At 65.8% G+C, this 115,343-nt stretch carries 89 protein-coding genes, 2 tRNA genes and 1 riboswitch (2 of these 92 running past the window's edge); of the genes, 32 read left to right on the forward strand and 59 right to left on the reverse strand.

The features are described 5' to 3' along the window. The 4 genes in view from KY496_RS17540 to KY496_RS17555 are tightly spaced (each overlapping or abutting the next) and all read left to right on the forward strand, a layout consistent with a single transcriptional unit that may run on beyond the window. On the forward strand, positions 1-444 hold the 3' portion of the coding sequence (locus tag KY496_RS17540) for a glucokinase (RefSeq protein WP_219861777.1). Its footprint begins 579 nt before the window's first position; the window shows 444 of its 1,023 coding nt (coding positions 580-1,023); its start codon lies beyond the left edge, outside the window; the stop codon is at positions 442-444. Next, a complete protein-coding gene (locus KY496_RS17545) occupies positions 437-1,777 on the forward strand; it encodes an MFS transporter (protein ID WP_219861779.1) in 1,341 nt (446 codons plus the stop codon). Before KY496_RS17540 ends, KY496_RS17545 begins: the two co-directional genes overlap by 8 nt. Continuing rightward, the gene (locus tag KY496_RS17550; RefSeq protein ID WP_229520309.1) at positions 1,774-2,343 is read left to right on the forward strand and encodes a heme-degrading domain-containing protein; all 570 of its coding nucleotides are present in this window, start codon (positions 1,774-1,776) and stop codon (positions 2,341-2,343) included. Before KY496_RS17545 ends, KY496_RS17550 begins: the two co-directional genes overlap by 4 nt. Further along, positions 2,340-3,323 (forward strand): Gfo/Idh/MocA family protein, encoded by a 984-nt coding sequence (locus KY496_RS17555; RefSeq protein WP_219861781.1) that lies wholly within the window; start codon positions 2,340-2,342, stop codon positions 3,321-3,323. The genes KY496_RS17550 and KY496_RS17555 overlap by 4 nt, the downstream gene beginning before the upstream one ends. Here KY496_RS17555 and KY496_RS17560 read toward each other — a convergent pair. The 3 genes from KY496_RS17560 to KY496_RS17570 all read right to left on the reverse strand — a co-directional run bounded on the left by KY496_RS17560 (position 3,308) and on the right by KY496_RS17570 (position 7,718). Next, positions 3,308-5,311, reverse strand: coding sequence for a hybrid sensor histidine kinase/response regulator (locus KY496_RS17560; protein ID WP_219861783.1), 2,004 nt, complete (start codon positions 5,309-5,311; stop codon positions 3,308-3,310). The two genes, KY496_RS17555 and KY496_RS17560, sit on opposite strands and share 16 nt — an antisense overlap. Positions 5,312-5,391: 80 nt before the next feature. Next, positions 5,392-6,540, reverse strand: coding sequence for a serine hydrolase (locus KY496_RS17565; protein ID WP_219861784.1), 1,149 nt, complete (start codon positions 6,538-6,540; stop codon positions 5,392-5,394). A gap of 83 nt (positions 6,541-6,623) precedes the next feature. Continuing rightward, the gene (locus KY496_RS17570) at positions 6,624-7,718 is read right to left on the reverse strand and encodes a porin (protein WP_219861786.1); all 1,095 of its coding nucleotides are present in this window, start codon (positions 7,716-7,718) and stop codon (positions 6,624-6,626) included. Positions 7,719-7,895: 177 nt separating this feature from the next. Here KY496_RS17570 and KY496_RS17575 point away from each other — a divergent pair, with 177 nt between their 5' ends. From KY496_RS17575 to mnhG, 8 genes are all read left to right on the forward strand, one after another. Then, positions 7,896-8,438, forward strand: coding sequence for a hypothetical protein (locus KY496_RS17575; RefSeq protein ID WP_219861788.1), 543 nt, complete (start codon positions 7,896-7,898; stop codon positions 8,436-8,438). A 188-nt stretch (positions 8,439-8,626) separates the two neighbouring features. Then, entirely contained in the window at positions 8,627-9,472 is an 846-nt protein-coding gene (locus tag KY496_RS17580) for a universal stress protein (protein WP_051205021.1), read from the forward strand. 60 nt (positions 9,473-9,532) lie between these two features. After that, entirely contained in the window at positions 9,533-12,445 is a 2,913-nt protein-coding gene (locus KY496_RS17585) for a monovalent cation/H+ antiporter subunit A (protein ID WP_184240213.1), read from the forward strand. Next, positions 12,445-12,789 (forward strand): Na+/H+ antiporter subunit C, encoded by a 345-nt coding sequence (locus KY496_RS17590; protein ID WP_005664496.1) that lies wholly within the window; start codon positions 12,445-12,447, stop codon positions 12,787-12,789. The genes KY496_RS17585 and KY496_RS17590 overlap by 1 nt, the downstream gene beginning before the upstream one ends. Continuing rightward, a complete protein-coding gene (locus KY496_RS17595; RefSeq protein WP_219861789.1) occupies positions 12,786-14,450 on the forward strand; it encodes a monovalent cation/H+ antiporter subunit D in 1,665 nt (554 codons plus the stop codon). Before KY496_RS17590 ends, KY496_RS17595 begins: the two co-directional genes overlap by 4 nt. Next, entirely contained in the window at positions 14,447-14,977 is a 531-nt protein-coding gene (locus tag KY496_RS17600; protein ID WP_005664492.1) for a Na+/H+ antiporter subunit E, read from the forward strand. Before KY496_RS17595 ends, KY496_RS17600 begins: the two co-directional genes overlap by 4 nt. After that, on the forward strand, positions 14,961-15,239 hold the full coding sequence (locus KY496_RS17605) for a K+/H+ antiporter subunit F (RefSeq protein WP_005664490.1): 279 nt from the start codon (positions 14,961-14,963) through the stop codon (positions 15,237-15,239). The genes KY496_RS17600 and KY496_RS17605 overlap by 17 nt, the downstream gene beginning before the upstream one ends. Further along, a complete protein-coding gene (mnhG, locus tag KY496_RS17610; protein ID WP_219861791.1) occupies positions 15,236-15,607 on the forward strand; it encodes a monovalent cation/H(+) antiporter subunit G in 372 nt (123 codons plus the stop codon). The genes KY496_RS17605 and mnhG overlap by 4 nt, the downstream gene beginning before the upstream one ends. A gap of 2 nt (positions 15,608-15,609) precedes the next feature. Here mnhG and KY496_RS17615 read toward each other — a convergent pair whose 3' ends face one another. Continuing rightward, a complete protein-coding gene (locus tag KY496_RS17615; RefSeq protein WP_005664487.1) occupies positions 15,610-16,170 on the reverse strand; it encodes a putative glycolipid-binding domain-containing protein in 561 nt (186 codons plus the stop codon). 316 nt (positions 16,171-16,486) lie between these two features. Here KY496_RS17615 and KY496_RS17620 point away from each other — a divergent pair, with 316 nt between their 5' ends. The 5 genes from KY496_RS17620 to KY496_RS17640 all read left to right on the forward strand — a co-directional run bounded on the left by KY496_RS17620 (position 16,487) and on the right by KY496_RS17640 (position 25,309). Then, positions 16,487-17,020 carry a gluconokinase gene (locus tag KY496_RS17620; RefSeq protein WP_005664485.1) on the forward strand — a complete coding sequence of 178 codons (534 nt, stop codon included), beginning with the start codon at positions 16,487-16,489 and terminating at the stop codon, positions 17,018-17,020. A 144-nt stretch (positions 17,021-17,164) separates the two neighbouring features. Then, positions 17,165-20,161 carry a TonB-dependent receptor domain-containing protein gene (locus KY496_RS17625; RefSeq protein WP_219861793.1) on the forward strand — a complete coding sequence of 999 codons (2,997 nt, stop codon included), beginning with the start codon at positions 17,165-17,167 and terminating at the stop codon, positions 20,159-20,161. A 12-nt stretch (positions 20,162-20,173) separates the two neighbouring features. Continuing rightward, the gene (locus tag KY496_RS17630) at positions 20,174-21,487 is read left to right on the forward strand and encodes a gluconate:H+ symporter (protein ID WP_219861794.1); all 1,314 of its coding nucleotides are present in this window, start codon (positions 20,174-20,176) and stop codon (positions 21,485-21,487) included. 15 nt (positions 21,488-21,502) lie between these two features. Further along, a complete protein-coding gene (locus KY496_RS17635; protein ID WP_219861796.1) occupies positions 21,503-24,532 on the forward strand; it encodes a glycosyl hydrolase family 28-related protein in 3,030 nt (1,009 codons plus the stop codon). A 9-nt stretch (positions 24,533-24,541) separates the two neighbouring features. Beyond that, a complete protein-coding gene (locus KY496_RS17640; RefSeq protein ID WP_219861798.1) occupies positions 24,542-25,309 on the forward strand; it encodes a ThuA domain-containing protein in 768 nt (255 codons plus the stop codon). On the opposite strand, the gene KY496_RS17645 is transcribed toward KY496_RS17640, so the two are convergent. From KY496_RS17645 to KY496_RS17665, 5 genes are read right to left on the reverse strand one after another with little or no spacing between them, the layout of a single operon-like run. Then, entirely contained in the window at positions 25,310-26,746 is a 1,437-nt protein-coding gene (locus tag KY496_RS17645; RefSeq protein ID WP_219861799.1) for a PepSY domain-containing protein, read from the reverse strand. Then, a complete protein-coding gene (locus KY496_RS17650; protein WP_219861800.1) occupies positions 26,747-28,831 on the reverse strand; it encodes a TonB-dependent siderophore receptor in 2,085 nt (694 codons plus the stop codon). Next, the gene (locus KY496_RS17655) at positions 28,831-29,148 is read right to left on the reverse strand and encodes a DUF2149 domain-containing protein (RefSeq protein WP_219861802.1); all 318 of its coding nucleotides are present in this window, start codon (positions 29,146-29,148) and stop codon (positions 28,831-28,833) included. The genes KY496_RS17650 and KY496_RS17655 overlap by 1 nt, the downstream gene beginning before the upstream one ends. Then, the gene (locus KY496_RS17660) at positions 29,145-29,588 is read right to left on the reverse strand and encodes a MotA/TolQ/ExbB proton channel family protein (RefSeq protein ID WP_071361070.1); all 444 of its coding nucleotides are present in this window, start codon (positions 29,586-29,588) and stop codon (positions 29,145-29,147) included. Before KY496_RS17660 ends, KY496_RS17655 begins: the two co-directional genes overlap by 4 nt. Further along, the gene (locus KY496_RS17665; protein ID WP_219861804.1) at positions 29,585-33,940 is read right to left on the reverse strand and encodes a cobaltochelatase subunit CobN; all 4,356 of its coding nucleotides are present in this window, start codon (positions 33,938-33,940) and stop codon (positions 29,585-29,587) included. Before KY496_RS17665 ends, KY496_RS17660 begins: the two co-directional genes overlap by 4 nt. Positions 33,941-34,117: 177 nt before the next feature. Next, positions 34,118-34,338: riboswitch (cobalamin riboswitch) on the reverse strand. Between the two features lie 180 nt (positions 34,339-34,518). Between KY496_RS17665 and KY496_RS17670 the strand changes: the two genes are divergently transcribed. Further along, the gene (locus KY496_RS17670) at positions 34,519-35,769 is read left to right on the forward strand and encodes an ROK family transcriptional regulator (protein ID WP_005664466.1); all 1,251 of its coding nucleotides are present in this window, start codon (positions 34,519-34,521) and stop codon (positions 35,767-35,769) included. Positions 35,770-35,850: 81 nt separating this feature from the next. Here the strand turns inward: KY496_RS17670 and ssb are convergent, their stop codons facing one another. Then, positions 35,851-36,354 (reverse strand): single-stranded DNA-binding protein, encoded by a 504-nt coding sequence (gene ssb / locus KY496_RS17675; RefSeq protein ID WP_005664461.1) that lies wholly within the window; start codon positions 36,352-36,354, stop codon positions 35,851-35,853. 170 nt (positions 36,355-36,524) lie between these two features. Then, positions 36,525-37,250 (reverse strand): acetyltransferase, encoded by a 726-nt coding sequence (locus tag KY496_RS17680; RefSeq protein WP_071361067.1) that lies wholly within the window; start codon positions 37,248-37,250, stop codon positions 36,525-36,527. A gap of 357 nt (positions 37,251-37,607) precedes the next feature. Here KY496_RS17680 and uvrA point away from each other — a divergent pair, with 357 nt between their 5' ends. Then, the gene (gene uvrA / locus KY496_RS17685; protein ID WP_219861806.1) at positions 37,608-40,457 is read left to right on the forward strand and encodes an excinuclease ABC subunit UvrA; all 2,850 of its coding nucleotides are present in this window, start codon (positions 37,608-37,610) and stop codon (positions 40,455-40,457) included. A 106-nt stretch (positions 40,458-40,563) separates the two neighbouring features. Here the strand turns inward: uvrA and KY496_RS17690 are convergent, their stop codons facing one another. Then, positions 40,564-42,432: a phosphoenolpyruvate carboxykinase (GTP) gene (locus tag KY496_RS17690; protein ID WP_184240174.1), complete on the reverse strand. Its 1,869-nt coding sequence runs from the start codon at positions 42,430-42,432 to the stop codon at positions 40,564-40,566. A 358-nt stretch (positions 42,433-42,790) separates the two neighbouring features. Here KY496_RS17690 and KY496_RS17695 point away from each other — a divergent pair, with 358 nt between their 5' ends. Beyond that, the gene (locus KY496_RS17695) at positions 42,791-43,795 is read left to right on the forward strand and encodes a D-2-hydroxyacid dehydrogenase family protein (RefSeq protein ID WP_219861808.1); all 1,005 of its coding nucleotides are present in this window, start codon (positions 42,791-42,793) and stop codon (positions 43,793-43,795) included. On the opposite strand, the gene KY496_RS17700 is transcribed toward KY496_RS17695, so the two are convergent. Beyond that, positions 43,770-44,525: an L-asparaginase gene (locus KY496_RS17700; RefSeq protein ID WP_071361063.1), complete on the reverse strand. Its 756-nt coding sequence runs from the start codon at positions 44,523-44,525 to the stop codon at positions 43,770-43,772. The genes KY496_RS17695 and KY496_RS17700 overlap by 26 nt on opposite strands. Positions 44,526-44,661: 136 nt before the next feature. Here KY496_RS17700 and KY496_RS17705 point away from each other — a divergent pair, with 136 nt between their 5' ends. Together KY496_RS17705 and KY496_RS17710 are read left to right on the forward strand one after the other, a co-directional pair. Further along, positions 44,662-45,147: an asparaginase domain-containing protein gene (locus KY496_RS17705; protein ID WP_005664450.1), complete on the forward strand. Its 486-nt coding sequence runs from the start codon at positions 44,662-44,664 to the stop codon at positions 45,145-45,147. A gap of 115 nt (positions 45,148-45,262) precedes the next feature. Beyond that, positions 45,263-46,903: a catalase gene (locus KY496_RS17710; RefSeq protein ID WP_005664449.1), complete on the forward strand. Its 1,641-nt coding sequence runs from the start codon at positions 45,263-45,265 to the stop codon at positions 46,901-46,903. Between the two features lie 69 nt (positions 46,904-46,972). Here KY496_RS17710 and KY496_RS17715 read toward each other — a convergent pair whose 3' ends face one another. The 6 genes from KY496_RS17715 to KY496_RS17740 all read right to left on the reverse strand — a co-directional run bounded on the left by KY496_RS17715 (position 46,973) and on the right by KY496_RS17740 (position 56,740). After that, complete coding sequence (locus tag KY496_RS17715) at positions 46,973-47,869, reverse strand: recombination-associated protein RdgC (RefSeq protein WP_219861810.1); 897 nt, start codon at positions 47,867-47,869, stop codon at positions 46,973-46,975. Between the two features lie 74 nt (positions 47,870-47,943). After that, complete coding sequence (gene dinB / locus KY496_RS17720) at positions 47,944-49,032, reverse strand: DNA polymerase IV (protein WP_229409728.1); 1,089 nt, start codon at positions 49,030-49,032, stop codon at positions 47,944-47,946. A 58-nt stretch (positions 49,033-49,090) separates the two neighbouring features. Next, positions 49,091-50,374: a DUF2254 domain-containing protein gene (locus tag KY496_RS17725; RefSeq protein WP_005664444.1), complete on the reverse strand. Its 1,284-nt coding sequence runs from the start codon at positions 50,372-50,374 to the stop codon at positions 49,091-49,093. A 234-nt stretch (positions 50,375-50,608) separates the two neighbouring features. Continuing rightward, positions 50,609-52,420, reverse strand: coding sequence for a S8 family peptidase (locus KY496_RS17730; RefSeq protein WP_005664441.1), 1,812 nt, complete (start codon positions 52,418-52,420; stop codon positions 50,609-50,611). A 391-nt stretch (positions 52,421-52,811) separates the two neighbouring features. After that, positions 52,812-55,037, reverse strand: a complete 2,226-nt coding sequence (locus KY496_RS17735) for a TonB-dependent receptor (RefSeq protein ID WP_005664439.1) — start codon at positions 55,035-55,037, stop codon at positions 52,812-52,814. Positions 55,038-55,414: 377 nt separating this feature from the next. Continuing rightward, positions 55,415-56,740 (reverse strand): ISNCY family transposase, encoded by a 1,326-nt coding sequence (locus tag KY496_RS17740; protein ID WP_005671140.1) that lies wholly within the window; start codon positions 56,738-56,740, stop codon positions 55,415-55,417. 183 nt (positions 56,741-56,923) lie between these two features. Between KY496_RS17740 and KY496_RS17745 the strand changes: the two genes are divergently transcribed. Further along, positions 56,924-56,999, forward strand: a tRNA-Val gene (locus KY496_RS17745). 41 nt (positions 57,000-57,040) lie between these two features. Beyond that, positions 57,041-57,117 (forward strand) — tRNA-Asp (locus tag KY496_RS17750). Between the two features lie 75 nt (positions 57,118-57,192). Here the strand turns inward: KY496_RS17750 and KY496_RS17755 are convergent. Beyond that, positions 57,193-58,344 (reverse strand): GGDEF domain-containing protein, encoded by a 1,152-nt coding sequence (locus KY496_RS17755; protein ID WP_071361059.1) that lies wholly within the window; start codon positions 58,342-58,344, stop codon positions 57,193-57,195. Between the two features lie 247 nt (positions 58,345-58,591). On the opposite strand from KY496_RS17755, the gene KY496_RS17760 reads away from it, so the two are divergent. Continuing rightward, on the forward strand, positions 58,592-59,077 hold the full coding sequence (locus KY496_RS17760) for a cyclic nucleotide-binding domain-containing protein (RefSeq protein WP_005664435.1): 486 nt from the start codon (positions 58,592-58,594) through the stop codon (positions 59,075-59,077). After that, a complete protein-coding gene (locus tag KY496_RS17765) occupies positions 59,074-60,258 on the forward strand; it encodes an AI-2E family transporter (protein ID WP_219861812.1) in 1,185 nt (394 codons plus the stop codon). The genes KY496_RS17760 and KY496_RS17765 overlap by 4 nt, the downstream gene beginning before the upstream one ends. A 3-nt stretch (positions 60,259-60,261) precedes the next feature. On the opposite strand, the gene KY496_RS17770 is transcribed toward KY496_RS17765, so the two are convergent. From KY496_RS17770 to KY496_RS17815, 10 genes are all read right to left on the reverse strand, one after another. After that, positions 60,262-60,693 carry a PIN domain-containing protein gene (locus KY496_RS17770; protein ID WP_307189578.1) on the reverse strand — a complete coding sequence of 144 codons (432 nt, stop codon included), beginning with the start codon at positions 60,691-60,693 and terminating at the stop codon, positions 60,262-60,264. 145 nt (positions 60,694-60,838) lie between these two features. Further along, entirely contained in the window at positions 60,839-61,306 is a 468-nt protein-coding gene (locus KY496_RS17775) for a helix-turn-helix domain-containing protein (RefSeq protein ID WP_083415233.1), read from the reverse strand. A gap of 204 nt (positions 61,307-61,510) precedes the next feature. Then, positions 61,511-63,721 carry a YgiQ family radical SAM protein gene (locus tag KY496_RS17780; RefSeq protein WP_071363713.1) on the reverse strand — a complete coding sequence of 737 codons (2,211 nt, stop codon included), beginning with the start codon at positions 63,719-63,721 and terminating at the stop codon, positions 61,511-61,513. Between the two features lie 167 nt (positions 63,722-63,888). Next, the gene (locus tag KY496_RS17785) at positions 63,889-64,173 is read right to left on the reverse strand and encodes a DUF4404 family protein (protein ID WP_005664429.1); all 285 of its coding nucleotides are present in this window, start codon (positions 64,171-64,173) and stop codon (positions 63,889-63,891) included. 254 nt (positions 64,174-64,427) lie between these two features. Further along, positions 64,428-66,587: a M3 family metallopeptidase gene (locus KY496_RS17790; RefSeq protein ID WP_005664428.1), complete on the reverse strand. Its 2,160-nt coding sequence runs from the start codon at positions 66,585-66,587 to the stop codon at positions 64,428-64,430. 67 nt (positions 66,588-66,654) lie between these two features. After that, the gene (locus KY496_RS17795) at positions 66,655-68,778 is read right to left on the reverse strand and encodes a M3 family metallopeptidase (protein WP_219861814.1); all 2,124 of its coding nucleotides are present in this window, start codon (positions 68,776-68,778) and stop codon (positions 66,655-66,657) included. A 91-nt stretch (positions 68,779-68,869) separates the two neighbouring features. Continuing rightward, positions 68,870-71,017, reverse strand: a complete 2,148-nt coding sequence (locus KY496_RS17800) for a M3 family metallopeptidase (protein WP_219861815.1) — start codon at positions 71,015-71,017, stop codon at positions 68,870-68,872. A 187-nt stretch (positions 71,018-71,204) separates the two neighbouring features. Further along, on the reverse strand, positions 71,205-71,408 hold the full coding sequence (locus KY496_RS17805) for a SlyX family protein (protein WP_005664422.1): 204 nt from the start codon (positions 71,406-71,408) through the stop codon (positions 71,205-71,207). Positions 71,409-71,455: 47 nt separating this feature from the next. Continuing rightward, on the reverse strand, positions 71,456-73,612 hold the full coding sequence (locus KY496_RS17810) for a DUF4214 domain-containing protein (RefSeq protein WP_219861817.1): 2,157 nt from the start codon (positions 73,610-73,612) through the stop codon (positions 71,456-71,458). Between the two features lie 177 nt (positions 73,613-73,789). Beyond that, positions 73,790-75,859, reverse strand: a complete 2,070-nt coding sequence (locus tag KY496_RS17815) for a UvrD-helicase domain-containing protein (protein ID WP_219861819.1) — start codon at positions 75,857-75,859, stop codon at positions 73,790-73,792. A 217-nt stretch (positions 75,860-76,076) separates the two neighbouring features. Between KY496_RS17815 and KY496_RS17820 the strand changes: the two genes are divergently transcribed. Continuing rightward, positions 76,077-76,562 (forward strand): SRPBCC family protein, encoded by a 486-nt coding sequence (locus tag KY496_RS17820; protein ID WP_071361054.1) that lies wholly within the window; start codon positions 76,077-76,079, stop codon positions 76,560-76,562. Positions 76,563-76,606: 44 nt separating this feature from the next. Here KY496_RS17820 and KY496_RS17825 read toward each other — a convergent pair whose 3' ends face one another. Continuing rightward, positions 76,607-78,046 (reverse strand): dihydrolipoyl dehydrogenase, encoded by a 1,440-nt coding sequence (locus KY496_RS17825; RefSeq protein ID WP_219861821.1) that lies wholly within the window; start codon positions 78,044-78,046, stop codon positions 76,607-76,609. A gap of 265 nt (positions 78,047-78,311) precedes the next feature. Here KY496_RS17825 and KY496_RS17830 point away from each other — a divergent pair, with 265 nt between their 5' ends. Then, a complete protein-coding gene (locus KY496_RS17830; RefSeq protein WP_219861823.1) occupies positions 78,312-78,899 on the forward strand; it encodes a PEP-CTERM sorting domain-containing protein in 588 nt (195 codons plus the stop codon). A 1-nt stretch (position 78,900) separates the two neighbouring features. Here the strand turns inward: KY496_RS17830 and KY496_RS17835 are convergent, their stop codons facing one another. Both KY496_RS17835 and hemE read right to left on the reverse strand, forming a co-directional pair. After that, on the reverse strand, positions 78,901-80,925 hold the full coding sequence (locus KY496_RS17835; protein ID WP_219861824.1) for a primosomal protein N': 2,025 nt from the start codon (positions 80,923-80,925) through the stop codon (positions 78,901-78,903). 544 nt (positions 80,926-81,469) lie between these two features. Continuing rightward, positions 81,470-82,552 carry a uroporphyrinogen decarboxylase gene (gene hemE, locus KY496_RS17840; protein ID WP_219861826.1) on the reverse strand — a complete coding sequence of 361 codons (1,083 nt, stop codon included), beginning with the start codon at positions 82,550-82,552 and terminating at the stop codon, positions 81,470-81,472. A gap of 92 nt (positions 82,553-82,644) precedes the next feature. Here hemE and KY496_RS17845 point away from each other — a divergent pair, with 92 nt between their 5' ends. The 4 genes from KY496_RS17845 to KY496_RS17860 all read left to right on the forward strand — a co-directional run bounded on the left by KY496_RS17845 (position 82,645) and on the right by KY496_RS17860 (position 92,365). Next, complete coding sequence (locus KY496_RS17845) at positions 82,645-84,576, forward strand: prolyl oligopeptidase family serine peptidase (RefSeq protein ID WP_219861828.1); 1,932 nt, start codon at positions 82,645-82,647, stop codon at positions 84,574-84,576. Further along, positions 84,573-88,712: a DEAD/DEAH box helicase gene (locus tag KY496_RS17850; RefSeq protein ID WP_219861830.1), complete on the forward strand. Its 4,140-nt coding sequence runs from the start codon at positions 84,573-84,575 to the stop codon at positions 88,710-88,712. The genes KY496_RS17845 and KY496_RS17850 overlap by 4 nt, the downstream gene beginning before the upstream one ends. Positions 88,713-88,850: 138 nt before the next feature. Beyond that, positions 88,851-90,722 (forward strand): DUF885 domain-containing protein, encoded by a 1,872-nt coding sequence (locus KY496_RS17855; RefSeq protein ID WP_219861832.1) that lies wholly within the window; start codon positions 88,851-88,853, stop codon positions 90,720-90,722. Between the two features lie 131 nt (positions 90,723-90,853). Next, on the forward strand, positions 90,854-92,365 hold the full coding sequence (locus KY496_RS17860) for a PHB depolymerase family esterase (protein ID WP_370659846.1): 1,512 nt from the start codon (positions 90,854-90,856) through the stop codon (positions 92,363-92,365). Positions 92,366-92,392: 27 nt separating this feature from the next. Here the strand turns inward: KY496_RS17860 and tatC are convergent, their stop codons facing one another. From tatC to KY496_RS17990, 26 genes are all read right to left on the reverse strand, one after another. Next, positions 92,393-93,148, reverse strand: coding sequence for a twin-arginine translocase subunit TatC (tatC, locus tag KY496_RS17865; RefSeq protein WP_184240143.1), 756 nt, complete (start codon positions 93,146-93,148; stop codon positions 92,393-92,395). Then, positions 93,149-93,673 carry a Sec-independent protein translocase protein TatB gene (gene tatB, locus KY496_RS17870; protein WP_219861836.1) on the reverse strand — a complete coding sequence of 175 codons (525 nt, stop codon included), beginning with the start codon at positions 93,671-93,673 and terminating at the stop codon, positions 93,149-93,151. It abuts the gene before it with no gap. A gap of 12 nt (positions 93,674-93,685) precedes the next feature. Continuing rightward, entirely contained in the window at positions 93,686-93,922 is a 237-nt protein-coding gene (gene tatA / locus KY496_RS17875; RefSeq protein ID WP_005664406.1) for a Sec-independent protein translocase subunit TatA, read from the reverse strand. A gap of 117 nt (positions 93,923-94,039) precedes the next feature. Then, a complete protein-coding gene (locus KY496_RS17880) occupies positions 94,040-94,414 on the reverse strand; it encodes a histidine triad nucleotide-binding protein (RefSeq protein WP_005664405.1) in 375 nt (124 codons plus the stop codon). A gap of 167 nt (positions 94,415-94,581) precedes the next feature. Continuing rightward, positions 94,582-94,920 carry a phosphoribosyl-ATP diphosphatase gene (locus KY496_RS17885; RefSeq protein ID WP_005664404.1) on the reverse strand — a complete coding sequence of 113 codons (339 nt, stop codon included), beginning with the start codon at positions 94,918-94,920 and terminating at the stop codon, positions 94,582-94,584. Next, on the reverse strand, positions 94,917-95,330 hold the full coding sequence (hisI, locus tag KY496_RS17890) for a phosphoribosyl-AMP cyclohydrolase (RefSeq protein ID WP_005664403.1): 414 nt from the start codon (positions 95,328-95,330) through the stop codon (positions 94,917-94,919). The genes KY496_RS17885 and hisI overlap by 4 nt, the downstream gene beginning before the upstream one ends. A 10-nt stretch (positions 95,331-95,340) precedes the next feature. Next, positions 95,341-96,105: an imidazole glycerol phosphate synthase subunit HisF gene (hisF, locus tag KY496_RS17895; RefSeq protein ID WP_085986699.1), complete on the reverse strand. Its 765-nt coding sequence runs from the start codon at positions 96,103-96,105 to the stop codon at positions 95,341-95,343. 104 nt (positions 96,106-96,209) lie between these two features. Beyond that, positions 96,210-96,986 carry a 1-(5-phosphoribosyl)-5-[(5-phosphoribosylamino)methylideneamino]imidazole-4-carboxamide isomerase gene (gene hisA, locus KY496_RS17900; protein ID WP_005664401.1) on the reverse strand — a complete coding sequence of 259 codons (777 nt, stop codon included), beginning with the start codon at positions 96,984-96,986 and terminating at the stop codon, positions 96,210-96,212. Positions 96,987-97,023: 37 nt separating this feature from the next. Continuing rightward, positions 97,024-97,665: an imidazole glycerol phosphate synthase subunit HisH gene (hisH, locus tag KY496_RS17905; RefSeq protein ID WP_071361040.1), complete on the reverse strand. Its 642-nt coding sequence runs from the start codon at positions 97,663-97,665 to the stop codon at positions 97,024-97,026. A 2-nt stretch (positions 97,666-97,667) separates the two neighbouring features. Further along, positions 97,668-98,258 carry an imidazoleglycerol-phosphate dehydratase HisB gene (gene hisB / locus KY496_RS17910; protein ID WP_005664397.1) on the reverse strand — a complete coding sequence of 197 codons (591 nt, stop codon included), beginning with the start codon at positions 98,256-98,258 and terminating at the stop codon, positions 97,668-97,670. A 78-nt stretch (positions 98,259-98,336) separates the two neighbouring features. After that, entirely contained in the window at positions 98,337-99,440 is a 1,104-nt protein-coding gene (gene hisC, locus KY496_RS17915) for a histidinol-phosphate transaminase (RefSeq protein ID WP_071361039.1), read from the reverse strand. Then, positions 99,437-100,267, reverse strand: coding sequence for a site-specific DNA-methyltransferase (locus KY496_RS17920; RefSeq protein ID WP_071361038.1), 831 nt, complete (start codon positions 100,265-100,267; stop codon positions 99,437-99,439). Before KY496_RS17920 ends, hisC begins: the two co-directional genes overlap by 4 nt. Next, on the reverse strand, positions 100,264-101,601 hold the full coding sequence (gene hisD / locus KY496_RS17925; protein WP_219861838.1) for a histidinol dehydrogenase: 1,338 nt from the start codon (positions 101,599-101,601) through the stop codon (positions 100,264-100,266). The genes KY496_RS17920 and hisD overlap by 4 nt, the downstream gene beginning before the upstream one ends. Before the next feature lie 6 nt (positions 101,602-101,607). Then, positions 101,608-102,282, reverse strand: coding sequence for an ATP phosphoribosyltransferase (gene hisG / locus KY496_RS17930; RefSeq protein WP_005664389.1), 675 nt, complete (start codon positions 102,280-102,282; stop codon positions 101,608-101,610). Between the two features lie 25 nt (positions 102,283-102,307). Next, the gene (gene murA / locus KY496_RS17935) at positions 102,308-103,558 is read right to left on the reverse strand and encodes a UDP-N-acetylglucosamine 1-carboxyvinyltransferase (RefSeq protein ID WP_219861840.1); all 1,251 of its coding nucleotides are present in this window, start codon (positions 103,556-103,558) and stop codon (positions 102,308-102,310) included. A 2-nt stretch (positions 103,559-103,560) separates the two neighbouring features. Beyond that, positions 103,561-103,797 (reverse strand): BolA family protein, encoded by a 237-nt coding sequence (locus KY496_RS17940; RefSeq protein WP_005664385.1) that lies wholly within the window; start codon positions 103,795-103,797, stop codon positions 103,561-103,563. A 26-nt stretch (positions 103,798-103,823) separates the two neighbouring features. After that, positions 103,824-104,585, reverse strand: a complete 762-nt coding sequence (locus tag KY496_RS17945; RefSeq protein ID WP_071361035.1) for an ABC transporter permease — start codon at positions 104,583-104,585, stop codon at positions 103,824-103,826. Beyond that, positions 104,585-105,514, reverse strand: coding sequence for an ABC transporter ATP-binding protein (locus KY496_RS17950; RefSeq protein ID WP_005664382.1), 930 nt, complete (start codon positions 105,512-105,514; stop codon positions 104,585-104,587). Before KY496_RS17950 ends, KY496_RS17945 begins: the two co-directional genes overlap by 1 nt. 179 nt (positions 105,515-105,693) lie before the next feature. Next, the gene (locus tag KY496_RS17955) at positions 105,694-105,969 is read right to left on the reverse strand and encodes a lipid asymmetry maintenance protein MlaB (RefSeq protein ID WP_005664380.1); all 276 of its coding nucleotides are present in this window, start codon (positions 105,967-105,969) and stop codon (positions 105,694-105,696) included. A 9-nt stretch (positions 105,970-105,978) separates the two neighbouring features. Further along, a complete protein-coding gene (locus KY496_RS17960) occupies positions 105,979-106,626 on the reverse strand; it encodes a phospholipid-binding protein MlaC (RefSeq protein WP_219861842.1) in 648 nt (215 codons plus the stop codon). Positions 106,627-106,680: 54 nt separating this feature from the next. Further along, positions 106,681-107,409 (reverse strand): VacJ family lipoprotein, encoded by a 729-nt coding sequence (locus KY496_RS17965; protein ID WP_219861843.1) that lies wholly within the window; start codon positions 107,407-107,409, stop codon positions 106,681-106,683. Continuing rightward, positions 107,406-107,879 (reverse strand): outer membrane lipid asymmetry maintenance protein MlaD, encoded by a 474-nt coding sequence (mlaD, locus tag KY496_RS17970; protein WP_071361033.1) that lies wholly within the window; start codon positions 107,877-107,879, stop codon positions 107,406-107,408. The genes KY496_RS17965 and mlaD overlap by 4 nt, the downstream gene beginning before the upstream one ends. 40 nt (positions 107,880-107,919) lie before the next feature. Next, the gene (gene mlaE / locus KY496_RS17975) at positions 107,920-108,702 is read right to left on the reverse strand and encodes a lipid asymmetry maintenance ABC transporter permease subunit MlaE (protein ID WP_005664373.1); all 783 of its coding nucleotides are present in this window, start codon (positions 108,700-108,702) and stop codon (positions 107,920-107,922) included. Further along, on the reverse strand, positions 108,699-109,502 hold the full coding sequence (locus KY496_RS17980) for an ABC transporter ATP-binding protein (RefSeq protein ID WP_071361032.1): 804 nt from the start codon (positions 109,500-109,502) through the stop codon (positions 108,699-108,701). The genes mlaE and KY496_RS17980 overlap by 4 nt, the downstream gene beginning before the upstream one ends. 558 nt (positions 109,503-110,060) lie before the next feature. Further along, a complete protein-coding gene (locus tag KY496_RS17985) occupies positions 110,061-111,524 on the reverse strand; it encodes a glutamate synthase subunit beta (RefSeq protein ID WP_219861844.1) in 1,464 nt (487 codons plus the stop codon). Positions 111,525-111,603: 79 nt separating this feature from the next. After that, a protein-coding gene (locus KY496_RS17990; protein WP_184240134.1) for a glutamate synthase-related protein crosses the window boundary here: on the reverse strand, positions 111,604-115,343 show its 3' portion. The gene runs 976 nt beyond the window's last position; 3,740 of the gene's 4,716 nt are visible here — the last part of the coding sequence; its start codon lies off the right edge, out of view — the gene reads right to left on this strand; the stop codon is at positions 111,604-111,606.

Consider the following 115,343-nt stretch of genomic DNA (forward strand, 5'->3'; position numbering starts at 1 on the left):
TTCGTCTCCGGTCCCGGCCTGGTGCTGATCCGCGAAGCGCTGGCCATGAGCCGCGGCATGGCGCCGGACAGGGACCTGTCGCCGTCCGACATCGTGACGCGCGGCCTGTCCGGCGGCGACGCCTTGTCGCTCGAAACGATCGACTGCTTCTGCGGCATGCTGGGCACGGTGGCGGCCAACCTGGCGGTGACCCTCGGCGCGCGCGGCGGCATCTATATCGGCGGCGGCGTCGTGCCGCGCCTGGGCGCCTATTTCGTCGCCTCGCCGTTCCGCCCGCGCTTCGAGCGCAAGGGCCGCTTCAGCGAGTTCACGGCGCGCATCCCCACCTGGCTGATCACGGCGCCCTATCCGGCACTGCAGGGCGCCTCGGCGATCCTCGCGGATCACCTGGCCTGGCCCCATGCGACGGCGCCGCGTGCGAGCATGGAGGCCGCCCATGCGTAAAGTCGCTTCGCCGCTGCTGTGGGTGCCGACCGGCTACTTCACGATGGCGCTCGGCTACGTGATGCTCACCAGCGTCACCGCCATCATGTTCAAGAACCTGGGCATGGACAACGGCCGCGCCGCCCAGTATTCGAGCCTGCTGATCCTGGCGTATACCATCAAGCCGCTGTTCGCGCCGTTCGTGGAGATGTACCGCACCAAGAAATTCTTCGTGCTGTGCGCGCAGGTGGCGATCGGCGCCGGCTTCGCCGGGGTCGCGCTGCTGATGGAACTGCCCGGCTACATGACCTTCCTGATGGCGATCTTCTTCGCCCTGTCGTTCATCGGCGCGACGCAGGACATCGCCAGCGACGGCGTCTACGTCACCTCGCTCGACGCCCGCACGCAATCGCTGTACTGCGGCATCCAGAGCCTGTCCTGGAACATCGGCCCGATCGTGGCCGCCGGCGGCATGGTTTATCTCTCCGGCTATCTGCACACGCACGTCTTCGGCCACGATCCCGCCGTGTTCGGGCCGGACTGGATCGACGCCTGGCGCATCATCTTTTTGCTGGCCGGCGGCCTGACCCTGTTGATGGCGCTGTGGCACTGGCGCACCATGCCGCAGGGCGCTCGCGCGGCCGACACGCCGTCCTCGGTGAGGGACGCCGGCCGCATCCTGCTCGACGCCTTCGTCACCCTGTTCCAGAAGCGCGGCGTGTGGCGCATGATCGCCTTCGCCTTCCTGTTCCGTTTCAGCGTGGGCCTGCTGGAAAAGATCGGCCCCTTCTTCATGGTCGATCCCGCATCCAGGGGCGGCCTGGGCCTCTCGAACGAGATGCTGGGCCTGATCTACGGCACCTACGGCCTGGCCGCGGTGCTGGTCGGCTCCCTGCTCGGCGGCCTGTATGTCGCCAAACGCGGCCTGAAGGCGACGCTGTTCGTGCTGTGCTGCGCGATCAACATCCCGAACGTGGCCTTCCTGGTGCTGGCGCTCACCATGCCATCGAGCCTGGTCCTGATCACGCTGGGCGTCGCGATCGAAAAATTCTTCTTTGGCTTCGGCGCCGTCGGCTTCATGATCTACCTGATGCAGCAGCTCGCGCCGGGCAAGTACACCACCACCCACTATGCCTTCGGCACCGGTCTGATGGGCCTGTGCGGCATGGTCACCGGCGTGATCAGCGGCCACCTGCAAGAGATGATGGGGTACGTCGGCTACTTCGTGCTGGTGATGGTCGCCACCATCCCCTCGTTCCTGGCCACCTGGTTCGCGCCGTTCTACCACGACGACGGCAGCCAGCCGAAGCCGGAGCCGGACCTCGATGCCGAGGGCAAGACGGTGCCGGCATGAAGCGCCATGTCCAGCTTGCTTCCTGCCTGCTGCTGTCCGCGGCCGCGGCCGCGGCGCAGCAACTTCCACAGCCATCCGCCATGCACGCCATTTCCACTATCTCGCTCGACGCCCTGCTGCAGGAAGAACGCCAGCTCCAGTTCGACCGCTTCGACCGGGATGCCGCCGCCGCCCTCGGGGCGGCGCTGGTGGCGCGGGCGAAGCGCGCCGGCCGCCCGGTGACGCTTGAAATCAGGCAGGGCGACGAGGTCCTGTTCGCCCACGCAATGCCGGGCGCCTCGCCCGACCACGCCGACTGGATCCGGCGCAAGAACAACCTGGTCAGGCGCACCGGCCACAGCTCGTTCTACACCCACAACGAGGTGCGCCAGGCCGGCGGCGACCACGACGCGCTGCCCGGCCTGGACATGCGCGACTACGCGGCCCACGGCGGCGCCTATCCGATCGTCATGCGCGGCCGCGGCGCGGTCGGCACGGTCACGGTCTCGGGCCTGCCGGGCGCGGACGACCACGCGCTGGTGGTGGCGGCGTTGAAGGACCATCTGAAGATCGGAGAATCGCCATGACCCGCATCGTCCGCTGGGGCATCCTCGGCACCGGGCGCATCGCCCGCGATTTCGCGCAAGGGCTGCGCGCCACGCCCGACGCCGTGCTGGCCGCGGTCGGCTCCCGGAGCGACGATAGCGCACAGGCCTTCGCGGCGCAGTTCGAGATTCCTCGTGCGTTCGGCTCGTATGAGGCGCTGGTCGCTTGTCCCGACGTCGACATCGTCTATATCGCCACCCCGCACCCGATGCACGCAGCCAACGCCCTGCTCGCCCTGCGCGCCGGCAAGGCGGTGCTGTGCGAGAAGCCGTTCGCGATGAACCGGCGCGAGGCGGGAGAAATCGTGGCGCTGGCGCGGGCAAAGAACCTGTTCCTGATGGAGGCGATGTGGACCCGCTTCATGCCGGCCCTGGCCGAAGTGCGGCGCGTCATCGCCTCGGGCGAGATCGGCACGGTGACCCAGCTGCACGCCGACTTCGGCTTCTCGGCCACGCCCGATCCAGCCCACCGCGTCAACGATCCGGCCCTGGGCGGCGGCGCCCTGCTCGACCTGGGCATCTATCCGCTGTCGATCGCCTGCGCCCTGCTGGGCCGGGTCGAGGCGGTGCAGGCCCAGGCCATCATGGGCGAGACCGGCGTCGACCTCACCACCGCCTTCACCATGCGCCATGCCGGCGGCACGCTGTCGGTCTGCAGCTGCTCGCTGCGGGCGCATGCGCCGGGCGAGCTGGTGGTGTCCGGCACGCGCGGCAGCGTGCGCATGCACCGCATGTTCCACATGGCCGAGCGCGTCACGGTTGCGCTGCAGGACGGCTCCGCGCGCACGCTGGAGACCCCCTGGCTCGGCAACGGCTACACGCACGAGGCGATCGAGGCCGGCCGCTGCCTGCGCGAAGGCCTGCTCGAACATCCTGCGATGACCCACGACGACACGCTGGCGATCATGGGCCTGCTCGACACGATCCGCAGGCAGATCGGCCTGCGCTATCCGAGCGACTGAGCCTCGGTCAGCAGCGCGTCCAGCTGCTGCATATTGGCCGGCTTGACCAGGTAATGATCGAAGCCGGCGTCCAGCGCGGCATGGCGGTCGGCCTCGCTGCCGTAGCCGGTCAGCGCGATCAGGAGCGGCGTGCGCGCTCCCAGGCCGGCGCGGATGCGGCGCGCCAGTTCGCGGCCGTCCATATCGGGCAGGCCGATGTCCAGGATGCAGGCGTCCGGGGGCTGTGCGAGCGCGCGCCGCAGCGCCGGCGCCGGGGCATGCTCGACCGCCACCCGGTAGCCTTCCGCCTGCAGCAGCAGCGCCAGCGAGGCGGCCGCATCGACGTTGTCGTCCACCACCAGCACATTGGCCGCCTGGCCGCGCGCAGGCGCCTGGGGTCGCGGCGCATCGTCCTGGGCGGCCGGGACAGCCTCGTCCAGGCGCGGCAAGGTCACGGTGAAGGTGCTGCCGTGGCCAGGCCCGGCGCTGTCGGCGCTCACCGCGCCGCCATGCAGCCCGACCAGGTTCTTGACCAGCGCCAGCCCGAGGCCCAGGCCGCCCTGGGCCCGGTCCGGCGTGCGCTCGGCCTGGGTGAACAGGCCGAACACGTCGGGCAGCAGCTCGGGCGCGATGCCGATGCCGTCGTCGCGCACCGCCAGCACCGCCTCGCCGCCCCGGATGCGCACCGCCACCAGCACGCTGCCTTCGTCCGGCGTGTACTTGGCGGCGTTGTTGACCAGGTTGGCGATGACCTGGATCAGGCGCTTGGCGTCGCCCTCGACCAGCACCCGCGTATCCGGCAGCTCGGTGCGCAGGCGATGGCGCTTCATGTCCAGCAGCGGCTGCACCTGCTCCACGGCGGCGCCGACCAGCTGGCGCAGGTCGACCCGCTCGCGCTTGAGTTCGATCATGCCGCGCGTGACGCGCGACACGTCGAGCAGGTCGTCGACCAGGTGCACCATGTGGTCCACCTGGCGCGCGATGATCTCGCTGGTGCGCCGGACCGCGCCCGGGTCGCTCGCATACACGCCCTTGAGCAGGCCCGCCGCGGTGCTGATCGGCGCCAGCGGGTTGCGCAGCTCGTGCGCCAGCATAGCCAGGAACTCGTTCTTGCGCTCGTCCGCCACGCGCAGCGCCTGCAGCGCCTCGTTGCGCTCGCGTTCGGCCATGCCGCGGATCAGGTCCTGGCGATGCAGCTGGTAGGCGAAGCGCCACACCACGGCGATCAGGATCACCAGCAGCCCCCACACGAACAGCCAGATCGTGGTGGTCAGGTCGAGCCCGGGATTGGCCGCGCGCACCGCCGCGGTGGCGACCATGCCCAGCACGATCGGCGCCAGCACCAGCGGCGCCATCAGCTGGCGCAGGGTGCGGCTGCTGGACGTGGGACTGGCAAGCGCCACCACCATGCCCTGGTCCGGATGCAGCGCCAGCGTGGCGACGGAGGCCAGCATGAAGGCCAGCGCGGTGCGCAGCGAGGTGCCGCGTCCCGGCAGCAGCTGGTACAGGGAGGTGTCTTCGGCGGCGAAGCCGGCCAGGGTCAGCAACGAGAACAGCAGCACGCTGGCGGCCAGCGCCTGGCCGATGCCGACCGTGCGGCGCGCGCACGACAGCGCCATGCCGGCGCCGAGCACGACGAACAGGCCGGCCGTCAGCAGCGCCGGCAGGCTCCAGGCAGTGGATGCCTGGCCCAGGCCCAGCGACAGCGGCGCCGGCGCCCAGCCGGACAGGCGCATCGCCACGCCGCCGGCGCCGATCGCCAGGACCAGCAGGGCCGGGACGCGGCCGGCGCGGGCAACGGCGCGCACCGGATGCAACTGCAGCAACAGGCAGGCAGAGGCGCACAGGAAGCCGACCGCGGTAAGCGGATACATCTGCGGCGCACCGACGCCGGCGCCGATCAATGCCGGCGAATGCAGCCCCCAGCCGGCCAGTGCGGTGAGGGCGAGCAGCAGGCAGGCGATCGCGGCGCCGCCCGGGAAGGCAAGCCGGATCGGGAATGTGTTCATGAACGGACGGTTAGTTGAGCGATTTTCGCCCATCGTACCAGTCACGGCCTTTCAGGCGGGCACGGATGCCCGCGGACCATTCACGGCCGGGACGCGCCGTACCAGCCGTATTCCCAGCGCCACGGCATGTCGTTCTCGCCCAGCGCCAGGCGCGCGATCTCGGGGAAGATGCGCTCGGCGCGCACGTCGTTGGACAGCATCACCAGGCAGCGCCGGCGCGCCTCCAGGCAGATCGCCATATTGCCGGTGCTGTCGTTGTGCCCGCCCTTGAACCATCCGCGCCCGCTGCGGTCCTGGAAGGTGACCACGCCCAGGCCGGCCGCCAGTCCCGCTACCTGCGCACCGGGCCGCGACACCAGCGTCGGGAACTGGCCGGCGCTCAGGATCGGCAGTTGCGGGCGCACCATCTCGGCGCGCATCCGGGGGCTCAGCGCGTCGCCGCGCACGAGCGCCGCCCACATGCGGGCCTGGTCGGCGATCGTGGTGTCCATCGAACCGGCGGCGGTGACGGCGCTGCGCTGGTCGTGCGGCTCCATCTTGCCCTCCAGGGTATAGCCGTCGGCCAGGTTGGCGGCGAAGTCGGGCCGCCAGCGCATGGCGGTATTGGGCATGCCGAGGCGGTCGAACACGCGCACCTGCATCTCGCGGCCGGCATCGAGTCCGAGGCCCTGCTCGACGATCAGCTGCAGGATGTACATGCCTTCGGCCGAATAGGCGTAGCGCGCGCCGGGGTCGAAGTGAAAGCGCAGCTTTTCGTCCGGCTCCAGCCAGCGGAAGTTGGCGAAGCCGCCCGCGTGCGTGAGCAGGATGCGCGGCGTGAGCCGGCGCCAGCGTTCATCCAGCGCCAGGTCGCTGAAATCCCGGCGCTCGCCCAGGCGGTACTCGGGCAGGGGCTTGGGCAGCAGCTGCGTGAGCGGGGCGTCGAGATCGAGCCGGCCTTCGCTGGCCAGCTGCAGCAGCATGTAGGCGAAGGCGGTCTTGGTCAGCGAGGCGCCATACATGACGGTGTCGGGCTGCAGCGGCAGGCCGCGCTCCAGGTTGCGCTTGCCGTAGGCCGCGACCTTGACCACCCGGCCCTCGTCGATCAGCGCCAGCGCCAGCCCCACCACCTTCTGGCGCGCCATCAGGGCCTCGATGTCGGGGTCGGAAAAACCAGGGTCGGGCCCGCGCGGCGCGCCCGAACAGCTGACCAGGAACAGCGACACGACTGCCATCAACAGCGCTTTCATCGGCTTCTCCTCGGTTGAATTTCCATATCGGCGGCGGGACAACCAAGTGTAGCGCCAGGATGGGCGCCGGACAATCTCAGGGATCAGAAGGCGTGGCGCAGGCCGAGCGCGGCGCCCTTCAGGGTGGCGCCGGGCGCCGCGTCCAGGCTGTTGATCGCGAAGTCGTAGGCGCCGTTTTCCTCGTTGTCGAGATGGGTGACGTAGGCATGCAGCGCGGTGCGCTTCGACAGCGTGTACTCGTAGCCGAGCGTGACGTGGGTGGCGCCGGTGCGTGCCCCGCCACGGACGAAGCCCACCCGGTTGCCGCCGACGCCCTTGCCGTCGCCCGCGCGCGCCAGCCCGAGGCGCAGGCCGTGCGCGCCGAGTTGATGGGTGACCGAGACATACCAGGCGTTGCGATCCAGGCCGCCGGCGGCGGTCTCGTACTCGAGGCGTTCGGCCAGCAGCGCCACCCGGGTATCGCCGAAGCGGCGCGCCACGGCCAGCTTGGTGCCGCTGTCGCGCAATCCCGGTCCCTGATATTCGTGATGCCGCTCATGGGCCAGCGTCGCATACCAAGGCCCCTGTTCATAGACCACGGCGGCCGAGCTCAGGGATGGCTTGGCGCCGCTGGCCGGACGTTCCTCCGCCAGGCCGTGGGTCAGGCGCAGGCCGACACCCTTCCAGGGCCGGCTCCAGTAATGGATGGAGTTGGCCTGGCGCCGGTCGAAGGAAGACAGGTTGTTCACGTTGTCGACCGCCGCCCCGGCGCCGTTGCCGATGATGCTCATATAGCCGGCGGTGGTCGGATAGAAGGGGTCGAGGCCCGACGTCGCGCCATTGTAGGCGGTGACCCAGTGACCGGCGAACAGCGTGCCGAAGCCGCCATCGAGGCCGATCCGGGTATCGCGGCGCGCGAGCTCGCCCGCGCCGGTATCGAGCGAGAGCGTGCCCTCGACCTGGAAGATGGCGCTGACCCCGCTGCCCAGGTCTTCGCTGCCCCGAAAACCCAGCACCGAGCGGTTGTTCGAGACCCGCTGCTGACTCAGGCGCGGGCCGTCGGCGGTGGCGGACGCTTTCACGTATTCGGCCGCCACGTTCAGGCGGCCGTACAGCTGGACCTGGGTCTGGGCCTGGGCTTGGGCGGCCGCGGCGCATGCCGCGAACGCCAGCGCACTGCGGCGCAAGTATTTACTCATCGAAGACTCTCCTTGCCAGAATTGTCGGCCACGGGCCCCATCCCGGCCTATCCCCAATCGAGGGGAGATCCATCCCCCCAAACGTGTTGGTTTTACCCCGCTTTACATTTGCCGCCCTGCGCCACGCGGGGCGCCCGGCCGTTAATCATGGACGACAACCCGCAACAGGAAACGATTATGGTCAACAGCATCGGCGGCGCCAGCGCCGCACAGGCGGCATATGCCCCAACCCCGAAGAAGGACGACGAAGCGGCGCTTGGCCCGGCCTCCACAGTCACGTCACCGGACGCCGAGGCGACGCCACCGGCGCCCAGCCAAAGCGCCGAGTCGGCGGCGGCGGCGCGCCTGGGCGACGAATTGAATGCTCAGGCCGACGCCGCGCGCGTGCAGCGCGCCGTGGACGCATCGTCGGCATCGGCCACGGCGTCAAGCGAGGACAGTGACGCGGCCGAGGAAACCGGAAGCGCCCAGGACCCGGCCGCGGCGGCGCCGGCGCCGGCTGGCGGCGCCGGTGGCGCTGGGGGCGCTGCAGCGTCCTCGGAGACCACCGACACCGACTACATCGCCGAAGCCGACACCAATTCGGACAAGACGGTCAGCGACGAGGAACGTGCCGCCTACGAGGCCAAGCTGCGCGAGCAGAACGAGAAGCAGGCCGAGGTGCGCGCCGCGTATGGACAGGACGTGGGCGCCACGCCGGCGCTCGACGTTACCGCCTGACGCAGAGATCCGGGTCGACGATGCGCGAAAATGCTGCACTGCACCCGGAGTTATCCGAAGTAAATTCAAAATAACTGAAGAAACGCGTTGTAGTCAGGTCATCAACTACGGTAGAGTGTCGCCTTCCGAGAAGACTTTCCATGAGGCGGCGCATGCCAGACCGTAGCCCGACTACGCCCCGCGGATTGTTGCTTGCGACGGACCTGAGCGCCCGCTGCGACCGGCCCCTGGAACGCGCCAAGCAGCTGGCCGACGAATTTTCACTACCGCTGGTGGTCCTGACGGTGCACGACGCGCCCCAGGCGCCCGGCGAAGTGCTCCAATGGCAGGGCGACGACGCCGGCCGCGAACACCAGGAACGCGCGGCGCGCGCCGAGTTCGCGCGCGAGTTCGCCGGCTCGCCCCTGCAGGTCACCCAGCGTTTCGCCACCGGCCCGGCCGCCGCCGCCATCCTCGACGGCGCGGCCACCCTGCCCGGCGCCATCGTGGTCGCCGGCGCCTCGCAGCACGACAGCCTGGGCGACCTGCTGCTCGGCTCCACCGTCGAGAAACTGGCGCGCGCCCTGGCGCAGCCACTGCTGGTGGTGCGCCAGCGCGTGCGCGGCCCCTACCGCCGCATCATGGTCGCGACCGACTTCACGCCGGCCGCGAAGCTGGCGCTGGAAACGGCGGCCAGCCTGTTCCCGCAGCGCCGGCTCACCGTGTTCCATGCGCATGACGCCGAAGCGCTGGCGCCCGACGCGCGTCCACATGCGGAACTGATCCGCTTCCTGGACGGCTGCGCGCTGCCGCCCGGCGTCCGTGAGCTGGTCGACCCGGTGATCGGCGAAGGCGAACCGGCCTCGCAGCTTGCGCGCCATGTAGTGGATAATAGTATTGATCTGGTCGTGCTCGGCCTGCATGAAGAATCGGCGCTGATGCGCCTCCTGACCGGTAGCCGCAGTGAATACCTGCTGCAGGCAGTCGTGTGCGACACGCTGCTCGTGCGTCCCCCTGTGCGCCCTGGAGAATATGATGAGAATGAAGAAACCTGAAACCGCCCTGCGCCTCTGCGCGCGCCGCTACATGTCGCACTGCCCCGAAGGATGATGTCGATGACCTCACTGCCACTGATCCTGCTCGTCCTTCTTCCCTTCGCCGGCGCCTTCGTCGCCGCCTGCCTGCCCAATGGGTCGCGCAACCGTCCTGCCATCGCGGCCGGCGCGTTCACCCTTTTGGCCCTTCTCTTCGCCATCTCCCAGTTCGGCCGGTTGGACGCCGGCGAAGTCCTGCAGTCGCGCCACAGCTGGCTGCCGATGTTCGGCCTCGACATCATCATCCGCATGGACGGCCTGGCCTGGCTGTTCTCGATCATGGTGCTCGGCATCGGCCTGCTGGTGATCCTGTACGCGCGCTACTACATGTCCAAGCGCGACCCGGTCGCGCGCTTCTACGCCTACATGCTGGCCTTCATGGGCTCGATGATGGGCGTGGTCCTGTCCGGCAACCTGATCCAGCTGGTGGTGTTCTGGGAACTTACCAGCCTGACGTCCTTCCTGCTGATCGGCTACTGGCAGGAGAGCAACGACGCCCGCCGCGGCGCGCGCATGGCCTTCACCGTCACCACCGCCGGCGGCCTGTGCCTGCTGGCCGGCGTGCTCACGCTCGGCCATATCGTCGGCAGCTACGAGCTCGAGGCGGTGCTGGCGGCCGGCGACCAGATCCGCGCCCATGCGCTGTACCTGCCGGCGCTGGTGCTGATCGCCCTTGGCGCGCTGACCAAGAGCGCGCAGTTCCCGTTCCACTTCTGGCTGCCGCACGCGATGGCGGCGCCGACCCCGGTGTCGGCCTACCTGCACTCGGCCACCATGGTCAAGGCCGGGGTGTTCCTGCTCACGCGCCTGTACCCGGCCCTCGGCGGCACGCCGGAATGGACCTGGATCATCGTCGGCGCCGGCGCCACCACGCTGGCGCTGGCCTCGTTCTTCGCGATCTTCCAGAACGACATGAAGGGGCTGCTGGCCTACTCGACCATCAGCCATCTGGGCCTGATCACCTGCCTGCTGGGCATCGGCACCCCGCTGTCGGTGGTGGCGGCGGTGTTCCACATCATGAACCACGCGATCTTCAAGGCCTCGCTGTTCATGGCGGTCGGCATCGTCGACCACGAGACCGGCACCCGCGACATGCGCGTGCTGCGCGGATTGCGCAAGGCGATGCCGGTGACGGCCGCGCTGGCGATCGTGGCCTCGGCCTCGATGGCCGGCGTGCCGCTGCTGAACGGCTTCCTGTCCAAGGAGATGTTCTTCGCCGAGACCGCCCACGTGGGCGGCAGCGAAGACTGGACCCTGTCCTATGTGGCGGTGGCGATGGGCATCTTCAGCGTCGCCTATTCGCTGCGCTTCATCAGCGTGTTCTTCGGCCGCCTGGCGAAAGACCTGCCGCAGGAGCCGCACGAGCCGGCGCGCTGGATGCGCTTCCCGGTCGAATGCCTGGTGGTGCTGTGCATCGCCGTCGGCATCATGCCCGAGCGCGTGGTCGGCGACGTGCTGGCCGTGGCATCCGGCTCCGTGCTCGGGGCGGCCATGCCGGAATACGACCTGGCGATCTGGCACGGCTTCAACCTCGCGCTCGGGATGAGCGGCGCCGCGCTGGTGCTGGGCGCCCTGCTGTACTGGGTGCTGCTGCGCCGTCACGACCTGCGCGAGCGCACCCGGGTGCCGGTGCTGCACCGCCTGAAGGGCGCGCAGGCCTACGAGAACACCATGCTGGCGCTGTCGACCGGCGCCAGCACGCTGATCCGCTGGACCGGCACCCGCCGCCTGCAGCCGCAGATGCTGGTGCTGATGGCCTTCATGGTGGCCACGCCGCTGCTGCTGGTCGATCCGCTGCCCGCCATTCCTACCTTAAGCGTGCACGCGCTCGACCCGCTGTTCGCGGTGCTGTGGATCATCGGCGCCGGCTGTGCGCTGGGCGCGGCCTACAACGCCAAGTACCACCGCCTGGTGGCGCTGGCCCTGGTCGGCGGCACCGGCATCGTGACCGCGATCACCTTCGTCTGGCTGTCGGCGCCCGACCTGGCGCTGACCCAGCTGATGGTGGAAACCGTGACCACGGTGCTGATCCTGCTCGGCCTGCGCTGGCTGCCGCCGCGCTTCGCCCCGCCCGGCCTCAAGCAGAGGGCGCCGGCCAGCACCTGGTTCCGGCGCGGGCGCGACAGCTTCATCGCCGTCGCCGGCGGCCTGGGCATCGCCGCCGCCAGCTATGCGATCCTGAGCCTGTCCCCGCCGCCCTCGATCGGCGAATTCTTCGTGCTGCGCGCGCTCACCGAAGGCGGCGGCTCGAACGTGGTCAATGTGCTGCTGGTCGACTTCCGCGGCTTCGACACCATGGGCGAGATCACCGTGCTGTCGGCCGTCGCCTTGACCGTCTATGCCCTGCTGCGCCGCTTCCGCCCTGCCACCGAATCGATCGCGATTCCGGTGCAGCAGGCCAGCGACGTCGATCCGGCCGTCACCCAGACCCCGGCCGAGCAGGCCTCGACCGGCTATCTCATGATTCCGGCGGTGTACCTGCGCATGCTGCTGCCGGTGATGGGCGTGATGGCGGCCTACTTCTTCATGCGCGGCCATAACCTGCCGGGCGGCGGCTTCGTCGCCGGCCTGATCTTCGCCACCGCGCTGATCGTGCAGTACATGGTGGCCGGCACCGACTGGGTCGAATCGCACCTGCGCCTGCGGCCGCACCGCTGGATCGCCTGGGGCCTGTGGTGCGCCGCCTTGACCGGCATCGGCGCCTGGTTCCTCGGCTATCCGTTCCTGACCAGCCATACCGCCCACCTCACCCTGCCGATCCTGGACGAGATCCACGTCCCGAGCGCCTTCATGTTCGACCTCGGCGTGTTCCTGGTGGTGGTCGGCTCCACCATGCTGACCCTGGTCGCGCTGGCCCACCAGTCGCTGCGCAGCCACCGTGCGGCGGCCGACGCCACGCGCGCCACCATCCCGCCCGCCAAGGAGATCTTCTGATGGAGCTCGTCATTTCGCTCGCCATCGGCATCGTGTTCGGCTCCGGCATCTGGCTGATCCTGCGTCCGCGCAGCTTCCAGGTGCTCTCGGGCCTGATGCTGATGTCGTATGCCGTCAACCTGTTCATTTTCATCATGGGCCGCCTGTGGGTCGACGCCCCGCCGCTCACGCCCGCCGGCACGACGCCCAATCCGGCCGTCCTGGCCGACCCGCTGCCGCAAGCCCTGGTGCTGACGGCCATCGTCATCGGCTTCGCCACCACCGCGCTGTACCTGGTGGTGATGATCGGTTCGCGCGGCCTGACCGGCACCGACCACGTGGATGGCAAGGAGCCTGAATTATGAGTTTGCACTGGACCCAGCACCTGATCCTGGTGCCGGTATTGCTGCCGCTGCTGGTGGGCGCCGCCCTGGCCCCGCTGACGCAGGGCTGGCACCGCCTGAAGTACTGGCTCAGCTACGCCTCGCTGCTGGGCCTGCTGGCGACTTCGCTGGCGCTGATCTTCATGACCGACGGCGGCCACTGGCAGGAAGGCATGGGCATCTACCTGGCCGCCAACTGGAGCGCGCCGTTCGGCATCGCCCTGCTGGCCGACCGCCTGAGCGCCATCATGCTGCTGCTGACCGCGGTGCTCGGCCTGGCCTCGCTGCACTTCACCCGCACCCGCTGGGGCCGGATCGGCGTGCATTACCACACGCTGTTCCAGTTCCTGCTGATGGGCATTAACGGCGCCTTCCTGACGCACGACCTGTTCAACCTGTTCGTGTTCTTCGAGGTGATGCTGGCCGCGTCGTATGGCCTGGTGCTGCATGGGTATAACGCCGAGCGCATTCGCGCCAGCATGCAGTACATCGCGATCAACCTGGCCGCCGCCCTGCTGTTCCTGCTTGGCACCGCCCTGATCTACGCCACCACCGGCACCCTGAACATGGCCGACCTGGCCGCGCGCGTGCCGCTGCTGGCGGGCGAGGAACTGGCCCTGTTCAAGGTCGGCGCCAGCGTGCTGGCGCTGGCCTTCCTGACCAAGGGCGCCATGTGGCCGCTGGGCTTCTGGCTGCCCACCACCTATGCCGCGGCCTCGCCGCCGGTGGCGGTGATGCTGGTCCTGATGACCAAGGTCGGCGCCTACGTCATCCTGCGCCTGTGGCTCCTGATCTTTTCAAGCAACGCGGGCGCCGCCGCCGGCTTCGGCGGCGACGCGCTGCTGTATGCCGGCATGGCGACCATCGTGTTCGGCGCCGCCGGCATGCTGTCGACCGACACCGCCGGCCGCATGGCGGGCTATGGCGCGATCGTCTCGTCCGGCACCCTGCTGGCGGTGATCGGCTACGGCCAGCCGACCCTGGTGACGGCCGGCATCTACTACCTGATCGGCTCCACCATCGCGGTGGCCGCCTTCCTGCTGCTGATCGAGCTGATCGACCGCATCCGCACCCCGCGCTCGGCGATGCTGGCGCTGACCATGGAAGCGTTCGCGGTCGAGGATGCGCCGGACGAGCCGACCGGCCGCGGCGTGCCGGCCGCGATGGCCTTCCTGTCGCTGGCCTTCGCCGCCTGCGCGCTGATGATCGCCGGCCTGCCGCCGCTGTCGGGCTTCGTGGCCAAGTTCGGCATGTTCCACGCGCTGCTCAATCCGCAGGTCGACGCGGTGTCGGGCGCGGCCGCGATCTCCGCGTCCGGCTGGACCCTGATGGCCCTGATCATCGTCTCGGGCCTGATCGCCGTGATCTCGATGATGCGCTTCGGCGTGCGCACCTTCTGGGCCAGCGGCGCCACCGAGCCGCCCAAGGTGCACCGCTCCGAAGTGGCGCCGATCCTGTTCCTGCTGGCGCTGTCGGTCCTGATGACCGTGCAGGCCAATCCGCTGTTCGGCTACCTGGCCCGCGCCAGCGACGACATCCACCGTCCGGGCGCCTACATCGGCCGCGTGCTGGCCGAGCCGACCGTGCCGGGACCGGTATCGAACCCGGCGCCCGCGCCCCTCTCGCCCAAGGAGGCGCCATGACCCGCTGGCTTCCCCATCCCTTCGTGTCGCTGGCGCTGTGCGGCCTGTGGCTGCTGCTGAACCAGACCCTGTATCCTGGCCACATCCTGCTCGGCGCGCTGTTCGGCATCGCCGGCCCGGTCCTGACCCGCCACCTCAACCCGCTGGGCTACCCGCGCCTGCACAAGCCCATCGTCGCGCTGCGCCTGCTGGGCTTCGCCTCGGTCGAGGTGGTGCGCTCCTGCCTCAACGTGAGCAAGGTCATCCTGTTCGCCGACTATGCCAACCTGAACTCGCAGTTCATCCGCGTGCCGCTCGACATGCGCGACCCCTACGGCCTGGCGGCGCTGTCCTGCCTGATCAACATGACGCCGGGCACGGTGTGGACCGAGCTGCAGCCGAGCGCCGATTCCGACAAGCTCGAGCTGGTGCTGCACGTGTTCGACCTGCACGACGCCGCGTGGTGGGTCGACACCATCAAGACCCGCTACGAACAGCCCCTCATTCACATCTTCGACACGGAGGTCCGCCATGGCGACCCTGCTTGAACTCTCGATCGGCTACGCCCTCGTGTGCGTGCTGGCGGCCATGGCGCTGTGCGCCGGCCGCCTGCTGATCGGCCCCTCGGCCCACGACCGCGTGCTGGCCCTCGACACCCTCTGGATGTGCGGCATGCTGCTGGCCCTGGTGCTGGGCATCCGCTTCGGCACCCAGGTCTATTTTGAAGTGGCGATGCTGATCGCGCTGGTCGGCTTCGTCTCGACCATCGCGATGGCCAAGTTCCTGATGCGCGGGGAGATCATCGAATGACCGGCATCGAACACCTGCCCGACTGGGCCGCCCTGCTGGTCTCGCTGCTGCTGATCCTGGGCGCCAGCATCATCCTGATCGGCGCGCTCGGCCTGATACGCCTGCGCACCTTCTACCAGCGCATCCACGGCCCGGCGATCACGGTCACGCTGGGCGCCGGCAGCCTCCTGATCGCCTCGATGCTGTACTTCACGGTGGCGCAGTCGCGGCCGGTCGTCCACGAGATCATCATCACCGTGTTCGTGCTGCTGACCGCGCCCGTGGTGTCGATGATGATCATGCGCGCCGCCGTCTACCGCGACCTGCGCGCCAAGAAAGGCGACGCCGGCGCGACCGCGGGCGAGGTGTACACCATCTCGCGCGAGTAGGATCAGTCCAGGCGCTGGAACAGGCCTGGATAGTGCACCACGAGGCCGTCGGCATCGGTCTCGATGTCGGCCCGGAAGGGATCCGACAGGCTCTCGAAACGGTAGCGTCCCTCGCCCAGCAAGGAATAGGCCTGGCGCGAGGGCATCACGGCCGCCCCGGGCAAGGTGACGTAGGCCACCCGGACTTCCCGGCGCTCGCGCAGGGCCTCGCCCAGGCGCCGGATCGGCAGGGTATTGGTGAATGGCGTGCACGTCAGGTCGACGTCGATGCAGCCGTCCAGCGCCGGCAGCGGCGCGCCGTCCGGGCCGCTCCATCTTCCTTCGCCATCGGCGCGCAACAGCAAGTGGGCGCCGCCGGCCAACCTGACCTGGACCTGGCGCACCCGCCAGTGCGCATCGCAATGGATCGCGTAGCTGCAGCCGAACAGCCTGCCCTCGTACGGCGTGCCGGAATCCGGCCCGATCACCACGCCTTCGGCAACGACGCCTTGTGGCGTGCCGCGGATCGCGACATATTCCAGGCCGTTTCCTTCTTCCGTTGCCCAGCGCAAGCGGCGTTCCATGGTCGTCCTCGCTTTCTGCGTGCGTGATCGGTTCCAACATAGCCGATTCCAGTCACGCGCACATGGCGCCGTCGAGTAAATACAACATTGCGAAAAAATAGATTGCGCGTCGCAACAATGTTAGCGCTATCAGATTTTCATGGTGCTTTCTGAGTGAAAAACCGCTGACGCCCCCGCTTGCGTCCCCGGCAAAGCGGCAAAACCGCCCCCGGATCACATTGCATTGCAACATCGATAACGTGTTTACAAAAAAAATTAGCTGAACAACACTCCGAAAAACGCGATGTTAGCGCTAACGGTCTATCGAGGAGAAACGATGTCAGCATCCAGCGTCAACACCCCGTCCCAACCCGCCGGCGCCCTGCGCTGGGTCGTCATGGGCGTCAGCGGATCGGGCAAAAGCACGATCGGCGCCGCCCTGGCCAGCCACTTCGCCGTCCCCTTCCTCGAAGGCGACGCCTACCACCCGGCCAGCAACGTCAGCAAGATGACGGCCGGCATCCCGCTCGACGACGACGACCGCGCCGGCTGGCTGGACGCGCTGGCGGCCGAGATCGGCCAGGCCCGCAGCCGGGGCCAGGGCCTGGTGCTGTCCTGCTCGGCCCTCAAGCGGCGCTACCGCGACCTGCTGCGCATGGCCGACCCGGCGCTGCGCTTCGTGCACCTGGCCGGGCCGCGCGAACTGATCGCCGTGCGCATGCACGGCCGCCCCGGCCACTACATGCCACCCTCGCTGCTCGATTCGCAGCTGAGCATCCTCGAACCGCTGCAGGCCGACGAAGCCGGCCTCACGCTGGACATCACCCTGGCGCCGCCGGCGCTGGTGGAACGCATCACCAGAAGCGCCTGAACCACGACGTCCGAATTACGACACCTGAACCACGGCCCTGGCACCGGGGTTCGGCAAGATTCATCGCAAGCAGTCTTTGCAAGCTGTCGCGCAGCCGACCACAGAGACGGCGCGCTCCCATACAACAAGCATCGAGGAGACATCATGCGTACACCAGTTCAACGGACTCTCATCAGCCTGGCCGTCGCCAGCGCCTGCTGGAGCGTCGGCGCCGCCCACGCCCAGCAGGCGCAGCTAGAACCCGACACCCCGGCCGCCGCTACCGAGGCGCAAACACCGCCCGCCGATTCTGCGCCGTCCTCCGCGCCGTCACCCGCGGCCGGAGAAGCCGCCAACGTCGTGCGCATCTCCGGCTCGCGCATCGCCGCGCGCGGCTTCACCATGCCGACGCCGACCACCAGCCTCACCAGCGCCGACCTCGAGAAATCGGCCAAGCCGAACCTGTTCAACACCCTGGCCGAACTGCCGGCCCTGCAGGGCAGCACCGGCCGCACCACCAGCACCAACAGCACCAGCAGCGGCATCCAGGGCCTGTCTTCGCTGAGCCTGCGCGGCCTGGGCACGATCCGGACCCTGACCCTGCTCGACGGCCAGCGCGTGGTGGGCGCCAACGTCACCGGCGTGACCGACGTCAGCCAGTTCCCGCAGCTGCTGGTGAAACGCGTCGACGTGGTGACCGGCGGCGCCTCGGCATCCTATGGTTCGGACGCGGTGGGCGGCGTGGTCAACTTCGTCACCGACAAAAAATTCACCGGCTTCAAGGCGCATGTCCAGGGCGGCCAGACCAAGTACGACGACGACCGCGGCGGCAGCGTGCAGGCGGCCTGGGGCCGCGCTTTTCTCGACAACCGCTTCCACGTGACGGCCAGCGCCGAGTTCACGAAGGAAAACGGCATCGAGTCGCCCGGCTTCGGCGGCAAGGGGCCGAACGGCCGCACCTGGTACCAGAACCCGGCCTACTCGGTGCGTCCTTTGAGCCAGACCGGCGACGGCCTGCCGCAGTACCGCGTGATCGAACAGGCGCAGCAATACCAGTACGCCAAGTACGGCCTGATCACCAGCGGCCCGCTGCAGGGCACGGCCTTCGGCGCGGGCGGCGTGCCTTACCAGTTCCAGTACGGTTCCAATGGCCAGCCGACCGGCACCGGCGCCGTCACCGGTTGCGTCAACCCGTTCTGCATCGGCGGCGACTTGAGCGGCAGCGTGGGCTCGGGCACCAACCTGGCGATGAACTTCAAGCGCCAGGTGGCCTATACCCGCATGTCGTTCGACATCAATCCCGACCACCAGCTCTACTTCACCGCCAACTATGGCAAGGTGGACTCGCGCTTTTCGCCCAATCCGGGCGCGGCCAAGAACGCCAACCTGAACATCCAGTGCTCGAACCCCTTCCTGCCGGCCTCGATCGTCGATGCCTGCGCGCGCAACAACATCACCAGCTTCCAGTACGGCACAGCGAACGCGGTCTTCCCCGAGAACATCGATGTCCAGCCGACCCGCACCCAGCGCCGCTTCGTGCTCGGCGCCGAAGGCAAGTTCGCCCTGTTCGGCAAGGACTGGTCGTACGACGCCTACGTGACCCACGGCGAGAACAAGACCAATCTCGACGCCTTCAACATGACGCTCAACGCGCGCTACAACAATGCAATCGATGCGGTGCGCGCGCCGGACGGCCGCATCGTCTGCCGCAACCCGGTGGCCGCGGCGTCGGGCTGCGTGCCGCTCAACATCATCGGCGACAACCCGATCGATCCGGCCGCCTGGGCCTATATCGCGCCGGCCAACGGCCCGCGCCAGCGCACCACGCAAAGCCAGGACGTCGGCAGCTTCAACATCAACGGCGAGCTGTTCGAAGGCTGGGCCGGCCCGATCTCGCTGGCCACGGGCGCCGAATACCGGCGCGAGAAATACCGCGTGCGCGGCGACGCCTACGGCAACGGCGTAACCCCGGATTCGCCGAACAACGCCATGTACCCGGCCGACCCGCTGCTCAACACCACGGTCGGCAACAACTGGTATGCCGGTAACTTCCACAATGGCGAAGGCAGCTACAACGTGCGTGAAGCCTACGTCGAGCTGAACATCCCGGTGTTCAAGTCCGAGACCTGGGGCGAGGCCAACCTCAACCTGGCCGACCGCGAGACCAAGTACAGCACCGCCGGCAGCGTGGGCAGCTGGAAGCTGGGCGCCACCTGGCAGACGCCGATCGACGGCCTGCGCCTGCGCGGCGTGACCTCGAAGGACGTGCGCGCGCCGAACCTTTCGGAACTGTTCGCGGCGCCGGTGGTGGTCAACAACGTGGTCCAGTACCAGGGCAACACCATCAGCGTCCAGGAACGCACGGTGGGCAACACCAACCTGCGCCCGGAGATCGCGCGCAACAATACCTTCGGCATCGTGCTGAGCCAGCCGAAATGGGCGCCGGGCTTTTCCATCTCGGCCGACTACTTCGACATCGAAGTCAAGGGCGTGATCTCGGCGCTGACGATCCAGCAGGAAGTCGACCTGTGCGTGGCCGGCAACCAGGAGATCTGCCAGGCGATGGTGCTCAACAGCCCGGGCAACAACTACGTCACGGTGCAGAACTTCAACCTGGCGTCGCTGAAGGTCAAGGGCTTCGACCTCGAGACCGCCTACCGGACGGGCCTCGAGCGGCTGAACCTGCCGGGCCGCTTCACCTTCCGCGCGCTGGCCACCCGCAACCTGCACTACATCACCGAGTCGGGCGTGGTCGGCACCATCGCGGTGGATTCGGCCGGCTCGAACATGGGCAATACGCCGAAGTGGAAGGTGCTGGCGCAGCAGACCTGGGAGAACGACAAGCTGAGCGTCACGCTGACCGAACGCTGGTTCAGCGACGGCACCTACCGCAACGACTTCATCGAGTGCCAGACCGGTTGCCCCATGTCGACCCTGATCCACCCGACCATCTACGACAACAAGATGAAGGGGGCGGCCTATCTCGACATCGGCGCCAGCTACAACTTGTCGAAGCAGTTGCAGGCCTACTTCAAGATCGACAACGTGACCGACCGCGCGCCGGAAGCGGCGCCGCAGACCAATGCCAGCTACGGCATCAACCCGGCGCTGTACGACGTGGTTGGACGTACTTACCGGGCCGGCCTGCGCTACGGCTTCTGACGGGGCCCGGCCGTGTGGAACATCGTTTCCGTGCTGCTGGCGGTCGGCCTGCTGACCTTGCTCATCGCCTGGGGCAAGGTCCAGCCCCTGCTGGCCTTCGTGGCGGCGTCGATCGCGGCGGCCCTGCTGCTTGGGTTGCCGCCGTCGAAGATTCCCGGCGCGATCGAGAAGGGCATCGGCGACCTGCTCGGCTCCCTGGTGGTGATCATCTGCCTGGGCGCCGTGTTCGGCAAGCTGATCGCCGACAGCGGGGCCGCGCGCCGCATCGCCACCTGCCTGGTCGACGCCCTGGGGCCGTCGCGCATCCCGGTGGCGCTCACCGTCACCGGCTTCGTGGTCGGCATTCCGCTGTACTACAACGTCGGCTTCGTGCTGCTGGTGCCGCTGATCTTCTCGCTGGTGGTCAGCTCAGGGCGGCCGGCGGTGGCGCTGGCGATCCCGCTGCTGGCCGGGCTGTCGATCGCGCACGGCTTCCTGCCGCCGCATCCGTCACCGGTAGCGCTGGTCTCGGCGATCCACGCCGACATGGGCACTACCCTGCTGTACGGGATCGTGGTGGCGATACCGACCTTGATCATCGCCGGGCCCCTGTTCGCGCTGTCGCTGCGCCGCATTGAGGCGCAACCGGCCGCCATGTTCCAGGACGGTCGCGCGCTGCAGGATGGAGAACTGCCGGGCGTCTTCAACAGCTTCGCCACCGCGCTCCTGCCGGTGCTGCTGCTGGGAGCGAGCACGGTGCTCATGATGGCGCGGCCCGACCTGAACGGCAGCCTGTCGTTCCTCGCCAATCCGCTCGTGGTGATGCTGGCGTCCTATCTGGTGGCGATCTACACGCTGGGCCTCGCGCAAGGGCGGCGTTTTTCCGCCGTGATGCAGGGCCCGGCGGAGGCGATGCGCGAGATCGCGCCGATCCTGTTGATCATCGCCGGCGCCGGCGCACTGAAGCAGGTGCTGGTGGAATCGGGCGTCAGCGCCGATCTCGGCGCGCTGCTGTCCAGCCTTCCGGTGCCGCCGCTGGTGCTGGGATGGTCGGTCGCCACCGTGATTCGCATCTGCCTGGGATCGGCCACGGTGGCCGGCGTGACGGCCGGCGGCATCGTGGCGCCGCTGGTGCACAGCTCGGGCGTCGACCCGAACCTGATGGTGCTGGCCATCGGCGCGGGAAGCCTGATGTGCAGCCACGTCAACGATTCCGGCTTCTGGATGTTCAAGGAATATTTTGGCTTGTCCCTGAAGGATACCTTCCGCTCCTGGACCCTGATGGAGACCCTGGTGGGCGTGTTCGGCCTGCTGTTCGTGATGCTTCTGTCGCTGTTTCTACAATAGCTGAGGAAAAGATCAATGATGACAACTCTTTCCGTATTTCCGCGCCTTCTCGCGCTGTCGTTCCTGCTGGCCGGCGCCGCGAACGCCGCATCCATCTCGGCCTACCAGACCATGCCCGAAGACCCACGCGCCGTCGTGGTACGCGCCAGGGGTGACGGCCAGGCCGACGACACGGCCGCGATCCAGCAAGCGCTGGACGCGGCCGCAAACAAAGGCCAGGGCGGCATCGTGTTCCTGCCCTCGGGCCGCTATCGCATCACCCGTTCGCTGCTGATCCCGCTGGCCGTGCGCCTGTATGGCGTCGGACCGACCCGTCCCGTGTTCGTGCTGGCCGAGAACACGCCCGGCTACCAAAAGGGCGTGGCCAATATGGTCATCTTCACCGGCGGCGACCAGTACAGCGTCGGCAAGGTGCCGATGCCGGTGCCGAGCGCGGTGCCGTTCAGCGCGGAGGAAGGCAAGGCGGTCCGTAACGCCAACTCCTCGACCTTCTATTCGGCGCTGTCGAACGTCGACTTCGAGATCAAGGACGGCAACCCGGCCGCGGCCGCGGTGCGCATGCACACGGCCCAGCACTCGAACCTGAGCCATATCGATTTCCACCTGGGTTCCGGCCTGGCCGGCGTCTACCAGGTCGGCAACGTGGCCTACAACCTGCGCTTCTACGGCGGCCGCTACGGCATCCTGAGCGAAAAGACCTCGCCGGCCTGGCAGTTCACCCTGATGGATTCGACATTCGAGGGCCAGCGCGACGCCGCGATCCGCGAGCATGAAGCCAGCCTCACGATGATCAACACGGAAATCAGGGACACCCCGGTCGGCGTCGAGATCAACCGTGGCTATGGCGACTGGTTGTGGGGCAAGGACGTGCGCTTCGAGAACGTCAGCAAGGCCGCGCTCATCGTCAGCAACGAAGACAATGTCTATACCCAGGTCGGCCTGGAGAATGCCATCGCGCGCAACGTGCCGACGTTCGTGCGCTTCCGCGACAGCGGCAAGACGCTGGCCGGCAAGGGCCGCGACTACGCCGTCAGCGAATTCAACTACGGCCTGTTCGTCAGGCAGATGGGCGAGCCTGGCACCTTCTCGACCCATTACAAGACGGCGGCGCTGCCCGCGAACCCGACGACGACACGCGCCCTGCGCCCGCTGCCGGCCTCGAAGGAGTGGGCCAACGTGCACGCGTACGGCGCGAAAGGAGACGGCACGACCGACGACACGGCGGCGATCCAGAAAGCGATCGACGCCAATCGCGTGGTCTACCTGCCGCTGGGTTTCTATGTCGTCAACGACACCATCCGCATGCGGCCGGACACCGTGATCATCGCCCTGCATCCGGGCCTGACCCAACTGTTGCTGCCGAACGGCTCACCGAAATTCCAGGGCGTCGACAGCCCCAAGGCGCTGCTGGAAAGCGCGCGCGGCGGCGAAGGCATCGTGTCCGGCATCGGCCTGGCGACCGGCGAGATCAACAACCGCGCGGTGGCGCTGCTGTGGCGCGCCGGCGAGCACTCGCTGGTGGACGACGTGCGCATCCAGGGCGGCCACGGCACCCGCCTGTACGACGGCCGGCGCGCCGATCCGTACCAGAAGGACGCCAAGTTCGACACCACCGCGCACTGGGACCGCCAGTATCCGAGCGTGTGGGTGACCGATGGCGGCGGCGGCACCTTCTCCGGCATCTGGTCGCCCAGCGGCTATGCCCAGGCCGGCTTCTACGTGACCAATACCAAGACGCCGGGCAAAGTCTACGAGCTGTCGGCCGAACACCATATCCGCGCCGAGATCGTGCTGGACAATGTGGAGAACTGGGAATTCCTGGCGCCGCAGACCGAGGAGGAAATCCGCGACGGCGCCGATGCGGTGTCGCTGGAGATCCGCAATTCCAGAAACTTGCTGTTCGCGAACTACCACGGCTACCGCGTCACGCGTTCCTATAAACCGATGCCGGCCGCGATCCTGATCACCAATTCCAGCGACATCCGCTTCCGCAACGTCCACGTGAATGGCGAGAGCGGCTTCGCGACCTGCGACGACAATGGCTGCACCACCTATCTGCGCGCCAGCAAGTTCGCCTACGAGAACGCGATCCGCGACGTCACCAACAAGCTGGAAGTGCGCGAGCGCGAGTTCGCCGTGTTCGATTACACCGGCAAGCAACGCAAGGCGCCCGCCCAGCTGGGCAAGGTCGACAAGCTGGAAGGCGGCTTCTATTCGATCGCCGGCGCCACCGTCGACCCCAAGGGCAAGCTGTATTTCGTCGACCGCCACTGGAAACGCATCTACAGCTACACGAAGGACGAGGGCCTGGTCGTGGTGCGCGACGCCCCGCTCGACCCGGTCAACCTGGCCATCGACGACAGCGGCAACCTGATGGTGATCTCGAACTACGGCCCGCAGGCCAGCGTGTATGCCTTCAAGCCGGGCACGCCGGGAACGGAGATCACGATGATCAAGCCGACCCCGGTCGCGCCTCGCCAGGGCGCGCGGGTCGCGGTGCCGGTCAACTTCTGGCAGAACGGCGAATTCAAGGACCAACTCGACTACGACACCTTCGAATTCACGACCCTGGCCGAGATGTTCGCGCGCGACGTCGCCCTGCCGAAGAAGGAAGAATACGTGTCGCCCGACGGCAGCCTGGTGCTGCCCGCCTACCGCGTGCTGCGCCAGGGCGCGGCGGACCACCTGGGCTGGCGCTGGGCCGATTCGCTGCAGGCCTTCGGCTTCGTCACGGCGCCGGTGGGCCAGCGCGTGGTGTTCACCAACGGCTCCGAGAACCGCACCTTCAGCGGCGCCGTCAACGCGGGCGGCGGCATCACCGACCTTAAGCTGCTGGCCAACCGCGGCGGCGAGAGTGCGGCGGTCGGCCCGAACGGCGACGTCTACGTGGCCAACGGCCAGGTCTTCATCTATGGCAAGGATGGCAAGCAGAAGGGCCGCATCGACGTGCCGGAGCGGCCCTTGCAGCTGATCTTCGGCGGACCCGACAAGCGCACCTTGTTCATCCTGACCCACCACTCGCTGTACTCGACCCGCATCGACTGAGGAGAATCCATGGGACGCATGACAACGCTGCTGGGCGCCGTCGTCTTGACGACGGCGGCGCCCCACGGCCTGGCCGAAGACCAGTTCAAGCTGCTGGTCCTGGCCACGCCCGGCAAATACCACTACGAATACATCCCGATCGCGCGCGACAACCTGGAACGCCTGGCCAAGCTGCACGCGTTCGCGCTGACCTACACCAACAAGACGCAGGTATTCGAAGGCGACCTGAAACAGTATGCCGCCGTGATGTTCCTGAACACGCCGGGCGAGGAATTGAACCCCGCCCAGCGCGCCAACTTCGAGGAGTATATGCGCGGCGGCGGCAATGCCGTCGTGGTGCACCGCGCGGCGATCGCCAGGCCGAACGACTGGGTCTGGTTCGAGAAGATGGTGGGCCGCACGGTCGGCCTGCATCCGAAGCTGCAGACCGGCGTGGTGACCGTTGTCGACAAGCGTTTCCCCGCCACCTTCGGCCTGCCCGAGCGCTGGGTCTGGAGCGACGAGTTCTACACCTTCACCAATCCCTACAGCGTGACGATCAACCCGGTGCTGAACGTGGACGAGTCGAGCTACGACCCGACCCTGATCTGGCCGGGGCAGACGGTGAAGGGCATGGGCAAGGAGCACCCGATCGCCTGGCACCACCAGCACGAGAAGGGCCGCGTGTTCGTCACCACGCTCGGACACAATGGCGAGATGTACCGCGACCCGCAATACCTGGGCCACCTGCTGGGCGGGATCTACTGGGCCGCGACCGGCCGCGGCCAGCAGCGCTGATCATCCTTTCGTCAAGCGCCGCCAGCCCAGCACCAGGCCGCTGAAGGTCAGGGCAAAGCCCAGCACGCACAGGACGATCACGACCACGTCCCACACCGGCCTGGTGCGCAGGAAGGCGAAGTCGAGCTGGTGCAGGCCGTTGAATAGCCAGCGGTCCCAGCGCTTGTCGCGGTCGACGTAGCCGGCCAGGCGGCCCTGGGCCGGGTCGATGTAGAACACCGGCGCGTCAGGCAGGTCGAAGCGCGCGCGCAAGACCGGAAAGGCCACTGCGCGGTGATGGCTGTAGTAATAATCGTCCGGTCCGGTGAGGAGTTCCACCTGCATGGGCGCGCCGGGGCGGATTGCCTGCGCGGCATGCAGCAGCACGTCCTGCGGCACGCCAGGCACGGCGGCGCTGTCGCGCGCGTCGACCAGCTTGCGTCGTTCGCGGCCGAGCGCGCTCAGATACAGCTTGCCGCCCACGCGGCGCCATTCCAGCTCCAAGGCGCCGGGATGCGCGCGCAGCAGCGCGGCCGCATCCAGCGCCAGGTCGTCGCCGCCCGGCGCACCGCCGGCGAACGCCTGCCGGTCTTGCGCGGTGACGCCGCCGCCGGCCGGAGAGCCGAACGGCCCGACCGACAGCCAGCCGCTGAACAGCCAGGTGATGACCAGCACACCGACGCCCAGGCCCAGCCAGTGGTGCCAGGCTTTCCAGCCCGTATACGGCGACATCCTGCCGCCGGCATAGCGCCGCCCCGTGCGTAGCCGCAGGCGCAGGAGGCTGATCGCCATGCCGGTCACGGCCAGCACCAGGGCCACGCCGGACGTCCACATCACGGCCTGGCGCCAGGCTTCATTGTGCTGGCGCAGCGGCGTCACGTAGAGCCAGTGGATGACGGAGCCGGCCCAGTTCCAGGCGCGCTCGCTGCGGGTCGTGTCGCGCACCAGCTCCCCGGTGCGGCCGGACACGTACAGGATGCTGCCGGCGCCATCGTCGGCGGCAACGCGGTACAGGGGCCGGTGCGCGCGCACGGCGCCGAAAGTCCATTGGTCCAGTTCGATCTTGTCGACCGCCAGCGAACGCGCATCAGGCGCCGCGCTGCGCGCGCTGCTCGAGACGATCAGGTAGTTTACTTCCAGCGGCGCCCCGCTGTCGGCCCATGCCGAATGCCAGCTGCCTTCGTGCTGGAAGTGCCACGCGGGGCGGCCCGCCACGGTGTTCAGGCGCACCGCATCCGGCGCGGGGGCGCCGATCCCGGTCCATGCTTCAGCGGCCGTGACCTGCACCCGGTCGGGATCGAGCGGCGCCAGCCAGCCCATGCGCTCCTGTTCCGTCAGCTCGGGATACGGCACGTACATCATGACGATGCCGGAACCGAACCACAGCAGCACCAGCAGGCCGATCGCGATGCCCAGCCAGCGGTGCCACCAGTAGAGCTGGCGCTTCCAGGAACTCACCTAGTAACGCCAGTGGACGGTCAGCTCGGCATGACGCTCGTCGCCCAGCAGGTATTGCGATGAACCATACGAAGTGATCGCATACAGCTTGTCGGTCAGGTTGCGCACGTTGAGCTGCAGCTGCACGTTGCGGCTCAGCGCCCAGCCGATCGAGGCGTCCAGCGTGGTGTAGGCCGGCAAGGCCTGGGTGTTGGCATTGCTGATGAAGCGTTCGCCCACGTAGCGCAGGCCGGCGCTCGTGCGCCAGTCGCCGGCGCGGTGCGTCAGCCACAGGTTCGAGGAGACCTTCGGCACGTCGGCCGGCCGATTGCCGGCGCGCGAGACGTTGCCCGCCTCCAGCAGTTCGTCGAACTCGGCATCCGTATAGGCCAGGTTGGCATCCATGCGCCAGCCGGGAGCCAGGCTCACGCTGGCGCTCACTTCCGCGCCCCGCGAGGTCTGCGAGCCGCCCTGCACCGACAGAGCCGGGTTAATCGGGTCGCGCGTGATGATGTCGTCCTTCCTGATCCGGTACAGCGCCGCCGTCCACTCGGCGCGGCCACCGGCCAGCATCTGCTTGACGCCCGCCTCGACCTGGCGCGCGTCGGTCAGCTTGAACCTGCTGTTGGCCAGGGTCATCGACAACAGGCTCGTGAGCGGATCGCTGCCGGTGCTGACCTGGCCGTAGAGCGAGGTGTCCGGCGCCAGCTTCCAGCTTGCGCCGACGCGGACCGAATTGGAGCGCAAGATCGTCTGGAAGTGGCCGCTGTCGGCCAGCAGGTTGCGGCGGTCGATCTTGTAGCGGTCGTGGCGTGCGCCCGCCGTCAGGAGCAGGCGCTCGTCCACGCGCCAGGCATCCTCGAGATAGAAAGCATGGGCGGTGGTGTCGGTCGCGAAGTTCGGGCGGAAGGGGTCTGGGGTGTCCCAGAAGCTGCCCGGGTCGAAGCCGCTCGGCGTCACCGTCGATGCGCCGCCATAGGGCGAGTTATTGGTGTGCCTGAAGTTGATGGTGGAGGCTTCCCAGCCGGCCACGACCTGGTTGGCGCCGGTCTTCCAGCGCGCCTCCAGGCGGTTCGCGGTCTGCTCCTGGTCGTGGCGGATGCCGATGTAGTCGCTGCGCTCCACCACGTCGCGCATGGCGTCGTAGGCGTACGACTCGATATTGCGCCAGTCGCGACGCGACGTGAAGTAAGCCAGTTCGTTGCTGATCTCCAGGTTCGGCGCCGCTTGCCAGTGCAGGCGCGCGACGGCCTTGTCGTCGACGAAACGCAGCACGGCGTCGCCGGCATTGTAGTTCTGGTCGCGCAGCCGTTCGGCCAGGCCGCCGTTCACCAGCGGCGTGCCGAAGTAGCGGATCGGCTCTTGTTCGGCATGATCGAGCTGGGCGTACAGGGTCACGCCAGGCGCCAGGGTCGTCGTCATGCTGGTCAGGATCTTGCCGTGGCGGGATTCGCCGCGGTCGATGAAACCGTCGCTGCGGCCGGCGTAGGCATCGATGCGGAAGGCGCCCTGCTCGCCCAGCGCACCGGTGGCGCCGATGCCGGCGCGCACAGACTCGCCGCCGCCGATGCCGCCCAGGATCTCGAGCGAGGATGCGCGCCGCGGCGCCTTGCGCACGGCGTTGATGACGGCGCCGGTGGCGCCGCTGCCGTGAATGACCGAGCCGGGCCCGCGCAGCACGTCGATCGTCTCGTAGCCCCAGGGATCGGCCGGATAGGTCGCGGTGCTGGAACCGACCAGCAGGCGCTGGCCGTTCTCCAGCATCGCGATCGCGTTGTTGCCGTTGAAGCCCCGCGCCGAATAGCTGATGCCGCTGCCGGGCGAGCTGCTGTCGGTCAGGCCGGTGCTGCGCGTCACCGCGTCCTTGACCAGCAGGTCGCCACGCGCGGCGATGGTGGCGGCGCTCAGGCTGTCGGCGCTGGCCGGCAGGTCGAGGGCGCTGATGTCCAGGCGGCTGGCGGTGGTGTTCTGGCGGTCGAGCGCGAGGCCTTCTTCACCGGCTGCGCCACGGATGGTGACGGTAGGCAGATCTTGCGCAAAGGCGCCGGCGGCGCACAGCAGGGCGACGACCGCAGCGAGCGGGCGGGGTTGGAAAACGGTGTTCATTATTTGTTCTTGGTTTGCACGGGTTCGATCAGCACCAGCTGGCCGGTCGCGGGATCGCGATAGACTTCGCCGACGCGGTCGTAGCCGCTGCCGTCCTGGGTCACGCCGCTGGCGGGACGCTCGATCTGGCGGCCCTTCTCCACCGGCTGCGGGGTTTTCAGGGTCCCTTGCGCGCCGGCGATGGCGGCGATCAGGCCGCAGGCGAACACCAGCATCACGTCGACCAGGTTGACCAGGCTGGCGCGCGGATCTTCGTCGCTCTGGTCGAAGCGCGCGTCGAGGTGGCGGTACAGCCGCAGTCTGCCGCGCCCACTCATGGCTGCGGCTCCATCGCGTCCAGCGTCTCTTCATACCAGCGGCGGCGCAGCTTGCCGATCACCAGGCCGCCGATGCCGGCCACCAGGCCCAGCACGGTGGCGTCGAAAGCGACGGTCACGGCGCTGGCCAGCTTGGCGGGGTCGCCTTCGCCCAGCGCCGCCAGGCCCGGTCCGAGCGGGATGATGGTGGCCATCAGACCCAGCATCGGCGGGATGCGCGCCAGCAGGTCGGCACGTTCCAGGCGGTGGCGGGCAATCTTTTGCACAAGCGCCAGGTCGCCGCTGGCGCGCAGCCTGGCCAGGCCGTGGAAGCGTTCGCCGACGGCGATGCCGGATTCGACCAGCGCGATCGCGCAGCCGGCCAGCAGCGCCACCAGGGATGGCGCGAGCAGCCAGCTGACGGCGTCGTGCAGCCAGGCATAGGAAAGGGTTTCGATCATGGATGACTCCTGAGAGGTTGAGGGATGTGCCGGCCGCGCCACAGGCCGAGCGAGAACAGGGCGAGGCAGGCGGCCAGGATGGCCAAGACCTGCACGATGCGCAGCGCGGCAGGCTGCGCGGGTTCTGGTTGCTGTTTCAGTTCGTAGACGCGCATCGGTTCGGGCGCCGGCGCCGGCGGCGCCGGTTCGCTCGCGTCGCCAGCATCGGATGCTGCAGCTTGCTGCGCCGGGGCGGCGACGGAGGGGATGGACGTCGCCACTGCCGGCAGCAGCTCGCCACGCGCCTTGGCAAGCGTCACGCCGAGCTTTTGCGCGTCGGCGCCATCGAGCTGCGGCGCCAGCCAGCCCCACATCGGATGATCCGGCGCCGTATGGCCGCTGCCCGGCAAGCCATTGGCCGCCACCAGGCGCGCCAGCTCTCCGCCCAGGCGGCGGATGGTCTCGGGATCGGTCTTCCAGTAGCCCTTCTCGGCCGCCACCATGAACACCGCCAGCATGTGCGCCTTCACGTGCGCGTTGTGGCGCTGGCCCAGGAATTCAGGCAGGCCGAGCTTGTGCCGGTCGTCGAAGTAGACGGCCTTCACTTCGTCCCAGGCCCAGTTCTTGACCAGGTCGGGCCGCGTCACCTGCCAGCCCCACAGGTTTTCGATGAATTCCTGGCCCATGGTGCGCGCGCCGGAATAACCGTTGTCCATCAATGGCCGCAGCCAGGCCGGGTTCAGGAAACGCCCGCGCAGCTCGCCCAGCAGGGCGCTGGCGAGCGGCTCGACGTCGGCCTGGCCGGGCCGCGAGTGCTGCAGGATCAGCGCGTCCGGCACGCGCCCGGTGCGCGTCTCGACCGCCAGCGACAGGCCGCCCAGGTAGTCGAAGGCGTCGTTGTTGTCGAGCAGGCCATACAGGTTGCTGGCGCGGCCATGATAGGTGCGGTGGATGCCGTCCAGCGCCACGTCGAAGGCGCGGTGGCTGGAGGCGCCTTCGGCATCGAGGCCATAGGCATGGCCCATGCGGTTGCGGTAGGCGCGGCCGATTTCCTCGCGCTCGCGCCAGGCGCCCGAGCGCTCGGTCAGGCGGTTCACGCCGGCGCCGTAGGCGCCCGGCGCATCGCCGAACACGCGCAGCGCCGCGGCCCGTCCTGCTTCGCTCGCCGGCATGCCATCGGCCAGCAGCGCCCGCTGGCGCGTCAGCCACTCGCGCGCCACACGGTTGCCGCTTGCCGCTTCGCGGCCCCACACGGCGCCTTCGATCGGCGCCAGCGCCGCCTGCAGGGCGTCGCGCAAGGATGGGTCTTGTTCCACCAGCGTCTGCGCCGACGCCGCCAGCGCCAGCCGGCCGGCGCGGTCGATCAGGCGGATCAGGTTCGGATACAGGTCGCGGAACAGGCCGGAGGTGGTGACCACCGCGTCGCGCCGGACGGCGCCGGGCGTGAGCTTCACGTCGGTGACGATGCCGCGCGCATTCCACACCGGCTCGGCGCCCATCATGGCCAGCGCGAAGCCGACCATCACCCCTTCGTCGCGCACGGCGTCGGACGCCCACAGGATGATGCCTTCGCTGCCCTCGCCCACTTTGTCGCGGTCAAGCGCCTTGCCTGCCATCTGCCGGCCCAGGCCATAACCCAGGCGGGTCGGCAGGATGTCGCCGTCGACGGCGTGGAAGTTGCGGCCGGTCGGCAGCGCCTCGGGCGAGCGCAGCGGATCGTTGCCCTTGCCCGGCTCGATGTAGCGGCCATCCAGGCCGGCCAGCAATGCCGCCATCTCGCGCCGCGGCGAGTCGCGCAGTTGATGGGCGACGTCGGGATCGTCGATGCCGCTCTTCTTCATCGAATCGAGCATCAGCTCGAGCGACGCGCGGCTCCACGGCCGGCCGAACACGTGCAGGCCATGGGGCATGAATTTCTCCTGCAGCTTGGTCAGATAGTGGCCGATCTCGTGCGCCAGCAGGTCGTCGTCGGCCGCGTCGAAGCCGATGCCGCGCACCTCCAGCACGTCGGACATCGACGCTTCCAGCTCGGCGCGCAGGTTCAGGGCCACGACCCGCTCGCGCATCAGCTGTGCGGCCTGGGTCTTGAGCGATTCGGACGATGCGGCTTCAAAACTCTCGACGATCTGGCGCAGCGACAGCAGTTCGTCGTACAGCGGCGTGGTGGCCAGCGGCGGCGTCAGGTGGTCGACGATGATGGCCAGGCCGCGGCGCTTGGCCTGCGTGCCTTCGCCGACGCCGTCGACGATATATGGGTAGATGCCCGGCAGGTCGCTCGCGATCAGGCTCGGATAGTCGTCGCTCGATAGGCCGACGGCCTTGCCCGGCATGAATTCATAGGTCGAGTGGCGCCCCACGTGCACCACGGCGTCGGCCTTGAAGCGGTCGCGGATCCAGTGGTAGAAGCCCAGGAACTGGTGCGGCGGCGTGATGCTGGTGTTCGCGTGCAGCAGTTCCTCGTCCACTTCCCAGCCGCGCGGCGGCTGCGGGCCGATGAAGACGTTGCCGAACACCAGTCCCGGCACCAGCATCTTGCCGCCATCGACCATTACCTTGCCCGGCGCCGGGCCCCAGCCGCGCATGCCTTCGATGCCGTAGCCGATCAGGCGCCGGTAGAGGGGCGCCAGCGCCTTGCAGGGCCGTGGCCTGGCTTCATCGAGGCAGGCAAAGTAGCCTTCTTCCAGCGCATGCAGGTCGCGCGTGGCCTGCTCGCGCTGCGGATGGTCGACGCCCTCGACCAGGTGCAGCAGCTCCTCGATCACGGTCTCGGCCTGCTTGCGGCCCAGCGCGCGCTCTCCGGCCTTCTCGGCCGCCAGCACGTCGGCATGCAGGCGGCCCAGCAGGCCGTCCTGCATCTCGCCCCGCACCCGCGGCGACAGGGTCGCGAACCAGCGCGCGTAATCCTGCGCCGTGACGCCGTTGACGGCGCCGGCCATCTCGCGCAGGGCGGCGCGGTCTTCCGGCAGGTTGACGCCGCGCGCCATGATCATGTCGAGCAGCGCCTCGGGCGACGCTGGCAGGTCGCCGACCGTGTAGCCGGCGGCCTTGAGGGCATGCAGCATCCCGAACAGCGAGTCCGGCACGTTGAGGTTGTCGGCGCCGATGTTCTGGCGCCCCGGCGGATGGTTGTAGTAGACCATCGCGACCTTCTTGTCGGCGTTCGACTTGGCGCGCAGCGCCAGCCAGCGCGCCACGCGGCCCGACAGGCGATCGACTTCGGCCGGCAGCAGCACGGGCGGGCGGTTCTCGATGCCGGTCTGGCGGTCGCGCCGGGCCTGGCCCAGGGCCGCCACCACCATCGGCTGGCCGATGCCCTGCAGCTCGGGCAGGGCGACGCGGTACTGGACCGAATCGGGCGGCAGGCCGTCGGGCGACAGCTGCCACTGCATCGCGGTGCGGTCCGACAGGCGGATCGCCTTGAATACCGGGATGTCCAAACGCTTGAAAGCCGCCTCCACCGCCTCCCGGCCTTCGGCGGCGCCGACCACGAAATCCTGCAGCACCACCAGCGCGGCAGGCTTGGCGGGCGCGACCAGCTGCGGCAGGCGTTCGAGCGCTTCGCGCGAGGCGCCGCCCCAGCGCGTGAGCAGCTGCACGCAGGGCTGGCCGAGTTCTTCGATGCGCCGGCACAGCGCCGCTGGCACCACGCCATCCATGTTCGCCAGGTCGAGCACGACCACGGTCGGGCGCTCGCGCAGGCTGAGCGTCGACGCATTGCCCCACGCGGCGCCGTCCTGCAGCTCGCGCTGTCCGGCGCGCAGGCGCAGGGTCGGCTCGGGCTGCGGATCGGCCAGGGGCGTGCCTGGCGCGAGCAGGTGCCGCATCAACTCCGTGGTGTTGTCGACGCCGCCCGCCTGCCACACGCGGCGCGCTGCGAGCCAGTGGCGCGCGGCGGGCTCCAGCTCGGCCGCCTGCAACGCGGCCTGCGGCGGCGCTTCGCTCGCCAGCTGGCGCAGCAGCTCGGGCGAGAAGCCGGCCAGGCTGCCGTGGCGCGAACGCGTCATGAGGTTCAGGGTCGCCTCGCCGTTCAGCGCCAGCACCGCCGTCGCTGGCCTGGCGTGGCGCGCCAGAGCATCCTTCATGCGCCGTGCCGGATCGCCGAACAGCGACACCGCCAGGATGGTGTCGGCGCCGGCGATCCACTGCGCCACCTCGCGTTCGCCGGCCGCCATCAGCTGGGCCGGCGTGCGCAGCAGGATGCGGTCTTGCGGATGGCTGGCCAGGTGGCGGTGGGCGGCTTCGATCGCGCCCGGCGCGGCGCGCTCGGTGACCACGGCGAACAGGGTGGCGGCGCCGGCGTGCTGGAAGCCCGACATGCAGGCGAGCAGGAACACCAGCGCGACGCAGATGCGGACAGGGAGAAGCGTGTTCATGTGAACGTCGACCTTTCAGCTGCGCGCTTGACGCGCGCACGACAACAGGCAGCCGCCATCCTTCCACGATGAACAGGGACGCTTGCGCGCCGCGCAGGCGAGCGATCGCAGCGAATGACGCGAGCAGACAAAGAAGGAACAGCGGACAACCAACAGGCACGCCCTCACCCCGGGACGTGCGAATGCATCGTGGATGGCCGGTCTTCTGGCTCGCCGTCTTCCTTCCCCGGTCCTGCCTTCCCGTGCACGGGGCACAGTGGCGTTCGACCGGGGTCGTCAGGCTTACAGCAGCGGGGGCTGCGCCGGACTGGCGCGCGATGGCTATCGCGCACGTCACCGGCTTCCCGTTTCACCTCCCTGCAGACGAGCAGGAAGGCACCATTCACTTGATTGGGCGCGATTCTAACGCCAAGTTCGACCAGTTGTCACCGCATTATTTTTTGGCGGGCGAGCGCGAAGCGGCCCAGCGCGGCGACCAACAGCGCCCGATCGGCCCGAAAAATAAGTCGCATAGGTTTATTTAGCGGAAGGACGTATACTTACCGTCTCCCGCTGTCTTGCCCATCGAACGCCGCGCCATGCCGCCCTATAACGCACCGCCTCCCGCCTTTGACCCCGCCACCATGCCGCTGCTGCGCACCGTCGGCTCGAACCAGGTCGGCATGCGCGAGTTCAACGAGCGGGTCGTGCTGCAGGCGATCCGCACCCATGGCAGCCTGCCCAAGGCCGAAGTCGCGCGCCTGACCAATCTGAGCACCCAGACCGCCTCGGTGATCATCAACCGCCTGCTGGACGAGCAGCTGGTGGTCAAGCGCGACGCCGTGCGCGGCAAGGTCGGCCAGCCGTCGCAGCCGATCGCCCTCAATCCGGAAGGCGCGTTCTCGATCGGCATCCAGATCGGCAGGCGCGCGCTGGACGTGGTCCTGCTCGATTTCACGGGCGCGCTGCGCTGGCAGTCGTCGACGCCCTACGCCAGCCCCGACGTGGAGCAGGTGTTCGCCGCCATCGACGCCAGGCTGCGCGAGGTGGACGACTTCCTCGGCCCGGAGCTGGCCCCGCGCCTGACCGGCATCGGCCTGGCCGCCCCGCTCACGCTGGGCACCTGGCACGGCCTGGAAAGCCTGCTGCCGCATCAGGCCGAAGCCTGGCGCCGGGTCGACCTGCGCATCCGCCTGCAGGCCATGACGCCGCTGCGCGTGGACTTCGCCAAGGACACGATCGCGGCCTGCGTGGCCGAACTGGTGGCCGGCCGCGGACGCAAGCTGAAAAGCTATCTGTACGTGTTCGTGGACACCCTGGTCGGCGGCGGCCTGGTGATCGACGGCGAGCCGCACAGCGGCCAGTTCGGCAACGCCGGCGCGATCGGTTCGATGCCATTGGGCCTGGCCGGAACGGACGAACGCGGCGTGGCGCCGCAACTGCTCGGGGCGGCCTCGCTGGTGCGGCTGGAAGAGATGCTTGCGCAGGCCGGATTGGCGCCGCTGGCGTTCGGCGACGACCGCCTCTTGAGCGGCCCATGGGAAGCGGTGACCCTGCAATGGGTCGAGGAAGCCGCGAATGCGATCACCTTCGGCGTCACCGGCGCAGCCTGCCTGCTCGACCTGGACGGCGTGATCGTCGACGGCGCCGTCAGCCGCGCCCTGCTCGAACGCCTGATCGCCGCGGTGCAGGAGCAGATGACGCGCTACAGCTGGCAGGGCACCGAGCGGCCGCTGGTGATGGCGGGGACGATCGGGATGACGGCCAAGGTCATCGGCGCGGCTTATTTGCCGCTGCATGCGAACTTCGCGCCGGCGCATGGCTTGTTCCTGAAGGCGGCGCGGCGCTAGTGTCTTGAATAGGCTGCACTATAAAAAAACCCTGCGAATGATGCACTCGCAGGGTTTGTCGTACCGATCAGACCGGAAATCTTAGAACGGAATATCGTCATCCATATCCGAGAAGTTCGGCGCCGGTTTCGGCTGCGGACGCGCGGCCGGAGCCGGTGGCGCCTGGCGCGGAGCCGGACGCTGCGGGGCCGAGTAGTCGTCGTCCATGCCGCCGCCCATGCCGCCACCCATGCTGTCGCCGCCCATACCCTGGCGACCGCCCAGCATCTGCATGTTTTCAGCGATGATGTCGGTGGCGTAGCGCTCGATGCCGTCCTTGTCGGTGTACTTGCGGGTCTGCAGGCGGCCTTCGACGTAGACCGACGAACCTTTCTTGAGGTACTGGCCCACGATCTCGGCCAGGCGGCCGAAGAAGGAGATGCGGTGCCACTCGGTCAGTTCTTTCTGTTCGCCGGTATTGCGGTCCTTCGAGCGGTAGGAAGTGGCGACCGCGATGTTCGCGATGGCGTCGCCGCTCGGCATGTAGCGGATTTCGGGATCGCGGCCGAGATTGCCGACGATGATGACCTTGTTGACTGATGCCATGATGGTTCCTTGAATGGTGTTGTGAGCCCTGACTCTGCACTTGACTAAGCGTCAGGGAACTGTGTGCTGCAACCCGATATTATGCCTGTTCAGCAGAATTTGTTCGTGGTTTTTAATGCATCAAAACGTGATAAATCCTGGCCGGTGAGCTTCCTCAATCGGACGCAATGTCAGGTCTGCGGGCCATGCTCGGCCTCGTAGGCCTTGCGGCGCTCGATCAGCTTGGCGATGGTGGCCAGCGCCGCATCCTCGTCCTGCGTCATGTCTTGAAGGAAGGCGTCGTTATTGTCGCGGATCCAGCTCAGCGGCATGTCCCACCAGGCGAGTTCGACCAGCGCGGCGCGCACCTTCTCCGGGAAACGGAAGCGGATCAGGCGCGCCGGCGAGCCGGCATAGATGCCGTACGGCTCCGAACGGAAGTTGGGGGGCAGGACGGAACGGGCGCCGATCACGCAGCCATTCTCGATCACGCTGCCGCCCAGCACCATGGTCTCGTCGCCGATCCAGACGTCGTTCTTGATCACGGTATCGGCATATTGCGGCGGCGGCGCATTGCGCAAGCCCATGCCCTGGACCGAGAACATATTGGTCGAGATGGTCCGCATGTCGTGCTGGCCATTCAACAGGAAGCGCAGGCGCAAGCCGCCGGCGACGAAGCGCCCCACCGCCAGGTTCTGTTTTCCCGCGTCGTACTTGGCGATGGAACCCACGCCCAATCCCGAACAGCGGCCAATGTAGAAATAGCCATGGGTGGCTTCTTCGTCCAGCCAGTTACGGAAGAACCCGTGTGGGATGCTGGTGTAGCCGCCGCTCGCATAGGTCATGATGGTGAATTGCGCCGCCCATGGGTGGTCCGGCTGTTCGCCGCTGAAGTCGTCTTCGGTAAAAATCTGCATTGCACAAGCCCTCGCCCAAAGAAGTAAATTGTAACCTGAGAGCAACAAGGACTTGACGCCGGGATGCTGAAAAAACCTGCGTGAAGGAGCAGCCGGGCGCCGTAAATTATTTTGGGATTCTGAACGATTTGCCATTGAAGCGTCCTTGAAGACGCCCACATACCTCGGACGGCGCCGGCCGGTTGCAAGCGCATCCGGGCCCCGTGCTGTTCTGCCATCGCTGTACACCAACCACTGGATGAATGTACAGCCGAAACAAAAACGCGCTACACTTACGGGTTCTCCCCGATTGGCCCGCTTACCGCGCTGCTGGCGTCTGCGGCCCCGCAAAAACTGATAGAAAGTCTGCCGAACTTAATGGAAGAAATTCGCATTCGTGGTGCCCGCACGCACAATCTGAAGAACATCAACCTCGACCTGCCACGCAACAAGCTGATCGTGATCACCGGCCTGTCGGGCTCGGGCAAATCCTCGCTCGCCTTCGACACCCTGTATGCCGAAGGTCAGCGCCGCTACGTCGAATCGCTGTCGGCGTATGCGCGCCAGTTCCTGCAACTTATGGAAAAGCCGGACGTCGACCTGATCGAAGGCTTGTCGCCGGCGATCTCGATCGAGCAGAAGGCGACCTCGCACAACCCGCGCTCGACCGTCGGCACCGTCACCGAGATCCACGATTACCTGCGCCTGCTGTACGCGCGCGTCGGCACGCCGTATTGCCCGCAACACCCGCATGAGCCGCTGTCGGCCCAGACCGTGTCGCAGATGGTCGATGCGGTGCTTGCCATGCCGGAAGGCACCAAGCTGATGATCCTTGCGCCGGTCGTGGCCGGCCGCAAGGGCGAACACGGCGACCTGTTCCAGGCCATGCAGGCCCAGGGCTTCGTGCGCTTCCGCATCGCCAGCGGCGTCAACCCTGCCAAGATCTACGAGATCGACGAGCTGCCCAAGCTCAAGAAGACCGAAAAGCACAGCATCGATGTCGTGATCGACCGGGTGAAAGTGAACCCGGACATCAAGCAGCGCCTGGCCGAAAGCTTCGAGACCGCCCTGCGCCTGGCCGATGGCCGCGCCGTGGCCTATGAGATGGATACCGAGAAGGAAACCGTCTTCTCGAACAAGTTCGCCTGCAATGTTTGCGGCTACTCGCTGCAAGAGCTGGAACCACGCCTGTTCTCGTTCAATAACCCGATGGGCGCCTGCCAGGAATGCGATGGCCTGGGCCATATCGAGTTCTTCGATCCGAAGCGCATCGTGGCCTTCCCGCACCTGTCGCTGGCGTCCGGCGCCGTCAAGGGCTGGGACCGCCGCAACCAGTTCTACTTCCAGATGCTGCAGAGCCTGGCGGCCCATTACGACTTCGACCTCGACAAGCCTTTCGAGCAATTGCCGAAATCGTCGCAGGAAGCCGTATTGTTCGGCTCCGGCAAGACCGCGATCCCGTTCAGCTATGTGAACGAGCGTGGCCGCACCGTGATCCGCGAGCACACCTTCGAAGGCGTGGTCAACAACCTGCAGCGGCGCTACCGCGAGACCGACTCCATGGCGGTCAAGGAAGAGCTGGCCAAGTTCATCAACGAAAAGAAGTGCCCGGCCTGCGAAGGCGCGCGCCTGCGCACCGAAGCGCGTTTCGTCAAGATCGGCCAGGGCGAGCAGCAGCGCGCCATTTATGAGGTGTCGGACAAGCCCCTGCGCGAAACGCTGGACTACTTCGACAAGCTTGAACTGAGCGGCGCCAAGCGCGACATCGCCGAGCGGGTGATCAAAGAAATCGTCTCGCGCCTGAAGTTCCTGAACAACGTCGGGCTGGACTACCTGTCGCTCGACCGCAGCGCGGATACCCTGTCCGGCGGCGAAGCCCAGCGTATCCGCCTGGCCTCGCAGATCGGCTCGGGCCTGACCGGCGTCATGTACGTGCTCGACGAACCGTCGATCGGCCTGCACCAGCGTGACAACGATCGCCTGATCGCCACCCTGAAGCATTTGCGCGACATCGGCAATAGCGTGCTGGTGGTCGAGCACGACGAAGACGCGATCCGCACCGCCGACTACATCGTCGACATGGGTCCGGGCGCAGGCGTGCACGGCGGCGCCGTGATCGCCGAGGGCACGCTCGAGCAGATCATGAACAACGAGCATTCGCTGACCGCGCAATACCTGGACGGCCGGCGCAAGATCGAAGTGCCGAAGAAGCGCACCAAGGCCGACCCGGCGCGCCAGCTGGTGATCACGGGCGCGAAGGGTAATAACCTGAAGGATGTGACCCTGACCTTGCCGGTGGGCCTGATGACCTGCGTGACGGGCGTCTCGGGTTCCGGCAAGTCGACCCTGATCAACGACACGCTGTATCCGGCGCTGTCGCGCCACCTGTACGGTTCGCAGACCGAGCCGGCCGAGCACAGTTCAATCCATGGCCTGGAACACTTCGACAAGGTGATCTCGGTCGACCAGGCGCCGATCGGCCGCACGCCGCGTTCGAACCCGGCGACCTATACCGGCCTGTTCACGCCGATCCGTGACCTGTTCGCGACCGTGCCGACCGCGAAGGAACGCGGATACAGCGCCGGCCGCTTCTCGTTCAACGTCAAGGGCGGCCGCTGCGAAGCCTGCCAGGGCGATGGCGTGATCAAGGTCGAGATGCACTTCTTGCCGGACGTGTACGTGCCGTGCGACGTCTGCCATGGCAAGCGCTACAACCGCGAAACGCTGGAAGTGCAGTACAAGGGCAAGAACATCACCGAAGTGCTGGACATGACGGTCGAGGATGCGCACGAGTTCTTCAAGCCGGTGCCGGTCATCGCGCGTAAACTCCAGACCTTGCTGGACGTGGGCCTGGGCTACATCAAGCTCGGACAAAGCGCGACCACGCTGTCGGGCGGCGAGGCGCAGCGCGTCAAGCTGTCGCTCGAGCTGTCCAAGCGCGACACCGGACGCACCTTGTACATCCTGGATGAACCAACCACCGGCCTGCACTTCGCCGACATCGACTTGCTGCTGAAGGTGATCCACCGCCTGCGCGACCAGGGCAATACGCTCGCCATCATCGAGCACAACCTGGACGTGATCAAGACCGCGGACTGGATCGTCGACCTGGGGCCGGAAGGCGGCGCCGGCGGCGGCACCATCGTGGCCTGCGGCACGCCGGAGCAGGTGGCCAAGGTCAAGGACAGCCCGACCGGCAAGTACCTGAAGCCGCTGCTGAAGGCTTGATCTTCACGGTTCGTCCCAAATGAAACAGGGGCAACGCCACCGGCGTTGCCCCTGTTCTTTTTTATATGGCCGCTTCGGCAGCGGCCTCTCCCCCACTCGGCCGGTCTCAGTCGGCCAGTTGCCTTTCCAGGCGGACCCTGGTGTCCACCAGCTCTTGCGGCAGACGGTAGGCCAGCTTGTCGAACAATTCGCCGTGCAGCTTCAGTTCTTCGGCCCAGGCGTTCTTGTCGATCGATGTGATCTGGGTGAACTGCGCTTCGGTGAATTCCACCCCATCCCAGTTCAGGTCGCCATACGATGGCGAGGTGCCGAACAGGTGCGCGTTGCCGGCGGCGGCGCTGCCTTCGGTACGGTCGAGGATCCATTTCAGCACGCGCATATTGTCGCCATAGCCCGGCCACACGAAGCTGCCGTCCTCGCCGGTGCGGAACCAGTTGACGCAGAAGATCTTCGGCAGCGCAGCCGGATCGATCGCGGCCACTTTCTTGCCCAGATCGAGCCAGTGCTGGAAATAGTCGCTCATGTTGTAGCCGATGAACGGCAGCATCGCGAACGGATCGCGGCGCACCACGCCCATCTGGCCGGCGGCGGCGGCGGTGGTTTCGGAACCCATGGTCGCGGCCATGTACACGCCATCCACCCAGTTGTTGGCCTCGGTCACCAGCGGCACCGTGGTCGAGCGGCGGCCGCCGAAAATGAAGGCCGAGATCGGCACGCCGGCCGGATCGTCCCAGGCCGGGTCGATCACCGGATTCTGGGTCGCGGCCACGGTGAAGCGCGCATTCGGGTGCGCCGCCTTGGTGCCGGAGGCCGGCGTCCAGTCCTTGCCCTGCCAGTCGATCAGGTGGGCCGGGGCTTCCTTGGTCATGCCTTCCCACCACACGTCGCCGTCGTCGGTCAGCGCCACGTTGGTGAAGATCACGTTCTCGCGCAGCGAGGCCATGCAGTTCGGATTGGTCTTTTCATTGGTGCCCGGGGCCACGCCGAAGTAGCCGGCTTCCGGGTTGATCGCGACCAGCTTGCCGTCCGCGGCCGGCTTGATCCAGGCGATGTCGTCGCCGATGGTCGTCACTTTCCAGCCGTCGAAGGTCTTCGGCGGGATCAGCATCGCGAAGTTGGTCTTGCCGCAGGCCGAAGGGAAGGCCGCGGCCACGTATTTCTTGTCGCCCTGCGGCGACTCGACGCCCAGGATCAGCATGTGTTCGGCCAGCCAGCCGGTGCCGCCGGCTTGCGCCTCTTGATAACCCATGTTCGAGGCAATGCGCAGGGCGAAGCATTTCTTGCCCAGCAGCGCATTGCCGCCGTAGCCGGAACCGAAGGACCAGATCTCGCGGGTCTCCGGATAGTGCACGATGTACTTGGTGGCGTTGCATGGCCAGGCGACGTCCTTCTGGCCGGCAGCCAGCGGCGCGCCAACGGAGTGGACGCAGGGAACGAACTCGCCGTCCGGGCCCAGCACGTCGTACACGGCCTTGCCCATGCGCGTCATGATGCGCATATTGACCGCGACATAAGGCGAGTCGGACAGTTCGACGCCGATATGGGCGATCGGCGAGCCCAGCGGGCCCATCGAGAACGGCACCACGTACAGGGTGCGGCCGGCCATGCAGCCGTCGAACAGGCCGTGCAGGGTGCGGCGCATCTCGGCCGGCTCCATCCAGTTGTTGGTCGGGCCGGCTTGCTCTTTGGTGGCGGAGCAGATGAAGGTGCGGTCTTCAACGCGCGCCACGTCCGACGGATCGGACCAGGCTAGGTAGGAATTCGGACGCTTGGCGGGGTTGAGCTTCTGCATCGTGCCCGCTTCGACCATCTGTGCGCACAGGCGGTCGTATTCTTCTTCCGAACCGTCGCACCAGTAAATGCTGTCAGGCTTGGTCAGGGCGGCGATTTCCGCGACCCAATTGATGAGCTTTTGATGTTTGATGTAAGCTGGAACGTTCAGTGCGGCGACGCCGCCCATCACGGGCTGATTCATGGGAGTCCTCCAAATGCCAATAAAGAATTCGGGTGGATCGCTGGGTCGGGATCGTCCTTTGGCCGGGGCGCCCCATGGTCGGGATCGACGGTGGGCGGGCGGCCCATGGCAGGATCGCGGTGGGACAGCGGTCGGGTCGGCAGCCTCTGGCAAGGCTGAGCAGTGCGTCTCATGAGCACCGTTGGATACGTGTCATTCGTTTAAGTTCTGAGCCGATTGTACACCCCAAAAAGCGCCTTACGGGCCCTTCCACTACAAAAAAGTAGGAAAAATGCCCCAGTAATGTAGTAGGCTATTTGGGCAAATGCCCTACCCTGTTATTTGTTTACATTTAACTGATATAACTCTGACAACACCAATGAAAATCGCGATTCTTGACGATTATCAAGACGCTGTGCGTGGTCTTGACTGCTTCCGACTGCTCGACGGCCATGAGGTCAAGGTCTTCAATAACACCACCCGAGGACTGGGCCAGCTGGCGATCCGCCTCGCCCCTTTCGACGCCCTGGTGCTGATCCGCGAACGCACCGCTTTTGCGCCGGCATTGCTGGCGAAACTGCCGAACCTGAAGCTCATCTCGCAGACCGGCAAGGTCAGCGGCCACATCGACGTGGCCGCCGCGACCGCGCACGGCATCGCCATCGCCGAAGGGGTCGGCTCGCCGCTCGCCCCGGCCGAGCTGACCTGGGCCCTGATCATGGCCGCCAGCCGCAAGATCGTGCCGTATGCGAACAATCTGAGGGATGGCTTGTGGCAGACGGCCTCGATCAATCCGGCGCTCAATGGCGTGGGGCGGGTGCTGCACGGGCGTACCCTGGGCCTTTGGAGTTACGGCAAGATCGGCAAGCTGGTGGCCGGCTATGCGCGCGCTTTCGGGATGCGGGTGCTGGTCTGGGGCAGCGAGGCCAGCCGTGCGGCGGCCGTCGCCGATGGCTTCGAGGTGGCGCCGTCGCGCGAGGCGCTGTTCGAGCAGGCCGACGTGTTGAGCCTGCATTTGCGGCTGGCGGAATCGACGCGCGGCATCGTCACGGCCGGCGACCTGGCGCGCATGAAGCCGGATGCATTGTTCGTCAACACCAGCCGCGCCGAACTGGTGGCGGAAGGCGCGCTCGAGCACGCCCTGAAGCAGGGCCGGCCGGGCACGGCGGCGCTGGACGTGTTCACCAGCGAACCGCTGGCGCAGGACTCTCCGCTGCTGCGCATCCCGACGGTGCTGGCCACCCCGCACCTGGGCTATGTCGAGAGGGACAGTTACGAGATTTATTTCCAGGCGGCGTTCGAGAACATCGTCAAGTTCGCGCAAGGCGAGCCGGCGAACATTCTCAATCCGGAAGCGCTCAGCGCAGTTCGGGCTCGCCCGTGAGGTTGACCTTTGGCGCCGGCATCACGTGGGTGCCGGTCCAGAGTCCCGCCCAGCCCGGCGGCCAGCCGATGTCGCGGCCGCTGTAGGCTTTCAAGCCCGCCCGTACCGGCACGATCGGCACCGCCGGCGCCTCGACCAGCCCGCCGCCCGCGGGACGTTCCATATTGAGGCTGTACATGTATCCCGGCAGCAGCAGGTCGCAGGCTTGCGCGAACCAGGCGGTATGGTCTTCGTCGCGGCCCAGCGCCTGCGCCAGCCCTTGCGGATCGAACTTCGCCAGCGCGTGGATCAGCTCGTCGGTGGTGGCGCCCGGCACGTCGCCCCACCCCATCACGGGATTGTTGTTGTAGTCGGCGCCCGACCCATACCAGCCTTCGCGCCAGGTGCGCTGCATCCAGTTGCGCGGCCCCGTGAACAGGTGCCAGCGCCAGTGCAGGCCGGAGGGCTTGGGCCAGGAATACAGGTACAGCTTCTGGTAGCCGGCCTCGTGCAATGCGCGCACCACGGCCATCAGGCGCGCATGCGGCATGCGGTCTGGCGGCGCGCGCCGGAACAGGATCGGCTCGCCGTCGGCATGCTGGACTTCGTCGCTCGACAGGTTCAGGTCGAGGGCGCGCGCCTCGTCGTTGAAACGCGCCGAGATCCAGCCAGTGAGCAGATTGACGTGGGTGATCACGCCATAGCCGCGATGGCGGTGGAAGATGACGGTGCCGGGTGCAACTGCTTTCATGGCCGGGGGAAAGAAAGAAAAGAAAGACGATGAGTGTACTCATCCGATCCGGACGATTCTAGCGCAGTCACAGTCGGATACACTATGGTTTGCGGCTATCATGACGCACCTTTTTTCTGCGAGTAGATAAACCAACATGACTTTGCGACTCATCGCCACCGGTGGCACTTTCGACAAGCATTACAATGAACTGAACGGCGTCCTCGGCTTTGCCGAAAGCCATCTGCCAGAGGTGATCAAGCGCAGCCGCATGACGGTGCCGGTCGCGCTCGACGTGCTGCCGCTGCTCGATTCGCTCGACATGCAGGATGCCGACCGCCAACGCGTGCTGGCGTCGTGCCAGGCCGCCAGCGAGAAGGCGATCGTGATCGTGCACGGCACCGACACCATGCGCGAGACGGCCGCCGTCCTCGGCGCGGCCAAGCTCGACCAGACCATCGTGCTGACCGGCGCCATGATTCCATATTCCATCGCCAACTCGGATGCGCTGTTCAACCTGGGATTTGCCTGCGGCGTGGCGCAGACCCTGCCGGCCGGCGTGTATGTCGCCATGAACGGTCAGGTTTTCCCATGGGATAACGTGACCAAGAACCGCAGCGAAGGCGTCTTCCAGCAGTTGTAAGCAGGAGTTCCCTCTCCTTTTTGACAGGGATTAAAAGCGAGGGCAGCCGCGCGCTGCCTTCCCGTTCGAGTTCCTATACTGCCCTTCTCGATCACCTGCATCAAAGGAGAAGGCAATGAATGAGAAGCGTCCCACGCTGACCACGCGCCAGGGTCACCCCGTCCGCGACAACCAGTCCCTGCGCTCGGTCGGCGAACGTGGTCCGGCCACGCTCGAGAACTACCAGTTCATCGAAAAGATCACCCACTTCGACCGCGAGCGCATCCCCGAGCGCGTCGTGCATGCGCGCGGCACCGGCGCCCACGGCTTCTTCGAAGCCTATGGCAAGATCGGCGATGAGCCCGCCGCCAAGTACACGACGGCACGCGTGCTCAACGAGACCGGCGTGCAGACCCCGGTATTTGTGCGCTTCTCGACCGTGATCGGCGCCAAGGAATCGCCCGAAACCGCGCGCGATCCGCGCGGCTTCGCGGTCAAGCTGAAAACCGTCGACGGCAATTGGGACCTGGTGGGCAATAACCTCAAGGTCTTCTTCATCCGCGACGCGATCAAGTTCCCGGACATGATCCACGCCTTCAAGCCCGACCCCGTCACCAACCAGCAAGAACCGTGGCGCTTCTACGACTTCATCTGCAGCCATCCGGAAGCGCTGCACATGGTTACCTGGGTCAAGAGCCCATGGGGCATCCCCGCCAACTACCGCGAGATGGAAGGTTCGGGCGTCAACACCTACAAGCTGGTCAATGACCAGGGCGTCGCCCACCTGGTGAAATTCCACTGGCAACCCAAGCAGGGCGTGCGCAATCTGACCGCGCAACAAGCGGCCGAGATCCAGGGCCGCGACACCAGCCACGCCACGCGCGACCTGTACGACGCGATCGAACGCGGCGACTACCCGGAATGGGAATTCTGCGTCCAGATCATGGCCGACGGCGAGCATCCCGAGCTCGACTTCGACCCGCTGGACGACACCAAGCGCTGGCCGGAAGACCAGTTCCCGCTGCTGCCGGTGGGCCGCATGGTGCTGAACAAGAACCCAGACAATGTGTTTGCAGAAACCGAGCAGTCGGCCTTCGGCACCGGCGTGCTGGTCGAGGGCATCGACTTCTCGGACGACAAGATGCTGCAGGGCCGCACCCTGTCGTATTCCGACACCCAGCGCTACCGCGTGGGGCCCAACTACCTGCAACTGCCGATCAACGCGCCGCAAGAGAAGGCGAAGGCGCGCACCAACCAGCGCGATGGGCAGATGACGTTCTATGTGGACGGCGTCGATGGTTCGGACGAGGACAAGCACATCAACTACGAGCCGAGCCTGATGGGCGGCTACCAGGAAGCCGAGCAGCCGGGCTACGAATACCACCAGTGGGTCGAAGGCCACCTGGGCCGCTACCAGACCACCACCACGCGCGACGACTACAAGCAGGCCGGCACGCGCTACCGCACCTTCGAGGACTGGGAGCGCGACGACCTGGTCAATAACGTCGGAGGCGACCTGAAACAATGCCCGGAACCGATCCAGCTGCGCATGGTGTGGCATCTGTGGCACTGTGACGAGGATTATGGCCGCCGCGTGGCGGAGATTGCCGGGATCGACCTGGAGAAGGCCAAGGCGCTGCCGCCGTTGCCGAACCGTCCGGCGCCGCACGAGGATCGGCAGGGGGCGACCTATACCAGTGGGGAGCTGGAAAATGGCAGTGGTGCGGGTGGGAAGTCGGAGCCGGCCACGAGCGAAGAAGTCGCGGCGGCGAAATGATGTGATCCGTTAAATATTGTGGGGTGGACGGCAAGCCGTCCACCCCACATCACCTTAGCGGGCCGTCAATTACGCCTTGGCTTCGCCGCCCAGCGCCTCGACCACGTCGGCCAGCAACTTGGCCAGCTCGCCCGTCATCAGCACGATGTCGTTGTCGAAACGCTCGTCGTCGCTATAGGTCGGGCTTTCGCCTTCCTTGATCACGTCCAGCGGCTTGATGCCCTTGATCGCCAGCGACTCGGTCAGCACGAAGCTGATGCGGTCGTTCCAGGTCATGGCCAGGCGAGTGCACTGCTTGCCGGCCGCGATGTGGCGGCGGATGTCGTCCGGTTCCAGCGTGTGCTTCACGTAGCGCACCGCGGCGCGGCTTTCGCCGGTCGCGCGCAGCTCGGTGTCCTGGTCGATCGTGAAGCCGTACGGCGCTTCATCGGCTTCCAGCCAGCCGGTCATCACGGCGACCGGCGATTTCTGGACGCGCAGCGATTCCAGCGGCATCTTGTCGACGGCCTTGAGCAGCAGCTTGACGATGTCGTCGGCCTTCGCCGGGCTCGCCGCATCGACCACCAGCCAGCCATTGACCGGGTCGATCCAGGTCCAGGCGTTGCTGCGCAGGGTGAAGGCGCGCGGCAGCAGTTCGTCGGCCACGCGTTCCTTCAGTTCTTTCATGGCCTTCTTGCCTGGCGGGAAGCCTTGCTGCTCTTCCAGCTCGGCCGCCTTGGCCTTGGCCACCTGGTTGATGACCGATGCCGGCAGCAGCTTCTTTTCGGTGCCCAGCATGATCAGCATCTGCTTGTTGACCACGTGGACCAGGCCGCCGTTCGGGCGCGGCTTGTCCCAGCCCTGGCGCAGCAATTCATTGCTGCTGGCAGGCACGAAGCTCTGCGGCTCGAGGGCTTTTTCCAGTTGTTCAGGGGTATAGGCCCATGGGGCCGGCAGACGGTAAATCTGTAGATTCTTGAACCACATAGGTTATCCGGTTGTGTCAGTATTTCAAAGGATCGATATTCTACGCTGCTATATGGCAACGTCGCATAAAAAGCTCAGGACCTTATCGAATCGTCCAGAACGTCGTCGAACAGCCGCAGCTGCTCGACGGTTTCGGTGTCGCCCAGGCGCACGCCCACGCCCAGCAGGCGCACCGGGCGGCTGGCTCTAGCCCAGCCGGTCTCCATCAGGCGCGCATAGGTCGGAATATGTGGCGCATAGCCCACGCACTCGACCGTCGTCTGCTGGAAATCCGAGAATTTGATTTTCACGAACAACTTGTTGATGAATTTTTCGGCATTCGCGCGCTTGATCCGGCCCAGCAGGTGCTCGTATAAATCGGGCAGCAAGGCCAGGCAGCCGGCCAGGTCGGGCACGTCGGGCGTATAGGTTTCTTCGGTGCTGATCGACTTGCGCTCGCGCGAGACGTTCACCTCCCGATGGTCGATGCCGCGGCTCAGGTCGTATAAGCGCGCGCCGAAGCTGCCGAAGTGTTCCTGCAGCTGGTCCATGCTCCAGGCGCGCAGGTCGGCGCAGGTCTGCAGGCCGAGGCGGTTCATCTTTTCCGCCGTCACCTTGCCCACGCCGTGCAGCTTCTTGACCGGCAGCGCCGCCACGAAGGCGTCGACTTCGTCAGGGCGCACCAGGAACAGCCCGTCGGGCTTGTTCCAGTCGCTGGCGATCTTGGCCACGAACTTGTTCGGCGCCACGCCGGCCGAGGCGGTGATGCCGACGGTCTCGAAGATGCGGCGCCGGATCTCTTGCGCGATCAGGGTCGCGCTGCCCTTGCAGTGCGGGGAATCGGTGACGTCCAGGTAGGCTTCGTCGAGCGACAGCGGCTCGACGATCTCGGTGTAGTCCTGGTAGATCGCCATGATCTGGCGTGAGGCGATGCGGTATTTTTCCATCGCCGGCGGGATCACCAGCAGGTCGGGACACAGCTTGATGGCGGTGGCGGTGGCCATCGCCGAATGGATGCCGTAGCGCCGCGCCTCGTAGTTGCAGGTGGCGACCACGCCGCGCTGGTCGGGCCGGCCGCCCACGGCGAGCGGTCGGCCGCGCAGCGACGGATCGTCGCGCATCTCGACCGACGCATAAAAACAATCGCAATCGCAGTGGATGATTTTTCGAAGCGGGGCGTTCACTCTGAGGCGGCGCCCCGGGAACGGGAGCTGGGGCCGGCTACTGTAATTGCATACAGTATTATCCGAAACGCCGTTTCGTGCAAGCCGCCTTGCCCCAGAAATCCTCATGACGCCACCGCAGCTGCTCCAGGTCGGGCGCGAAGTCGAGGGCGCGTTCCGAGCGCGCCATCGCCATGCAGGCATGGCGCCGCGCCACGGCGCGCATCTGCTGCTCCCCGCAGCAACCGAGTTCGCCCAGCACCCGTTGCACGCGCAGCGCGACCTCGATGGCCCCGGCGCCATCGCGGGCCATGGCGGGAAACACGTCGTCGAACAGATCGTCGACCGACAAGACCGGTACCTCCACCAGGTCATATTCCGGCGCCTCGACCTCGACCGGGCGCGCCCACTCGCTCAGGATCCGGTACACCGAACCGAGCACCCCGATCGCGGTCCCGGGATCGTTGATGCCGCGAGACAGGGCGCGGCTGCCGATTTCCGCGAGCGCGACCAGGCCGAAACGGGGATCGTCGTCGAAGTGGCGCAGCGGACCGATGGTGAAGGCCTCGCGCAACAGGGCCGGCTCGACCGCTTCGCTGCAGGCGCCGTCCGGCAGCACATAGCCCAGCGGCCGGGACGGCACCACCATCGATCCCGGCACGACGGCCAGCGTGATGCGCAGCTTGCGCGCCGCCGCGATCCGCTGCAGGGCGGCCATGTCGACCCGCTGCAGGTAGCCGCTGGTGTCGCTGTGGAAGGCCAGGCCGATGGCCGGACCGAAAGCGGCCATGCCGCCCAGGCAGGGGCGGCGGCTGCGCTGGGCCATGGCGCGCGACGTGGCTTGCTCGACCTTGGCGATGACCGCGCCCAGGCGGCCGAGCCGCGCGATGCTGTCGACCCAGCGCACGAACACCACGATCACGAGCGCCAGCGAGGACAGCGTGAGCATGAACAAGGTGAACCGCCCCGCCTTGCCGAAATAATCGTTGGTGGTGGCGCTCAGGCCCACGATCGCGAAGATGAAGGCGCCGACGAAGATCGACAGCGCGTTCTGCGAGACGTCGTCGGCGACGATCAGCGGGAAGGCGCGCGCGGTGGCCGACTGGCCGGTCGACGCGTAGGCCGCCACCATCGACGCGACCGCGAACGTGGCCACGCCCAGCATGCTGGCGGCAATCACCTTCAATAATTCGATGACCGAGTTCTGTGCGATCTCCGGCACCTTCCAGTCGATCGGGATGTTGTCGGCGAGATGCGCCAGCGCCACGCCCGCGATGGACAGGATACAGGCGAGCAGCGGCTTGACCCACAGCCGCTCGCGCAGGCGATTGAGCAGGAACTGCAAGCGGTTCGGAAGCTGCATGGAGAAGCTCAGGAAGGAAACGCGGCCGGCGTCGGCTCGGGATTGGCAATTTGCATGCATACATTCTATGGACATAAAAACATTTGCACAAATGCCAACCGTGCGCAACAGTCCTGTTCGAACTTCCTGTCCCTCATCAGGCGGCGTCCGGCCATCCCGGGAACCCGGCGTGTACCGGCAAAAAAAAACGCGCGGCCGAGACCGCGCGTTCACCTCCTCCTGGCGCCGACGCGCTTACCAGGTGAGCTTCAGGCTGTACTTGCCATTGGTGGCGCCGGTGCCGCCACTGTAGTAGGTCACGCGCACGTAGCGGGTCGCCGCGCTGGTGCCCGTATTGCTGGAGCTGACGCTGTCCACCGCGCCGACGCCGTTCTGGCTGGTGCCCAGCTGCGTACCCGATGCGTTGTACACGTACAGGTCGTAGTCGGCATTGGAGAGGCCCGGGGTCAGGACCGCGCTCAGCGTTTTACCCGCCGGCAGGTCGACGCGGAAGTAATCCGTGTCGGTGGTCGAGCCGAGGTTGCCGTTCACGGTCGTGTTGCCGACCGTGACCAGGTCGGCGGTGGCGATGGTGTTGTTCGCCTCGCTCTCGGCCAGGGTCGTGGCCGCGGTGCCGCCGGTGGTGGCCGCATTGACCGCCGCGGTGGCGTCCACGATGCCGGTGCCGCAACCCGAGCAGCTGGCCGGGAAGGCGCGCGCCGTCGATTTCAGTTTCGACTCGATGTCGTCCGGCGTCAGGTTGGTGTTCAGCGCCAGCATCAGCGCCGCCACGCCGGCCACGTGCGGCGTGGCCATCGAGGTGCCCTGGTAGGCCGCATAGCTGTCCGAGGCCGGCGCGGTGGTGCCGGTGTTCAGCGTCGACAGCACGCCATAGGCGCCGTCGCCGCCCGGCGCCGCCACGTCGATCAGGGTGCCGTAGTTCGAGTAGGAAGCACGCCCGCCGGTGCGGCCGGTGGCCGCCACCGCGATCACGCCCGAGCAGTTGGCCGGGCTGGCGTTGCTGACGTTGACGGCGTCGTTGCCGGCGGCGACCACCACCACCGCGCCGCGCGAGCGGGCGCCGTTGATGGCGTTCTGGGTGGTCGCGCCGCAGGCGCCGCCGCCGCCCAGCGACAGGTTCAGCACGCGCGCCTTGTTGGCGTTGGCCGGCACGCCCGACACGCTGCCGCCCGACGACCAGGTGATCGCGTCGGCGATGTCCGAGGTATAGCCGCCGCACTTGCCGAGCACGCGCACCGGGACGATCTTGGCGTTGTAGGCCACGCCCGCCACGCCGGTGCCGTTGTTGGTGCGCGCCGCCACCGTGCCGGCGACGTGGGTGCCGTGCCAGCTCGAACCCTGGTCGCGGGTCGGCTGGCCGTTGCCGCATTCGCCGGCCACCACGGCGTCGCCCGGATCGCTGGCGTCGCTGTCGCGGCCGTTGCCGTCGTTGCCGATGGTGGCGGTGCTGATGAAGTCATAGCCGGCCAATAGCTGGCCCGAGAGGTCGGCGTGCGGGCGGTAGCCGGTATCGATCACCGCCACCACCACGCCGCTGCCGGTCGACTTGTCCCAGGCGGTCGGCAGGCGCAGGCCGCCGGCGGTTTCATAGTAGTGCCACTGGTCGGTGTAGCGCGGGTCGGTCGGCGTCGCCATATGGGTCATGATGCGGTCCGGCTCGGCGTACTCGATGGACGGGTCGCGCGCCATCATCTCGGCGGCCAGCGATTCGACTTCCTTCAGGTGGCGCCGGCGGTCCAGCTTGAACACCTGGGCGCCGGTCGAGATGGCATGGCTTTCCTTGACCACCATGCCGAACTGCTGGCCGGCGCGGTCGAGCTTCGCCTTGCGGTCGCTGCTCAGGCCGGCGACCCTGGCCGCGGCGCCATTGGCGGCGGCCTTCGAGTCGCGGTACTTCACGATGATACGGTCTGTCTCCACGACGAACTGCGGTGCGCCGCTGCCGCTCGCGCCGGCGGCCGCGAGGGCGGATCCGGCTCCCAGCGCCAGCGCGACCGCTGCACACATCTTCAACACGGTCGGATGAATCGAATGCGTTTGCTTCATGGTTCTTCCTTCTTCAAGGTTTTCCGTCAAGCGATGGCTCGCTTGTGTCGTTGTAGGACCGGCGGTGCCGGTGCCGTCTCGAGGCGGCAAACTCAGCTTAGCTTGAAGAAAAGAACTGGCAGGAATAAATTCCAACCGTTTTCGGCGTGCATACAACGGTTAACTCGGCATATTCAGCAGAAACATGATTTCTTCGGCAAATCGTTAAATACTCAAAATATTTAGTGCCATGATAAAGATGTTGAACAAGTATGCATTGCGAATAGTGTAATTAGCAGATAAATATTCATGCAACACTTCTGGTTTTTTGTGTCATGCACCGTGGGCAAAACGAAAAAAAGGGCCGCGCAATGCGCGGCCCTTCGGTTCAGGCGAACTGACTGTCAAACGATCAGAAATTGCCCTTGAACTGCATACCCCACTGGCGCGGCTCGTTGGTGAAACCGGTCAGGTTGTTGAAGTCGATGGCGCCGGTGATGCGGCGCTGGTCGAGGATGTTGCGGCCGAACGCGGCGACTTCGTACTTGCCGTTGCCGAAGATGTAGCCGACGCGCACGCCGCCTTCGGTCAGCGGGGCGCCGGTGAACTCGGTGGCCTCGTACAGGAAGAAGTTGATCTTGCTGCGGTACGACCAGTCGGTGAAGACGTACAGCTCGCCGTCACGGAACGGCACGCCGTAGCGGGCGGTCGCGTTGAAGGTCCAGCGCGGCGCCTGCGGCAGCGGGTTGCCGTCGATGACTACGCGACCAAAGGCGTTCAGCGGGTTGGTGACCGTGCACTGGGCGCACTTGTTCACCGACAGGCTGCCGTCGCGGATCTGCGTGTAGTTGTAGCTGGCGCCGGCGCTCACGCGCAGGGCGGTGCTGACGGCCGCTTCGAAGTCGAACTCGGCGCCCTTGCCCTTGGTCTTGTCGGCATTGATCAGGCGATTGACGTTCGAGTTGCCACCCACCACGGTCAGCTGCTGGTCTTCGATCGTGTAGTCATAGATCGAGAACGAGGTGCGGGCGCGGCGGTCGAACAGGTCGGCTTTCACGCCCAGCTCGAACGACTTGATGGTTTCCGAATCGGCCACGGTGATCGGCACTTCGGCCGAGGCGGCGGCGATGCTCGGTGCGCGGAAGCCGGTGGCGGCGCGGCCGTAGACGTTCACGGTCGGGGTCAGCTTGTAGGTCGCCGACAGGTCCCAGTTGATCTTGTCCTTGCTCTCTTCCACCGACGACGGGCCGATCTGGACGACGTTGGTCGCCTCGATGGTGCGGAATTCCTTCTCGTCCTTGGTGTAGCGCAGGCCGCCGCGGATGGTCCAGTCCGGGGTCAGGTCGTAGCTTGCCGATGCGAACGCGGCCCAGGCTTCGTTCTTCTGGTTCGAACGCAGGCGCGAGGTGCGCGCATAGGTGGTGCTGTTGAAGTTGTCGCTGCCGCCAGTCACGTCTTCGTCGAAGAAGTACAGGCCGGCCTGCCAGTTGAACGGGCCGGCGTAGGCCGACTCGAGGCGGAATTCCTGGGTGTACTGGTCCAGGTTCTCGATATAGCCGTTGGTCTCGACCTGGAACGGGATGAAGCCCGGGCCGGCCGGCGTGCCGCCGTCGATGTCGCCGCGGCTCGAGTAATCGATGATGTGCTCGTAACCGGTGATCGAGTGCAGCTTGTAGTTGCCCAGGTCCCACTGCAGGCGCAGGTTGATGCCGTTGGTCTTCAGGCTCTGGAAGTTCTGGGCGTTGGTGACGATATCGTCCAGGTCGGTGCCGTCGGCGAAGGTGTTGCTGCCCTTCTTGATCAGGTTGGCGCGGAACAGGCGCGCGCTGCCGTTGGTCTGGCGCTGGTGGAAGCCCAGCAGGCCGCTGAAGCCGTCCTTGCTGTACAAGAACTGCACGCGTTCGGCGTGCTCGTTGTAGCCGTCCAGTTCACCGGTCTTGCGGGTCTTGGCGACGTCGCTGAAGTTGTTGACGTAGTCGTCACGGTGCTGGCCGACGGCCGACACGCGCATCGCCACATTGGTCGACAGCGGCACGTTGACGGCGCCTTCGGCGTTCATCGTGTAGTGCGAGGCCGCCGACAGGTTGTAGTAGCCCTCGACCTTCTTCAGGTTCGGCTTTTCGGATTCGAATTTCACGACGCCGGCCGGGGTGTTGCGGCCGAACAGGGTGCCCTGCGGGCCGCGCAGCACTTCGACGCTGGCCAGGTCAAAGATCGGGAAGCCCTTCAGGATCGGATTCTCCTGCACGATGTCGTCGTACACCAGCGAGACCGGCTGCGAGGCGAAGGTGTTGAAGTCGGTGTTGCCGTAGCCGCGGATGTAGAAGCGCGGGAAGGTGCGGCCGTTCGACGATTCGACGTTCAGGCTCGGCACCTTGCCGGCCAGCAGGCGGATGTCTTCGCCGCCGGAGACCAGCACATCCAGCTTGTCGCCCTTGAGGGCGGTGACGGAGACCGGCACGTCGCGGATGTTCTCGGTGCGGCGCTGGGCCGTCACGGTCACGGATTGCAGCTGGAGGGACTGGTCGGACTCGGTCGTCTGGGCGAACGCCGGTGCGATCGGCAACGCGGCGGACAGCGCCAGCATTGCGCCATGCGCGCGGATGACGCGCTTGTGCATCTTGGACATCTTGGTCATTGGAGTGTTTCCTGTTGATTAAAAAAAGAACCGATGTCCCCGTTCCTCTTCTTATGGACGCTACCCCCGCCGGGTGCGCGAGCGGATATGACCCGCCCTCGGCAGCGCATCTCAGGCGCACATCTTTGCGATGTTTTTAAGGTTGCCGACTTGTCAAAGGCGGTATTGTCCGTGATGGGCATGTGCGACGGCAAGTAAATATCGCGTGTGTCGCCGCGATTACAACACATGCAGATGTGCCGGCTCGGGCTCCGCCTTCCGGTCCATCCGCCATGGGTCGAAAAAAGGTTTTTGATATTTTTTCGAAAAACCCTGTCAACGCTAAATAGAAATGTCCCCTGTTGCGCAAAGTAGAAATGTCCCTCTTGCCAATTTGATCACGGGTTGGTAACAGGGGCCAGATGCGATTTCGTATGGGCGAACTCAGCACGTACAGGGACGGTGCCCGGTTGCGTTTCCATGCGTTTTTTCCAGGGGTGTCCGATAGGCTGTGGCGGTTGGCGTCGGGCGAGTGCCTGCTCGACCTTGCCATTGATGTCCTTGCCGTCGATCGCCTCATGCTGCTTGATTGGCTTGCTGCTGCATGTGTGCTGCAAAACCCGGCCTTGCCAGACGACCTCGGTCGCACTTTCCGGATGGGTGACGATAGTAACGCTGGCGCCACGCAATGCTCGCCCCTGGTCGGCAATTTGGATCTGATACAGCAAGCCATTGAACTGACAGCTCAGGTTGCTCGACAGGCGGCGAGGTGTATGCACCGAGAGGATTCGGCGTAGAGCAGCTTCGGTTCCGCCATACGGCACATGAGCGTCTTCAGGCAGCACGGCCGTGACGGCAAAGCGCCGGTTGAAGGCGCGAATGAACTGCGGTAGCCAGGCATTGGCAGCCTGCTGGCTACTGATGCCCTGTAACCGCATCTCCTTTACCAAGCGGTCCTGCAAGGTCTGATTGGCTCGCTCGACTCGTCCCTTGGCCTGCGGGCTGTTAGCCTGGATGCCCTCGATACCGAGTTGTTCCAATGCGCGTGCAAACTGCGTTTGCCCTTCACCGACGCCACTCTTGTCGCCCGTGCTGATCCGGAAGATGCTATGACGATCGCTGTACAGGGCCGCTGGCAGGCCATGATTTCTGATGTGCTCCTCCAGCAAACTCATGTATCCAAGCGTCGTCTCGGCATCGACGAAACGCAATGCCATCAGCTCGCTCGTGGCATCGTCGATAAACACCAACAGGCTGCAGCGGGGCGCGCGGCCCTCGAACCAGTCGTGCGGCGATCCATCGATCTGGATCAGCTCTCCGCGCCGCGCCCTGCGCTCGCGCATTGCGTGTGTCCGCGCTGTTGCGCCACGACGCGGTTTCCACAGTTGCGCCGCAATCATCGCCTTGCGCACCGTTTCCACTGATAGGCGGATCTCATGCAGTTCGTCGAGCTTCTCGCATGCCAACGTCGGACCGAAATCCGCATAGTGCGCCCTGATCAGGTCCAATGCCTTGGACAGCTTCTCTTGTGGCGTGCGTCGATTCGACGGTTTGCCCCGGCTCTTGCTCAGTAGCCCTGCATTGCCCTCGTCGAGCATACGCCGCTTCAGACGTTTCACCTGGCGCGTGCTGATGCCCAGCCTCCTGGCAGCACTTTCCTGATCCAGCTTACCCTCAACTACCTGTGCCATCACCTGGCTACGCAACACGTCTTTGGCTGTCATCTTGAGCACTGTCCCGTCCCCCTTCAGGGCATCCTAGGGGACATTTCTACTTAGCGGAGAGGGGACATTACTACTTTGCGCTAACAATTTTTTCGAAAAACCCTTGCAGACCTTGAAAGCCACCCTCTATAATTCGGGCCTCTTCGGACGCAATGACAAGCGTCAGATAGAAACCACCGAGATGGGCGCTTAGCTCAGTTGGTAGAGCGGATCCCTTACAAGGATTAGGTCGGGAGTTCGAGCCTCTCAGCGCCCACCAAAGCATCTCGATGGTCGATCGAAGGTACGATCAGAGTAAACGGAGCGGTAGTTCAGTTGGTTAGAATACCGGCCTGTCACGCCGGGGGTCGCGGGTTCGAGCCCCGTCCGCTCCGCCAGCATCAAGGAAGAAGGGTCCGATTCGTCGGACCCTTTTTCTTTTTCCGTTCCTGGTTTTATCTGCGGTCTTCGGTTCACGCCCGGCGCCGCACCGGATCCCCGACTTCCACCCGATCGCGTCCCGCGCGCTTGGCCGTATACAAGGCATGGTCGGCGCGCGCCAGCGCCGCGCTCAGGTCTTCGTTCGGATCGAGCACCACCACGCCGATACTGACCGTCATCGTGTAGCTCGGCCCGCTGGTGATCACGGTGGCCGCGCGCACCGCCTGGCGCAGGCGCTGGGCCGCCTGCATCGCGGCGTCGATGTCGGCGCCGGGCAGCATCATCGCGAATTCCTCGCCGCCCAGGCGGCCGATGGTCTCGTGCTCGCGCATCACGTCGCGCGCGGTGCGGGCGAACACCTGGAGGGCGTCGTCGCCGCTGGCGTGGCCCCAGCGGTCGTTGATCTGCTTGAAGTGGTCGATGTCGATCATCATCAGCGCCAGCGGATGGCGCTGGCGCTGGGAGGCCAGGCGCGCGCGCTCGGCGCGCTCCATGAAGGCATGGCGGTTGGGCAGGCCGGTAAGGCAGTCGGTGGAGGCCAGCCGGGCCATGCGCGCATCGTCCTTCTGCTTGCACAGCAAGAGGAAACCGAAGCCGTTGACGATCATGAGCATGTAGCCGGCCAGGTAGGCCGCTTCGCGCGCCAGCACGTGGTCGAACGGCCCCTTGCCCAGCAGGGTCGAGCCGGCCCACAGCGAGACCGCGACGGCGAACAGCGCATCGTTGATGCCGATGATCCGCTGCAGCAGCGACGCATGGCGCCGGCGCAGCAGCACCCAGGCCATGGCGGCGGCAAACAGCGCCACCACGCCCGCCACCAGGGCGCTGAGCTGGGCGTGGCTGGCGCCATGGACGCCGGCCGCGATCACCACCGCGGACGACAGCACGGCAATCGGCAACACGATCCGGCCCCAGCGCGTGAAGCCGAAGAACACGCAGTAGGCCGCCATCTCGAGCGATACCGCGAGGATCCAGCCGATGCCTTCCAGCCCCCCCAGGAAGGCCAGGCCGACCATCGGACGGGCCCAGCCGGCCAGCTGGCTCAGGCCCATGCCCAGGCGCGCCCACATCCACAGGTGCAATCCCGGATTGCGCTGCGCACCGTGGGTATATCCTGCCATCAGGATCGCAAAGCCGACGTTACCGATCCCGAGCGCAAGAAGAAAAGTCTGTATATCGATCACTGCCTGTCCTCTTCGGGAACGTTGGCCGGGCCATGCGCGACGGCTCGCATGGCAAATATCACTACAACAACTACTGTTGCCGTAAAGAATTTATGTTACACGGTTTCCAATATCGTGGTGCGCACGTTTGAAGGATGTATGAACAACACGCCACACTGTCGTGCACGGCTGCAGCTTTTTGATGCGCAGCAGCATCCAATCGCGGATAATCAAACAGACAACACACCGCACCACGCCGGAGCATCACGTGATTTTTCGTTTCCTCAAGCCCCCTCGGATGTCGCCGCGCCTGCACCGGCTGAAGAGTTCATCGCTGTTCAGTGCGCTCACTCCGCTGGAATTGAAGATCGTCGATGGATTGCTGCACGAGCGCCGCTATCTAAAGGATGAGATCGTTTTCGACGAGGGCGAGGAAGGCCAGGCGCTGTATCTCCTGATGAGCGGCCGGGTGCGCATCAGCCGCCTGCACGAGGGCATGACCCAGGTGGTGGCCGAGCTGGAGCCGGGCGGCTTCTTCGGCGACCTGGCCCTGCTCGACAACTCGCCGCGCAATGCCCAGGCGCGCGCGCTCGAACCATGCGAGGTGGCGGTGTTCTTCCGCGCCGACTTCCTGGGCCTGATGGAAACCGACGCCGTCCTCGGCTACAAGATCTCGCTGGCGCTGGCGCGCCACATCGGCCTGCGCCTGCGCGAATGGATGGGCACCGGACGGCCGCAACTGGAAGCGCTATGAGTCCGGTGCCGGGCATCGTCAACGGTCCCGAGCGCGCCGGTCCCGTGGTCTGGACCGGGATCGTCGCCGCCACCTGCCTGTTGCTGCTGGTGGTCCAGCAACTGCTGTGGCTATTCCTGCCCTTCATCTTCGGCACCGTGCTCTATTACATCCTGCTGGGACCGATGCAGCGCATGGTGCGTTCGGGCTTCAGCCGCAATGCGGCCGCGGCCTGGGTCTGCACCCTGTTCTTCGGGCTGGCCGCGCTGGCGCTGGCGGCGGCCCTGAGCTGGAGCGACGGACCGGAAGAAGACTCGTGGGAAGCGACCATCGGCCTGTATCTCGATGGCGGGGTGGCGTTTGTCCGCACCTCGCTGGCCATGCTCGAGGCGAAATTCCCGATCCTGGCCGAGATGCGGCTGACCTCGACCGTCGACATGGCCTTCACCACCTATACCAACGACTTCGCGCAGAACCACCTGGGCGACATCGTGGTCGGCGTCATGACCTGGGTGCCGTCGCTGCTGCTGGCGCCCTTCCTCACCTTCTTCCTGCTGCGCGACGGCGTGCGCTTCAAGAAGTTCTTGGCGCGGGCGGTGCCGAACGCCTACTTCGAGCGTGCGCTGTACCTGCTGCACGAAGTCGACCAGACCGCGCGCCGCTATTTCGAAGGCTTGCTGAAGCTGACCGTGCTCGACACGCTGGTGCTGGCGCTGGGCCTGTGGGTGATCGGCGTGTCGTCGCCCTTGCTGCTCGGCTTGATCTCGGCCGTGCTGGCCTGGGTGCCGTTCGTCGGGTCGATTGCCGGCTGCGTGCTGGTGGTGATCGTGGCGTCGACCGATGCGCCGGGCAATCCGCTGATGGCCTACGGGGCGATCGGGGTGTTCGTGCTGGTGCGGCTGCTGGACGACTTCCTGTTCATGCCGCTCACCCTCGGCCGCAGCCTGCACATCCACCCGCTGGTGACGGTGCTGATGATTTTTATCGGCGGCATGCTGGCCGGCGTGGTCGGGCTGATGCTGGTGCTGCCGCTGCTGGGGGTGGTGATGGTGATCGGCGAAACGCTGGGGACGCTGGTTACCAATCCGCGGCTGCGGGCAAGGCATCGGTATGCGCGGGCCTTGCGGACCAGGCAGGCCAGCGTGGACCTGGACATCGCGCGCGAGCGGCGCGGGGCGCCGACGCCCAATTCGAAGCCATAAAAGCTAGATCAGGCCGATCGCATTGCGCAATATTTGGCACATCTGAGGCAAACCTTGCTGTTCAAGCGTGGCAATATAATCCTCAGCTGATTTCGGCGGTTTTCTTAATTTCATGCGACACGTCTTCATCATGCTGAGGATGCCAATCTTGTCCAAGTCGTATTGCGCGACAAGAAAATCGTCAGGGTGCAGAATCTCGATTGCATGTCGAGAAACCATTCCTTCAGGAAAGTCTTTCAGATTGAAAGTGACGATAGCGTCTGCATGACCAACGATCGCGGCCGCCAGGACATGTCGATCATCGATATCAGGTAACGCTAACGTTGGAATGAGATACTCATAGTCCCGGACAATGGCATCTTCGACAGCTGCATTCATGAGCGATGCCGTATACAGCAGCTTTTCCTTGTTCAGATCCGGGCGCTTATCAATCAAATGCGAATCCACTCATCCTGTATCTCGGCCGTCCAGCGCGCACGGTAAACCCCTTCGGCACCCAGCGTCATCAGGATGTCCCTGAGAGGCGCGGGATAAGGAACGCACGCGTCTAGAACAGCCGTATACTGGACGTTCCCTGCCATCAATATCCCATATCGAGTTCTTGTGCTTGATCAACTAATTCTTGAAGCGCTGAATGAGCGGTTTTCTTGCGCTGCTCTTTATATGCAACCACATCCTCAAACTTGATACGACGATGCGTCCCTACTTTATGGTGAGGAATCTTTCCATCATCCAGCATCTTGACTAAATAGGGACGAGATACATTCAAGAACATTGCTGCTTCTTGAGTAGTGACATAAAGCTCCTTGGGCATGATAGCAACCGCATTGCCTTGGGCCAGCGAACCCAACATATCCGCAAACAAACGCAGCACTTTTGGGGGCAATTTCAGAATCGGAGAGTCTTCGATACGCTCTACGCCATCTTCCAAAATTGCGATATTAACCGCCCGAGAGTGGTCAAGAGCACTGACGATGCACCGTTGTGCGGCTTTCGCAAGCTCGACATCTTCCTTACTTTCCAAGCGATCAATCATTTCAGACATCATTTTGCTCCTGGTGTTGTTCGGAGTGCGTTCTTGCACGCCTGCCCCAATGCATTGTAAACGAATTCTGCGAAATAAACGAAATAAACGCAACGGCGTGCGTGATCCTTCGCTTGTGGGTTGATGCTTCACAAATTCATTACGACTGTATTGTATGGACGAAAAAAAACCGGGAGGCTAGTCCCGGTTCCGATCGGTATTGCACCGCTATTTCCGTCCCGCCGCTTTCGGCTTGGACTTGATGGTCGACAGGATCGACGGCTTGACCTTCGACGGCGGCGCCATGAATGGCGTTCCCGCCGACGCGCGGTCATTCCGACGTTCGCTACGCTGGCCGCCAGGGCCCGCAGCCCGCTTCGGCGCCACCTCGATCACACGGCCCTTCGGCGGTGCACCGGCCGGACGACGCTCTTCACGCGCCGCACCCGGCAACTCGCCGCCCGGCGGCGGAATCAAATGCCGCTCGCCATTGCCGATCAAGTCGGTCCGTCCCATGCGCTTCAGGCCTTCGCGCAGGATCGGCCAGTTCTCCGGATCGTAGTAGCGCAGGAAGGCCTTGTGCAGCTTGCGCGTCTTGCCGCTCTTGGCGGTTTCGACGACCTCGGAATCCTCGGTCACCTTGGCCAGCGGGTTCTTGCGCGAGTGGTACATGGTGGTCGCCATCGCCATCGGCGTCGGCGTGAAGGTCTGCACCTGGTCCAGCTTGAAGTTGTTCTTCTTCAGCCACAGCGCCAGGTTCAGCATGTCCTCGTCGGTCGAGCCGGGGTGGGCCGCGATGAAGTACGGAATCAGGTACTGCTTCTTGCCCGCCTCGACCGAATACTTGTCGAACAGGCGCTTGAACTCGTCATAGGCGCCGATGCCCGGCTTCATCATCTTCGACAGCGTGCCCTGCTCGGTATGCTCCGGCGCGATCTTCAAGAGGCCGCCCACGTGGTGGGTCACCAGCTCTTTCACGTACTCGGGCGAGCGCACGGCCAGGTCGTAGCGCAGGCCGGAACCGATCAGGATCTTCTTGATGCCGGGGATGGCGCGCGCCTTGCGGTACAGCGAGATCAGCTTGCTGTGGTCGGTGCCCAGGTTGGAGCAGATGGTCGGATACACGCACGACAGGCGGCGGCAGCTTTCCTCGATCTTCTTGTCCTTGCAGGCCAGGCGGTACATATTCGCCGTCGGGCCGCCCAGGTCGGTGATGGTGCCGGCGAAGTTCTTGGTCGTGTCGCGGATCAGCTCGATCTCGCGCAGGATCGACGGCTCCGAGCGGCTCTGGATGATGCGGCCTTCGTGCTCGGTGATCGAGCAGAAGGTGCAGCCGCCGAAGCAGCCGCGCATGATGTTCACCGAATAACGGATCATTTCCCAAGCCGGGATATGGGCCTTGCCATAGCTCGGGTGCGGCGCGCGCGCGTATGGCAGGTCGTAGACGTTGTCCATCTCGTCCATGGCCAGCGGCAGCGGCGGCGGATTGAGCCAGACGTCGCGGTCGCCGTGCGCCTGCACCAGCGCGCGCGCATTGCCCGGGTTCGACTCCAGGTGGAACACGCGCGAAGCGTGCGCATACATCACAGGATCTTCGCTGACGGTTTCGAACGACGGCAGGCGCACCACGGTCTTGGCGGCCTTTTCGCGGGCCGCGGCCTGGCGCTGCTCGCGCGTCATGATGACCACCGGCTTGACTTCCGGCTCCGGCGCGGCGTTGTCGAGCGCGCAAGTCTTCGGGTCTTCCAGCGCCATCGCGTACGGGTTCGGCTGCTTGTCGATGCGGCCCGGCACGTCCACACGGGTGGAGTTATGCACCGACCACTCTTCGTCCGGCAGCCAGCCCTGCGGCACCAGGAAGGCGGTGCCGCGCAGGTCGCGGATGGTCTTGATGTTCTCGCCCGCTGCGATGCGGCGCGTGACGTCGACCAGGGCCCGCTCGGCATTGCCGAAGATGACCAGGTCGGCCTTCGACTCGAACAGCACCGAGCGGCGCACCTTGTCGGACCAGTAATCGTAGTGGGCGATGCGGCGCAGCGAGGCTTCGATGCTGCCGGCGATCACCGGCACGCCGGGGAAGGCTTCGCGGGCGCGCTGGCAATACACGGTGACGGCGCGGTCGGGACGCTTGTTCGGCTCGGCGTTGGGGGTATAGGCGTCGTCGGAACGGATCTTGCGGTCGGCCGTGTAGCGGTTGACCATCGAGTCCATATTGCCGGCGGTGATGCCCCAGTACAGATTGGGCTTGCCCAGCGCGCGGAACGGTTCGACCGAGGTCCAGTCGGGCTGGCTGATGATGCCGACGCGGTAACCCTGCGCTTCCAGCAGGCGGCCGACCAGGGCCATGCCGAAGCTCGGGTGGTCGATGTAGGCGTCGCCCGTGATCAGGATGATGTCGCACGAATCCCAGCCCAATTTGTCCATTTCGGCACGGGACATCGGGAGAAAAGGTGCGGCAGCGGCGCGGCTGGAGCGCTTGGCGACCGTCGCAAAGAGATTGGCTGGGGAGTTCATTGGCCGGCATTGTACCGGAAAACCATTTATGGGGCATCGGACAGCCCCGAAAAATGGCTTAAAATCAATGACTTGTGGCTTATTCGCCTACGTTAGATACCCATATTCGACAGGATTTGGCCCAGTTCGCGCAGGCCGGACTCGACGCGCGGGTGGCGGGCGGCGAAGCGCGCCGCCAGTTCCTGGGTGCGCGAACCCAGGCCGTAGGTGTTGGCGTCGAGCTGCTGCTCGGCGCGGCGCTCCAGCACTTTCTCGATGTCGCCATCGAGCTGGCGCAGCAGCGTTTCCAGTTCGACATCGGTGTCGCCCGTCTCTTGCAGTTCGCGGTGCAGGGCTTTCAGGCGTGCCTTCAGGTCGGCATCGTGTTCGGATTGCATCGTGTTCTCCGGTGTTGGCTCGATTTCATTGTAAGCCATGGGGGGCGGGAGGAGGAACACGGCTGTGGGAGGAGCGGTTTGCAGAGTACTTGGACTCCCGCCTTCGCGGGAGCGACATGCATGAGTTATTGGCCAAAGAGTTGCAGTCAACTCTTCCCTACTCTCAAACAACGTCGCTCCCGCGAAGGCGGGAGCCCAAGTTTCTCAGCAAACCACGACGCCCGTCATGTCACCACGACCGGCGCAAACCGGCATCACTCGCCGGTCAAACCACGACGCTCCAGCAGCGGCTTGATGTCCGCATCCTTGCCGCGGAAGTTGCGGTACATCTGCATCGCATCCAGCGTGCCGCCGCGCGACAGCAGGGTCTTGCGGAAGTGGTCGCCGTTCTTGCGGGTCAGGCCGCCGTTGGCCTTGAACCATTCGACGGTGTCGGCGTCCAGCTTCTCGGCCCACAGGTAGCCGTAGTAGCCGGCCGAGTAGCCGCCAGAGAAGGTGTGCGAGAAGTAGGTGCTGCGGTAGCGCGGCGGCACCAGGGCGAAGTCGACGCCGGCCTTCTTGAGCGCCTCAGCCTCGAAGGCCAGCACGTCCTGCGGGATCTGGTTCGGGGCCAGCTGGTGCCAGGCCTGGTCCAGCAGCGCCGCGGCCAGGTACTCGGTGGTGCGGAAGCCTTCGTTGAACTGCGACGAGGCCTGAACCTTGTCCAGCAATTCCTTCGGCATCGGCTCGCCGGTCTGGTAGTGCTTGGCGTAGTTGGCCAGCACTTCGGGCCAGGCCATCCACATCTCGTTCACCTGCGACGGGAACTCGACGTAGTCGCGCGGCACGCGCGAACCCGAGAAACGCGGGTACTGCACGTCCGAGAACATGCCGTGCAGCGCGTGGCCGAACTCGTGGAAGGTGGTGCGCACTTCGTCGTACGTCAAGAGCGTCGGCTCGCCGGCGGCCGGCTTGGTCACGTTCAGGTTGTTGGCGATGACCGGCTTGGTACCCAGCAGCTTGCTCTGAGGGACCCAGGCGTTGGCCCAGGCGCCGCCGCGCTTGTTCGAGCGCGCGTACGGATCGAAGGTGAAGATCGCCAGCTGCTTGCCGTCGGCGTCGAACACGTCGAACATGCGCACGTCTTCGTTGTAGCCCGGCAGGTCCTTGCGCTCCTTGAAGGTCAGGCCGAATTCCTTGTTGGCGGCGAAGAACACGCCGTCGACCAGCACGCGGTTCAGTTCGAAGTACGGGCGCAGCTGGCCGGCATCGAAAGCGTAGCGCTGGGCGCGCACCTTGTCGCTGTAGAAGGCCCAGTCATGCGCGGCGGCCTTGAAGCCACCTTTTTCGGCATCGATCACCTTCTGGATGTCGGCCGCCTCTTTCCTGGCGTTGTTGACGGCAGGCGTGGCCAGTTCGCCCAGCAGGGCGTTGACGGCGTCGGTGGTCTTCGCGGTCTGCTCTTCCAGGTTGTAGGCGGCGTGGTTCGGGTAGCCCAGCAGCACGGCGCGCTCGGCGCGCAGCTTGGCGATCTGCAGGACGATCTGGCGGGTGTCGAACTCGCCGCCGCGGCTGCCGCGCGCCATCGAGGCCGACAGCAGCTTGGCGCGGGTGTCGCGGTTGGTCAATACCGACAGGTCCGCCTGCTGGGTGGTGTTCACGACCGGGATCACGAACTTGCCGTCCAGGCCGCGCTTTTTGGCCTCAAGCGCGGCGGCGTCGATCGCCTTGTCGCTCATGCCGGCCAGCTCGGCGCGGGTGTCGACCACCAGCGCCGATGCATTGGCTTCCTTCAGCGTGTTCTGGGCGAACTGGGTCTGCAGGGCGGCCAGCTTGCTGTTGTATTCCTTCAGCTTGACCTTATCGGCTTCGGACAGCTTGGCGCCGGCGCGTTCGAAGTCGTTGTTGTAGCGGTCCAGCAGGTAGGCCGATTCGGCGTCCAGCTTGAGGCTGTCGCGCTTGTCGTACAGGGTCTTGATGCGCTGGTACAGCTTGGCGTTCAGGCGGATCGCGTCGCTGTGCTGCGACAGCTTCGGCGCCATCTCGCGGCCCAGGGCGATCAGGGTGTCGTTGGTGTAGGAGCCCGACAGGGTGCCGAAGGCGGTGCTCACGCGCGCCAGCATGCGGCCCGAGCGCTCCATCGCGACGATGGTGTTCTCGAAGGTCGGCGCGGCCTTGTTGTTGGCGATCTTCTCGATCTCGAGCGCGTGCTGGCGCATGCCTTCTTCGTAGGCCGGCGCGAAGTGCTCGTTGCGGATCTTGTCCCAGGCCGGGTAGTTGAACGGCAGCGCGCTCTCTTTCGCGAACGGGTTCGAGGCGTCGAACCTGGCCGACGCGGCGCTGGCCGCTGCCGCTGGCGCGGCGGGCGCCGCATGGGCGATGTTCAGGACGGCTGCGCTCACGGCGGCGGCCAGCAGGAAGTGGGTACGTTTCATCTTGTTTGCGTCTCGTTGTGAAGGTAGTGCGGAAGGAAGCCGGCGCGGGGCCGGCTTGCCGGGCGGCTTAGTTCAGGCCGCGGCGCTCCAGCAGCGGCTCGATGACCGGGTCACGGCCGCGGAAGTCGCGGTACATTTCGACCGCGTCCATGGTGCCGCCCCTGGACAGCACCTTCTGGCGGAACACGTCGCCGTTCTTGCGCAGCAGGCCGCCGTTTTCCTTGAACCACTCGCCGGCATCGGCGTCCAGGCGCTCGGCCCACAGGTAGCTGTAGTAGCCGGCCGAGTAACCGCCGCCCATGGCGTGCGAGAAGTAGGTGCTGCGGTAGCGCGGCGGCACCGGCGCGAAATCGAGGCCGGCCTCTTTCAATGCCTGCTGCTCGAAGGCGATCACGTCGCTCGGCATCTGCTTCGAACCCAGCTGGTGCCATTTCTGGTCCAGCACCGCGGCCGCCAGGTACTCGGTGGTGCGGTAGCCTTCGTTGAAGCGCTGGGCGGCGCGCAGCTTGTCCAGCAGCTCTTTCGGCATCGGCGCGCCGGTCTGGTAGTGCTTCGCGTAGTTGGCCAGCACTTCAGGCCAGGCCATCCACATCTCGTAGACCTGCGACGGCAGCTCGACGTAGTCGCGCGGCACGCTGGTGCCCGAGAAGCGCGGGTACTTCACCTTCGAGAACCAGCCGTGGGTGGCGTGGCCCAGTTCGTGGAAGGTGGTGCGCACTTCGTCCCAGGTGAGCAGGGTCGGTTCGCCGGCGGCCGGCTTGGTCAGGTTCAGGTTGTTGGTGATGACCGGCTTCTGGTTCAGCAGGAAACTCTGGTCGACCAGGGAGCTCATCCAGGCGCCGCCGCGCTTGTTCGAACGCGCATACGGGTCGATCACGAAGATCGCCAGGTGCTCGCCGTTTTCCTCGAACACGTCGTACACGCGCACGTCCGGATCATAGGTCGGCAGGTCGGTGCGCTGCTTGAAGGTGATGCCCCACAGCTGGTTGGCGGCGAAGAAGGCGCCCTTCTCCAGCACGTTGTTGAACTCGAAGTAGGGCTTGAGCTGGTTGGCGTCGAAGGCGTACTTGGCGGTGCGCACCTTGTCGCTGTAGTAGCTCCAGTCCTGGGCGCCCACCTGGAACCCGCCTTTTTCGGCATCGATCACCTGCTGGATCTCGGCAGCCTCTTTCTTGGCGTTGCGCACGGCCGGCGCGGTCAGGTCGCCCAGCAGCTTGTTGACCGAGGCGGTGTCCTTGGCGGTCTGGTCTTCCAGCGAATAGGCGGCGTAGCTGTCGTAGCCCAGCAGTTCGGCGCGCTCGGCGCGCAGCTTGGCCAGCTGCAGCACGACGTTGCGGTTGTCGAATTCGCCGCCGCGCGCGCCGCGGATCATCGAGGTGGTCAAGAGCTTCTCGCGGGTGCCGCGCACGCTCAGCTGCGCCATCGCCGGCTGCTGCGTGGTGTTCACCACCGGGATCACGAACTTGCCGTCCAGGCCGCGCTTCTTCGCTTCCACGGCGGCCGCTTCGATCGCTTTTTCCGGCAGGCCGGCCAGCTCTTCGCGGGTGTCGACCACGAAGGCCGAGGCGTTCACTTCACGCAGCACGTTCTGGCTGAACTGGGTCTGCAGCGCCGCCAGCTGGGCGTTGTAGCCTTTCAGCTTGGCCTTGTCGGCCTCGGACAGATTGGCGCCGGAACGCACGAAGTCCTTGTAGTAGCGCTCGAGCAGGAACTTCGATTCGGCGTCCAGGCCCAGCGAATCGCGCTTGTCGTGCAGGGTCTTGATGCGCGCGAACAGCTTCGGGTTCAGGCGGATCGCATCGCCGTGGGCGGCGAACTTCGGCGCCAGGTCTTTTTGCAGCGCCTGCAGGGTGTCGTTGGTGTACGAACCGGTCAGGGCGGAGAACACCGAGCGCACGCGCGTCAGCAGTTCGCCCGAACGCTCCATCGCCACGATCGTGTTCTCGAAGGTCGGCGCGGCCTTGTTGTCGGCGATCTTCGCGACCTCGAGCGCTTCCAGGCGCATGCCTTCGGCAAAGGCCGGCGCGAAGTGCTCGTTCCGGATCTTGTCGAAAGCCGGGTAGCCGTACTGCAGGGTGCTCGGCTTGGCGAACGGATTCGACGCTTCCAGGGCCGCGGCGGCGGGTTGGGCGAAGGAGAAGGTGGCCATGGCGACGCTGGCTGCGATCAGCAGCATTTGTGGACGGTTCATTGTGTCTCTTGTGCGTTGTGGGAAAGAAGTACTGCAAATAGCACGCCGCCCTCACCCGCTGCTCGTGACAGCGTATGAGGGCGGCGCGATATCAGTTGCCGGAAGGCTTGGTCTCGACCAGGCCACGGCGCTCGAGCAGCGGTCCGATTTCCGGATCGCGGCCGCGGAAGTCGCGGAACAGGTCCATCGCTTCCGCGGTGCCGCCGCGCGACAGCAGGGTCTTGCGGAAGTGATCGCCGTTCTTGCGGGTCAGGCCGCCGCTTTCGGTGAACCACTTGACGGTCTCGGCGTCGAGACGCTCGCTCCACAGGTAGGCGTAGTAGCCGGCCGAATAGCCGCCGCCCATCGAGTGCGAGAAGTAACCGGTGCGGTAGCGCGGCGGCACTGGCGGATAGGCCACGCCGGCATCCTGCAGCGCCTTGGCTTCGAACGACAGCACGTCCGTCGGGATCTGGCTCGGGGTCAGCTGGTGCCAGCGCTGGTCGAGCAGCGCCGCGGCCAGGTATTCGGTGGTGCGGTAGCCCTGGGCGAACTTCTTCGAAGCGACGACTTTATCGAGCAAATCCTTCGGCATCGGCGCGCCGGTCTGGTGGTGCTTGGCGTAGTTGGCCAGCACCTCGGGCCAGGTCACCCACATCTCGTTGACCTGCGACGGATACTCGACGAAGTCGCGCGGCACGTTGGTGCCCGAGAACTTCGGATACTTCACGTTCGAGAACATGCCGTGCAGTGCGTGGCCGAACTCGTGGAAGGTGGTGACCACTTCATCGTAGGTCAGCAGGGTCGGCTCGCCCTTCGGCGGCTTGGGGATGTTCAGGTGGTTGCCGATCACCGGCTTGTGACCCAGCAGGTGCGACTGCGAGACGTATTCGTTCATCCAGGCGCCGCCCTGCTTGTTGCCGCGGGCATAGGGGTCGAAGATGAAGATCGCCAACGGCTTGCCGTCGACGTCGAAGATGTCGTACACGGTCACGTCCGGGTTGTACACCGGCAGGTCGGTGCGCTGCTTGAAGGTGATGCCGAATTCCTTGGTGGCGGCGAAGAACACGCCGTCGACCAGCACGCGATTCAATTCGAAGTAAGGGCGCAGCTGGCTCTCGTCGAAGTTGAAGGTCGCGGCGCGCACCTTGTCCTGGTACATCGGCCAGTCCCAGGCGGCGACCTGGTACTTGCCGCCCTCTTTGTCGATGACCTTCTGGATCTCGGCCGCTTCCTTCTTGGCGTTGTTGACGGCAGGCGCGGCCAGGTCGCCCAGCAGCTTGTTGACGGCGGCCGGGTTGCGCGCGGTTTCCAGTTCCTGCGAATAGGCCGCGAAGTTCGGGTAGCCCAGCAGCACGGCGCGCTCGGCGCGCAGCTTGACCAGGCGCAGCACCTGCTCCGTGGTGTCGAACTGGCCGCCATGGGTGCCGCGTTCCAGCGACGCCTTCATCAGGCGCTCGCGCGTGGCGCGGGAGGTCAGGAACGACAGGGCCGGCTGGCTCGAGGTGTTCACGATCGGGATCGCGAACTTGCCTTTCTGGCCGCGCTTGGCGGCTTCGTCGGCGGCGGCGCTGATCTGCGCATCGCTCATGCCGGCCAGTTCGGCGCGGGTGTTCACGATCAGGGCCGCGGCATTGGCGCCCTTGAGCACGCGCTGCTGGAAGTCCGACTGCAGCGAGGCGATCTCGCCATTGAATTTCTTCAGCTTGGCCTGGTCGGCCTTGGACAGGTTGGCGCCGGCGCGCACGAATTCCTTGTAATAGCGCTCGAGCAGGTGGACCGACTCGGCGTCCAGGCCCAGCGTATCGCGCTTGTCGTGCAGCGCTTTCACGCGCGCGAACAGTTTCGGGTTCAGGTGGATGGCGTCGGAGTGGGCCGCCAGCTTGGGCGACATCTCGCGGTCGACCGCGTCCAGCGTGTCGTTGGTGTTGGCGCCCTGCAGGTTCGAGAAGGTCGCGACCACACGCGCCAGCAGCTGGCCGGAACGTTCCAGCGCCACGATGGTGTTCTCGAAAGTAGGCGCGGCCTTGTCGCCCGCGATCGCTTCGACTTCGCGCAGTTCTTCGCGCATGCCGGCATGGAAGGCGGGCAGGAAGTGCGCGTCCTTGATCTTGTCGAAGGCCGGGTAGTTCAGCGGCAGGCTGCTGGGCTGGGCGAAGGGGTTGGAGGCGTCGAGCGCGGGAGCGGCGGGGGCGGCAATTGCGGTTGCATGCGCCAGCGCCACGCTGGCTGCGATGATGAGCAGTTGTGGACGGGTCATGAGGTCTTTCGCGAACACTAGGGAAGGCGCCGTCGGGGCTAGCTCGACGGCAGTGCGCTGAAGATCATAGCAGGCTTGCATGCCCACCGTCACAATTAAAAAGTATTGCAATGTATCAGGAAACACGCCCCGTACTTACGCGCGTAAAGACATGTATGCATGGCCAGGCCGGCCATGCGGCGCGGCGTCAGTAATGCGGTGGACGTTCGTTGAGGGGCGCCTGGCCGGCGTCGCGCAGGGTGCGCACGTGGTCGGCCAGCTTGGCGACCATCGCCTCGAGCTGGTCGATGCGGCGATCCTGGCGGTAGATGGTCTTGTTCAGCTCGTCCAACAGGTCTTCCTGCTGGGCGAGCTTGATTTCGAGACTGACGAAGCGGTCTTCCTGGGTCATGGCGGACTCCGGCAAAGCCGGCATTATGCCAGCCTTGCCGCCGCCGATCAGGCGAAAGGCACGTAGTCGATGCCCTGGGCGATCAGCTCGACCACGTTCACCTTGTTTTCCGGGCTCTCGCTGAACGCCATGAGGATCTGCTCGCGGCTGTGCAGCTGGATCTGCTGCAGCCAGTAGGCCTGGCCGCCGGCATCGGGAGCGCGGTTCAGCACATTGTCGTACAGCTCGACAATGAATTGTTCATTGCTCAAGTTCTTTCCGTACAGCGTCTCGAATTCGATGGTGCCGTCCGGCGCCGTGATGCTCATGAACTCCTTGGCAATCTGCATCAGCTCGGTTCCCGTATCCCGGCGGTGCAGCCAATAGCCCATGCCGCCGAGGTCAGGCGCACGGTCGAAGATGGCCTGGTAGAGGCGGAACACTTCGCCGGCCGCGCCGTCGATGTCGATCGCCTTGTAGCCATCGTTGAACTTGATCCGCTCGACATTGAACAGGCCGTCCACTTCGCCATTGGCGGCAGTCGCCGAGAAGCCCCAGGTCTCGTCGCGCAGCCTGTAGTCCGCGCGGTTGCCGTTGAACACGACGGTATCGATGCCGGCGCCCGCGTCCACCGCGGTGCTGCCGGGATTGATGGTGATGGTGTCGCCATTGGCGGTGCCGGCCTGGTAACCGTTGTTGTTGATCGCCAGGCTGACGGTGGCTTGTCCGGCGCGCGCATTACCCGCGGCATCGAGCGAGGTGACGACAACATTGTAATTACCATTGGGCAGTGGATGCGAGTTCAGCACCCACTTGCCGTCGGCGCCGACGACCGCGCTGCCGATCTTGGTAAAGTCGCTGTCGCGATACAGCTCGATCGTGGTGCCGGCATCGCCGGTGCCGGTGAACACCGGACGGTTGCCGCCGGCGGCCAGCGTCGCGCTCACCGTCGGGACGGATGGCGCCGTGGCGTCCACGTGGAAAGGCACTACCGCACTGTTCGCCGACACATTGCCCGCCGCGTCAGTCGCGGTCGCGAATGCCTGGTAGTTGAAGCCATCCGCCAGCGTTTCCGTGGCCCGGGCATTCCACAAGCCATTGGCGTCGGCAGTGGCGGTGGCGATCAGGCGGTCGCCGATATAGACCTTGATGGTGGCATTCGCTTCCGCAGTGCCATTGATGAGCGGCCGGTTGCTGTTCGCATACAGCAGCCCGTTCTGGGTGATCGCCATCACCGGCGCCGCTGGGGCCACCGTGTCCGAGCTCACCACGTTGGCGCGCTCGACCTTCATGTCGGCAAACTGCAGCCAGTCGATATTGCGCAGGGTATCCGTTCCCTCCGCTCCCGAGACCGCTAGTCCGCCATCGGCCAGGGTGCCGAACGTATAGCTGTTGCGGTTGCCGTTGTAGACCACCGTATCGATTCCTGCTCCGCCGTCGATCATGTCGTTGCCTCCATTACCTTGCAAAGTGTCGTTGAATTGGGTGCCCACCAGGACGTCGTCCTTATAGCTGCCGGTGATATAGCGACCGCCGCTGCCGTTGAGACCGAGCTCTCCGCGCAGGCCGTCGCCACCGTACAGCCAGTTGAAGGCGGCGATGTCATAGGGACTGTAGGTGCTGTGCCAGCCGCCGAGGGAGTCGTAGGACATCAGCGTGTTGCTGGTATTGTTTTCGTTGCCGGGCAAAACGATCTCGCCTGCCACACCCTCGCGGAAAGAATGCTTCAGGCCCAGTGCGTGGCCCAGCTCGTGCAACAGGGTTTCATAGCCCTGGGTGCCCGCCGTCAGGTTCTCGGTGATGTGGCGCCGCTCGGCGTTGTCCAGGTACACATAGGCGTTGGCCGTGTACTCGGTCAGCGTGCCGTTCGAGGTCGAGCGGTAGCCGGCCTGCCAGCTGCACAGGCCGGTCGTGTACTGGCCCTCGAGATCGATGTTCGCCAGGTGAATCTGGGCCGCCGTCCCGGATCCCGTCTCGCGAAATTCGATGCCGGTAATTTGCTGCAGATAGGTGAAGGCGGCGCGGGTTGCCGCCTGCTGGGCGGCGCTGAACGCTTCCTGGCCGGTCTTGCCGGTTTCGTTGCCCGACGCCGTCGAGAAGGTGTAGAACAGGACGTTGGCGTTGGAATTGCTGAGGTAATTCCAGTCGGGCCCCTTGTCCAGCAGGGCGTCGATGTGGTTCAAGCCCGAGAGCGGGGTGTCGGTGATATCGGAAACGGTGGCCATGAATCGGAATAGAAAACGTTGCGCTTGCCACACAGCAATTGCCGTGGAACTTTAGCTATCGAAAAACTCGCATTCGGGCAAGTATTTCTTGCTCGACAGTCGAAGTCAAATGCGATTTCAATCGTGCGCAGGTCTTGTCGATCCGCCAAGGCTTACGCGCAACGTTCAATTTCCAACTTATTCAGGAACCGGTCTGGGTGTTGCCAACAAGGCTTTCAGGTTCGCCAATCTTTCCTTGGGACTCAGGATTTCGCTTTCCATCGGCGCCGCCTCGCCCACGTCCAGCGCCATCTCCTTGATGAAGCGCGAGGGATCGCAATTGACCAGTTCGCCCGCTCGTTTCCTGCGCTTGCACCAGCTCACGTGCAGCGTGCGCTGGGCGCGCGTGATGCCCACATACATCAGGCGGCGCTCTTCCTGGATCCGCGCCGCGATCGACTCGACCGACGCGTCCGGATCGCCCTTGTGCGGCAAGATGCCCTCTTCCACCCCGACCAGGTAGACGTGCGGATATTCCAGTCCCTTGGAGGCGTGCAGGGTCGACATGCGCACGGCATCCTGTTCCTCGTCGGCTCCCTCGAGCATCGACATCAGGGCCACCATCTGGGTCAGTTCGAGCAGGTTCTTTTCCTCGCCATCGCGGTCGCGTCCGCCACGGCCGCGGTCTTTCAGCCAGTTGGTGAACTCGAGCACGTTCTGCCACTTGCCCTGGGCCGCGCGGTCGTCGAAGTTTTCGTACAGGTAGTGCTCGTAGTTCATCTCCTTCATCATGTCGTCGAGCACCTCGGCCGCATGGTCGCCGCTGCCCGATGGCCCCGGCCGGGTGGCGCGGTCTTCCAGCTCGGCGATGAAGTGGCAGAAGTCGCGTAGCGGCCCCAGCTGGCGCTCGGCCAGCTTGGCCTCGATACCGCCCTTTCTCGCCGCCTCGAACAGCGAGCAGTTCCACTGCTTGGAAAACTCACCGAGCACTTCCAGCGTGGCCATGCCGACGCCGCGCTTGGGCGTCGTCACGGCGCGGATGAAGGCCGGGTCGTCGTCCTGGTTGGCGATCAGGCGCAGGTAGGCGATGATGTCCTTGATCTCCGCCTTGTCAAAAAAGCTCTGGCCGCCGGACATCGTGTAGGGAATGCGCTCCTTGCGCAGCGCCTGTTCGATCACGCGCGCCTGGTGGTTGCCGCGGTACAGGATCGCGTAGTCCGTCCATTTGTTCTTGCGCTGGAAGTGGTCGGCCGAGATCATGATCGCGACCTGGTCGGCTTCCTGGTCGTCGTTCTGCATGCCCAGCACCTTGATCGGCTCGCCCAGGCCGTGCTCGGACCACAGCGACTTCTCGAACAGCTTCGGGTTGTTGCCGATGACGGCGTTGGCCGCCTGCAGGATGCGGGTGGTGGAGCGGTAGTTCTGCTCGAGCTTGATCACCTTCAGGTCGGGGAAATCGTCGCCCAGCGTCTTGAGGTTTTCGACCGAGGCGCCGCGCCAGGCATAGATCGCCTGGTCGTCGTCGCCGACCGCCGTGAACATCGGCTTCTTGCCCAGGCCCGTCACCAGCAGCTTGACCAGCTCGTACTGGCAGGTATTGGTGTCCTGGTATTCGTCCATCAGCAGATAGCGCAGGCGCCGCTGCCAGCGGTCGCGGATCGGTTCGTTATTGCGAAACAGTTCCACCGGCAGGCGGATCAGGTCGTCGAAGTCGACCGCCTGGTAAGCCTGCAGGGTCGCCACGTAGCTGCGGTAGACCCGTCCGGCCAGGGCCTCGTCCTCGTCGCGCGCCGCCTTGATCGCGTCTTCCGGGTCGACCAGGCCGTTCTTCCACAGCGAGATCGCGTTCTGGATGGCGCGGATTTCCTGCTTGTCCGTGGTCAGGGCCAGGCTCGACACGATGGTGTAGCAATCGTCGCTGTCCATGATCGAGAACTTGTCCTTCAAGCCGACCCCGGCCGCTTCCTGGCGCAGGATCTTGACGCCCAGCGAGTGGAAGGTGGACACGGTCAATTGCTTGGCCTGCTTGGGCTGCTTGAGCAGCTTGCCGATGCGCTCTTGCATCTCGAGCGCCGCCTTGTTGGTGAAGGTCAGCGCGGCGATGGTGCGCGGATCGTAGCCGCAATGCTCGATCATGTAGGCGATCTTTTGCGTGATCACGCGGGTCTTGCCCGAGCCGGCGCCGGCCAGCACCAGGCATGGGCCGTCGAGGTATAGCGCGGCTTCGCTCTGCGGCCCGTTGAGGCCGAATCTTGGTGCATTGGACATGGGAATTATTTCTGGAGGGACAGGCAGCGATTGTAACAATCTGGCGGGCTCAGCGGGCGATGGCGCGCGCCGCATAAACCGGATTGCAACACTGCGGATTGCAACACCGGCCGGGATGGCCCGAGCGGACGACGCCGGACGCGCGGGCGCGCAATCGAGTAACATGCGTCCTTTGCGGTTTGCTCCGCTGCGGCTCTATTTTCTGGACATACGCCCTATGAAATTCGAACATCTCGTAGAAATCAACGACCCGATGAACCCGCTGATCGACACCCTCACCCGCGAGCAGGTCTGGCATGGCCTGGTCCTGCGCGCCGAGGACCCGAAGATGTTCATTCCGCACCTGGACGCCAGCGAGATCGTCGAGCGCGAGGCGGGCGCTTTCCGCCGCCGCCTGACCTTCGGCGACCTGGTGATCGAAGACCAGGTTTTCCTGACCCCGCTGCAGGAAGTGCGCTATGAGGTGCCGGCCCAGGGCGAGATCGCGGCCTCGAGCCTGCGCATGATCATCGAAGCGCCGACCAACGCCATGCTGCTGGTGCGTTTTTGCTACGACGACGGCACCGGCGAGCACGTCGATCCGGCCAATGCGATGTATGACGAGTTCAAGAAGTCGGCATATGAAGAAGCCGACCTCGACACGGTGCGCATCCTGCGCAAGCTCGCCAGCGAAGGCAAGCTGAACACTGCGTTGCTGAATTAATTCGCTGCGCCGACCGCGTGGAGGGCGCAGCCTTCCATCCTGCGTTAGGTGCCGGGCTCGGTATCGGCCGCATCGGTCTGGCTCTCGCCCTTGGAGAGGTTGGCGGCCAGGTCGCGCAGCGCGGTGCGCACGCCCTCCTCGATCACCGGGTGGTAGAACGGCATCTCGAGCATCTGGTCGACCGTCAGGCGCATCTGGAATGCCCATGACAGCAGATGGGCCAGGTGTTCGGCGCGCGGCGCGATCATCTCGGCGCCCAGGAACAGCCGGGTGCCATACTCGGCATACACCCGCAACATCCCCTTGTTCTGCAACATGACCCGGCTGCGGCCCTGGTTGGCGAACGACACGCTGCCGACCGCGAACTTGCGCTGGCCGCCGGCGCACAGGGCCTTGTAGTTCTTGCCCAGGGTGGCGATGTTCGGCTCGGTGAAGGCGACCGCGATCGGCGCGCGGCGCAGGCCCGGACGCACGTCCGGGTAGCGGCCCGCGTTGTCGCCGGCGATCTTGCCGTGGTCGGCCGCGTCGTGCAGCAGCGGGCGTTCGTTGTTGGCGTCGCCCGCGATGAAGATGTTGCTGGTGCCGCACTGCATGGTGCGCGCATCGAACACGGGGATGCCGTCCGGCCCCCGCTCCAGCCCCGTATGCTCCAGTCCCAGGTCATGCACGTTCGGCGTGCGGCCGGCCGTCATCAACACGTACTGGAAGCGCTCGGTGCTTTCCTTGCCCAGCGCATCGCGCACCGTCAGCGCCACCTCGTCGCCCTTTTGCACGGCCCCGACCACCTCGGTCTGGAAGGCGATGTCGAGTTCTTCCATCAAGACCCGTCCCGCGCAGCGCAGCACTTCCGGATCGGTGATGTTGGCGATGCTGCCGCCGCGCGCGTAGAAACGCACGCGCACGCCGAGCCGCGCCATGGCCTGGCCCAGTTCGAGACCGATGACGCCGGTGCCGATCACGGCCACCGAGCGCGGCAGGTCGTCCCAATAGAACACGTCGTCGCTGGTGACGACGCCGGGACCGACGTTCTCGAGTTGCGGCAGGCGCAGCGGCGTGGAGCCGGTGGCGATCACGATGCGGCCGGCCTGGATCTCGGTGTGGTCGTCGACCACCAGCGTGCAGGGGCCGGTGAAGCGCGCCCGGCCCTGCAGGCGGTCTTGCACCGGCATCGCCTCCACGCCTTCGAGCACGAAGCCGACGAAGCGGTCGCGTTCGCGCTTGACCCGTTCCATCACGGCGCGGCCGTCGATGCGTTTTTCACCGGCATGCACGCCGAATGGCGCGCAGGTGTCGATCACGTGGGACGCCTCGGCCGCCGCGATCAGGAGCTTGCTCGGCATGCAGCCGACCCGGGCGCAGGTGGTGCCGTACTGGCCGCTCTCGATCACCACCGTGCGCGCCCCTTGCGCCTTGGCGGCGCGGTAGGCGGTCATGCCGGCGGTGCCGGTGCCGATGATGGCGACGTCCACGTTCAGTTGTTTCATTGCTGGTCTCCGCTGCTGCGCTAATGACAGGCAAAACGATACGCTATTTTGCCGCTGCCGGTGGCGAATCCGGCCCTGCCGCATGCGCCGGGTCGGCCCCGCATCCGGCACCGTATTCATATTGCATGTCGAGCAACTTTACATACCCTCCGGTATCGCAGCCATACTTTATTAATTTCTCGTTAGAAATCAGTTGATTGCAAGAAGCCACGTCCCCCGGCACGCTTGTTGCTCATCGGTGAATTCCACAACCAGGGAGATCGTCATGAAACTTGCTACCTTCAAGAAACTGCTTGTCAGCTTGTCGCTGTTCGCCTCGTCGTCGCTGTTCGCCGCGCCGATCACCTTCGATGTCACCGGCATCCAGAGTCATGGACTGCGCGGCGACGCCGACAACACGGTCGTCCTGCTCGACATCGGCGCCAACTCGCTCGTCACCAGCATCGCCTACGATTTCACCCTGACCGCCGATTCGCCGAGCTGGCTGGCGGACATGGTCGTCGCTTTCGAAAATTCCAAGCAGACCGAAGGCGTGTTCTTCACGCCGGGCATCGCGGAGTGGTTCCCGGGCACCCTGAGCTACTCGGGGTTCGCCGACCTGGTCGACCTGGGCCTGGCGTTCGAAGTCGGCGTCGACGGCATCCTGCGCCTGGAATTCTTCGAAGACTATGACGATCTGCTGGGGGTGGACGGCCAGTGGGACTTCGGCACCATCACCTTCAACGTGGAACCGGCAGCCGGGGAAGAACCTGGCGAAGTGCCCGAACCGGCCACCGGCCTGCTGCTCGGCGCCGGCCTGGCGCTGATGGGCTATGCCAAGCGCCGCCGCAGCGGCGCCAGGGCTGCGGCTTGACTTAAATGTCGAGCGGGTCGACCTCGAGCGACCACTTCACGCGCGACTTCATCGCCCGCAGCTGATCGATCCAGACCCGCAGGAAGGCCTGCAGCGCGGGCCGCGAGCTGGACTCGACCAGCAGCTGGGCGCGGTCCATGTTGTGGACCCGCGTCATCGTCATCGGGATCGGGTCGTTGATCAGGATGGCGTCGCTGGGCAGGCAGTCGCGCGCCGCTTCCAGGAATGCGATCGCGATCGGCAGCTCCTTCGCCTCGGCCCGCAGCAAGGCCTGGTACATGAAGGGCGGCAGGCCTGCTTCCTTGCGCTCTTCGAGCAGCTGGCCGGCGAAACGTTCGTAATCGTGGCGCATCACCGCGCCGTACAGCGGATGCTGCGCATACCGCGTCTGCACCAGCACCTCGGACGGCGCGCCGGCGCGGCCGGCCCGCCCCGCCACCTGCATCAGCTGGGCGAACAGGCGCTCGCTGGCGCGGTAATCCTGCGAGAACAGGGCGGTGTCGGGGTTCAGGATCCCGACCAGGGTCAGCTTCTTGAAGTCGTGGCCCTTGGCGACCATCTGCGTGCCGATCAGGATGTCCACCTCGCCCCGGTGCACGCTGTCGAAGGCGGCTTGCGCGCTGCCCTTCAGGCGCGTGGAGTCGGCGTCGATGCGCAGGATGCGCGCCTCGGGGAACATCGCTTGCAATCCCTCTTCCACGCGCTGGGTGCCGCGTCCCAGCGGCTGCAGGTCCACGTTGCCGCAGGTCGGGCAGGAACGCGGAATGCGCAACTCCAGGCTGCAGTGGTGGCAGCGCAGCCGGTGCTCGGGCTTGTGCAGCACCATGAAGGCGGTGCAGCGGGTGCAGTTGCTGATCCAGCCGCAGGCGTCGCAACAGATCACCGGAGAGTAGCCGCGCCGGTTCAGGAACAGGAGCGACTGCTCGCCGCGCTCCAGCCGCCCGCGCAGGGCCGCCAGCACCTCGCTCGTCAGCCCGTCGCGCGGGCGGTCGCGTTCCATGTCCACCAGCCTGACTTTCGGCAGCACGGCGTCGCGCACGGCGCGCTCGCGCAGGTCCAGCCGCCGGTAGCGTCCCGAGCGCGCGTGATGCCAGGATTCGAGCGACGGCGTGGCCGAGCCGAGCACGATCGGGATTCCCAGCTGGTGCGCGCGCCACACGGCCAGGTCGCGCGCCGAATAGCGCAAGCCTTCCTGCTGCTTGTACGAGGGGTCGTGCTCTTCGTCGATCACGATCAGCCGCAGGTTCGGCAGCGAGGCCAGGATCGCCAGCCGGGTGCCGAGCACGATGCGCGCCTGGCCGCCATGCGCGGCCAGCCAGTGCAGCATGCGCTCGCCCTCGGACAGGCTGCTGTGCAGGGTGGCCAGCATCATGCCCGGGAAGCGGGCCCGGATATTCCCTTCGAGCTGGGGCGTCAGGTTGATCTCGGGGACCATGATCAGGATCTGCGCCTGCGGGTCGCGCGCGAGCACGCGGGCGCAAGCCTGCAGGTAGACCTCGGTCTTGCCGCTGCCGGTCACGCCCCACAGCAGCAGCGGCGTGAAGCCGTCGGCGCCGCCGATCGCGGCGGCCGCCTCCTGCTGGGCGGGGTTCAGCACCGGCATGTCGACCGCCGTCGCATCTTGTGCCTGGTCGAGCTTGGCCAGTTTTTTCAGGGCCCGGTCCAGCGCCACCGTCTTGGGCACGCGCAGGTTCTTGGGCAGGCCGGGCAGCGCCACCTCGCCCAGCGGACGCTGGTAGTAGTCGGCGGCGAAGCGCGCCAGGGCGATCCAGCGCTCCGGCAGCGGGGACAGCTGGCTGCGCACGGCCAGCGCATCCTTCAGTTTTTCGGGCGCGACATCGGTCTCGAACTTGACCGCCACGATCAGCGCCATGACCTCGCGGCGCGCGAACGGCACCAGCGCCAGCTGGCCGGGCAGCGGTTCTTCGCCCGGCCGGCATGGCCAGCGGTAGTCGAAACTGCTGTTCAGCGGTGTATCGAGCACGACTTCGAGGAAGCAATGCGTGCTATCGGTGCTGGTTGACAATCTGGGCCCTGTGCAAATCTGTGGAAAACTTTGTGAATAGCGTGGGACTTGACCCCATCAAAGGTTTACGTTAGATCAAGTCGCAATCGATAATTCTCAAATTCAAGAGAATTTTTTTCTTATGAATCAATGACTTGCATATTCACCCTGACACCTGTTAACAAGCTCGAGGGCTTTTTCCGCGTTGTGCATAACTGGGGTGGCGGAGGTGGAAAACTCGCTGCGTTGCATCACAAACCTAAGGCAATACTTGAAGAAGCACGCTAAGTCCCGGTAAACCAAGCACTTTTCCCCATTGCTAAAACGTCTGTTGATAACTTTGTGAACAAGAGCCAAAATTGGCTGAATTCTACTGGACAACCTTGTGGTGCAGGACGCACTCAGCACTACCCTCAAGCAAAAAACACTTATAAATCATCGTTTTACGTTGATTCAGAAGATGCTGAGATGTCCACAGGAATTTTTACCCGCTTTTAGGAAGTTGTGAACAAGTGAGGGGGTGACTGGCGGCCTTGTCAAGAGGGCCGCCAGTCCGGAGGATGACTCAGGCGGCGCGCTGCTTGCGGCTGAAGCTGTGGACGGCGTCGACCATGGCGCTGACCGATTCCGGCGGCGTGAATTGCGAGATGCCGTGGCCCAGGTTGAACACGTGGCCATGGCCGCTCGACGGCGCGCCATAGGCGGCGAGCGAGCGCTCGACTTCGGCGCGGATCTGGTCCGGTTCGGCGAACAGGATGGCCGGATCGAGGTTGCCCTGCAGCGCCACGCGGTCGCCCACCAGCTTGCGCGCGCGCCCCAGGTTCATGGTCCAGTCCAGGCCCAGCACGTCGGCGCCGATGTCGGCCATCTCGTCGAGCCAGATGCCGCCGCCCTTGGTGAAGACGATGGCCGGGATGCGCACGCCGTCGTGTTCGCGCTTCAGGCCGGCGACGATCTTGCGCATGTACTCCAGCGAGAACTCCTGGTAGGCGCCGTCGGCCAGCGCCCCGCCCCAGGAATCGAAGATCATCACGGCCTGGGCGCCGGCGTCGATCTGGGCGTTCAGGTACTGGGTCACGGCCTGCGCATTGATGTCCAGGATGCGGTGCATCAGGTCCGGACGGCTGTACAGCATCTTCTTGACCGTATGGAATTCACGCGAGCCGCCGCCTTCGACCATATAGCAAGCCAGTGTCCACGGGCTGCCCGAGAAACCGATCAGCGGCACGCGGCCGTTCAGCGCGGTGCGGATCGAGGTCACCGCCTTGAACACATAGTCGAGCGACGCCATGTCGGGCACGGCCAGGGCGTTGACTTCGGCCTCGCTGCGCAGCGGACGCTCGAACTTCGGGCCTTCGCCGTCGGCGAAATACAGGCCCAGGCCCATCGCGTCCGGCACCGTCAGGATGTCCGAGAACAGGATCGACGCGTCCAGCGGGTAGCGGTCGATCGGCTGCAGCGTGACTTCGGTGGCGTAGTCGGGATTCTTCGCCAACCCCAGGAACGAGCCGGCGCGCGCGCGGGTGGCGCGGTATTCCGGCAGGTAGCGGCCTGCCTGCCGCATCAGCCATACCGGGGTGTAGTCGGTTGGCTGGCGCAACAGCGCACGCAGGAAGGTGTCGTTCTGGAGCGGGGCAAATTGTGGCATGGCTGACAATGGCGTTGGTAAGGAAACGGCTATTATCGCATTCTTGGGCGAACACTATAATAGGCGCCCCCACCAAGGAAAGAGTCCGGATCATGACGATTGCCACCAGCAAACATCCTTTGCCTTGCGGCGCCTGGCCCTCCCCGATCAGCGCCGCGGTGGTCGCGGCTGGCGCGGTGCCGTTGTCCCAAACGATGCTCGACGGTCCGCGCCTGGGTTGGCTCGAAGGCCGCGCCAGCGAGGGCGGACGCACGACGCTCATGGTGCACGACGCCGCCGGCACGCGCGAGCTGACGCCGGCGCCCTTCAATGTGCGCAGCCGCGTCCATGAATACGGCGGCGGCGCCTGCCTGCTGGCGGGCGGCGTGGCCTGGTTCTCGCACCATGTGGACAACCGCCTGTACCGGGTCGAGATCGGCGGACAGCCGGTCGCCGTGAGCGCCGAGGGCACGGGCCACCGCTTCGCCGACTTCGTGCTCGACGGCGCGCGCCAGCGCCTGGTCGCGGTACGCGAGGACCATTCGGCCGGCGCCGCCCACCCCGTCAATACGCTGGCCGCGGTCGGCTTCGACGGTGTCGAGACCGTGCTCGTGGACGGCAACGACTTCTATGCGGCGCCGCGCCTGTCGCCCGATGGCCGCCAGCTGGCCTGGCTGTGCTGGGACCATCCGCGCATGCCGTGGGAAGGCACGGAACTGTGGCTGGCCGACGTGGCCGCCGATGGGACGCTGGTGAACGGCCGCCTGGTCGCGGGCGGCCCCGACGAATCGATCTGCCAGCCCGAGTGGTCGCCCGGCGGCGTGCTGCACTTCGTGTCGGACCGCAGCGGCTGGTGGAACCTGTACCGCTACGACCACGGCGTGGTGCATGCGCTGTGCCCGGTCGATGCCGAATTCGGCGGCCCGCACTGGAGTTTCGGCGGTTCGCTGTACGGCTTCCGTTCCGAGGACGAGATCGTGTGCGCCTACGTCGAACAAGGCGTCAGCTATCTGGCGCGCCTGTCGGACGGCAAGCTGCTGCCGCTGGAGTCGCCGTACGAAGAGATCCGCGAGCTGCGGGTGCAGGGCGACGCCGTGGCCGTGCTGGGCGGCGCGCCGACCATCGCGCCGGAACTGGCGCGGATCGACCTGGCCAACAACAGCAGCGAGGTGCTGGCCCATTCGATCCCGCAACTGCCGGCCACCGGCTACCTGTCGGTGCCGCTGGCGATCGATTATCCGAGTGCGAATGGTCGCACCGCCCACGCCTTCTATTACGCGCCGACCAATGCCGACCACGCGCCCCCGGCGGGCGAACTGCCGCCGCTGATCGTGATCGGCCACGGCGGCCCGACCGGCATGGCGGCCAGCACCCTGAAGCTGTCCACCCAATACTGGACCAGCCGCGGCTTCGCCGTGCTCGACGTGAACTATGGCGGCAGCACCGGCTTCGGGCGCGCCTACCGCAACCTGCTCAAGCATCAATGGGGCGTGGTCGACGTCGAGGATTGCGTGGCCGGCGCGCGCCACCTGGCGGCGCAGGGCATCGTCGATCCCGAACGCCTCTTGATCCGCGGCAGCAGCGCCGGCGGCCTGACCGTGCTGTCGGCGCTCGGCTTCCACGACGTCTTCAAGGCCGGCGCCAGCTACTACGGCGTGTCCGACCTGGCCGGCCTGGACGCCGACTCGCACAAGTTCGAGTCGCACTACAACCAGTACCTGATCGCGCCGCCGGAAACCGCCGCGGCGGTGTACCGCGAGCGCTCGCCGATCCACCATACCGATAAACTGCGGCGGCCGATGATCTTCTTCCAGGGCCTGGACGACAAGGTGGTGCCGCCGCAGCAGTCCGAGAGCGTGGTCGAGGCGCTGCGCGCGCGCAAGCTGCCGGTGGCCTACCTGACGCTCGAAGGCGAAGGCCATGGCTTCCGCAAGGCAGACAGCGTGGTGCGCACGCTGGAAGCGGAGTTGTACTTCTATCTGCGCGTGTTCGGCATCCCGGTGCCGGACGGCCTGCCGGCGGTGGAGATCGACAACCTCGCATGACGACTGACGATGTGAACGCGCGCCTGGCCGCCTGCACGGCGGAAGAACGGGCGCTGCTGGTCGTGCTGGCGATCGCGGGCGAACCGATGGGCCGCCAGCGCATCCTGGAGCATATGCGGGCGCTGGGGGTGGCGCTGCCGATCGCGCAATGGGTCGATGAACTGGCGCGCCTGCGCGAGCGCAAGCTGGTGGTCGAGATGGGCGAGCGCGGCGCCGCCATCGCGCCCGAGCTGTCCTGGCCGGTGCTGGACGCGGCTCTCGACGATGGCCTGTTCGATAGCGTGGCCGCGGCCTATGGCCAGGTCTCGACCGTGCGGCGCGACTGGCAGGGCAACCTGATGCTGCGCAGCTACCGCCAGGGCCTGGCGCTGCTGCGCATCGCCCTGCTGACCGGACAGGAACACGACGTCGTTTCCCCCCTGCTGGACGCCTGCCAGCGCTGCCATGAGGCGAGCTACCTGCATCCGCTGGTCGACGTCTGCGCGCGCCCGTTCGCGCCAGGCATGATGGAGCGCATCCACCCGCGCCTGCGCGAAGGCATCCTGCACATCCTGGTCATGCATGCGCGCAGCGAACCCCAGCTTGCGCCAGCGGTACGCGAGTACGCCGAGCGACTGGTGGCGCGCAGCAGCCCGGAAAGCCCGCTGCGCCGCTCGCTGGGCGAGCACTACATCCTGTGCGGGCGCCTGGATGACGCCTTGTCGCTGGTGAACGAAACAGGCGATTCGCCCGGCCTGTTCCTGCGCAGCGTGGTGCAGGTGCTGCGCGACGATCTGGATAGCGGCCTGGCCGGGATCGACGCCTCCCTCAAGCAGTTGAGGCGCGAAACGGGCAAGCGCAAGGCCGTGTTCGACGGCCACTGCGCGCACATCGCGATGGCCGCCCTGCTGCGCAGCAGCGATCCGGCTTACCGCAAGCTGGCCGATGCCTGGCTCGAGATCGAGACGCGCGCGGTGCAGCGGCCCGACAACGCGGTCTGGTTCCAGCTCGGCATGCTGCACGAGATCCAGCGCGGCACCGTCGACGCCGCGCTGTTCGGCACGCGCAGCTGGGAGCTGTCGCTGGAACCGACCGTGTTCCGCGCCCTGATCCATCACTGGCTGGCCCTGCCCGCATTGAACGACCAGCGCGCACGGCTGGAAGACATGCTGCTGCAATCCGAGGCGGCCGGCTTCGACCTGTGGTCGGCCCAGCTGGCCGGCGTGCTGGCGCAGATGGGCCAGGCCGGCCACCTGGCCCACGAAGCGCGCGCCAGTGAACTGCGACGCAGGCACCGCTTGCCCGACATGACCGGCTGGTTCGCGCGCGAGGAACCGTGGGAACGCCAGCTGAACGCCCTGATCAACCTGCAGCCGGCGGCGAACGTGGAAAACGTCCGCGAGTCGCGCCTGGTCTGGCTGATCCGCTACGACCCGCACCTGGGGGTGCAGGAGCTGGAGCCGCGCGAGCAGAAGCGCGACGCGCAAGGCGGCTGGAGCCGCGGCCGCGCCATGGGCCTGAAACGCCTGGCCGAGGAAGGCGCCGCGCTCGACTTCCTCACCGCGCAAGACCTGCAGGCGGTGAACGCGATCGCCGGCCGCCGCTACTACGCCGGCAGCGGCATCCGTTTCGAGCTCGAGGTGCACAAGGCGCTGGCCGCCCTGGTCGGCCATCCGCTGCTGTTCTGGATGGATTCGCCCGGCACCCGGGTCGAGCTGCTGCCGGGCGAGCCGGAACTGCTGGTCAAGAAACAGGGCGAGATGGTGTCGATCGTGCTGCATCCGCCGGTGGAAGACGGCGACGGCGAGGTCGTGGTCACGCGCGAGACGCCGACCCGCCTGCGCCTGGTGCACGTCAGGGACGAGCACCGACGCATCGCCGCCATCGTCGGCGCAGGCTTGACGGTGCCGATGGCGGCCGAGCGCCGCGTGCTGCGCGCGATCGGGGCGGTGTCGTCGATCGTCACCGTGCAATCGGACATCGGCGCCAGCAGCAGCGATATCGAGACCGTGCCGGCCGACCCGCGCCTGCACGTGCTGCTGCGTCCCTACCAGCAGGGCATGCGTATGCAGCTGCTGGTGCGCCCCCTGCCGGACGGCGCCTATTACGGCCCTGGGGAAGGCGCGGCCAATGTGATCGCCGACGTCGAGGGCATCCGCACCGAAGCGCGGCGCGACTTGAACGCCGAGCGCGAAGCCGAGCGCCAGCTGATCGGCAAATGCCAGGCCCTCGAACACGCGGAGCCGGACCACGGCGAATGGCTGCTCGGCCAGCCGCTGCTGGCATTGGAGCTGGTCGACCAGCTACGCGCGCTGGATGCCGACGCCATCGTGGTCGCCTGGCCCGAGGGAGAAAAGTTCAGGGTCACGAAGAAGGCCACGACGAAGTCGGTGCGGGTGCAGATCCGGCGCGAACGCGACTGGTTCACGGCCAGCGGCGACGTGGTCATCGACGAAGGCCGCGTGATGAACCTGCGCACGCTGCTGGAAAAGATCCAGGAGAGCGGCAGCCGCTTCGTGGCCCTGGGCGAGAACGAATACCTGGCCCTGTCCGACGAGCTGCACCGGCGCCTGACGGAGCTGGGCGCGTATGGCGAACTGCACGGCGACGGCATCCGCACCCATGCGCTGGCCAGCTTCGCGCTGGACGAGCTGGCGCGCGACGCCGGCCACGTCGACGCCGACAAGGCCTGGCAGGGGCACCTGAAACGCATGGCCGACAATGCGGCGCATCTGCCCGAACTGCCGTCCACCCTGCAGGCCGAGCTGCGCGATTATCAGATCGAAGGCTTCCAGTGGCTGGCGCGCCTGGCCCATTGGGGCGTGGGCGCCTGCCTGGCCGACGACATGGGCCTCGGCAAGACGCTGCAGGCGCTGGCGCTGCTGCTCACGCGCGCCAAGGACGGCCCGGCGCTGGTGGTGGCGCCGACCTCGGTGTGCCTGAACTGGATCGACGAGGCGGCGCGCTTCGCGCCGACCCTGAAGCTGAAGCTGTTCGGTCCCGGCGAACGCGCCGCCACGGTCGACGACGCGGGGCCGTTCGACGTGGTCGTGGTCAGCTACGGCCTGCTGCAGCTGGAAGCGGCGCGCTTCAAGGGCCGGCGCTGGCACAGCATCGTGCTCGACGAGGCCCAGGCGATCAAGAACATGCACACCAAGCGCTCGCAGGCGGTGATGGCGCTGCAGGGGGACTTCCGCATGGCGGCCACCGGCACGCCGCTGGAAAACCACCTGGGAGAATTGTGGAACCTGTTCCGCTTCATCAATCCGGGCTTGCTGGGCAGCGCCGACCAGTTCCAGCTGCGTTTCGCCCGCCCGATCGAGAAAGCCCAGGACAAACGCGCCGAAGCAGGCGCGCGCGCGCGCCTGCGACGCCTGACCGCGCCCTTCATCCTGCGCCGCACCAAGGCGCAGGTGCTGTCCGAGCTGCCGCCGCGCACCGAGATCGTGGTCCCGGTGGAACTGAGCGCCGAGGAAAACGCGCTGTACGAATCGCTGCGGCGCCAGGCCCTCGACAAGCTGGCCGCGCTCGAGGCGCCCGAGGGACAGAAGGCGATCGAGATCCTGGCCGAGATGATGCGGCTGCGCCGCGCCTGCTGCAATCCCGAGCTGGTGGCGCCCGGCGCCGGCATCGCCAGCAGCAAGCTGGCGACCTTCGCGCGCCTGACCACGGACCTGCTCGAGAACCGGCACAAGGTGCTGGTGTTCAGCCAGTTCGTCGACCACCTGACCCTGATCCGCCAGTATCTCGACGCCCAGGGCGTCGCCTACCAGTACCTGGACGGATCGACCCCGATCCAGGAACGCAAGCGCCGCGTGGACGCCTTCCAGGCCGGCGAGGGCGACCTGTTCCTCATCAGCCTGAAGGCGGGCGGCGTTGGCATCAACCTGACGGCGGCCGACTACGTGATCCACATGGACCCGTGGTGGAACCCGGCGGTCGAGGACCAGGCGTCCGATCGCGCCCACCGCATGGGCCAGCAGCGGCCGGTGACCATCTACCGCCTGGTCGCGCGCGGCACGATCGAGGAAGGCATCGTCGACCTGCACCGCCACAAGCGCGACCTGGCCGACAGCCTGCTGGAAGGGACCGAGATGGCGGCGCGCATGTCGCCGGGGGATATGCTGGAGATGCTCAAGGCGGGACTCGGGCGCTGATTTTATCGATTCGTCAATATTGGTATTCATGCGTGTCGGAATGTTTCAGCTGCCCGCAAATGATGCAATTAGTGCTAATCTGCACGCCTTCGCGCCTCCCGCGAGCAAGACATCTCCTTAGTTACAGGGCTGAATACGATGATGAAAACGAAAATCGCGCTGGCGGCCTTGCTGGCGTGTTTCGCACTGACGCCGGCCATCGCCGCCACTTCCAAGCCAGCCAAGGGCAAGGCGAAATCCTCGAAGGTCGTCAAGAAGAAGACTTCCAGCAAGGGCAAGAAGGCCCTGGTCGGCGCCGGCGCCGCAGCCGCGGGGGCGGCCAGCGCCAACGCCGCGGAAACGCGCGTCGACCGCCGCATGTCGACCCTGAGCATGCAATACCTGACCGCCCTGTGGCGCATGGATCCCGAGGGCGGCATCTACGTCGGCAAGTTCGACCACGCCGCGAATCTCACCATCCCGAACGCCGACACGCGCGCGAAACAGCTCGCCTTCGCCAACGAGTGGCTGGAAAAATTCGGCAAGCTTGATCCCAGGCAGCTGTCGCCGCGCTACCGCACCGACCTGGCCCTCCTGGTCAACAAGCTGGAGAAGGACCGCTGGCGCCTCACCACCTGGCGCGAACACGAGTGGAACCCATCGCAGTACAACGTCGCCGCGCCGCTCGACCTGATCCTGAACACCGACTACGCGGCCAAGCCGCAGCGCCTGCGCACCATCCTCAAGCGCCTGGCCGACGTGCCCGACTATTACGCGGCGGCGCAGGCGTCCATCACCAACCCGACGCGCGAGCACACCCAGCTCGCGATCGGCCAGGCGCCGGGCACGCTGGCCGTGCTGGCCGACCTGGGCAAGGCGGCCGAGGAATCGATCCTGACGCCGCAAGAGAAGGCGATCTTCGCCCAGCGCATCGCCAACGCCGGCAGCGCGGTACTGGGTTACGTCGACTTTTTGAACGGTGTCGAGCAGCGCCAGGCGGCCAACGGCAAGGCGCGTCCCTTCCGCGCCGGCAAGGCGCTGTACGAGCAGAAGTTCGCGCTCGACATCCAGTCGTCCTCCAGCGCCGAAGAGACCTTCCGCAAGGCCTTGGTCACGCGCGAGGAACTGCTGTCGAACATGGACCGCATCTCGGACGAGCTGTGGCCGCGCTATATGGCGGGCGTCGCCAAGCCGCAGGACCGCTTCCAGAAGATCGGCATGATGATCGACAAGTTATCGAGCCGCCACGTCGCACGCGAGAACTTCTTCGCCGAGATCCGGCGCCAGATCCCGCTCCTGCAGGACTGGGTGATCAAGCACGACCTGTTGACGCTGGACCCGAGCAAGCCGCTCGAGGTGCGCGAAACGCCGATGTACCAGCGCGGCGTGGCCGGCGCCAGCATCGACGCGCCGGGCCCTTACCGCTCGAAGGACAAGACGTATTACAACGTCACGCCGATGGACAACCTCACGCCGGAACAGGCCGAGAGCAGCCTGCGCGAGTACAACGAGTGGATCCTCCAGATCCTGAACATCCACGAGGCGATCCCCGGCCACTATGCGCAACTGGTGCACGCCAACCGCTCGCCTTCCCTGATCAAGTCGCTGTTCGGCAATGGCGCCATGGTCGAAGGCTGGGCCGTGTATGGCGAGCGCATGATGCTCGAATCGGGCTACGGCGACAACGCGCCCGAGATGTGGCTGATGTACTCGAAATGGAACCTGCGCAGCGTGACCAACACCATCCTCGACTACAGCGTGCACGTGAACGGCATGGGACAAGAGGCGGCGATCGACCTGCTCACCCGCCAGGCCTTCCAGACGCGCCAGGAAGCCGACGAAAAATGGCGCCGCGTGACCCTGACCTCGGTGCAGCTGACCAGCTACTTCAGCGGCTACCACCAGATCATGGAACTGCGCGAACGCCGCAAGCAGCAGCTGGGCGAGCGCTTCAAGCTGAAGGAATTCCACGACCAGTTCCTCAGCTACGGCAATGCGCCGGTCAAGATGATCTCGGAGTTGATGCAGTAACCCCGTCCGCATGGCTGTCCAGGCCGTGCAAAAACGCACAAGCGGCGTGCTCCCACGCCCGCTTGTGCGCGCCGTCTCCCGAACTATGATGAATGTGGCAGGCCGGCTCCCGGCAAGCCCACGACAACCATATTCGGAGACATCGCATGCAGCCCTTCCATCGACGAGCGGCGCAAGCCGCGATCTGCCTGGCGCTCAGTGCGCCGTTCACTTCTTCCCTCGCACAAACCCCGGTCCAGGCCGGCCCCGGCGCCTGGAGCGCCAACCAGGTCTGGGCCAACGACACCACCCATGGCGGCGCCCTGAGCGGCTACTACTACTGGCCGGCCACGCCACCTAGCCTGGACAACAAGCGCGCGCTGGTGCTGGTGCTGCACGGTTGCGCCCAGACCGCGGGCGGCGACGTGATCAACGGCAGCGGCGACGCCGGCTACAACTGGAAGGCGGTGGCCGACCAGTACGGCGCGGTGATCCTGGCGCCGAACGCCACCGGCAACGTCTACGGTACCCACTGCTGGGACTGGGCCGCCACCAACCGCAGCCGTTCCTATGGCCACACGGCGGTGCTGCTCGACCTGATCAACCGCTTCCTCTCCAACCCGCAATACGCGATCGATCCGAAACAGGTGTACGTGGCCGGCCTGTCCTCGGGCGGCGCCAAGGCCATGGTGCTGGGCTGCACCGCGCCCGAGATCTTCGCCGGCCTGGGCCTGTCCGCCGCCCCGCCGCCGGGCGTCACCACCGGCCAGATCTCGATCGTCCCCTCCGGCTATACGGCGACCACCGCGGCCAATGCCTGCCGCGCGATGGCGGGCAGCGCGCTTGACCATTTCGCGACCCAGGTCACCGGCGTGATCTGGGGCACCAGCGACTACACGGTGGCGCAGGCCTATGGCCCATTGGACGCGGCCGCCATGCGCCAGGTGTATGGCGGCGCCTGGACGCAAGGCGCGGCGGTGACCGTGCCGGGCAGCGGCAGCAATGTGGAATACACGGACGCCAACGGCAAGGTGCGCACCTCGCAGATCGCGGTGACAGGCCTTGGCCACGCCTGGCCGGCCGGCGCGGGCGGCCAGAACGCCAACTTCGTGAATGCGACCCGCGTCAACTACCCGGCCTTCATCATGGATTTCTGGTTCAACGAGAACCTGCGGGTGTCGCAGGCGCCGGCGCCCGTCATGGCCTCGTGCAGCGCCAGCGTGTCGGGATCGACGATCACGGTGAACGGCGCCGCCAGCTTCGCCGAAGGGTCGATCGCCGGCTACCGGGTGCTGCTCAATGGCCCGTCGCCGGTCGACGACGATGCGGCTGGCAGCGGCGCCGCCTTCAGCAAGGCCTATGCGAACCGCGCGGACGGCAGCTACGGCGGCAGCGTGACGGCCATCGGCAATAACGGACAAACGTCGAATGCCTGCGCCATTCCCGCCTTCCAGGTGGGCACGGGCACGCCGCCGCCGGTGTTCACCTGCACGACCAGCACGGCCAGCAACTACGCCCACGTCCAGGCCGGCCGCGCGCACGCGAGCGGCGGCTATGCGCTGGCCAACGGCTCGAACCAGAACATGGGCCTGTACAACGTCTTCTTCACCAGCACGCTGGCGCAGACGGCGCAGGGGTACTACATCGTAGGGAGTTGTCCGTAACGCCGGGGCGGATGCCCGGCGCTATCGTTATGCGGTTTCTTCCGGCGCGCGGGTGGCGCGCGCGAACATCGGCGCCACCAGCAGGCCCAGCTCGTAGAGCAGGCACATCGGAATGGCCAGGGCCAGCTGGCTGACCACGTCCGGCGGGGTGACGATGGCGGCGATCACGAAGGCGCCGACGATCACATAGGAACGCACCGAGCGCAGCTTCTCGAGGCTGACGATGCCCATGCGCACCAGGATCACGACCACCACCGGCACCTCGAACGAGGCGCCGAAGGCCAGGCACATCGACATCACGAAATCGAGGTAGTTCTCGATATCGGGCATGACCGCGATCGAGGTCGGCGCGAATTCGCCGATGAAGTGGAACACGCGGCCGAACACGAAGAAGTAGCAGAACGCGACGCCGGCGATGAACAGCACCGAGGACGAAATCACCAGCGGCAGCACCAGGCGCTTTTCGTGGGCATACAGGCCGGGCGCGATGAAGGCCCAGGCCTGGTAGAACACCCAGGGCAGCGCCAGGATGAAGGACAGCAGCAGGGTGACCTTCATCGGCACCAGGAACGGCGAGATGACGCCGGTGGCGATCATGGTCGAGCCGGGCGGCATCGAGGCGATCATCGGCGCGGCGATCAGGTCGTAGATATGCGACGGCCCCGGCCACGCCATCAGCGCGGCGCACACGATCGCGATGCCGATCGAGGCCTTGACCAGGCGGTCACGCAGCTCGACCAGGTGCGAGATGAAAGTGTCTTCGCCGGCGGCTTGCTCAGTCATTTAGAAGAAGGAAGAATTGGATTTGCTGGCGTTGCCGGGGCGGAACTTGCGCACCCGGGCGGCGCCCGACATCACATGGCGCTTGGTGCCATGGCGGTTCTTGTACCAGGCCGGCACGCTCGAGGTGCGCACCAGCTTCTTGCGGCGGAAATCCCTGGCCTTGCGGTCGATGTCGGCCACGGTCGGCGTGATCGTGCTCGCGCTGCTGTCGTGCGCAGTGCGGTCATCCCACAAGGCCTCGACCTCGTCGACATGGCTGGTGACGGACGACTCGAAATCGCTGGTGGCCGACTCGACCTCGCTCTTGAACGATTGCGCTTTCTCCTGCACTTCCTTGTGCAGGTTGCGCAGCTCGTCGAGCTCGATCTCGCGGCTGACCTCGGACTTCACGTCATGCAGGTAGCGCTGGGCGCGGCCATAGAGCGTGCCGGCCATGCGCGCCACCTTGGGCAGCTTTTCAGGGCCGATCACGATCAGGGCGACCACGCCGATGATCGCGATTTTCGACAGTCCGAGGTCGATCATGGGGACTGCGGATTACAAGCGGGTCTTGTCGCGGGCTTCCACGTCGATGGTCGACTTGTCGGCCACCTGCTGCGTCGGCTGGGCCGGGTTGGCTTCGGCAGCCTTCTCTTCGTCGCCCTTGACGCCATCCTTGAAGCCCTTGACGGCCTTGCCCAGGTCGGAACCCATATTGCTGATCTTTTTGGTGCCGAAGATCAGCATCACGACCACCAGCACGATGACCCAGTGCCAAATACTCAAACCACCCATGTTATTTCTCCTAGCAAGGCGCACGCGCCTGAAAAATCGGGAAAGCGTCTACCACAGTATACGCGATGCGGGGGCACTCTGCCCCCATTGAAACTTAGTCCTGGCTTAGAGGCCGCTTCACAAGCCCAGTCCGCGCCACGGACGCGGGCCACCGTACATATGCAGGTGCAGGTGATACACCTCTTGCCCGCCGTCCGGACCGGCATTGATCAGGGTCTTGAAGCCGCCGCCCGGCTTGCCGTCGGCGCCGATTTTGACGTCAATACCATTCTCTTTCGCAAGCTTCGGCGCCAGCGCGAGCATCTTGCCGAGCAGCGCCGTATGCTCCTCGGTGCAGTCGGACAGGGTGGACACGTGCCGCTTCGGAATCACCAGCAAGTGCACCGGCGCCGCCGGGTTGATGTCCTTGAATGCCAGCACGTCCTCGTCTTCATAGACGACGGCGGCCGGGATCTGCTTGGCGACGATCTTGCAAAAAATGCAGTTATCCATCTTGTCTCCAGATTATTACAACATTTCAAGGACTTACAGGCCTGTGAAGCCGAGGCATCGTATCAACGCCGCATGACATCGGTATGACGCTCAGTCCCCGATTATGACACCGGAAGCACGGCCACGCACAGTCAGCAGGTGCTCACTTGCAACGCTTCAGGAACTATTTATTCCTTGCGTGCAGCTTTTTCAACAATGCCGGACACGCCTTCGCGCCGCGCCAGCTCGTCCAGCACCTGTTGCGGCGTGAGGTCGAACCTGGCCAGCAGCACCATCGAATGGAACCACAGGTCGGCGCATTCGTAGAGCACTTTGGACGGGTCGTTCGCCACGCGCGCGTCCTTGGCCGCCATCACCAGCTCGGTGGCTTCCTCGCCGATCTTCTTGAGGATGGCGTCGTCGCCCTTGGCGAACAGCTTGGCGACGTAGGAGGTCGCGGGGTCGCCGCCGTGTTCGGGCTTGCGCGATTCGATCACGGCCGCGACGCGGGCCAGGGTAACGCTCATGGGGTCTTCTTCTTGTCCGGGGAATAAATGGTGTCGGGGTCCTGCAGCACCGGTTCGACGCTGTGCCAGTCGCCGTTGTCGTACTTCTGGAAGAAGCAGGAATGGCGGCCGGTATGGCAGGCGATGCCGCCCACCTGCTCGATCTTGAGCAAGACCACGTCTTCGTCGCAATCGAGGCGGATCTCGCTCACCTTCTGGATGTGGCCGGACTCTTCGCCCTTGTGCCACAGCTTCTTGCGCGAGCGGCTCCAGTACACGGCTTCGCCCGTCTCGACGGTGCGGGTCAGGGCGTCGCGGTTCATCCAGGCGAACATCAATATGTCGCCGGTCGCCGCTTCCTGGGCGATCACCGGCACCAGGCCGTGCTCGTCCCAGCGCACCTTGTTGAGCCACTTGGCATTGGTCGGCATGTGGCTTTCCTTAAGCGAGGCGCATCGGGATGCCACGGTCGAGCATGTAGCGCTTGGCCTCGCCGACCGTGTGCTGCCCGTAGTGGAAGATGCTGGCGGCCAGCACCGCATCGGCATGGCCTTCGAGGACGCCGTCGGCCAGGTCCTTCAGGCCGCCGACGCCGCCGGAAGCGATGACGGGGATGCCCACGGCGTCCGAGACGGCGCGGGTCAGGCCCAGGTCGAAGCCGATTTTCGTGCCGTCGCGGTCCATCGAAGTGAGCAGCAACTCACCGGCGCCGAGGCTCTCCATCTTGCGCGCCCATTCCACCGCATCGAGGCCGGTGGCGTTGCGGCCGCCGTGGGTGAAGACTTCCCACTTGCCGGGACCGGTCTCCTTGGCGTCGATCGCCACCACGATGCACTGCGAGCCGTGCTTGTTGGCGGCGTCGAACACCAGTTGCGGATTGGTGACGGCCGAGGTGTTCATGCTGACCTTGTCGGCGCCGGCATTGAGCAGGCGCCGCACGTCCTCGACCTTGCGCACGCCGCCACCGACGGTGAGCGGGATGAACACGGTCGAGGCGACGGCTTCGATGATCGGCAGGATCAGGTCGCGGCCGTCGCTGGAGGCGGTGATGTCGAGGAAGGTGATTTCGTCGGCGCCCTGGGCGTCGTAGCGGCGCGCGATCTCGACCGGGTCGCCGGCATCGCGCAGTTCGGTGAAATTGACGCCCTTGACCACGCGGCCGCCGGTGACGTCGAGGCAGGGGATGATGCGTTTAGCTAGCATGATTTCTCAGCGCCGGCACGTCATCCCCGCGCAGGCGGGGACCCAAGTTCGCATGCAGATCGACTGCGCGTAAAACTTGGGTTCCCGCCTGCGCGGGAACGACGTGTTCAGGTTTGCGCCCCTTCCGTCAGTTCATCGGCGCGTTCCTGGGCCGAGGCCAGGTCGAGCGTGCCTTCGTAGATCGAGCGGCCGCAGATCACGCCCTCGATGCCTTCGTCCTGCACCGCGCACAGCGCTTCGACGTCGGCCAGCACGTGCACGCCGCCCGAGGCGATCACGGGAATCTTCACCGCGCGCGCCAGCTTGACGGTCGCCTCGATGTTCACGCCGGCCATCATGCCGTCGCGGCCGATGTCGGTGTAGATGATCGATTCGACGCCATAGCCTTCGAATTTCTTGGCCAGGTCGATGACTTCGTGGCCCGACATCTTGCTCCAGCCGTCGGTCGCGACCTTGCCGTCCTTGGCGTCCAGGCCGACGATGATGTGGCCCGGGAAGGCGCCGCAGGCGTCGTGCAGGAAGCCCGGGTTCTTGACCGCGGCGGTGCCGACGATGATGTAGCTGATGCCGTCGTCCAGGTAGCGCTCGATGGTGTCGAGGTCACGGATGCCGCCGCCCAGCTGGACCGGGATCTCGTCCAGGCCATTGTCTTCGGCGTATTCCTGCACCACCTGCAGGATCGATTTGATGGCGGACTCGTTCTTCGGCTTGCCCGCGAATGCGCCGTTCAGGTCGACCAGGTGCAGGCGACGCGCGCCCTTCTTCAGCCAATGCAGCGCCATGTCGGCGGGATCTTCGGAAAACACGGTGGCGAGGTCCATATCGCCTTGTTTCAGGCGAACGCAGTGACCGTCTTTCAGGTCGATGGCGGGGATCAGCAGCATGGTCGTTGTCGGTTGGTTGACGGTTTAAAACGCGGAATCACGGATTCCAGTGAATGAAATTGCGGTACAGGCGCAGCCCGGCGGCGGCGCTCTTTTCGGGGTGGAACTGGGTGGCGACGATATTATCGCGGCCGACGGCGCAGCAGAACGGGCCGCCGTAGTCGGTCTCGCCGATCACGTCGTCGCGGTTCTCCGGCGCGGCGTAGTAACTATGCACGAAATAGAAATAGCTGCCGTCCTCGACGCCCTCCCACAGCGGGTGGGGACGCGCCTGGCGCACCTGGTTCCAGCCCATCTGCGGGACCTTGAAGCGCGAGCCGTCGGCCTGCAGCTTGCCGTCCAACTGGAACCGCACCACCTTGCCGGGCAACAGGCCCAGGCCGGGGGTGCCTTCGTTCTCTTCACTTTCATCGAACAGCATCTGCTCGCCCACGCACACGCCCATGATCGGACGGGTCTTGGCGGCGCGCATCAGCGCGTCTTCGAGACCGGATTCGCGCAGGCTGCGCATGCAGTCGCGCATGGCGCCCTGGCCCGGCAGCACGATGCGGTCGGCGCGGTCCAGGTCCGCGGCCGAGCTGGAAATGAGGACGTCGGCCTCGGGCGCGGCGGCGCGCAGCGCCTGCGCCACCGAGCGCAGGTTACCGAGTCCATCGACGACGACGATCTTGTTGGCCATGATTACAGGCTGCCCTTGGTCGATGGGATGATGCCGGCCGCACGCGGGTCCAGCTCGGTGGCCATGCGCAGCGCACGACCGAAGGCCTTGAACACCGTCTCGCACTGGTGGTGGGCGTTCACGCCGCGCAGGTTGTCGATGTGCAGGGTGACCGCCGCGTGGTTCACGAAGCCGCGGAAGAATTCGCCGGTCAGGTCGACGTCGAAGGCGCCGATCATGGCGCGCGTGAACGGCACGTGCAGCTCCAGGCCGGGACGGCCCGAGAAATCGATCACCACGCGCGACAGCGCTTCGTCCAGCGGCACGTACGAGTGGCCGTAGCGGACGATGCCCTTCTTGTCGCCGATGGCCTTGGCCACGGCCATGCCCAGCGTGATGCCGACGTCTTCCACCGTGTGGTGGGCGTCGATGTGCAGGTCGCCCACGGCCTCGACCTCGAGGTCGAACATGCCGTGGCGCGCGATCTGGTCGAGCATATGGTCGAGGAAGGGGACGCCGGTATTGAGCTTCTGGCGGCCGGTGCCGTCGAGGTTGATCGAGACGCGGATCTGCGTCTCGTTGGTATTGCGCGTGATGTCGGCGGTGCGGGTCATTGCTAAGGGCGGTCGTCGGTCGGTCTCTTGCTGGGCAGGAGCCGACTGGATTAAATGGTGTCCGTCAGGGGCGCTGGATTACAGCGACGTCTTCAGGGCTGCCAGGAACTGGTCGTTCTCTTCGGGGGTGCTGACCGTGACGCGGATGCAGTTGGCCAGCAATTTATGCATTTTACTCAAATTTTTGATCAAGACCTTCTCGCCATGGAGAATCGCACAGGCGCGCTCGGCATCGGGCACGCGCAGCGAGATGAAATTGGCGGCCGACGGGAACACTTCCACACCGGGCAGGGCCGCCAGGGCGGCGGCCAGGCGGGTGCGTTCCTCGTTGAGCAGGCCGGCCTGGCGGTCCAGCACGTCCAGGTGGTCGAGCGCGAACTCGGCCGCCACCTGGGTCAGCACATTGACGTTGTACGGCGGGCGCACCTTCTCGAACTCCGCCAGCAGCGGCGCGGCGGCCGACATATAGCCGAGGCGGATACCGGCCAGGCCCAGCTTGGACAGGGTGCGCATCACGACCAGGTTCGGGTGTTGCGGCAGCCGCTCCATGAAGCTGACCCGGGCAAACGGTTGATACGCCTCGTCGACCACCACGATGCCGTGCTCGCCCACGGCCTCGATGATCGCGACCATGTCGCCGGCATCGTACAGGTTGCCGGTCGGGTTGTTCGGATAGGCCAGGAATACCAGCGACGGCTTGTGCTCGGCAATCGCCGCCAGCATGGCCGGCAGGTCGAGCGAGAAATCGGACTGGATCGGCACGCCGACGAAGTCGGCGCCCGCGAACTGGGCCGAGCGCGAGAACATCACGAAGGCCGGGACCGGGGCCATCACCACGGCACGTTTGCTGCCGGCTTCGCGTTCCTGGCGCGCGATCGCGGTCGCCAGGATCGTGATCAGCTCGTCCGAGCCGTTGCCGAGCAGGACGTCATAGCCTTCCGGGACGCCCAGCTTGCTGCAGATCCTGTCCTTGAGGGTGCGGTAGGACGGCACCGGATAGCGGTTCAGGGCCGCCTCGGCCAGGCGCGCGCCCAGTTCGGCGCGCAGCGGCTCGGGCAGCTGGTACGGGTTTTCCATCGAGTCGAGCTTGACGTAGCCGATCGAGTCCGGCACGTGATAGCTGCCCACGGCGCGCACGTCGGCGCGGATGGTGTTCTCGATCAGTTTGGCGATGTCGGTCATGATGTCTCTTCCGTGGTGGTGAGGGCCTTGGCGGCCTTGCGCAGTTTTTTTGCTTTCGCCCCGCTGAGCGGCACCTCGGGCGCGGCCAGCCGCTCGGCGATGATGGCGCAGTAGTCGGGATTCAGTTCGAAACCGGTGTACTGGCGGCCCAGGCGCTTGGCGGCGATGGCCGTGGTGCCGCTGCCCATGAAGGGGTCGAGCACGATGCCGCCCGGCGGGCAGGAGGCCTTGACCATGCGCTCGATGATCTCGAGCGGCTTCTGGGTCGGATGGTCGGCGCGCTCCGGATGTTCGCGGTGCAGGCGCGACACGCTCCACACGTCCTTCGGGTTGTAGCCGACTTCGAGCCACTTGGCGCCCACGAAGATCGAGCGCGAACGCGCCTTCTTGGTCTCGGCGTCATACGGGATGCGCACCGCGTCCAGGTCGAAATAGTAATCCTTGCGCCTGGCGAAGAAGCCGATGGTGTCGTGCACCGAGGAGAAGCTGCGCACGCTGCCGCCCATCGACGGCACGCGGCGGTCCCAGATGATCTCGTTCATCATCGTCATGCGTTTTTTCAGCATCACGAAGATCTCGGGCGCGAAGCGCCAGGTGAGGAAGATGTACAGGCTGCCGTTGGGCTTGAGCTTGGGGATGGCGGCGTCGATCCACTGCTCGGTCCAGGCGAGGTAGGCCTCGACGCTTTGCTGGTCCGACGCGTTGCCGTAGTCCTTGCCCAAGTTGTAGGGCGGGTCGGTCAGGATCAGGTCGATGGACCCGTCCGGGATGCGCGCCAGGCCGGCCAGCGCATCCTCGCAGAATACCTGGTTGACCCAGGACGTCATGATTGCTGCGGCGGCACTGGGTTCAAGCGCAGCTCGGCGCTGCGCGCGTGCGCCTGCAGGCCTTCGCCGTAGGCGAGAGTCGCGGCCACTTTACCAAGCGTTTGCGCGCCCGCTTCGCTGACCTGGATGATCGACGAGCGTTTCTGGAAGTCGTAGACGCCCAGCGGCGACGAGAAGCGCGCCGTGCGCGAGGTCGGCAGCACGTGGTTGGGGCCGCAGCAGTAGTCGCCCAGCGATTCGGACGAGAAGCGGCCGAGGAACATGGCGCCGGCGTGACGGATTTTATCGGCCCACTGCATCGGCTCGAGCGCCGAAATCTCGAGGTGTTCGGCGGCGATCGACGATGCGATCTCGCAGGCCTCGTCCATGTCGCGCACCTTGATCAGCGCGCCGCGGTCGGTCATCGACGTGGTGATCGTGTCCTTGCGCGGCATCGCCGGCAGCAGCTTGTGGATGCTCTGCTCGACCTTGGCGATGTAATCCGCATCGGGGCACAGCAGGATGGCCTGGGCCAGTTCGTCGTGCTCGGCCTGCGAGAACAGGTCCATCGCCACCCAGTCCGGATCGGTGGTGCCGTCGCACAGCACCAGGATCTCGGACGGGCCGGCGATCATGTCGATGCCGACCGTGCCGAACACGCGGCGCTTGGCGGCGGCGACATAGGCGTTGCCGGGGCCGACGATCTTGTCGACCGGCTGGATGGTCTCGGTGCCGTAGGCCAGCGCGCCGACGGCTTGCGCGCCGCCGATGGTGATCACGCGGGTCACTCCCGCAATCGCGGCGGCGGCCAGGACCATCTGGTTCTTCACGCCGTCCGGGGTTGGCACGACCATGATGATTTCTTTCACGCCGGCGACGTGGGCCGGGATCGCGTTCATCAGCACCGACGACGGATACGCGGCCTTGCCGCCCGGGACATAGATGCCGACCCGGTCCAGCGGGGTCACGCGCTGGCCCAGCATCGTGCCATCGGGCTCGGTGAAGGTGAAGCCGGTCGAGGCGTCCTTCTGGCGCTCGTGGAACACGCGCACGCGGTCGGCCGCCACCTGCAGCGCGGCGCGCTGGGCTTCCGGCAGCGCGGCCAGAGCCTGGTCCAACTCGGCCTGGCCAATGTCGAATTCGGCCATCGACTTCGCGCCGCCGTTCGGGATGCGGTCGAACTTGTTGGTGTACTCCAGCACAGCCGCATCGCCGCGCGCCTTCACGTCGCGCAGGATATGCGCGACCGCGGTCTCGATGGCGTCATCGGTTTCCGCTTCGAACGCCAGCAGGGCGTCGAGGGTGTTCTTGAAGTCGGGCGCGGTGGAGTCTAACTTGCGGATCTGTACTGCCATGATGCTTCAGCCTTGTCGTTGGGAGGCGCGTTCGAACGCCTCGAGAATTGGTTGCAGGCGCTCGCGCTTGAGCTTGAGCGCGGCCTGGTTCACCACCAGGCGCGAGGAGATGTCCATGATCTTTTCGACTTCGACCAGGTTGTTGGCGCGCAGGGTGCCGCCGGTCGAGACCACGTCGACGATGGCGTCCGACAGGCCGACCAGCGGCGCCAGCTCCATCGAGCCGTACAGCTTGATCAGGTCGACGTGCACGCCCTTGCTGGCGAAGTGCTCGCGCGCGGTGTTGACGAACTTGGTCGCCACCCGCAGGCGCGCGCCCTGGCGCACGGCGCTGTCGTAGTCGAAGCCGGCGTTGACCGCGACCGACATGCGGCACTGGGCGATGCGCAGGTCGATCGGCTGGTACAGCCCTTCTCCGCCATGCTCGAGCAGCACGTCCTTGCCGGCCACGCCGAAATCGGCCGCGCCGTGCTGGACGTAGGTCGGCACGTCGGACGCGCGCACGATCAGCACCCGCACGCCCGGATCGTTGGTCGAGAGGATGAGTTTACGCGAAGTCTCGGGGTTTTCCAGCACCTCGATCCCGGCCGCCGACAGCAGCGGCAGGGTGTCTTCGAAGATGCGGCCCTTGGAAAGCGCCAGGATCAGCTGGGGTTCTCCATGTACGCCATTGAATGTCATGTGCTTGAGTTTATTTAATACGTACTTACTTAATACGGACAATCGCGGCGCCAACGGCCGACAGTTTCACTTCCATCCGGTCGTAGCCGCGATCGAGGTGGTAGATGCGGTCGATCAGGGTGGTGCCCTCGGCCGCCATGCCGGCGATCACCAGGGAAGCCGAGGCGCGCAGGTCGGTCGCCATCACCGGCGCGCCGACCAGGCGTTCGACGCCCTTGATGAAGGCGGTATTGCCCTCGGTCGAAATGTGCGCGCCGAGGCGGTTCATCTCTTGCACGTGCATGAAGCGGTTCTCGAAGATCGTCTCGGTGACTTTCGACGGACCGTCCGCGATCGTGTTCACGGCCATGAACTGGGCCTGCATATCGGTCGGGAAGCCCGGATATTCGGTGGTGCGGAACGAGACCGGACGCGGACGGCCGTCCATCTGCGCGCGGATGGTATTTTCACCAACGGTCAGCTGCAGGCCGATCTCGCGCAGCTTGTCGAGCGCGACGTCGAAGATGTCGGTGCGGGTATTGGTCAGCACGATGTCGCCACCGGTGGCCGCCACCGCGCACAGGAAAGTCGCGGCCTCGATGCGGTCCGAGATCACCGCATGGGTCGCCCCGTGCAGTTCGTCCACGCCCTGGATCACCAGGCGGTCGGTGCCGATGCCCTCGATCTTCGCGCCCATGGCCACGAGCAGATTGGCCAGGTCGGTCACTTCCGGTTCGCGCGCGGCGTTCTCGAGCACCGTCTCGCCTTCGGCCAGGGTGGCGGCCATCAAGAGGTTCTCGGTGCCGGTCACGGTGATCATGTCGGTGTGGATGCGCGCGCCTTTCAGCTTCTTCGCCTTGGCGTAGATGTAGCCGCCCTCGATCGTGATCTCGGCGCCCATCGCGCGCAGGCCCTTGATGTGCTGGTCGACCGGACGCGAGCCGATCGCGCAGCCGCCCGGCAGCGAGACCTTGGCTTCGCCGAAGCGCGCCAACAGGGGGCCCAGCACCAGGATCGAGGCGCGCATGGTTTTCACCAGTTCGTACGGCGCTTCGAGCGTGTCGATGGCGCCGCCGTTCATGGTGACATTTTCATCATCCTGCACGACCTTCAGGCCGGTCTTTTCCAGGAGCTTGAGCATGGTGCGCACGTCGTGCAGGCGCGGCACGTTCGACAGCTGCAGGTCGCCGGCGGTCAACAGGCCGGCGCACAGGATGGGCAGCGCCGCGTTCTTGGCGCCGGATACCGAAATCTCACCAGCCAGGCGCTTGCCGCCGACGATCTGGAGCTTGTCCATGCTTATCCTCCGAATTCTTCAGGGGTCAGGGTTTTCATCGACAGCGCGTGGATTTCCTCGCGCATGCGGTCGCCCAGCGCGGCGTACACGATCTGGTGACGCTGGATGGGACGCTTGCCGGCGAAGGCAGGCGAGACGATCACGGCCTCGAAGTGATGGCCATCGCCCTTCACGTCGAGGTGGGTGCATTCGAGGCCGGCGCTGATATAGCCGTGGATCAGTTCGGGTGTGGTCGCCACGATAACTCCAGTTAAACTTTGTACTATTAATGGCGCAGATTGTAGCCGCGCTTGAGCAGATTGATCGCCACGCCCGTCAGCACCGCGAAGAACACGGTCACGACGGCCAGGCTGGTCCATGGCGAAACGTCGGACTGGCCGAAGAACCCATAGCGGAACCCGTCAATCATATAAAAGAACGGGTTGAAATGCGAGACGGCGAGCCAGAAAGGCGGCAGTTTTTGGACGGAATAGAACACGCCGGCCAGGAAGGTCGCCGGCATGATCAGGAAGTTCTGGAAGGCCGCCAGCTGGTCGAACTTCTCGGCCCAGATGCCGGCGATCGTGCCCATGGTGCCGAGGATGGCCGCGCCCAGCAGGGCGAACACCACGATCCACACCGGCGCCACGAACTCCAGGTGGGCGAACCAGGCGGTGATGACGAACACGCCGGCGCCGACCACGATCCCGCGCAGCATCGAGGCCAGCACGTAGGCGGACAGGATCTCGGCGTGCGACAGCGGCGGCAGCAGGATGAAGACCAGGTTGCCGCTGATCTTGGACTGGATCAGCGACGAGGACGAATTGGCGAAGGCGTTCTGCAGCACGCTCATCATCACCAGGCCCGGGATCAGGAACGAGGTGTAGGCGACGCCGTCGAGCATCTCGACCCGGCCGTCGAGCACGTGGCCGAAGATCAGGAGGTAGAGCATGGCGGTGACCACCGGCGCGGCCACGGTCTGGGTCGCGACCTTCCAGAAGCGCAGCGACTCCTTGTAGAACAGGGTACGGAAACCGATCGAGAACATTACTTACCCTCCTCCATGATCTGGATGAAGATGTCCTCGAGGTCGGCCTGCTCCAGCTGCATCTCGTCGATGACGGCGCCGTTCTCGCGCAGGCGCGCCAGGATCGGCTCGACCTCCGAATAATCGTTCACGCGCAGCGTGTACTTGTTGCCGCCGCCGTTGCCATTGCCGTTGGTGTGCTCGTCGTGCGAGACGAGATGGCGCAGCGACTCGGGCAGATCCCCCGACTTCAGGTGCACCACCAGCTGCGAACCCGACACGCGGCGCAGCAGCGCGCTCATGGTGTCGAGCGCCACCACGTTGCCGCGCCGGAGCATGGCCACGCGCTGGCACATGGCTTGCGCTTCCTCGAGGTAGTGGGTAGTGAGGACCACGGTGTGGCCGCCCTCGCGGTTCAAACGCGCGATGAACTTCCACAGGGTCTGGCGCAGCTCGACGTCGACGCCGGCGGTCGGCTCGTCGAGCACGATCACGGGCGGACGGTGCACCAGGGCCTGCGCCACCAGCACGCGCCGCTTCATGCCGCCCGACAGCGCGCGCATGTTCACGTCGGCCTTGTCGGTGAGATCGAGGTTGTGCATCACCTCGTCGATCCAGGCGTCGTTGTTGCGAATGCCGAAGTAGCCCGACTGCAGGCGCAGGGTCTCGCGCACCGTGAAGAAGGGATCGAACACCAGTTCCTGCGGCACCACGCCCAGGCGCTTTCTCGCTTCGCGGAAGTCGCTCACGACGTCGTGGCCGTGGATGCGCACGCGGCCGGCATCGGGCCGGATCAGGCCCGCGATGGTGGAGATGAGGGTGGTCTTGCCGGCGCCGTTCGGGCCCAGGAGGCCGAAGAACTCGCCTTCCTCGATGTCCAAGGAGACGCCCTTCAGGGCCTTGAAGCCCTTGTAGCTCTTCTCGACGCTGTCAATCTGGATTGCTGTCATGCTTGTTGGATGGCGCGGCGCGCGGAAATGGGATTCGACCCGTAAGCGCACCGAAGGACCGTGCGGAGAAACGGTCCATTATAGGTGAAATCGCCATGTCAAGCGGGCAGAGGGGAGAATTGCGCGGGGTACGCCAGAGGGAGGCGCAATGCAAACGGCGGCCAGTCGGCCGCCGGTCTTCAGGCTTGCGGCAGCAGCGTGTCGACCCCGTACAGGGCCGCCAGCTTTTGCACGTTGTCCGGCACGTTCACGAAGGTGAGCCGGTGGCCGGCATCGCGCGCGCGGCGCTGCCAGGCCAGCAGCAGGGCCACGCCGGACGAATCGGCCGCCTTCACGCCGCCGAGATCGAACACGGTCTCGCCGGCGCGGATCGCCGCCGCGCCCTGCTCCAGTGCCTGGTGGGCGGTCAGGAAGGTCAGGGCGTCGATCGACAGCATCGGGTTGGATTCAGCCATGTTGACGGATCACTTCGCCGGCGCGGCCAGCGGCTTGGAGGCCAGCTGGGCGTTGCGGTCGGCCAGGCGCTTGATCAGGCCATCGATGCCGCTCTTGCTGATCTCGCTGTTGAAGGTGCTGGTATAGGTCTGGACCAGCCAGGCGCCCAGCACGTTCACGTCATAGATCTTCCAGCTGCCCTTGTCGTTGCTCAGGCGGTAGTTCAGGGTGATCGGTTCGCCGCGGGCGACGTTCACCTGCGAGCGCACTTCGACGTCGCTATCGGTCGGCGAGCCGCGCATCGGCTTGAACTCGACGGTCTCGTTCTTGATGGTCGACAGCGCGCCGGCGTAGGTGTACACCAGCAGGTCGCGGAACTCCTTGGTCAGCTTCTGCTTCTGTTCCGGGGTGGCGCTGCGCCAGTGGCGGCCGGCAGCCTGCTGGGTCATCTTCTCGGCGTCGACGTAGGGCAGGATCTTTTCGTTGACCAGGCCCATGATCTTGCTGCGGTTGCCGGCCTGGATGTCCTTGTCGGCCTTGACGCTGTCGATCACTTCATTGCTGATGCGCTTGACCAGCGCGTCCGGCGCTTCGGCGGCGGCCACCGGGGCGGCGACCAGGACGGTGGAGAACGCCACGGTGGCGGCGGCGGCGACCAGGTGCATGAATGGCTTCATCGGTTTCCTTTCGGTTGGCGGCGGCGACGGCCGCACGCACGGTTGATCTTGTTGTTACTGCTCGTCGGCGTCAGGGGCCTGGCGCGGCACGTCGCCGTCGTACACCTGACTCTGGCGGCGCTGCAGGTAGCCGTCGCGCAGGAACTCGTAACGGTCGAGTGCGGCGTCTTCGAGCAGGCTGGACGCGTCGAGCAGGCTGGCGCGGGTATCGATCACACGGATGCCCGCGCCGATATTGCGCCAGTTGTGCGGCTCCTTGTATTTCCAGATATCGCCCGCCACGTCGGCCGGCACGGCCGCGGTATCACGTACGGTAGATGGGCCCAGCAGCGGCAAAATCAAGTAGGGGCCGCTTGGCACGCCCCACTTGCCCAGGGTCTGGCCGAAGTCTTCGTCGCTTTTCTGCATGCCCGCTTCGGAAGCGATGTCGAGCAGGCCGAAGATGCCGAAGGTCGAGTTCAGCGCAACGCGGCCGAAATCGGTGCCGGCCTGCTCGGGTTTACCCTGCAGCAGGTTGTTGACCGAGCTCCAGGCATCCGACAGGTTGCCGAAGAAATTGCCGACGCCGGTCTGGGCAAAGCCCGGCACGACGTTCTTGTAGCCGGTGGCCACCGGCTTCAGGACGGCGCGGTCGACCGCGTCGTTGAAGCTGAACATGGCGCGGTTATAGCCTTCCAGCGGATCCTGGGGGTTCGAGGCAGTCGTTGCACAACCTGTCAGGACCAGGATGGCGGCGGCGGCGGCGCCGAGGCGCAAGTGCGAGAGCGTGACGGCGTAGTTCATTCACTACCTTCCTTTCCTTCAGCAGCCTTGCTGTAGATAAATTGATTAATTAAGTCTTCCAGGACCGTCGCCGACTGGGTGCGGTTGATGCGATCGCCCTCCGCCAGGTTTTGCTCATCGCCACCGGCTTCGATGCCGATGTATTGTTCACCCAATAAGCCAGCAGTCAAAATCTTCAGCGAGCTGTCTTTCGGGAATTTATATTCAGTATCCATATCGAGGCGCACCGATGCCTGGAAGCTCTTGTCGTCGAAGGTGATCTCACCCACGCGACCGACCACCACGCCCGCGCTCTTGACCGGTGCCTGCGGCTTGAGCCCGCCGATATTGTCGAAACGGCCCGTGATCGAATACGTTTGGCCGAACGACAGAGACCTCATGTTTCCTGCCTGGAAAGCCAGGAACAGCAGCGCGGCCAGACCCAGCAGAACGAACAGGCCGACCCAGACGTCGATAGTTTTGCGATGCATTTTGAATACCCTACAGTAACCGTTTTAACCGTTTATTAACTTATTTATTGAACATCAGGGCCGTCATGACGAAATTCAGCCCCCAGACCAGCAGCGATGCAATCACGACGGTGCGCGTGGTCGCGCGCGACACGTCTTCCGGCGTCGGCTGGGCCTGGTAGCCCTGGAACAGGGCGGTAAAGGTCACTGCGATGCCAAAGATAAAGCTTTTAATCACGCCGTTCAGTACGTCAGCTCGCACATCGACACCGGCTTGCATCTGCGACCAGAACGATCCTTCGTCGACGCCGATCAGTTTCACGCCGACGATGTAGCCGCCCAGCACGCCCACCGCCGAGAACACGGTGGCCAGGACTGGCATGGCGATCACGCCGGCCCAGAAGCGCGGCGCCAGCACGCGCTGCACCGGATTGATGGCCATCATTTCCATCGCCGACAATTGCTCGCCGGCCTTCATGAGGCCGATCTGGGCGGTCAGCGAGGTGCCGGCGCGGCCGGCGAACAGCAGCGCGGTCACGACCGGGCCCAGTTCGCGGACCAGCGCCAGCGCCACCACCTGGCCCAGCATCTGCTCGGCGCCATACTGGTTCAGCGTGTAGTAACCCTGCAGGCCCAGCACCATGCCGACGAACAGGCCGGACACGGCGATGATCACCAGCGAATAGTTGCCGATAAAATGGATCTGCTCAGAAATCAGCCCAGGGCGGCGGAAAGCGCCCGGCGAGACACCCAGCAGGTTGAAGAAGGAGCGCACGGCGAAACCGAGGCCGGCGAAGCCTTCGCGCACGGTGCAGCCGACCAGGCCGAGAACGCGGGCGATCATGTGCGCGCTCCCAGGCCCAGGTCGTCGGCCAGCGAGCTGCCGGGATAATGGAACGGCACCGGACCGTCCGGGGCGGCATTGACGAATTGTTTCACGTAAGGGTCTTCCGAGACGCGCAGGTCGTCCGGCGTGCCCTCGGCTACGATCTTGCCGGCGGACATGAAGTACACATAGTCGGCGATCGCGAAGCACTCGTGCACGTCGTGCGAGACGAGGATCGAGGTCGAGCCCAGCGCGTCGTTCAGGTTGCGGATCAGGTTGGCGGTCACGCCCATCGAGATCGGATCGAGGCCGGCGAAGGGCTCGTCGTACATGATCAGTTCGGGGTCCAGCGCCACCGCGCGCGCCACGGCCACGCGGCGCGCCATGCCGCCCGAGATCTCGGCCGGCTTCAGGCGGTGCGCATTGCGCAGGCCGACGGCGTTGAGCTTCATCAGGACCAGGTCGCGGATGAGCTCTTCGGACAGGTCGGTGTGCTCGCGCAGCGGGAAGGCGACGTTATCGAACACCGACAGGTCGGTAAACAGCGCGCCGAACTGGAACAGCATGCCCATGCGGCGGCGCAGGCGGTACAGGCCCTCGGTATCGAGCTGGTGCACGACTTCGCCGCCGATGCGCACTTCGCCCCGCTGGGGACGGATCTGGCCGCCGATCAGGCGCAGCACCGTGGTCTTGCCGCAACCCGACCCGCCCATGACGGCAATGAGCTTGCCGCGTGGGAAGTCCATACGGAGATTCGACAGGATGGAACGCTCACCGTAAGCAAAATGCAGATCGCGGATTTCGACTAGGTTCGACACAGCATAATTAATGTTTGGGGAATCCGGTATTGTAGTGCAGAAAGCTATTTACCTGCTTGAGGGACCCGATTTTACCCTCAGGCGGCGACGTACTATTACAACACTAATAACTAATGAGTCAGATAATTCCGCTTATAAGCCATTGTTTTTATTAAGATATGTATGTTTCACAATATTGGCATTGTTGAATTGTATCAATAAGCTGCATCCAAAAACTGCCGAAGGGGGAGGTTTAAGCTCCTCCTAATTACTGGCCCGGTAAGCCACATTTTTTTGCAACGCACCATAATCTGGGGCCGACGTGACGAAATAGCAAGTGACAGAATATGCAATACTCTGTCGCCATTTTGTCAACGCAAGATACAACCGCGGATCAGATGCCGGGATGGCGTTTCACTTGGCCAGGATGGCGTATAGGCGGGGTTCGGGGAAGTCCGGCTGGCGCATGAGCGCGGCCGGCGCCATCGCGGGTGATGGGCATCGCCGCCTTCGACGAAGCGGCGATCGATGCGGGAGCGAAGGTAGTGGCGGCCGCATTGCGCGTCCGCCACCGGGATCTCAACGGGGCAGGACCGAGGAACCCATCAGGAACTCGTCGACCGAGCGCGCGCACTGGCGGCCTTCGCGGATCGCCCACACCACCAGCGACTGGCCACGGCGCATGTCGCCGGCCGCGAACAGCTTCGGGTTCGAGGTCTGGTAGGCGCCTTCGCCCTCGGTGGCGGCGCGCACGTTGCCGCGCGGGTCTTTCTGCACGCCGAAGGCGTCCAGCACCTGCTGCACCGGCGAGACGAAGCCCATCGCCAGGAACACCAGGTCGGCCTTGAGTTCGAATTCGCTGTCCGGCACTTCGCTCATCTTGCCGTCCTTCCATTCGACGCGGCAGGCGATCAGCTTCTCGACCTTGCCGCCCTTGCCTTCCAGGCGCTTGGTCGCCACCGCCCAGTCGCGCTCGCAGCCTTCCTCGTGCGAGGACGAGGTGCGCAGGCGGGTCGGCCAGTAAGGCCAGACCAGCGGCTTGTTCTCTTGTTCCGGCGGCTGCGGCATCAGTTCGAACTGGGTGACGGAAAGCGCGCCGTGGCGGTTCGAGGTGCCGACGCAGTCCGAACCGGTGTCGCCGCCGCCGATGACCACCACGTGCTTGCCCGTGGCCTTGATCTGGTCCTTCAGCTTGTCGCCGGCATTGACCCGGTTCTGCTGCGGCAGGAAGTCCATCGCGAAGTGCACGCCCTTCAGTTGGCGGCCCGGGACCGGCAGGTCGCGCGGCTGCTCGGCGCCGCCGGCCAGGATCACGGCGTCGAAGTCCTTTTCCAGGTCTTCCGGGAAGATCGTGTCGCGCGCCATATTGCTGACCGTGGCCGGGAAGTCCTTGCCGATCAGGACGCCGGTGCGGAAGGTGACGCCTTCGGCCTGCATCTGCTCGACGCGACGGTCGATCAGGTCCTTCTCCATCTTGAAGTCGGGGATCCCGTAGCGCAGCAGGCCGCCGATGCGGTCGCTCTTTTCGAACACCGTCACGTCGTGGCCGGCGCGCGCCAGCTGCTGGGCCGCGGCCAGGCCGGCAGGACCCGAGCCGACGATGGCGACCTTCTTGCCGGTCTTGACGCGCGGCGGCTGCGGCACCACCCAGCCGTGCTCCCAGCCGGTGTCGATGATCTTGCGCTCGATCGACTTGATGCCGACCGGGTCATTGTTGATGCCCAGGGTACAGGCCGATTCGCACGGCGCCGGGCAGATGCGGCCGGTGAACTCGGGGAAGTTATTGGTCGAATGGAGATTGTCCAGCGCATGGCGGTAGTTGCCATGGAAGACCAGGTCGTTCCAGTCCGGGATCATATTGTTGACCGGGCAGCCCGTATTGCAGAACGGGATGCCGCAATCCATGCAGCGCGCGCCCTGCACCTTGGCCTGGCCGTCGGTCAGGGTGACGACGAATTCCTTGTAGTTCTTGAGACGCACGGGCGGGTCGAGGTATTCCTCTTCCTGCCGTGCGAATTCCATGAAACCGGTGATTTTGCCCACGTTTATTCCTTAATCTATTCGCTGCGGTGATCGACACCAAGGTCATCCCCGCGAAAGCGGGGACCCAAGTTCCGCGGTCTCAGGCCGCCAACTCAATCTTGTCGTTCGCTTCTTCCATGCTCGAGTTGTGCATCTCCTCGAGGGCGCGCTTGTAGTCGGTCGGGAACACCTTGACGAACTTGCTGCGGCTGTTGGCCCAGTCGTCCAGCAGATTGCGCGCGCGCGTGCTGCCGGTATGCTTGAAGTGACGCTCGATCAGGCGGCGCAGGATGACCTCGTCGCATTCGCGCTCGCCATTGCGGGTCTGGCTGTGCCAGACCGCCGGGTCGCACTGCTCCTTGGCCGACAGCACCGGTTCCAGGTTGACCATCGTGGTATTGCAGCGGCCCGCGAACTCGCCCTTCGGATCGTAGACGAAGGCCACGCCGCCCGACATGCCGGCCGCGAAGTTGCGTCCGGTCTCGCCCAGCACCACGACGGTGCCGCCGGTCATGTATTCGCAACCGTGGTCGCCGCAGCCTTCGACCACCGCGATGGCGCCCGAGTTACGCACCGCGAAGCGCTCGCCGGCCACGCCGTTGAAGAAGGCTTCGCCCGAAATCGCGCCATACATCACGGTATTGCCGACGATGATGTTGTCCACCGCCCAGCCGCGAAACTCGGTGTTCGGGCGCACGATGATGCGGCCGCCCGACAGGCCCTTGCCGACGTAGTCGTTGCCTTCGCCGACCAGGTCGATCGTGATGCCGCCGGCCAGGAAGGCCGCCGCCGACTGGCCCGCCGTGCCCTGCAGCTGGATGTGGATGGTGTCGTCCGGCAGGCCGGCGTGTCCATAGCGCTTGGCGACTTCACCCGAGAGCATGGCGCCCACGGTCCGGTTCAGGTTCTTCACCGGCGAGATGAACGAGACGCGCTCGCCCTTTTCCAGCGCGGCTTTCGCTTGCGCGATCAGCTTGTGGTCCAGGGCTTTATCCAGGCCGTGGTCCTGCTCGCCCGTGTGGTACAGGGCGCTGCGACAGTCCACCTGCGGCTGGTAGAAGATGTTCGAGAAGTCCAGGCCCTGCGCCTTCCAGTGCTGGACCGCCTTCGACTTGTCGAGCAGGTCGGCGCGGCCGATCAACTCGTCGTAGCTGCGGATGCCCAGCTGGGCCATGATCTGGCGCGCTTCCTCGGCGACGAAGAAGAAGTAGTTCACCACGTGCTCGGGTTTGCCCTGGAACTTGGCGCGGAGCACCGGATCCTGCGTGGCGACGCCCACCGGACAGGTATTCAGGTGGCATTTGCGCATCATGATGCAGCCCTCGACCACCAGCGGCGCGGTGGCGAAGCCCACTTCGTCGGCGCCCAGCATGGCGGCGATCACGACGTCGCGGCCGGTGCGCATCTGGCCATCCGCCTGCACGCGGATGCGGCTGCGCAGGCCGTTCAGGACCAGGGTCTGCTGGGTCTCGGCCAGGCCGAGCTCCCACGGCGTGCCGGCGTGCTTGACCGAGGACAGCGGCGAGGCGCCGGTGCCGCCGTCATGGCCGGCGACCACCACGTGGTCGGCCTTGGCCTTCGAGACGCCGGCGGCGACGGTGCCGATGCCGACTTCCGACACCAGCTTGACCGAGATCGAGGCGCGCGGATTGGCGTTCTTGAGATCGTGGATCAGCTGGGCCAGGTCTTCGATCGAATAGATGTCGTGGTGCGGCGGCGGCGAGATCAGGCCGACACCCGGCACCGAGAAGCGCAGGGACGCGATGTATTCGGACACCTTATGGCCCGGCAGCTGGCCTCCCTCGCCCGGCTTGGCGCCCTGCGCCATCTTGATCTGGATCTGGTCGGCCGCGTTCAGGTATTCGGCCGTGACGCCGAAGCGGCCCGAGGCCACCTGCTTGATCTTCGAGCGCAGCGAATCGCCTTCTTCCAGCGGGATGTCGACCATCACGCGGTCCTTGCCCAGCACCGACGATAACGTTTCGCCCTTCTTGATGGCGATGCCCTTGAATTCGTTCAGGTAGCGCGATGGGTCCTCGCCGCCTTCGCCGGTATTGCTCTTGCCGCCGATGCGGTTCATCGCGATCGCCAGCGTGGCGTGGGCTTCGGTGCTGATCGAGCCGAGCGACATCGCGCCGGTGGCGAAGCGCTTGACGATCTCTTTCGCCGGTTCGACTTCCTCGATCGGGATCGCCTTGTCGCGGTCGATGCGGAATTCGAACAGGCCGCGCAGCGTCAGGTGACGGCGCGTCTGGTCGTTGATCAGCTGGGCGTACTCTTTATAGGTCGAGAAGTTGTTGGCGCGGGTCGAGTGCTGCAGCTTGGCGATCGCGTCCGGCGTCCACAGGTGGTCTTCGCCGCGCACGCGGAAGGCGTATTCGCCGCCGACGTCCAGGCTGTTGGCCAGCACCGGATCGTTGCCGAAGGCCAGGGCGTGCAGGCGCAGCGCTTCCTCGGCCACTTCGAACAGGCCGATGCCTTCGACGTTCGACGAGGTGCCCTTGAAGTACTTGTCGACCAGCGATTTGTTAAGGCCCACGGCTTCGAAGATCTGGGCGCCGCAGTAGGACATGTAGGTGGAGATGCCCATCTTCGACATCACCTTCAGCAAGCCCTTGCCGATCGCCTTGATGTAGTTGTAGCTCGCGGTCTCCGCCGACATCTCGTGCGGCAGGCCGTGGGCCAGTTCGGCCAGGGTTTCCAGCGCCAGGTAGGGGTGGACGGCTTCGGCGCCGTAGCCCGCCAGCAGGGCGAAGTGGTGGGTCTCGCGCGCCGAGCCGGTCTCGATCACCAGGCCGGTGGAGGCGCGCAGGCCCTTCGCCACCAGGTGCTGGTGGACGCTGGACGTGGCCAGCAGCGCGGGGATGGCGACCAGGTCGGGCGACAGGCGGCGGTCCGACACGATCAGAATGTTGTGGCCCGACTTGACGGCGTCGACCGCTTCGGCGCACAGCGAGGCGAGCGAGGCTTCGATGCCTTCCTTGCCCCAGGCGACCGGATAGCAGATGTTCAGCTCATAAGCCTTGAACTTGCTGCCGGTGTGCTGGCCGATGGCGCGCAGGCGCGCCATGTCGTCGAAGCCGAGGATCGGCTGCGACACTTCGAGGCGCATCGGCGGGTTGACGTTGTTGGTGTCGAGGATGTTCGGCTTGGGGCCGATGAAGGACACCAGCGACATGACCATGCTTTCGCGGATCGGGTCGATCGGCGGGTTGGTCACTTGCGCGAACAACTGCTTGAAGTAGTTATACAGCGGCTTGAGCTTGTTCGAGGTGACGGCCAGCGGCGAATCGTTGCCCATCGAGCCGGTGGCTTCCTCGCCCAGCACGGCCATCGGCGCCATCAGGAATTTCAGGTCTTCTTGCGTGTAGCCGAACGCCTGCTGGCGGTCGAGCAGGGTCAGCGGCTGCTTCTCGCCTTGCGCGTCCTTGGCGCGCGCGGCCATCAGCTGCGATTCGGACAGCTTGATTTCACCCAGCTTGATGCGCACCGACTTGATCCAGGCTTTATAGGGCTTGGCGTTGGCGAAGCTGTCCTTGAGCTCCTTGTCGTCGATGATGCGGCCGGCTTCCAGGTCGATCAGGAACATCTTGCCCGGCTGGAGGCGCCACTTCTTGACGATGCGCGATTCGGGGATCGGCAGCACGCCCGATTCGGAGGCCATCACGACCAGGTCGTCCTCGGTGATGACGTAGCGCGCCGGACGCAGGCCGTTGCGGTCCAGGGTGCCGCCGATGTGGCGGCCGTCGGTGAAGGCCATGGCGGCCGGGCCGTCCCATGGTTCCATCATCGCCGCGTGATATTCGTAGAAGGCGCGGCGGTTGTCGTCCATCGCGGTGT

Source organism: Massilia sp. NP310, assembly GCF_019443485.1.
GTDB classification, from domain to species: domain Bacteria; phylum Pseudomonadota; class Gammaproteobacteria; order Burkholderiales; family Burkholderiaceae_D; genus Telluria; species Telluria timonae.

Coding starts and splice junctions, on each gene's coding strand:
- KY496_RS17960 (WP_219861842.1), bottom strand. CDS start 106,626: ATGAAGCCATTCATGCACCTGGTCGCCGCCGCCGCCACCGTGGCGTTC.
- KY496_RS17800 (WP_219861815.1), bottom strand. CDS start 71,017: ATGACCCGTCCACAACTGCTCATCATCGCAGCCAGCGTGGCGCTGGCG.
- KY496_RS17815 (WP_219861819.1), bottom strand. CDS start 75,859: ATGTCCAATGCACCAAGATTCGGCCTCAACGGGCCGCAGAGCGAAGCC.
- hisB (WP_005664397.1), bottom strand. CDS start 98,258: ATGACCCGCACCGCCGACATCACGCGCAATACCAACGAGACGCAGATC.
- KY496_RS17825 (WP_219861821.1), bottom strand. CDS start 78,046: ATGAAACAACTGAACGTGGACGTCGCCATCATCGGCACCGGCACCGCC.
- KY496_RS17550 (WP_229520309.1), top strand. CDS start 1,774: ATGAAGCGCCATGTCCAGCTTGCTTCCTGCCTGCTGCTGTCCGCGGCC.
- hisH (WP_071361040.1), bottom strand. CDS start 97,665: ATGGCCAACAAGATCGTCGTCGTCGATGGACTCGGTAACCTGCGCTCG.
- KY496_RS17780 (WP_071363713.1), bottom strand. CDS start 63,721: ATGTCCCGTGCCGAAATGGACAAATTGGGCTGGGATTCGTGCGACATC.
- tatB (WP_219861836.1), bottom strand. CDS start 93,673: ATGATCGACCTCGGACTGTCGAAAATCGCGATCATCGGCGTGGTCGCC.
- KY496_RS17585 (WP_184240213.1), top strand. CDS start 9,533: ATGACCTCACTGCCACTGATCCTGCTCGTCCTTCTTCCCTTCGCCGGC.
- KY496_RS17810 (WP_219861817.1), bottom strand. CDS start 73,612: ATGGCCACCGTTTCCGATATCACCGACACCCCGCTCTCGGGCTTGAAC.
- hisI (WP_005664403.1), bottom strand. CDS start 95,330: ATGCCGACCAATGCCAAGTGGCTCAACAAGGTGCGCTGGGACGAGCAC.
- murA (WP_219861840.1), bottom strand. CDS start 103,558: ATGGACAAGCTCCAGATCGTCGGCGGCAAGCGCCTGGCTGGTGAGATT.
- hisD (WP_219861838.1), bottom strand. CDS start 101,601: ATGGCAGTACAGATCCGCAAGTTAGACTCCACCGCGCCCGACTTCAAG.
- KY496_RS17575 (WP_219861788.1), top strand. CDS start 7,896: ATGGTCAACAGCATCGGCGGCGCCAGCGCCGCACAGGCGGCATATGCC.
- KY496_RS17885 (WP_005664404.1), bottom strand. CDS start 94,920: ATGAGCGTTACCCTGGCCCGCGTCGCGGCCGTGATCGAATCGCGCAAG.
- KY496_RS17695 (WP_219861808.1), top strand. CDS start 42,791: ATGAAAATCGCGATTCTTGACGATTATCAAGACGCTGTGCGTGGTCTT.
- KY496_RS17830 (WP_219861823.1), top strand. CDS start 78,312: ATGAAACTTGCTACCTTCAAGAAACTGCTTGTCAGCTTGTCGCTGTTC.
- hisC (WP_071361039.1), bottom strand. CDS start 99,440: ATGACCGACATCGCCAAACTGATCGAGAACACCATCCGCGCCGACGTG.
- KY496_RS17595 (WP_219861789.1), top strand. CDS start 12,786: ATGAGTTTGCACTGGACCCAGCACCTGATCCTGGTGCCGGTATTGCTG.
- KY496_RS17790 (WP_005664428.1), bottom strand. CDS start 66,587: ATGAAACGTACCCACTTCCTGCTGGCCGCCGCCGTGAGCGCAGCCGTC.
- KY496_RS17805 (WP_005664422.1), bottom strand. CDS start 71,408: ATGACCCAGGAAGACCGCTTCGTCAGTCTCGAAATCAAGCTCGCCCAG.
- KY496_RS17680 (WP_071361067.1), bottom strand. CDS start 37,250: ATGCAGATTTTTACCGAAGACGACTTCAGCGGCGAACAGCCGGACCAC.
- KY496_RS17880 (WP_005664405.1), bottom strand. CDS start 94,414: ATGGATAACTGCATTTTTTGCAAGATCGTCGCCAAGCAGATCCCGGCC.
- KY496_RS17725 (WP_005664444.1), bottom strand. CDS start 50,374: ATGCAGCTTCCGAACCGCTTGCAGTTCCTGCTCAATCGCCTGCGCGAG.
- KY496_RS17715 (WP_219861810.1), bottom strand. CDS start 47,869: ATGTGGTTCAAGAATCTACAGATTTACCGTCTGCCGGCCCCATGGGCC.
- KY496_RS17795 (WP_219861814.1), bottom strand. CDS start 68,778: ATGAACCGTCCACAAATGCTGCTGATCGCAGCCAGCGTCGCCATGGCC.
- KY496_RS17850 (WP_219861830.1), top strand. CDS start 84,573: ATGACGACTGACGATGTGAACGCGCGCCTGGCCGCCTGCACGGCGGAA.
- KY496_RS17560 (WP_219861783.1), bottom strand. CDS start 5,311: ATGAACACATTCCCGATCCGGCTTGCCTTCCCGGGCGGCGCCGCGATC.
- KY496_RS17660 (WP_071361070.1), bottom strand. CDS start 29,588: ATGATCGAAACCCTTTCCTATGCCTGGCTGCACGACGCCGTCAGCTGG.
- KY496_RS17655 (WP_219861802.1), bottom strand. CDS start 29,148: ATGAGTGGGCGCGGCAGACTGCGGCTGTACCGCCACCTCGACGCGCGC.
- KY496_RS17565 (WP_219861784.1), bottom strand. CDS start 6,540: ATGAAAGCGCTGTTGATGGCAGTCGTGTCGCTGTTCCTGGTCAGCTGT.
- KY496_RS17950 (WP_005664382.1), bottom strand. CDS start 105,514: ATGACAGCAATCCAGATTGACAGCGTCGAGAAGAGCTACAAGGGCTTC.
- KY496_RS17740 (WP_005671140.1), bottom strand. CDS start 56,740: ATGACAGCCAAAGACGTGTTGCGTAGCCAGGTGATGGCACAGGTAGTT.
- KY496_RS17690 (WP_184240174.1), bottom strand. CDS start 42,432: ATGAATCAGCCCGTGATGGGCGGCGTCGCCGCACTGAACGTTCCAGCT.
- KY496_RS17640 (WP_219861798.1), top strand. CDS start 24,542: ATGGGACGCATGACAACGCTGCTGGGCGCCGTCGTCTTGACGACGGCG.
- KY496_RS17600 (WP_005664492.1), top strand. CDS start 14,447: ATGACCCGCTGGCTTCCCCATCCCTTCGTGTCGCTGGCGCTGTGCGGC.
- KY496_RS17845 (WP_219861828.1), top strand. CDS start 82,645: ATGACGATTGCCACCAGCAAACATCCTTTGCCTTGCGGCGCCTGGCCC.
- mlaE (WP_005664373.1), bottom strand. CDS start 108,702: ATGATCGCCCGCGTTCTCGGCCTGGTCGGCTGCACCGTGCGCGAAGGC.
- KY496_RS17705 (WP_005664450.1), top strand. CDS start 44,662: ATGACTTTGCGACTCATCGCCACCGGTGGCACTTTCGACAAGCATTAC.
- KY496_RS17545 (WP_219861779.1), top strand. CDS start 437: ATGCGTAAAGTCGCTTCGCCGCTGCTGTGGGTGCCGACCGGCTACTTC.
- hemE (WP_219861826.1), bottom strand. CDS start 82,552: ATGCCACAATTTGCCCCGCTCCAGAACGACACCTTCCTGCGTGCGCTG.
- mlaD (WP_071361033.1), bottom strand. CDS start 107,879: ATGCATCGCAAAACTATCGACGTCTGGGTCGGCCTGTTCGTTCTGCTG.
- KY496_RS17945 (WP_071361035.1), bottom strand. CDS start 104,585: ATGTTCTCGATCGGTTTCCGTACCCTGTTCTACAAGGAGTCGCTGCGC.
- KY496_RS17785 (WP_005664429.1), bottom strand. CDS start 64,173: ATGCAATCCGAACACGATGCCGACCTGAAGGCACGCCTGAAAGCCCTG.
- KY496_RS17605 (WP_005664490.1), top strand. CDS start 14,961: ATGGCGACCCTGCTTGAACTCTCGATCGGCTACGCCCTCGTGTGCGTG.
- KY496_RS17775 (WP_083415233.1), bottom strand. CDS start 61,306: ATGATGTCTGAAATGATTGATCGCTTGGAAAGTAAGGAAGATGTCGAG.
- ssb (WP_005664461.1), bottom strand. CDS start 36,354: ATGGCATCAGTCAACAAGGTCATCATCGTCGGCAATCTCGGCCGCGAT.
- KY496_RS17620 (WP_005664485.1), top strand. CDS start 16,487: ATGTCAGCATCCAGCGTCAACACCCCGTCCCAACCCGCCGGCGCCCTG.
- KY496_RS17955 (WP_005664380.1), bottom strand. CDS start 105,969: ATGGCTGAATCCAACCCGATGCTGTCGATCGACGCCCTGACCTTCCTG.
- hisA (WP_005664401.1), bottom strand. CDS start 96,986: ATGCTGCTGATCCCCGCCATCGACCTGAAAGACGGTCACTGCGTTCGC.
- hisG (WP_005664389.1), bottom strand. CDS start 102,282: ATGACATTCAATGGCGTACATGGAGAACCCCAGCTGATCCTGGCGCTT.
- KY496_RS17555 (WP_219861781.1), top strand. CDS start 2,340: ATGACCCGCATCGTCCGCTGGGGCATCCTCGGCACCGGGCGCATCGCC.
- KY496_RS17730 (WP_005664441.1), bottom strand. CDS start 52,420: ATGAAGCAAACGCATTCGATTCATCCGACCGTGTTGAAGATGTGTGCA.
- KY496_RS17615 (WP_005664487.1), bottom strand. CDS start 16,170: ATGGAACGCCGCTTGCGCTGGGCAACGGAAGAAGGAAACGGCCTGGAA.
- KY496_RS17855 (WP_219861832.1), top strand. CDS start 88,851: ATGATGAAAACGAAAATCGCGCTGGCGGCCTTGCTGGCGTGTTTCGCA.
- KY496_RS17570 (WP_219861786.1), bottom strand. CDS start 7,718: ATGAGTAAATACTTGCGCCGCAGTGCGCTGGCGTTCGCGGCATGCGCC.
- KY496_RS17625 (WP_219861793.1), top strand. CDS start 17,165: ATGCGTACACCAGTTCAACGGACTCTCATCAGCCTGGCCGTCGCCAGC.
- KY496_RS17920 (WP_071361038.1), bottom strand. CDS start 100,267: ATGACGTCCTGGGTCAACCAGGTATTCTGCGAGGATGCGCTGGCCGGC.
- KY496_RS17700 (WP_071361063.1), bottom strand. CDS start 44,525: ATGAAAGCAGTTGCACCCGGCACCGTCATCTTCCACCGCCATCGCGGC.
- tatA (WP_005664406.1), bottom strand. CDS start 93,922: ATGGGTGGTTTGAGTATTTGGCACTGGGTCATCGTGCTGGTGGTCGTG.
- KY496_RS17650 (WP_219861800.1), bottom strand. CDS start 28,831: ATGAACACCGTTTTCCAACCCCGCCCGCTCGCTGCGGTCGTCGCCCTG.
- tatC (WP_184240143.1), bottom strand. CDS start 93,148: ATGACTGAGCAAGCCGCCGGCGAAGACACTTTCATCTCGCACCTGGTC.
- KY496_RS17965 (WP_219861843.1), bottom strand. CDS start 107,409: ATGAACTACGCCGTCACGCTCTCGCACTTGCGCCTCGGCGCCGCCGCC.
- KY496_RS17765 (WP_219861812.1), top strand. CDS start 59,074: ATGAGTCCGGTGCCGGGCATCGTCAACGGTCCCGAGCGCGCCGGTCCC.
- KY496_RS17635 (WP_219861796.1), top strand. CDS start 21,503: ATGATGACAACTCTTTCCGTATTTCCGCGCCTTCTCGCGCTGTCGTTC.
- KY496_RS17710 (WP_005664449.1), top strand. CDS start 45,263: ATGAATGAGAAGCGTCCCACGCTGACCACGCGCCAGGGTCACCCCGTC.
- uvrA (WP_219861806.1), top strand. CDS start 37,608: ATGGAAGAAATTCGCATTCGTGGTGCCCGCACGCACAATCTGAAGAAC.
- KY496_RS17670 (WP_005664466.1), top strand. CDS start 34,519: ATGCCGCCCTATAACGCACCGCCTCCCGCCTTTGACCCCGCCACCATG.
- KY496_RS17665 (WP_219861804.1), bottom strand. CDS start 33,940: ATGAACACGCTTCTCCCTGTCCGCATCTGCGTCGCGCTGGTGTTCCTG.
- mnhG (WP_219861791.1), top strand. CDS start 15,236: ATGACCGGCATCGAACACCTGCCCGACTGGGCCGCCCTGCTGGTCTCG.
- KY496_RS17735 (WP_005664439.1), bottom strand. CDS start 55,037: ATGACCAAGATGTCCAAGATGCACAAGCGCGTCATCCGCGCGCATGGC.
- KY496_RS17590 (WP_005664496.1), top strand. CDS start 12,445: ATGGAGCTCGTCATTTCGCTCGCCATCGGCATCGTGTTCGGCTCCGGC.
- KY496_RS17820 (WP_071361054.1), top strand. CDS start 76,077: ATGAAATTCGAACATCTCGTAGAAATCAACGACCCGATGAACCCGCTG.